The organism is Neobacillus nitrireducens, from assembly GCF_030915405.1.
In the GTDB taxonomy this organism is placed as follows: domain Bacteria; phylum Bacillota; class Bacilli; order Bacillales; family Cytobacillaceae; genus Neobacillus.
On sequence record NZ_CP133262.1, the window covers coordinates 3287267 to 3402609 of the forward strand.

The window sequence follows — 115343 nt, forward strand, 5'->3', positions numbered from 1 at the left end:
ATCCCTCCAATTTATGTATCTACCTTATTTTTGCACACGTGGTTAGAAATTAGCAATATTTGTCTACAAGATTGGATTAGGATAATCAATGATGATACCCGCAAAAAAGCCTGTAGACCAGGTCTACAAGCCTTTGGACTAGCGATTCAAAAGCTTTTGAATCACAAGATTTGTTAAGTTTGGGACCACTTCTAGTGAGTAAGTCATTTCCATTCGTTCAAGTTTTTTGTGAGCATCTAAACCATAAGGACCGATATTGATGACTGGTACATTTATATCACGAATGTCTTGATAGTCTACAAAAAGTTTAGTACCCCAGCTCGGGTTATTGTTGGTTTCGGCATTAATACCAGCTTCATCATCACTTAGAGCAACAAAACTCATATCAGAGATATAAGGGAAAAAGTTTCTTGTCACAATTGGATATTGATAATGTGGTTGGATTTCTACCACAGCTTCATCCAATGCCGTAATCAGAGCAAGCTCGTCTGTTGTTTTCCCTGTCAACTCAATTCGTGGTGAATATAGGGAGGAGTAAAACAGAATAATCGCTGGATTTTTATCCTTCATCCATTTCCAAGCTTCCTCTACGACTCTAGCTGCAAACATACGCGTATCTAAAGAGGTATTTGTTGAAAGCTTTTCTTTAAACTCATTCATATGAGTGGTGAAAACATCACCATTCTCCGCTCGCAATACTTGCTCCATCTCTTCAAACGTAAAGACGCGCGGTTTCCATGGATGCTGCATATAAGGCTCCCCGCTCATTGCACTATACTGCTTGTACCTATCTTCAAAAGATGTTAGGGCATTAGTAAAGGCAATATAGGCTTGCTCCTTTAACTTTTCAAGTACGTCCTTCGGTGACCAGGAATGAATAAAGAAATTGTAGTACACGTAGGCAGATAAGGCTGTCTGAACTGTGTAAGACGGTTTTAAATCGGTTTGCTTTAAAGAAACGGGTGGAACGGTTGTTTCACCAAAAGCTTCGTTACAAAGCTCTGGATTATAATTAATTTGCCTGGTCAGTTCTGCGGCGATGAAGTTAGGATCGAGACCCTCAAAGGCTGAGCCTACATGAGTTTCTGCTCCCGTAATAAAGAACGATGGCAGCAACTTTCCGACTGTCCCTTTGTAAATATAGCGATTTTCGTCGCCTTCATATCTGGGTGAAACGAAATCCGCATTAATCGCTGCTACATAGTCAAAACCATGTTCCTTTTTCCAGCGTTTTAATGTTTTCAAAGCTGAAAGAACACCATGTGAACTATCCTCCTCATCACATTCTGATAAGAGGACAATGTTTCCGTCTAATTCTTCAGGGTGCAGAGAATAATAGTTTAAGAGATATAAATTGCTGGCAACCCCGCTTTTCATATCAAGGACGCCGCGTCCAAATAACCAATCCCCTGAATTTAAATGTTCCATAGCAGAAGTGGGCAATTGTTCACCTTTGAGTGATTCCATTAGTTTCTCCGGGAAGCATGCCTGGTCTTTTAATTGATTAAAGTCATCAATCCCAACCGTGTCAATATGGCCCATCAAAATCAATGTGCGGTTGCTAATTCCCTTTGTTCCTTTAACAAAAGCAAGAACATTATATCGTTCTTGGTCATCGTTAAGCGTTTGTTCTAACACTAGTTGGCTAGGGTTTTGTGAAAAATAGGGCATAGAAGAGATCATAGAGTATAAAGACTGGGCAATGGCTTTTTCGCCATTGGAATTAACGACACTTTCAATGTTTACGAGCTGTTTCGTGAAAGTCAGCACATCCTCACGACATTGCAACATTAGCTTGACCCCTTTTTCTAGTAATTTTAAATTTTGGTATTTTAAAAAAATGTATCTCAAGAAAGAAAACCAGTCAAGGCTTTTCATTCTGGTTACAAATTCCAAAAAAAATATTATTGCATCTGTTAGAATATTCTTTTATACTGAAGAAAGCTTCGTTAAACTAAATATAAAATCCTCATCTTTTAGCATTAGATGAGGTAGAGGTCGCGATTTTTATTAGTATCCTATTTGAGATTTAGTGAAATCTATGAAAATAGGAAAAAGGATCAATCGCCGAAGCTTCTGAAATCACTTCTTTCAGAAAGCTGGGTCTGCACTCGAATAGGGGCAGAACTGTCACAGTTCCATTGGAATTGTGGAGAACTATCTTCATCAATGCTAATCGATGGGGGTGTCTAGAACACCGTCATACTAAAATCGACGGTGTTTTTTTATTACCAGGGAGGGAATATTTATGAAAAAGTTTGTATTTTTATTAGCTGCGATGATGTTGATTTTATCTGCTTGTGGAACTGCGAAGAGTGATGGGGCAGAAAAGACTACAAAAGCAAATGGTTCTAAACTTGAACTAGTAAAAGATGGTGCATTAACATTCTCAATGACAGGGCAGTATCCGCCGCTTAACTTTAAGAAGGACGGAAAATTGACTGGATTTGATGTTGAAATTGGAACAGAAATTGCCAAGCGAATCGGGCTTGAAGCAAACCCTGTTACAAACCCATGGGAAACGATTATCCAAGGGCTAAAGGCAAAAAAATATGATGCCATTATCGGCAGTATGACCGCTACACCTGAACGTGATAAGCAAGTTGATTTCACTAATCCGTACTATCTTTCTGGCGCACAAATTTTTGTAGCAGAAGGCAATTCCGATATTCAGTCGAAAGAGGATTTAAAGGGTAAAAAAGTTGGAGTCATTCAGGCTAGTACCTGGAAAGACATGGCCGAAGAATTATCTGATCAAGTGAAGGGCTATCCAACTGACGTAAATGCACTTCAAGATTTGGCACTTGGCCGTTTAGATGCCGTCATCACTGACAAAATTGTGGGTGTTAGTGCAAAAAATGAAAAAGGCTTAAAAATTAAGGAAATTGGCGATTTACTGAATGAAGATCGTGTAAGTGTTGCGATTGCTGAAGGAAACAAAGAGCTTGCTGATAAAATCAACAAGGCCATCCAATCAATGATTGATGATGGTACGTATGAAAAGATTAGTATGAAATGGTTTAATACAAACATCATGAAAAAGTAAGACTGGAAAAAAATATTTAGTGCAAGCACCTGATGAGGGTGCTTGCACTATTCAATGAAGGAGGTATAGATCGTGGTTTTTATTGAAAATATTATCAGTATTTTTAGTGAACATGGAATTGCCTTTTTGAAAGCTGCTTGGATGACGATTGCGATAACAGCCATCTCGCTATTGTTTGCAATGGTGATTGGCGTTATTTTTGCCAGCTTTAAGATATCCTCAAGTAAAATACTAAATCGTATCGCTGATATCTACATAGGTATTATTCGTGGAACGCCTCTCATTGTTCAGATCATGTTCTTATATTATGGACTTGCCAATATAGTGAACCTGGATAGTTTCACAGCGGGTGCCTTGGCATTAGGTGTTCATACGGGCGCCTATATTGCTGAAATTTTTAGAGGGGCCGTGCAATCCATTGATCGCGGACAAATGGAAGCAGCCAGGTCCCTCGGAATGCCCAATTCTCTTGCGATGAGGAGAATTATTTTCCCACAGGCTTTCAAAAGAGCAATTCCGTCTCTAGCCAATCAGTTTATTATTGGATTAAAGGATTCATCCCTTGTTGCCTATATTGCTGTGACTGATCTATATAACACGGCCCTAAGTGTCCAAGGTGAAAACTATATGCCTTTTGAAACCTATTTCGTGGTAGGAATCTATTATTTGATTATCGTCCTTATTTTCACTTGGTTTGCCAACCGGATTGAGAATAGGATGGATGTCAGCAAACCAAAGGAGGTCCGATTGGCATGATTGAAGTCCATCATCTATCAAAGTCCTTTGGTAAGCTCGAAGTATTAAAGAATATTGACATAAACGTCAGCGAGAAAGAAGTAGTGGTTCTTATCGGCGCCAGTGGCTCCGGGAAAAGCACACTGCTTCGCTGCTTAAACTTTTTAGAAGTGGCAGAGCGCGGGGAGATTATCATCGATTCAGAAAAGGTAGACCTCGTCAAAACGAACTTAAATAAAGTAAGAGAAAAGGTTGGAATGGTGTTTCAGCATTTTAATCTTTTCCCGCATAAAACCGTGCTCGAAAATATAACAGAAGCCCCGATTTTCGTCCGAAAGGAAACCAAGGAAGCAGCAAGTGCCAAAGCTATCGCTCTTTTAAAAAAGGTTGGTTTAGAGGATAAAGCTAACTATTATCCGGACCAGTTATCCGGGGGGCAAAAGCAGCGGGTGGCGATTGCAAGAGCGTTGGCAATGGAACCAAAAGTGATGCTCTTTGATGAGCCGACTTCCGCTTTGGATCCAGAGCTCGTGGGTGAAGTACTCCAGGTAATGAAAGATCTCGCACGTGAAGGAATGACAATGGTCATTGTGACTCATGAAATGGGCTTTGCGAAAGAAGTCGCGGACCGAGTCATTATGCTTGCAGACGGGAATATTATTGAAGAAGGGCATCCGAGTGAAATTTTTGTCTATCCAAAACACGAACGAACCCAACGGTTTTTGAACCAGGTATTATAAATTGTAGAAATAAGAAGTAATAAAGGAATTAATTAAAAAAGGCTGACTGAAATGGAACCTACAGTTCCACTTTAGTCAGCCTTTTTTGACACACAAGTCATCAGAGAGAAAGCTAAAGATTAAATAATATCATTCAGTTCGCTGTCGGAATAAATGGAAATTAACACCACCGCTTTTCCCTCACCAATATTTCTAACAAAATGCGGTACACTGGCATTCCAGCTGAAGGAGTCCCCTTCTTCAATAATCATCGAGTCTTCACCTTGTTCTGCTTGAACTCTTCCCTCCAACACTAAATGACATTCCTCGCCTTCATGGGCGTTTAATTCACCCATAGAAGCCCCTGGAGGAAATTCAACCTGCATCATTCGTAATCCGCCTTTAGAGGTTAAATGTTCTATTTTCAAGCTGTTGAATGTAGAATAAGTCCTCTCATCCTTTCGAACGACCCGCATGTGCTGCTTTTTTTCCAACAATAAATAAGGTAACGGCACCCCAAGGAAGGTTGAGATGGTTTGTAAAGTGCTAATCGATGGAGAGGTGTTATTGTTTTCAACATTGCTGATAAATCCCTTTGAAAGCCCTGTTCCTTCACACATTTGAGCAATCGTGATTTTTTTTCGATTGCGTATCGTACGAATTTTTGATCCGATATCCAAATTTTCCACCTCAAGAGTTTCCAAATAAAAAAACATAATTCTATTTTAGCAAAAGTAAAGTTGGCAATCTAGAATCACTTTTGTTTTATGGAAAAATAATATTCATATAAGAAAACAAGGTAAAGGCTGTCGATGGATTATTGTTCACCATTCCTTCGGCTGATAATTAAGATCTGCAAATAATTGATTCCGTTCTTTCTTTGACAAATCGCGCCACTGTCCAATTGGCAAATTGCCTAATTGAATATTCATGATTCGAGTCCGTTGCAGCCTAACAACTCCATAACCAAGAGCAGAACACATCCGGCGGATTTGCCGATTGAGACCTTGTGTTAGGATAATCTGAAATACATATTTAGAAAGTTGGGTAACTTTACACGGCAATGTCTTTGTATCCAAAATTTCGACACCTGCTGCCATTCTTTTTAAAAATTCAGGAGTGATCGGTTTGTCGACGGTTACGATATATTCTTTCTCATGCTTATTCTCAGCACGCAAAATTTCGTTAACAATATCTCCATCATTCGTCAGAAGGATTAAACCATCAGATTCCTTATCCAAACGGCCGATGTGGAATATTCGTAAGGGATGATTGACTAAGTCGATGATATTTCCCTTGATATGTCTTTCCGTTGTACTCGTTATCCCAACAGGTTTATTTAAGGCGATATAGACATAATTTGCAGTCACTTTAATCGGGGTTCCGCTAATGCGAACATCATCGCCAGGCTCAACCTGGCTCCCTATTTCCGCGACCTTCCCATTAATCGTAACTCTTCCTTCACTAATTAACTTATCTGCTCCTCTTCTAGATGCTTTGCCAGACTCGCTAATAAATTTATTAATACGCATGTTACACACCCTTAAGTGGAGAATTGTAAGTTTACCATACCCAAATGCTATCTTTTTTTCAAGTCTTACGGTGCCTTTTCGGATTGTGACAAGAATTGTAAATTAGCAGTAAAGAGACGGTAGTGACCGGCTGGTTGAATGATAATGAAAAATGGTATTATTTCTATGTTGGTAAAGAAGTGGTTGCTAGTTCAATGAGCGAACGGTAGATAGGGGGATATACATTTGTCAGTTATTAAAAAGCTTCAGTTTAAGGATCAAGGACAAGCTGTATTAATCATTAACGCACCAAAGGCCTATGAGGAAGTAATGGCATTCTTTGAGGGAAATGTCCATAAACAAGGTGGATTAGAAGAAGGCTATGATTTTGTCCAGGTATTTGGAACCAGTAATGGTGAGCTTCAAGCTTTTGCAAAGAGTGCGGAAAGTTTTGTGAAAGAGAATGGACTGTTCTGGCTTTGCTATCCTAAAAAATCATCAAAGACATATAAAGGTTCAGACTGCAGCCGTGACACGGTTATGTACCTACTTGCTGAAAAAGGATATGAACCGGTTCGGCAAATTGCTATTGATGAAGATTGGTCTGCATTAAGATTCCGGAAGCCAGAACAAATTAAGACAATGAAACGGAGTTTTGCTGTTACGGAAGTTGGGAAAAAACGGACCGAGCAGCAATGACTTCTATCAGCTAGCAGACCTAAGGGCTATGAGGGCCTTAGGTCTTTTTTATGCATTCATTTAAGAATGTAAACAAATATGTGTACAAGTTTACGGTAATACACTAGTTGTTTACGAAAATGTATACAAGTTTACTTTTTGTATACATGTTGTTTACAAATGCGTTTACATGTATACAAACCTGTACACATCTTGCGACGGTGCGATGTATACAGGTTTGTTATTGTTGTTTACAAAAATGTAAACAACGTGCGAAAGTTTACGCGTTGTTTACATTTTTACAGTTATATTATTTTTAAGCGGAAATTATTGAAGAATCTAGTATTCTTCTATACCCTTAAAGAGGTAAACTAGAACTACATAATTATTAAAAAATAAATCCATTAAATGAAAAGGAATGATATTTTATGAATAAATCCAGAGTTGCAGCAATTGACGTTGGTAATGACTCGATTAAGGCCATTTTTGGTGAATTAGAATATGAGTTGAATATTCCAAACATTATTGCTAGGGATACAGAAGATCGACCTGTTATTGGTATTGAAGAGCTTGATTCAAAAAATCCATTAGATGGAATTCATATCAAGGTCCACTCCCCTGCTTTAAAAGAGAACAACGGAATTTTCCGCATTGGTAATTTAGCGACGAAAAGTAATAATGCAATGGAATTAGATCCTGGCAGCAGCAAGTCTGAGGAAGACCAAACATTAATTATGCTTTTTGCTACCTTAGCTTTAGATGCAGTAAAGGAAAATAATTCACATGCTTTCCCACGCACAAAAAATGTGATTGATGCTAACTACACGTTGGGAACAGGTCTCCCCCTTCGCGAAGTAAAGGAAGGCAAGGATGCTGGCTATCGTTCTAAATTAGTTGGTTCCGTTCATCAAGTAGAATTCTTAGTTACACCAAAGTACCAAGGCTTGAAAGTAAATATTAAATTTGAAGAAGTAAAGGTATATCCAGAAGGATTTGCTGCATTTATTAATCTTGTTTTAGATAATAGCGGAAAAGTAATTAATAAAGATTTGATTGATAAACGCATATTAATTCAGGATATCGGCGGATTATCTACAGATATCGCTGTCATCAAAAATCGCAATGTCGATGATGATAAAGCACAAGGGTTTAATCTTGGGGTTTCAGAATCATTAGAAGCGATTCGTGAAGAGATTCGGTCCAAGCATGGTGTGGAATTAGACAGCCGCCGTGATGTGGTAGATATTATCACCAAGAAAAGTGATCGAAACCATATTATGGTTAAAGGAAGCCGGACAAGTGTGCATGATATAACGGACCGAATTCTGCTTGATTTAGCCAAGAAGCAATATCGTTTATTGCGTAATGTTTGGCAGAAGAACTCACAGACAGAAATTTGCTACTTTGTGGGCGGCGGTGCCAATGTCTTAAAAGAATACCTTAAAACACTAAATAACAATTTAGACGGATATAACATTGATTTCTTTGAAGATGAGAAAGAAAGTATTTGGATGATGGCGAATGCTTACTATAAACTAATTCAGGATTTTGTTCGTAAAGCGGAGAAACAAAAAGCGGTTAAAGTTGAACCTGTAAAAAGCTAAATAAGGTGATCATATGAAGAAATCAGCCTCTGAGGTTCAGAGGGGGCAAGCGATTTCCTTTCGCGTCCCCTCTGATACACCTGACCATATCTTAAAACATTTACAAAAGTTAAAAGAGACAGAGAGAAGAAATTTTTCAAGTAAAATTGCTGAGTTTGTGATGCAAGGAGTGAATAGTTCCCATTCGCGGGAAAAGGAAACGATCACGATCCCCCTCCCCCAGAAATTAACGAAGGCGCAACGAGATTGGTTAAAACACGAGCACTCTGAGGCATTACTAGGAAGTATTCTTTATCAGCTGATCTCTGATCCAGTACGCTCTACTGCTTTACTTGCCTCTTTAAACAGCCGCTCATTAGATATTGACGAGGCCTTGTACCTTCAAGAGGAAGTATTTCCTAAGGAACTGCCTGGGGATTCTATGAAGAATACAGGTTACCTAGAAAGTTCTGCGGCTAAAGAAGATGAACCGTCCCCCCCTATCGACTTGAGTGACATGGATGATGACCTTAGTGACTTTGATTGGGAAGGTGCTAAGGACAAGGAGCCAGTGGTTGAAGAAGCGGAAATGGAAGAAAATATCGACGACTTACTTGGCGGTTTTCTGGCAAATATGAATAAATAATAAATTAAAGGTCCAACCTCACGGGCTGCTTTATTGCGGCTGTGAGGCTGGACCCTTTTTGTGATTAATGCTGCTTATTAGGTAATCGTTGACTTTTTTGACTATTTGCTTGTCGTTGTTTATTTTTCTTGTCTTTTTCCTGTTTTTCATGCAGCTGTTCTACAAATTCATGTGTATTACTGTTATCCATTTATTAAACCTCCTTGAAAAATCGAAGCAAAGTTATTTTGACCATAGTGTGAGAAATTATTCTGTCATGCATTTCATATGTTGTGAATAAGAATATATCGTTAATTATTTCAAATCTATGAAACTATTAAATGATGCGGTGGTGGGTTAATGGAGCTGCCAAAGAACATAGTCTTAGCCAATGGTAAACTTAATGATGAATTAATCGTGAACAGGGAAATCCTCTATAAAGGTATGAATGGTAGATTTGTTGAAAGATTCTATCTGTCTCCATCACAAAGCTATGTTTTTAAACCACTAACAAATGATGGTCAATGGGGAAAAGAGGTTTGGGTCCATGAACATATTCTTCCCCAATTCCCGAAAATATATCCAAAAATTATTTCCTTTTCCATCAGTGAAAGGACCGAGCTTAATTGGATGATTCTTGAAGACCTTGGCCCACTTTCCCACGATTTTAATGAGGGTAGTGTAATGGCGGTGATTAAGTGGTTGGCTTGGTGGCATTCGCTTCCTGTGGGAAAATGGGGTGATATTCCTTTAAAGGGGCTAAAACCAAGAATAGAAGAAATGGTATCAGAAATTTGTCTGAAGAAGGACGAATTTTATCGTTTATTGCCTGCGTTAAAGGTGGAGGAAAGCCTTATTCATAGCCTTTTTTTAAAACTTAATCGATTTAGCTTTTCCGAGAAACAAGTGTTAACTCATGGCGATTTACACACAGGGAATTTCGCAATCGTCGATAATGAGTTGAAGATTTTGGACTGGGAGCACACCCATCTTAATTTGCCACACTGGGATTTGTTTCATCTGATGGATCTGTCCCATCCGCTTTTTCCTAAAAAGCTAACGAGTCCATTGCGGGAGAGAATTTTGGAGTCTTACCTTAGTCAGGTAGAGTATGAGGTTGACCGCGCGGCCTTTATCAGTGAGTATTATTTATTTGCATCTGTATTCTCGCTTTGGATGATTTTATTGATTCAAAAGGACTTAGTGAATAATGGCGGGAAATGGTCGGTCGAGCAGCTGCATATTCAACTTGAGGAAACGGTATCCAGTCTTAAACAGTGCGCTACAGCGCTAATTTTATGAAGTATTTAAAAGCTAACTGCAGGAATCGAGCGCAGTTAGCTTTTTTTGTTGTATATGGAATTATAAAATATTTAATTGTGGATAAATTGATTTAGTCTCTTTGAATCCAGCTCCAGCGCCCAACGGCTAGTGTCCTTCGCGCTCCGCCCTACGATAAGTCAAGCACGAATGCGCTAACGCTCTTCGTGTTTCCTTTATCTCAGTTGGAGCGCTCCAGGCCATACGCCGCTGAACGGGCGCTTGCGCCTTTTGTTCTGGAATTATTATGCCTTTTGTTCTGTCAATTTGATGATTTCAATGACCGTGTTGGTTGCTTTGATCATATTATCAACGGAAATAAATTCAAATTTACCGTGGAAATTCTCGCCGCCAGTAAAAATATTTGGTGTCGGCAGACCCATATATGAAAGCTGTGAGCCATCGGTGCCGCCGCGGATTGGTTTGACAATTGGCTGGATGCTGAGGTTCACCATCGCCTCATGGGCAATGTCGACGATTTCCATCACTGGTTTAATCTTTTCACCCATGTTGTAATATTGGTCGTTTAGTTCTAGTTGGATGTTATCGCTGCCGTATTTTGCTTTGAACTCATTGGCGATATTTTCGATGAGCGTTTTTCTAGCCTGGAATTTCTCCATGTCGTGATCTCTAATAATATAGTGGAGCTTTGTTCGTTCCACATCGCCGTTGAATGAGAGCAGATGAAAGAAGCCTTCGTACCCTTCGGTGTGTTCAGGTGCTTCCTGTGCGGGTAGCTTGCTATGTAAGTCCATCGCGATTTTCATTGAGTTAACCATTTTATCCTTTGCGGAACCTGGGTGAATGTTGTTTCCTTTAATCGTAATCTTAGCTGCAGCGGCGTTGAAGCTTTCGAACTCTAACTCGCCGAGCGGTCCGCCATCGACCGTATACGCATGCTTCGCCTGGAAGGCAGCAACATCAAACTTATGTGGACCTCTGCCGATTTCTTCATCCGGGGTGAACGCAACGCGGACCTTACCGTGTTTAATTTCGGGATGATTGATCAGGTAGGCCATTGCTGTCATGATCTCAGTGATGCCGGCTTTGTTGTCCGCACCAAGCAGCGTCGTACCGTCGGTCGTGATTAAGGTGTGGCCCTTGTAATCAGGAAGGCTTGGAAAATCCTTTGGAGACATCACTACTTTTAGCGCCTCGTTTAAGACGATTTCATTGCCATCATAATTTTCGACGATTTGCGGGTTCACATTTTTCCCGGTAAAATCTGTGGCGGTATCGACATGGGCGAGGAAGCCGATGGTAGACACTTCTTTGTTTGTATTCGACGGTAAGGTCGCCATCACATAGCCATTTTCATCGATGGTGACTTCTTTCATCCCAATCGATTTCAATTCATTGACCAGCATGTGGGCTAATGTCCACTGCCCCTCTGTGGATGGACAAGTTTCACTGTTTTCATTGGACTGGGTGTCGACTTTAACATAGGAAGTAAATCTTTCAATAAGCTCATTTTTCAATTGCACTACACTCCCCTTTTTGTGGTTGAATTCATGATTATCATATCATAAATATACCAGTAAACATGCATCCTAGAACACCCCGATATGCCATACTATACAACAAACAATCATTTTATAATTTTGTAAAAAATATAGCTTGACCGCTATTGACCGTAGGGGTCAACGGGAGTACACTATGGTTGACTGATGTGGTCAATAGGTAGAAAAGGAGGACCGCAACAATGTTTTCAAAATTCCTCAACTTAGATAAAGAAAAACAAGATCGAATGATAAATGCCGCCATAAAGGAATTTGCTGAGAAAGGATATGACCGTGCCTCAACCAATGAAATTGTCAAAGAGGCTGGAATCTCTAAGGGATTGTTGTTCCATTATTTTCAGAACAAAAAGCAGTTGTTCTTTTTTGTCTTTGATTACTGCTACGAAATCGTTATCGATGAATTTTACAAAAAAATTAACTTCCAAGAGACGGACTTTTTCATGCGAATGAGGCAGGCAGTCGGAATTAAAGTAGAAATGCTTGCTACCTATCCGGATATCTTTAAATTTATTCAAGAGGTATTTTTGGAGGAATCCGCGGAAATAAAGGTTGAGTTTGATAAAAAGAAAACGGAAATTACTCATATCAATATTGAAAAAGCGTATGAGGGCATTGATTATACAAAATTTAGGGATGATGTAGATCTCACCAAAATCTTAAAGATCATTAGCTGGACGTTTGAAAAAATAAGTGATGAGGCATTAGCGCAGGCAAAGTTGTCACCAACCCATGAGATTGATTATCTAACCATCCAGAGGGAAGCAGAGGAATACTTTCAAATCTTAACGAGAGTATTTTATAAATAAGGGGGTTCTTACGATGAATGTGATTGAAATTAACAACCTTACAAAAATGTATGGCAAATCAAGAGGAATCACGGACATAAGCTTTCATGTCGAGGAAGGCGAAATTTTTGGCTTCATTGGACCAAATGGCGCCGGTAAATCAACAACGATTCGAACACTTTTGTCGCTCATCTACCCTACCAGCGGCAGTGCGACCATCTTTGGGAAAGACTGTGTTCAATTTGCGCCTGAAATTAAAAAGGAGATTGGTTATTTGCCTTCAGAAGTTTTTTACTATGACAATATGAAGGTGAAGGACCTATTAAAATATTCTGCTAGTTTTTATAAAAAGGATTGCAGTAAACGAATCAAAGAATTGGCTGAAATTATGGACCTTGATCTGAATAAAAAAATCGATGACCTTTCCTTGGGAAATAAAAAGAAGGTTGGGATCGTTCAAGGACTGCTCCATCAACCCAAGCTGATTATTCTAGACGAACCAACCAGCGGCCTCGACCCGCTGATGCAGCAAAAGTTCTTTGAACTGTTAGAAGAAGAGAATAAAAAGGGGGCAACCATTCTCTTTTCGTCGCACATCCTTAGCGAGGTGCAACGCCTATGTAACAGGGTCGCCATCATTAAAGAAGGTAAGATTGTTACAGTGGAAAAGATTAGTACTTTAAAAGAAAGCAACTATAAGAAGTTTAAAGTGGAAACGAAAACACCGCTCGAATCGAATTACTTCAACATGAGCGGCGTCAATAACTTAGAAATCAAAGAAAACATCACGAGCTTTTTATTTAGAGGAAACATCAATACCATCATGAAAAAACTGGCAGACATTGAACTTGTGAATCTATGGATTGAAGAGCCAGACCTTGAGGAGATCTTTTTGCATTATTACGAAAAGGAGGCCTAGGAAGCTATGAATATCTTTTTTCATGAATGGAAGGCTTATCGGAAGTCGACGATTATTTGGTCTGTATCGTTAGTGTTAATAATTGCGCTATTCATGTCCTTTTATCCAGCCTTTGCGAAGGATGCGGAGAGTTTCCAAAAAATCATGGAGGGTTATCCAGAGGCCATCCGTAATGCCATCGGGTTTAATCTTGGATTCTTTACGATTCTCGGCTTCTATTGCTTCCCGTTATCCTTTATTACCTTGTGCGGTGCGATTCAGGGGATGAATCTAGGCACAAGCATTGTCAGTAAGGAAGTCCGTGAAAAAACAGCTGATTTTCTGTTAACCAAGCCTGTGACCAGATCATCAGTGTTAACATTCAAATTAATGGCGGCGTTTGCGTCGATTGTGGTGACAAATATCGTTTACCTGGCTGTAACAATTCTGATCACCTTTCAAGTGAAGACAGCTGATTTTAGCCTTAAAGTGCTAGTCATGCTTTCACTCACGATGTTTTTTATCCAGCTGATTTTCCTTGCTTTAGGGATTATGATTTCGGTGATTGTCCCGAAGATAAAATCGGTATTGACCGTCTCCCTGACTACTGTTTTTGCGTTCTATTTTTTGGGGATGTTTAGCAGCACAACGGGTGAGGAAGCAAAACGTTATATCTCGCCGTTTAAGTATTTCGACACCGCCTATATCATCAAACATGCCGGCTATGAAGCGTCCTTTTTAATTGTCGGGGCAGTCATTATTATTCTAGCCATCACAGCGAGTTATTTTGTTTATCTTAAAAAGGATATCCACGCTGTATAGCTGTGAAATGGAGGGGTTTGGTCATGAATGTATTTATAAGAGAATTAAGATCTTATCGAAAGTCGATCATATTTTGGAGCATTGGTGTTTTCTTAATGGTAGCATCGGGAATGGCTAAATTTGAGGCCTATTCCTCATCGGGCCAATCAATCAATGATTTGATTGGCGATCTGCCAAAGTCAATGAAGGCCATCATGGGTTTTGGGGTCGTCGATTTATCGAAGATTAGCGGTTATTATTCCATGCTGTATATCTATTTGTTGTTAATGGCGACAATCCATGCAGCCATGCTCGGGGCATCCATTATTGCTAAGGAAGAGCGAGACAAAACAGCGGAGTTTCTATTTGTCAAACCCATTTCCAGAAATACGATTATTAGTGCAAAATTACTGGCTGCTTTTACAAATATCATCATCTTCAATCTTGTCACCTGGGGGTCGTTGATTATTTTGGTTGGGAAATACAACAGCTCTGGTGAAGCCGTTAATGGTGATATTGCCCTTACCATGGCGGGCCTGTTTATATTACAAGTCTTGTTCCTGGTCATTGGCAGCGCCCTTGCGGCGGTAAAAAGGAAACCGAAAACAGCTCCGTCTCTAGCGACGGGTGTCCTTCTCCTTACGTATATGTTATCGATTGCCATCGATTTGAACGAGAAGATTGAAGGGATGAAATATTTCACCCCGTTCAAATATTTTGATGCAAAAAATGTAATGTTTGGCGGTGGGCTTGAAGGTATTTTTATCGTCCTATCCGTGATTTTAATTGCCGTTCTCCTGGTAGTAACCTTCCGTTTTTATAAAAGGAAGGATTTAAATGCATAAAAGGAGGCCTGACTTTTGTCAGGCCTTTTCATTTTGACTGTTATTTTTCGCGTGTCATTTTAATAAGGGTGTTGATATCATTTGAAAGCTTGCTATAGGTAGGAGTTTTCGATTTAATATTTGCCTTGATTCCATCAATGAGCGGTAATGCTTTTGGGTTTGTAACCGTTAAGATTTGTACATGTCCGTTAAAGGCTTTATCTATCAACTCTTTGGCTTGATCTAAATTATCATCATTACTCAGCTTCTCTGGATCAACTCCGTCAAGGTTTCCCTTTCCTGAGGAACCAGACGTGTTTTTTAACACCTTATTTTGAAGCTCATCGTAACGAGTCGAGGTCACTTCCGGTTTTGCACGGGCCAAAATAATCGTGTCATCTAGTACAAATACCTTGATACCTGGAATCCCCTCACCTGATAATCGTGATTCTAAATGAGAGGAAATCCCGCCATCATGAAGACCTGAACTGCCAATCAGGCTATAGACATCCGTTCCAACACCGCTGGTTGTTTGACCAGCCCGGTTCGTTGTTTTTTTCTTTGCCCTGTCAACACTCGGGATGACATTTACACTATTCTCATGTCCATGGACGTTTCCATTTCCCTTTTTATTAACCGAAGGATCATGATAGTCAACGTTTTCTGCTGCTCCGATCTCATTTCCTTTCATGTTTTGCTGGCCCGAACATGCTGACAGCACGAATAAAGCAGCGATCGGGAGTCCCCAGATTTTCCATTTTCGTTTAAACATAAAACATCCTCCTTTTTTAAAATGTATTTTTCCCAAATCTTTTCTAATTATGAATGGATGATTTCGGAATAAATGAGAAATATTAAAATTATGGGAAATAATGTCGAAAATTGGAGGTACAAGTATGGCTGAAGAAAATAAAGAAAATCCAGAATCATTATCGAGAAGGAAATTTATTCGTAATACGGGTTTCACTGTTGGCGGGCTGGCTGTTGGAGGGGTATTGGGCAGTCTCCTCCCACGTAAAAAAGAAGAAAAGGTAACACCAGCGACAAAGTCAGAAAACTTTAATCAGGCTTTGATGTATTTTACACCTGAACAGTTTCAGCTGACCGAAGCAGCAACCGAGCGAATTTTTCCAGAGGAAGAGTCTGGGCCAGGTGCAAAGGCTCTCGGGGTCGCTTTTTTTATTGACCATCAACTTGCTGGTGATTGGGGCTTTAATGCGAGGGAGTATATGCAGGCTCCATTTTTCAAAGGGGAAAAAGTTCAAGGCTACCAAGGCAGATTAAGGCGCCGCGATATCTTTGATATTGGCCTAAGGGAACTTCAAAATCACAGTATGACAGTCCATAAGAAAAAATTCACCGAGCTAAAAGAAGAAGAGCAGGATGCCATTCTTCGCGATTTTGAAGAAGATAAGGTGAACTTAACGACCATCTCTCCCAGTGGATTTTTTCAGATGCTAAGGAGTGCTACACTCGAAGGAGCCTACAGTGATCCATTATATGGAGGGAATAGAAATATGGACGGCTGGAAAATGCGAAACTATCCAGGTAGCCAAATGGCTTATACAGACATTATCGATAAAGATTTTAAGAAAATAAATCCACAAAGTTTAAAAAATCATCTAAATCACTAAAAAGGGCAGGTGGAAACGATGGCAAGGAAATTACCGAAAGTGGATGTAGTGATTATTGGAGTCGGCTGGGCAGGAGGAATTATTGCCTCTGAACTGACCAAAAAAGGACTGAAAGTAGTCGGTTTGGAACGAGGCAAGGAAAGAAAAACGGAAGATTACTTTATGGTTCATGATGAACTGCGGTATGCATTGCGCTATGGAATGATGCAAGATCTGTCAAAAGAAACGATTACTTTCCGTGGAAATGAGAGAATCCGTGCACTGCCGATGCGGCAATATGGCTCATTTCTGCTTGGAGATGGATTAGGGGGTTCCGGTGTCCATTGGAATGGTCAAACCTTTCGATTTCTACCATACGATTTTGAAATCTATAGTAAGACTGTGGAAAGGTATGGGAAAAATAAAATTCCTGCTGGGATGACGATTCAAGATTGGGGAATCACCTATGATCAAATCGAGCCCTATTATGATAAATTTGAAAAACTAACGGGGATTTCAGGAGAAAAAAACCCGCTTGCAGGGAAACGTTCAAGTGATTATCCAACGCCGCCGATGAAAAAGTCGCCTCCATTGCAAATGTTCGAGGAGGCCACAAAAAAATTGAAACTCCATCCCTATATGATGCCGTCTGCTAATCTTTCTGAATCCTATACAAATCCAGACGGAATCAAAAGAGCGGCCTGTCAATATTGTGGGTACTGCGAACGCTTTGGCTGTGAATATGGAGCAAAAGCAGATCCTGTGGTAACCGTGATTCCTGTTGCTAATAAAACGGGCAATTTTGAAATCAGAACCCATTCCAATGTGAGAAGAATCTTAAAGAACGGAAATATGGTTACAGGGGTTATGTACACGGATGTAACCACAGGTGAGGATATAGAACAGCCGGCGGATATTGTCGTTCTAACCAGTTATGTTTTCAATAATATTCGCCTCTTACTAATGTCAAATGTGGGCAAACCATATGATCCGCAATCGGGTAAAGGCGTCATTGGGAAAAATTATGCCTATCAAGTGATCAAGGGAAATGCTATCGGCTTTTTCGAGGATAAAGAGTTTAATACGTTTGCGGGTGCCGGTTCACTCGGCATGGTGTTGGATGACTATAATGGAGATAATTTTGACCACTCTCAAGTGGATTTTATCCATGGCGGTATGGTCTCGCTTAGTCAGACAGGCATGAGGCCGATTCAAAATAACCCTGTTCCCGGGGGCAAACCAACTTGGGGGAAGGAGTTCAAGGAAAAATCGGTTAAATATGCAAATCGCTTTCTATCAGTAGGTGCCCAAGGCTCCTCCATGCCTTTTAAACACCATTTTCTCGATCTAGATCCAAGCTATAAAGATGCGTACGGCGACCCATTAATCCGAATTACTTTTGATTTCGAAAAACAAGATCAGCAACTGGCAAAGTTCCTTGCCTCCAAATGTGAAGGCATCCTGAAAGAAATGGGAGCTGATCACATCGATGCGATGAAGGATTTAGGTCCATATGATATCACTACCTATCAATCTACCCACAATACCGGCGGTGTCATTATGGGGAATGATCCATCGACGTCGGCTGTAAATAATTATTTGCAAATGTGGGATGTAGATAATTTGTTCGTGGTGGGTGCATCTGCATTTCCGCATAATTCTGGCTATAATCCGACCGATACCGTGGGTGCCTTGGCTTTTCGCGCAGCGGAAGGAATCATTAAATATCATGATAAAGGCGGACAGGTAAGTTAAAATTGTTTATAAATGGAATAAACCATAGTGATAGTGTTAATATAGATAAATGAATTGTAAAAAGGAGGAGAAAATATGACTACAGGAAATGAAAACAATACCTTACCGGAAAAAACTAGTTCAATTGAACGTTTAGTAACTGTGGAAGAAGATGTAAAGAAGGTACTTGCGGGTGAAAAAACAGCGACACGCCGTAATGGCCGATATGCCGACCCAGGTGAAATCATGACACTAGAAGGCCGTGACTTCGTGGTCGATCGTGTCTATTCCCAGTCATTAGGTGAATTAACGGATGACGATGCACGCCGCGAGGGCTTCGAGTCAGTTGAAGAATACAAGCAATCCATTTTAAGTATTCATCCAGGTATGCCATGGCTGCCGCAAATGCGTGTGTGGGTTCATGAGTTCAGCCCAGTTCAAAAATAAGATAAAACTGTTGACGGTCCATTTTTCGAAATGGGCCATTTTTATGGACAATAATTCGTCTTCTCGAGAAAAAGGTCAATTATTTGTTTAATCCTCATCATAAAATTTATAATATGGCTAGTGAGGGATTTCCGATAAACCGGGGTGAGAAGATGACATTTTTATCAAAATACATAAAGAAATATTGGAAGTCTTTTTGCATTGCTGTTTTTTTTCTTACCATAGAGGCCGTTAGTGACCTGATGCAGCCAACGATTATGGCAAAAATTATCGATGAAGGGGTCGCAAACAAGGATATCCATTATGTTCTGAAAATGGGCGGCTTGATGCTGCTTATTACCGCATGCGGGGCGATAGCTGCTTCCACGAGAAGTGTGGTCGCCAGTATTGTTTCTCAAAGCTTTGGGACGGAGTTAAGGTCTGACTTATTTAAAAAGATCCAAACGCTCTCTTTTAAAAATATCGATAAATTTGACCGCGCCTCCCTTGTGACCAGGCTGACGAATGATGTCACCCAAGTGCAAGTGTTTGTGAATGGCTTAATGCGGATCTTCGTCAAAGCTCCGCTGTTGGCACTGGGCGGTTTAATTATGGCGATGCGCTTAAATTTACAGCTCTCGGTGGTTCTGGCGGTTGTGGTCCCGATTGTCGCCCTGTTAATTATCTTTAACTTGCGACTTGGCTTTCCCCGCTTTTCTCGTGTCCAAAAGGCATTGGACCGCGTGAACAGTGTGATGCGGGAGTATTTATCAGGTGTCCGGGTGGTTAAGGCGTTTAATCGCTTTGATGCCGAGATTGGCAAGTTTTCAATCGTGAATAATGATTATAAAAATCAATCCATTTCCGCCAATCGCTTAATGGCAACCTTTAGTCCTGTAATAATGCTGACCGTCAACCTTGGGATTGTGGTCGTTCTTTGGATTGGCGGCTATGGAGTGAATAGCGGTTCTATTCAGGTGGGGCATATCATTGCTTTTATCAACTATATGACACAAATTTTATTTTCACTGATGATGATCTCAATGGTCTTTAATATGTTTGTCAGGGCAAAGTCCTCGGCCGGAAGAATTGATGAAGTATTTTTACAAGAGGATTCCCTTTCTTCTGATGAGAATCAGAAAGTAAATTTCATTGAAGAAGGCAGAATCGACTTTGAAAACGTCTCGTTTACTTATGAACAAGCAACAGGTGAGCCCATCTTAAAAAATATTAATCTAACAATTCTGCCAGGTGAAACAGTTGGAATTATCGGTTCGACGGGGTCGGGAAAAAGCACGCTTGTCGGACTAATCCCCCGCTTCTATGAAACGGTGGGCGGTACGATTAAAGTAGATGGAATCGATAGTAAACAGGTTAGTCCGAAAAAATTACGAGAGAAAATTGCGATGGTACCGCAAAAGAATATTTTATTCACAGGAACGATCGAGGAAAATATCCGCTGGGGTATGGAAGATGCCTCGGATGCGGAAGTGATTTCTGCTGCAACGATTGCGGGGGCGCATGATTTTATCATGGCCTCACCAGAGGGCTATCAAACAAGAATTGGTCAGGGCGGCGTTAATTTTTCCGGCGGGCAAAAGCAGCGGATTTCGATTGCCAGGGCCTTGGTGAAAAAACCGGAAATATTAATTTTAGATGATAGTACAAGTGCCGTTGACGTTGCCACTGAGGCGAGAATCAAAGAAGGTTTGAAGACCTATGCCAAGGGGCTGACTTGTTTATTGATTGCACAGCGGATCACGTCAATCATCGATGCTGATAAAATCGTTGTCCTCGACCGCGGTGAGCTTGTTGGAGTGGGAACACATCAGAATTTGTTGAAGGAATGCCGTATTTATCAGGAAATCTACCAATCTCAGGTCGGCAAGGAGGTACAGGATTAATGTCAAAGGGAAATGTACAGACCCAAAGCACTCCTCCTACTCCGCCCCCCATGCGCCCAGGCGGCTTTGGCGGTGCGCACCGCCGCGGACCCGGGCCAGTGGTAAAGCCAAAGAATTTTAAAGGAACCCTTAAAAGGCTTTGGCAATACTTCGGTAAGGAACGAAAAATGCTCGCAATTATTTTTATCTTTATTGTGTTGGACTCAAGTCTGATGCTCCTTGCCCCCTTCCTGATTGGGAAAGCGATTGATGCGATGCGCGTGAATGGTGGAACGGTAGATTTTGGCTTTCTGGAGGTCATGATTGTCATTTTGGTGGCTGCCTATGTGATCGATAGTCTGCTTACTTTTTTACAAGGCTGGCTGATGGCGGGTGTATCCCAGCGAATCGTCAAAAGCTTACGAGATGCCCTTTTTAAAAAATTGCAAAAGCTGCCGGTCTCCTTTTTCGATTCACTGTCACACGGTGAATTAATGAGCCGGTTATCTAACGATGTTGATAACGTTAGTAATACCATCTCGCAGTCGACCACGCAATTAATGTCAGGGGTGGTCATCCTTTCCGGATCGTTAATTATGATGTTATGGTTAAGCCCTTTGTTGACACTTGCCAGCTTAATCACGGTACCGCTCGTCTTTATATTAACAAAGACCATCGCAAAGCAGACGAGTGTTCTATTTAAAAATCAGCAAGTAGAGCTTGGAAAATTAAATGGACATATTGAGGAAACCATTTCTGGAATTGAGATTGTTAAGGCCTTTAATCATGAGGAAAAGGTCATTGAAGAGTTTGATGTAGTCAATACGAGACTGCGTGAGGTCGGCCTTAAGGCGCAAATCTGGTCTGGCTTTTTGATGCCCATCATGAACGTAATCAATAACCTGGGCTTTGCGGTCGTCGCAGTTGTGGGCGGAATCCTTGCGGTGAAAAGCATCATCACCGTGGGGGCCATCGCCAGCTTCATTACCTACTCCAGGCAATTTGTTAGGCCGCTTAACGATTTGGCCAATATCTTCAACATTCTTCAATCCGGTGTTGCCGGGGCAGAGCGTGTCTTTGAAATCATCGATGAAGAAGAGGAACCACTTGACTCACCTCAAGCAATTTCCTTGGAAAAACCAAGAGGACATGTCGCTTTTGAAAATGTCAGTTTTGGTTATCGGCCCGATGTACCCATTCTAAAAAATGTCAGCTTTGAGGCAGATATCGGCAGCAGTACCGCCCTCGTTGGTCCCACCGGCGCGGGGAAAACAACGATTGTGAACCTATTGACAAGATTCTACGACGTGACAGGCGGAAGAATTCTCTTGGATGGTCATGATATTCGAGAATATACAAGAGACAGTTTGCGAAAATGTTTTGGATTTGTTCTCCAGGATACGTATTTATTCTCTGGGACGATTAAGGAGAATATCAAGTATGGAAATGCGGCGGCATCAGACGATGAGGTGGAACGTGCGGCGAGGATGGCCAATGCCGATACCTTTATCAAGCGGCTGCCAAACCAGTATGAGACGGTTCTATCTGAAAATGGCGGCAACCTAAGTCAAGGTCAGCGGCAGCTCCTGGCAATTGCGAGGGTAATCTTAGCTAAGCCCTCTCTCCTCATCTTGGATGAAGCGACAAGCAGCATTGACACGAGGACAGAGCTTCATATTCAAGCAGCCTTGCTCACGTTAATGGAGAATCGGACCAGCTTTATTATTGCCCACCGCCTCAATACCATCCGTGATGCGGACACTATCATGGTGATTGATCACGGGGAAATTATCGAAAGTAGCAGCCACGAGACATTAATGAGCCTGCAGGGCAAATATTATAGTATGTTTTTTAATCAGTTCAAAAACGTCGAAGCCAGTTTGGATTGAGGATAGGAAGAGAGACTGGGGATCCAGTCTCTCTTTTTATACTCCAGGTTAATGTGTTTTTTTTCATTTACCGAGGATGCCCAAATTTAACGGATGACGGTTAATGTAGATGCCTTTCATTAACCGCGAAGGCACAAATATATAGTTGACGGTAAATGCAACCCCCATCCATTTACCATCGAGGCTTGATTTTACAGTTAACGGGAAATGTAATTGAATAACCACTGCAAATGTCCGTGCGATCCGATTATTCCTATCAAATAACGCTACCATCTACCAGAATAAATTAAATTATTAATGACAACTGTAAAGACACTTGTTAGAATACTTATGGGATAATAGATTATTCTTGTACCTAAACGAAAGAAAATTAGGGAATAATGTATGAAAATAGTAACAACATAGGGGGATTTACATGAATAGCAAAAAGGAAATTTCAAGCCGGAAACTGCTTGGTATCGCCGGAATGGGCTGGATGTTTGATGCCTTGGATGTCGGCATGCTCTCCTTCATCATCGCCGCCTTAAAGGTAGAATGGGACCTGACTCCTGGACAGATGGGCTGGATTGGGAGTATCAATTCGATTGGGATGGCCGTCGGTGCACTTATCTTTGGCTTAATGGCAGATAAAATAGGCCGCAAACATGTATTTATCATCACATTACTCTTATTTTCGATTGGGAGCGGTCTTTCCGCGATGACAACCACATTAACCGCCTTTTTAGTGCTGCGATTCTTCATTGGGGCAGGCCTTGGAGGGGAACTGCCTGTTGCCTCAACGCTCGTATCAGAAAGTGTCCCTGCTGAAAAGCGCGGCAGGATCGTTGTTCTGCTGGAAAGCTTTTGGGCGGGCGGCTGGTTAGTGGCAGCTATTATATCGTATTTCATTATTCCAAAATTCGGATGGCAAATAGCATTAATTATCAGTGCGGTACCTGCTTTGTATGCCCTATACTTACGCATAGGGCTTCCGGATTCACCTCGTTTCACGGCAGTTAAGAAAAAGGAGAAGATTTCCGTCCTCCAAAGCATAAAGAATCTATTTGCTAAGAATTATCGGCGTCAAACGACAATGCTTTGGATTTTATGGTTTTGTGTTGTTTTCTCTTATTATGGAATGTTTCTATGGCTGCCAAGTGTGATGATTATGAAAGGGTTCAGCTTAATTAAAAGCTTTGAATATGTGCTCATCATGACGCTGGCACAGCTGCCAGGCTATTTTACAGCTGCCTGGTTTATTGAAAAATTCGGTCGTAAGTTCGTTTTAGTGGTCTATTTAACTGGTACGGCAATAAGTGCTTATTTCTTTGGTGCAGCAGAATCAACAGCTTTGTTGATGGTCTCAGGAATATTATTATCATTTTTTAACCTAGGTGCCTGGGGCGGCCTTTACGCTTATACCCCCGAACAATATCCAACGATTATCCGTGGGACAGGCTCTGGTATGGCAGCAGCGGTTGGAAGGGTTGGCGGCGTGTTAGGACCACTATTAGTTGGTAATCTAGTCGCCCGGCAAGTATCGATTTCAACCATCTTTATGATTTTCTGTATCGCCGTCTTAATTGGAGCATTGACCGTTTTTGTATTGGGAAAAGAAACGAAGAATACAGAATTAGTATAGTAATAACTCAAAGGAGATTCCTAATTTTGGAGTCTCCTTTTTTATATATTCAACATTGAATCATATTTAACCAAAATATTAGAAAAAGGGAATTTATTTTCCTAACGAAATTTAAATCCTTTTCAACTTTACTGGAATAAAGGCTTTTGGGGGATTAAAATTCGTATTTTTGCTATATTGCAAATTATCTTAAAATAATTTATAATATCACTAGACGAACCCCCAAATATTTTGTACAATGTTTTCAGAATATTATCTTTTTTTAAAACAGTTAGACAAAGGCGTTTGGGAAAATTTTTTTAAAAAACAGGGGGTAAATCATGAGGAAAAAGAAATTAGCTGGTATCTTTATGTCGTTTATGGTTGCAGCGGGGGTGTTGGCAGGATGTAATTCAAGTGCTAGTGGTGATGGGGAAAAAGGCGGCAAGATTAAAATTGGTGCGAACCTCGAACTATCTGGCGGAGTAGCCTCTTATGGTCAATCAGCAAAAGAGGGTATTGAATTAGCCATCGAAGAAATCAACAAAAAAGGGATTAATGGCAAAAAATTAGAATTAGTGACGGTTGATAATAAGTCTGATGCAGCAGAAGCTACAAGTGGTGCCCTTAAACTTGCTACACAAGATAAGGTAGTCGCAATGATTGGTGCTGCAACAAGTACAAACACCTTAGCACAAGTACAGATTGCCCAAGATAACAAAATTCCATTAATTACACCAACGGCAACAAACGCGACAATCACGAATAAAGATGGAAAGCTAAATGATTATGTTTTCCGTACCTGTTTTATTGACCCATTCCAAGGGACTGTTGCAGCAAACTTTGCAACCAATGATTTAAAGGTGAAGAGTGCAGCTGTTCTAATTGATAGCTCAAGCGACTACTCTAAAGGCCTTGCATCTTCGTTTAAAAAGAATTTTGAGGCCAATGGTGGAAAAATTGTTAAGGAAGAAGCATATGTGGCAAAAGATACAGATTTCCGTGCAACCTTAACAAATATAAAAGCAGCAAATCCGGAATATATATTCGTTCCCGGTTTCTATGAAGAGGTTGGTTTAATTGTTAAACAAGCTCGTGAACTTGGCTTAAATGTACCAATCATGGGTGGTGACGGTTGGGACTCTCCTAATCTAGTAAAAATTGCAGGTAAAGATACACTTAATAACACATTTATTACTAACCACTATTCATCTGGTGACAGTGATAAGAAGGTTCAAGACTTTGTTACAGCGTTCAAGGCAAAATACGATGGTAAATCTCCAGATGCCTTTACAGCTTTAGGTTATGACACAGTTTACTTCCTTGCCGATGCGATTAAACGTGCTGGAAGTGGCGATTCTGAAAAAATCCGCAAAGCGCTTGAAGAAACAGATGGATTACAGCTTGTTTCTGGAAATGTGAAGCTTGATAAAAACCATGATCCAATTAAAGCCGCTGTTATCCTTGAGTACAAAAATGGTGAACAACAATTTAAAACTAAGATCAATCCTTAATGAAAAGCAGAAGCGCCTAAGCGCGTAGCTTGACAAATTTTTATAGTTTGCCAGAGGGATAGGGAGCGAGACGTCTCCCTATTCTACTTTATTAAAGAAATGCAAGTTTCCCAACATGCAAAGATTGTTTAATTGTATTTAAAAAAAGATACGTGAAGTCGGTCCAAAGGAGTGTATAACAGATGGAAGTAATACAGCAGCTTGTCAACGGAATATCCTTGGGGAGTATTTATGCACTAATCGCCCTAGGGTACACAATGGTATACGGTATTGTAAAATTGATTAACTTTGCTCATGGAGATGTCTTCATGGTCGGTGCCTTTATAGGTTTTTATTCCATTACGATTCTTGATTTAGGGTTTTTCCCATCTTTACTTATTTCGATGGTTGCTTGCGCCATTTTTGGTGTATTAATCGAGAGGATTGCCTACAAACCGCTTAGAAATGCGACTAGAATTGCCGCTCTAATTACGGCAATCGGAGTTTCACTATTCATCGAATATGGAACCATTTATGCACGTGGTGCCCAACCGGAAGCTTATCCGGATGGAGTTGTTTCACTGAAGAGCTTAGAGATTTTTGGAGTGAAAATTAGCGGTCAGTCCATTCTTATTTTAGGAACATCTTTATTCTTAATGATCTTATTACAATTTATCGTTCATAAAACAAAAATTGGTAAAGCCATGCGGGCTGTATCACACGATATGGATGCTGCTAGATTAATGGGGATTAATGTGAATAACACGATCTCAGCAACCTTTGCCATTGGCTCTGCCCTTGCTGGAGCAGCTGGTGTGATCTTTGGTGTCTACTACACAAAAATTGAGCCATTAATGGGAATTATCCCAGGGCTTAAAGCGTTTGTTGCCGCTGTTTTAGGCGGTATCGGAATTATTCCTGGTGCGATGGCCGGCGGTTTAGTATTAGGCGTAATCGAGTCGCTTGTCAGTGCAGCAGGCTATTCTCTCTGGCGCGACGGTGTAGCATTTGTCGTCCTAATCTTAATCTTAATCTTCCGTCCAGCAGGATTATTTGGTAAAAATATCAGGGAAAAGGTTTAAGGGGGTCTTTTAGCGATGAATATATTTAAACAAGCAAAGTTTTTCTGGACCTCGATTGTTTCAGCCATTGTTTTTTCGGTTATTATGCAATTTTTAATCACTGGTGGCACATTGAACCAGTTTTATGTAAACACATTATTTTTTATCGGTATTAATATTATCTTAGCTACAAGTCTCCATTTGATTATCGGGATTACAGGACAATTTTCAATTGGACATGCAGGGTTCCTTGCAGTTGGCGCTTACGCCTCAGCGATTATGACCATGAAACTGGGCTTGCCATTTCCAGTTGCAATCCTTGTTGGCGGTTTGGCAGCAGCAGTGGCCGGGCTGATTATTGGGATTCCTACCCTAAGACTAAAAGGAGATTATCTTGCCATCGCGACACTTGGTTTTGGAGAGATTGTGAGAATCGTCTTTTTAAATATTGACTATGTCGGCGGTGCAAGCGGGATGACAGTCTCCCATTTAACAACATGGCCATGGCTGGTTGCTTGTGTAGTGCTAACGATCATTGTTATTGTGAACTTTACTAACTCAACACACGGACGAGCATGTATTTCAATCAGAGAAAATGAAATAGCTGCAGATGCGATGGGAATTAATACAACCTTTTATAAAGTTACAGCTTTCGCGATTGGTGCCTTTTTTGCGGGAATCGCCGGTGCCTTGTACGCGCATAACTTTTATATCATCCAACCTACAAACTTTGGCTTTTTAAAGTCATTTGATATTTTAATCTTTGTTGTACTAGGCGGGTTAGGAAGTATGTCAGGAGCAGTTATTGCGGCCATCCTGTTAACCATTATTTCAACTTACCTTTCCAGCTATCCAGAAGTACGAATGGTTATTTACAGCCTTGTCCTAATCGCGATGATGCTTTTCCGTCCGCAAGGGCTGCTCGGTACAAGAGAAATCACCTCATTCTTTAAAGCTGGTAAAACTGCTAAAGGAGGAGTACAGCATGACAACAAGAAAACAGTTGCTTAAAGTAGAAAATGCCGGAATTCGTTTTGGCGGATTAAAGGCTGTATCAGATGTAAACTTGGAATTAAAACAAGGTGAACTTGTCGGTTTAATAGGCCCGAATGGTGCAGGTAAAACGACATTCTTTAACTTGTTAACAGGTGTTTATGTTCCGACCGAAGGAAGTATTTCGTTAGATGGCGAAAGACTAAACGGACAAGCACCTTATAAAATCACAAAAAAAGGTATTAGCCGGACATTTCAAAATATTCGTTTGTTTAGTGAACTTTCTGTTCTCGATAATGTAAAGGTAGCCTACCATTCGCTAGCCAAGCATTCCATGTTGAGCTCCATTCTTCGCCTCCCCTCTCACTTTTCAGGTGAGAAAGAAATGGAGGAAAAGGCAATTGAATTCTTAAAAATCTTCAACCTGGAAAAGTTTATGCATGAAAAGGCGAAGAACTTACCATATGGTCAGCAGCGTCGTCTTGAAATTGCCAGGGCCTTGGCTGCAAATCCAAAATTATTGCTACTCGATGAACCGGCTGCTGGGATGAACCCACAGGAAACAGAAGAACTAATGAATTTAATTGCGTTAATCCGCGAGCGATTTTCATTAACGATCCTTTTAATTGAACATGACATGCTGCTGGTTATGGGTGTGTGTGAGCGAATCTATGTCCTTGACCATGGGCAATTAATTGCAGATGGCACTCCAGAAGAAATCAGAAATAATCCAAAAGTCATCGAAGCTTATCTTGGGGAGGAGGTCTCCTAATGCTAAAAGTTAATGATATAAATGTATATTACGGAAATATCCACGCACTAAAGGGCGTTTCCCTCGAGATCCATCAAGGGGAAATTGTCACACTGATTGGCGCCAATGGTGCGGGGAAAAGTACGCTCCTACAAACGATTTCTGGATTACTAAAGCCAAAAAATGGTGAAGTTGTCTTTGATAATGAACACGTGGCTGGCAAGGTTCCTCAATTAATTGTTAAAAGAGGTATTTCGCAAGTACCGGAAGGACGCCGTGTCTTTTCAAATATGTCCGTTGAGGAAAATCTTGAATTAGGTGCATACCTTCGTAAAGATAAAAAAGGCATTCAAGAAGATTTTGAAAAGGTCTTTCAGCTCTTCCCTCGCCTCTTGGAGCGCCGTAAGCAGCTATCTGGTACTCTTTCAGGTGGAGAGCAGCAAATGCTTGCCATGGGCCGGGCATTAATGGCTAGGCCGCGTCTATTACTTTTAGACGAACCGTCCATGGGTCTTGCTCCATTGTTAGTAAAAACAATCTTCAAGATTATTGAAGAAATCAATAAAACAGGCACAACGATTCTATTAGTTGAGCAAAATGCGAATATGGCGCTTTCGATTGCCGACCGTGCCTATGTTATTGAAACGGGTAAAATTGTTGCCTCAGGCACAGCTGAAGAACTAAATCAAAGCGACCAAATAAGAAATGCCTATCTTGGCGGGCACTAAACCGCCTGAAAAAGGAGATGAGGGGAATCCCTTCATCTCCTTTTATGATTAAATTTTCATTTTTCTCTGTTCAGGGTCAAGCTGGAATTGCTGGCGGCGCTTTGGTTGTAATAGATGTCTAATCTTGTTTTCATAATCCTCATAGAGCTGTTCGAGGCCGACTAATGTAAGTGAAAAGAAGTTCGCGTAATTTTTGGGTGCTTCCCACTTCAACTCGTTCTTTCCACAAATGCTATATTTATTTAACTCCTCAATCTCCTCACGAATTTTAGCTAATTCAATAGGCTGCTGCTCTTCAGACAGGGAGAGAACATAATCAATTTTTTCAATAAAATCAATTGATTTCTCGATTTTCCACTTAATTTCTAGATAGCCATCCTCATCAATCAGACCGTATTTTAATTTGAAATCATTTAGTAGTTGAGCTGATTCGTAGGTTGAGTTAACAATGTCATCACGTGTCATATCTTTTGTTTCATAGCTTAGCATATGCTTCCATGAAGGCTGGCAAATCGCCTTGCGATGATCTTCGAGTGTATGGCAGAACTTTTTATAGCCGTGCAGTTCGGGATTTTCAAACGCAGGGCTTGCAGGATCAAGGAATGGTGCAAGTGGTGCAACAAAGTAGAAGATTCGTTTATCTTGTTTGCAGGCAAGATGAATCTTTTCACAGAAATCGATGTTTTCTAAGGCACTGTTATAGGTCTGTCCGGGAATCCCAACCATGAAGAATAAATCAATTTTTTTACAGCCATGCTTTAGAGCAAAATTAAGTGTATCGATGACTTTTGGGTTGGTACAATTAAATTTCCCGTTATAGCGTCTGATTTTTTCATCATGTGTTTCAAGGGTGATTTCAATGCTGTAATTTGGGACACTATCATTCATTTGTTTAAAGAACTCTTCGTCTGCATACTGGAATAATTCAAAAACAATCTCATTTTTCAGATGAAGTTCCTTCAACCGGCTAAAAAATTCCTTCACGTATTCCCGTCCACCTTGGCGCAGGTCATGTAGAATAAAAATCGGTGCCCGGCTAAAGCGCGAAATGAATTTAATGTCCTCAATCAGTTTTTCGGGTGACCTTAAGGCAAGCGAGCTCCGGTTACAGTTTTGATCATATGCATCCTTGGAACCACCGCAGATGAGACAGTTTTGTGAGCAGCCTCGCGCTGTTAGTAAGGCTGTATTCGGATATTGAAGCCAGCCATTATACGGAAGCGGATCAAGGAAGTTCCGGTATTTAAAAACAGAGCGGATCGCATAGCGATAACCAGGTACATCAAGATCATCTAAATCCTTTGGAACGTAGGTAAGCGGATTATAGCCAATGTCGCTCCCCTTCTTCCAAGTTAAATTGGGAATGTCAGCATAGTGGGTATTCCCTTGTTCAATTTTATTCATTAAAAGAAGCATAAGCTTCTCGGTTGAATCGCCGCGCATAATAAAGTCAATGCATGGATATTCAATGAGCTCTTTATGATAATAGGTGGATGATAGTCCGCCGAAAATGACTGGTGTATCGGGATGTAGTTTTTTGACGATTTTTGCTAACTCAATACTGCCGTGTGCATGTGGCAGCCAATGAAGATCGATCCCGAACGCCTTGGTGTTAATTTTCCTTAACTTCGCTTCGACATCAAATTTGTCACTCATCAGCATCCGATTGGCGATATTAATAATTTTTACCCGAAGACCGTACCTTTCTAGATATTCTGCAATACTGGTGATTCCAATTGGGTACATTTCAAACACAGGTGATGAAGGAACTACATCACTAATGGGACCGGCAAGCAGGGAATTCTTTCTAAAGTCATAAACACTTGGTGCATGTAACAGAACTAAATCGTATTTCATAAATTCCACCTCAAGTAGATTAGTTAGGCCAACAACTTCTTTCTTTTGTATAGGTAAATATATTTTGTTTGTGAGGAATTTCACATAGATAATTTAATTATAGTGAAAATGTAAATAATATCTTTTCTGGGAATGAAAGTAAATTATTATTGTTAAGTTAAGTGTACTATAATAATGGTTTAATAGAGTGACAAACGGGTGACAGATTTTGGGTGATTTTGTGTAATTTCCGTTGATTTAGTATGCTGAATCTGGATCGTAATCTTCAAAGTCAGGGAGGGAATTTGTAAAGTGGCACAGGTTAAAACGAACGCTATGCGCATTTTGGATGCAAAAAAAGTTCACTATGAAATGCTTACTTACGAAAATAAAGATGGAAAAATCGATGGTGTTTCTGTTGCGGAGAAAATCGGCAGGAACCCAAAGGAAGTCTTTAAAACGCTGGTTGCACAAGGCTCAAGTAAGAATGTATTTGTCTTCGTAATTCCCGTTACCGAGGAATTGGATTTGAAAAAGGCAGCCAAAGCAGCCGGTGAAAAGAATATTGAAATGCTTCCGGTGAAGGATATTCAGAAATGGACCGGATATATCCGCGGCGGCTGTTCGCCAATTGGCATGAAAAAGGAATATAAGACGTTTATTGATGAAAGCAGTAAGTCACTCGAATCGATTATTGTAAGCGGCGGAAAAATTGGGGTGCAAATGGTTTTAGACCCAGTTCAATTAACGGATGTTACAAAAGCTGACATTGTCCCGATAATTAAGTAAGATTTTTTCCCTAGGCACTCACCTATGGGCGGCAATCGCATAAGATAGGGTGAAATTTAAAATTATCTTTCGAGTGTCACTATAAAAGGGAGTGTTGACAGTGGCAGGGAAAATTAAAAATTACTTTGCAGGCGGTAATACAGCGAGAGGCTTTCATAATTTATATGATACTAATCTGCAAGGACTTGACCGATTATTTATTTTAAAAGGCGGCCCGGGAACCGGGAAGTCCTCACTAATGAAAAAAGTTGGTAATGAGTGGCTGGAAAAGGGTTATGATATTGAATTTTTACATTGTTCTTCCGATAACAATTCTATTGATGGTGTGTTGATTCCAGCGTTAAGGGTGGGCATCGTTGATGGAACTGCTCCGCATGTGATTGAACCGATTGCACCCGGGGCAATCGATGAATATATCAACCTTGGGGAAGCCTGGGATGCCCGTGCACTAGCGATTCATAAAAACACGATCCTCAAGTTATCCAACCAAATTATTAAAGCCTTCCATAAAGCGTATGATACCTATAAAGAAGCGCTGGATATCCACGATGATTGGGAAAAGATTTATATTAACAGCATGGACTTTAAGAAAGCCGATCAATTGACTAATAAATTAATTGATAGCTTTTTTGGTAAAATGAAGCTCAGCAAAAATTCAGATATCCGCCACCGCTTTTTAGGGGCAGCCACACCAAAAGGAGCGGTCGATTTTGTCCCAAATCTAACGGAAGAGATTCCAAAACGCTACTTTATTAAAGGGCGCCCGGGGTCCGGAAAGTCCACGATGCTGAAGAAGCTTGCGGCAGCGGCCGAAGTAAGAGGGGTCGATGTCGAGGTGTATCACTGCGGATTTGACCCGAATAGTCTTGATATGGTTATTTTCAGGGAGCTGGGGATTGCTATCTTTGATAGTACCGCCCCGCACGAATATTTCCCGAGCAGAGATGGCGATGAAATCATTGATATGTATGAATTACTGATTGCTCCAGGAACTGATGAAATTTTTGAGGATATCATTAGTAAAATCTCAACGAATTATAAAAATAAAATGGTTGATGCTACGTCTTATTTGGCGAAGGCAAAGGAACTGCATGATGAATTAGAGGGAATTTATATCGCCGCCATGGATTTTTCAGTCGTTGAACGGATCCAAAGTAAGATTGCTGAGGAGATTAGGGAACTTGCAGCGAGTAAAGTAGAATAACTAAACTTCAGCCTATCATCAAATTTATTAATTAATACTTCACCAAATTAGGCGAAGCGCATACATTAGAGGGAAAATAAATAGAAGGGGACTAAATCCGTGGATAATTTAAATTACCCTCAGGGTCATGGTAGTATGCCTAATTTTTCTTTTGAAAACAATCTTCGGCAATCACCTTCGTATGAAGGGGGTCACCAACCGCCGTCACATGGAGGGGGTCACCAACCGCCGTCACATGGAGGGGGTCACCAACCGCCGTCACATGGAGGGGGTCACCAACCGCCGTCACATGGAGGGGGTCACCAACCGCCGTCACATGGAGGGGGTCACCAGCCACCGCCGCACGGAGGAGGTCACCAGCCGCCACCGTTTGGAGGAGGTCACCAGCCGCCGCCGTTCGGAGGAGGTCATCAGCCGCCGCCGCACGAAGGAGGATATCATCCACCATATGGAGGAGGCCCACATTATGGAGGTGCACCGACTGCACCGCCACCAACCTTCATCCCACATGAAACAGTTGGATTATATGCAGTAGACCCAGGCGGAATTAGACACTGTTTGTACCGCTATACCTATGTTTGGTTGAATAATGGAAGAAGCTTCTGGTATTACCCAACCTACGTTGGCAGAACATCTATCGCCGGGTATCGCTGGCGTGGATACTACTGGGATTATTACGGAATGGATTTAAACCGAATCCGTTCATTTAGCTGCCACTAATAAGAAAGGACTGTCCCTAAATGGGGCAGTTCTTTCATTTGAATGACACTTTAATAATGAAAAAAATAGCTTACAAAGAGGTCATTGGGGCAACATAAGATTAAACTTTTTAAAAAAAAGGAGCGCGAATAATGGCAAAAGATATGAACTTAGCCAATGAAACGGTTGAAGCAAACATTAAGATGAACACTCAGCTTGAAGATGGGAAGGTCCATGCATCTACAGAGAGAAGTTCTGAAGCAGAAAGCGCAAACCTCCAAATGCAGGATCAATTTAGAGGTGAGAATAAACAGCCTTCTGAAAATGTTTCGGGTGCATTTATTTATAACCCAGCAATAAAATTTAATCCTGAAAATAAAGACTAAAAAGTCGACTTTCAAATGAGAAAGTCGACTTTTTTATTATGAGTTTGGATTCGTTTTGCTACTCTGCCCCTTGTTGCGTTTATTGCCTTTACTGTTATCACCGCTGACAAACTCGGCGGCAAATTTAGCCTCGGCGTGCCCTGCCTCGGGAGAGTTTTGATTCTGGCTGCCTTTGTTGTATTTCTTCGTCAATTAAAAAACTCCTTTTCAATAAGCTAGAGTTAGTTTTGGCATCAGCGTTTTTCTTTATGTATGCAGAACATTTCCAACTTAAACCGCCTTTTTATCTTCTATTGGTTTTCCGCCCTTTACGCTCCCCTTAAGTCTAAATCCGATATAAAGGACCAAGAACCATACAGGTCCAACCACTAAAGCAACTCTCATTCCATCGATAAAGGCAATTAAGACAATGACCAATGCTAAAAAGGTAAGGGCAATATAGGAAGAGTAAGGAAAGAAGGGAAGCTTGAATTCAAGGTTTCTAATTTCCTCCTTAGATTTTGCCTTTCTAAACTTAATTTGGGTAACTAAGATAATTGTCCAGCTTGTAATAACAGCAACAGTGGCGACAGCAGAGATGTAAAGGAATACTTTTTCTGGAACAAAGTAATTTAAGATAACAGCAATTAATAGGAACGCAGATGAGAATAATATCCCCCTGCTTGGTGTACTCCATTTATTTAATTTTCCAAAGAACTTTGGTCCGTTATTTTGTAAGGATAAATTGTAAAGCATTCTTCCCGTGCTGAAGAGTCCGCTGTTAAAGGCAGATAGTGCTGCGGTTAAGACGACAAAGTTGATTAAATCAGCGGCCCCAGGAATGCCAATCTTATCGAATATCAAGACGAATGGACTTCCATTTGAGCCAATTTTATTCCATGGGTACAAAGTCATCATGATGCCAAGTGCACCAATATAAAAAATTAGTATTCGCCAAATGACACTATTAATGGCTGAAGGGATCGTCTTCTTAGGATTATGCGCTTCTCCTGCCGTAATACCAATTAATTCCACTCCTCCAAAAGAAAACATGACCATGACAAGTGAGAGGAGGAGACCCTTCATGCCATTAGGAAACATACCGCCGTGGGACCAAAGGTTGCTAAAGCCGAGAGAATCTCCGCCATTCCCAAAACCAAAAAGAATGATTCCAAGTCCAGCGATAATCATTCCAATAATGGCGATCACCTTAATCATTGCAAACCAAAATTCAAATTCACCATAAGCTCTAACATTGATGAGATTTACTCCTGTGATTACTACTAAGGCTGCAAAGGCTGAAGCCCATTGAGGAATATCAGGAAACCAGTAATTCACATAAACGCCGACAACCGTAATTTCTGCCATACCTACTATGACCCACATAAACCAGTAAGTCCAGCCTGTTAAATAGCCGGCAAAAGGGCCAAGATAACGGTTAGCATAGGAACTAAATGATCCTGAAACTGGCTCAGCAACGGCCATTTCACCAAGAGCCCTCATGATTGTAAAAATGATCAGTCCACCAAACATGTATGAAAAAATAACGGCAGGACCAGCCAATTGGATGGTTGAAGCGGAACCATAAAAAAGTCCGACACCAACCGCTCCTCCTAAAGCAATTAACTGAATGTGACGATTGCTTAAACCTCTTGATAATTCTTCCCTTTCTTGCTTCTTCCCCATTCATTACACTCCTTATTTCATTAAAAGTTCAATCTTACTATTCACTTATTATGACAGAAAAATGAGTTAATAATTTCTTAACTCAGTAATCAAACCATTAAAACCATTAATAGTCAATTCATATTTTTCTGATTACATTTACAGGAGGTAAAATGGAAAAATAGCGGAATAACTAACATTAGCCAAACTAATTGCAAGGAGTGATTCTAGTGCATTTAAAAGTAGACTTGCTGACTAAACTGTTTGAGGAACACCGCAATGAAGCAAATGCCGAATCGATGAAGAAATATATGAAAGACCATTTTCCTTTCCTGGGAATTAAGAAACCACAGCGAAGTGAGTTGGAAAAGAAATTTTTTCAAGAAACTGGGTTATTAAAAGATTCATTTAACCATGAATTCATCCAAGAACTTTGGGCAAAGGAAGAACGGGAATATCAATACACGGCCTTGGTTTATATGGAAAAATCACTGAAAAAGCTTGAGAAAGCAGATTTACCCTTTATGGAAGAGCTGATCAAAACGAAGTCATGGTGGGATACCGTCGATGCAATTGCCCCCAAGCCGGTTGGGACAATTGCTGAGAAGTTCCCCGAGGTGGTGTCAGGCACCATCGATGTCTGGGCCATCAGTGAGAATCTCTGGCTGCGCAGAGCGGCATTGCTTTTTCAATTAAAATATAAAGGGAAAACGAATGAAGAGGTGCTCTATCACTACATAAAACAAAATGCAGACAGCAAGGAATTTTTTATCCAAAAGGCGATTGGCTGGGCACTGCGGGAATTTTCAAAGACTAATCCTGCTTCTGTTAAGACGTTTATTGAGGGAACGCGGTTGGCATCATTAAGTGTTCGGGAAGGAAGTAAGTATTTAGCTTGAGCATCTGGAAGATAATGTTTTGGTAATCATGTTAAAATGGCAATAATGAAAATGGAATGAGGGTGGACAACATGATTAAATGTATCGCATCAGATATGGATGGAACATTATTGAATTCCAATCAATTAATCAGCGAGGAAAATAAGGAAGCAATCGTAAAAGCACAAGCGCAAGGAATTGAATTTGTAGTCGCAACTGGAAGGTCATATCAAGAGGCAACTTACGTCCTAGCTCAGGCTAGCTTAACCTGCCCGGTTATTTGTGCGAATGGCGCGGAGGTTCGCTCCAAGGAGGGAGAAATTCTTTCAGCAACACCCATAAGTAAACAAATGGCAAGAGAGGTAGCGGCGAGGCTGACGGAAAAGGATGTTTATTTCGAAGTTTACACCAATCAAGGGGCTTTCACGATCGATCCGGACAAGGCCGTGTCGATTCTTGTTGATATTGTTATGAGTGCTAACCCTGAAGTGGATCGTGAGGAGATTACGGAGACAGCAGGGGCAAGAATCCGTGAGGGGTTAATCCACTCTATTGAAGATTATGAACTACTTTTTGCCGATGAAGACTATCAAATATATAAATTACTGGCCTTCTCCTTTGATGCAGACAGGCTAGCTTCTGCAAACCGGTCTCTATCTGAACTAGAAGGACTTGCCGTATCAACGTCAGGCCATGATAATTTGGAAATTACTAATATACAGGCTCAAAAGGGGATTGCACTGGAGTCCTTTGTGATGTCGAGTGGGATTGATTTAGCGGAAACAATGGCAATTGGTGATAATTATAATGATGTTTCGATGCTTAAAAAGGCCGGAAGAGCGGTTGCCATGGGGAATGCTGATCATTATATTAAGTCTCTTTGCGATGTAATTACTGACACCAATGAGGAAAGCGGCGTAGCGAAGGCTATTCTTGAAGTTATTTAAGGAAAGGCAGGAAGTCCGATATTTGTGATTGAAAACTGGGATTCGCTCATTGAATGCGTGAATTCGCTCATTGGACCATGAAATTCGCTCATTAAAACCCAGAATCCGCTCATTGGACCAAAAAATCCGCTCATTGAAGGGAATACCAATAACAATTAGTAAAAAATTTAAAGAGATTGGGGCTTCCAATCTCTTTTTGTCATGCAAATGGTATTATTATTTTAATTTTCTCAGTTACTTTTTAAAAAATGCCAGTCTTTCTTACAAAATCTCAATCTTCAAGGAATTAACTTGGGAGACAAGGAGTTCTTCGTATTCTTTTTGAGCTTGGAAGTAGATTTCTTGTTCACCGGCTTTGGGGTTTTCCTTTTTAACTTTGTTGATTAAGTCCATTTGGACCTTCTGGGACATGACAATCATTTGATACTGCTGTTTTTCTGTAGCCCAGAACTTTTCTTCTCCGTATTCGTTAATCAGCTTTTTAGCGGGTTCATATTGGTTATATTGTTCACGTGCTTTGAGAAGAGCTGCATCGACCTCGGCATCCGTTGCTTTATGGCCTTTTTCACTCGCCAGTAATGCTATCGCACGGAGACGAATGATTTGCGTTAATAATTGATTTTTATCCTCGATGGTCTTTTCCTGTGACTCTAAATAGGCTAGTTCTTCCTCTAACTGTTTACCTTTGTATTTTTTCTTAGCGCCCTCACGGTTAATCTCAAGCTGTATCTTGTTAATCAGCTTATAGAAGCTGATATCCTCATCGGTAATCCATTCACCATTAATCTTGGCGACACCTTCTGGCTTGGTAACGTTCATCTCGATGACTTTCTCGGTCTTTTTCCCGTCTTTTTCTAACGTCAATGCTGCCTCATATTTGCCGCCCATCGGCAGATTTACTTTTCCAGAATAAGTGCCATTCTTTCCTTCCTCAAGCTTCACATCGTAGCTGCCATGATCCATTTTGGTCATCGACAATTCGGCCGACACATCGAGTCCTTTTACAGCCTTTTTATTTTCCGTTACTTTTATTTCAAAAGGCATGGCTGTATCCTTGACGAAATAAAGGTCTTTCGTCACCGTTACTTTATAATCAGGAGCGGAAGCGCACCCCGTAAGTAAAGCAATCAGCAAGAGTATGCCAAGTGTTAACCGTATCTTCATGAACTGATTCCTCCTAAATCATGAGTTAGTAAAAAGTCCTCTACAGTATACTTTTCCATTCTTCCATTGTCCAAATAAGCGACATGAGTACATATCTGTTTAATTTCATCGAGATGATGGGAGGACAGCAGAATGGTTTTATCATGCAGCGAACCAAGCACCTCCAAAATCTCTTTTCTGCCGAGCGGGTCGATGCCGCTCGTCGGTTCATCGAGGATGAGCAGGCTTGAATCTTGATAAAGGGTAATCGCTAAACCAAGGCGCTGCAGCATCCCTTTCGAATATTGCTTGACTTGAACGGCGCGGTCGTCCCACAAGCTAACTGAGCGAAGAACCTGCTCGATCCGTTCCAGATTAGCAGCCTTGGATACCGCTTCTGCAAAAAATGTCATATTTTCAAGTCCAGTCAGCATCGGATAAAGCATGAATTTCTCCGGCAGGTAAGCAATACTTCTTTTCCATTCCTCATTTTTCTTGTTTACAGCAATCCCGTTAATCAAAATTTCCCCTTGCTTTACAGGAAGTAATCCAAGTAAACTATTGATCAACGTTGATTTACCGGCCCCATTACGGCCGACAAGGGCACATATTTCATTTGAGTTAATGTCTAGATTGATTGAATCCAAGACGTTTTTTTTTCCAAACGACTGGTTTAAGTTTATCACTTTAATCATTCGTAGCCCTCCTTACGGTTGAAAACAATTGCTGTGAAAAATGAAACGACAAGCCAAAACAAGAGATTTCCAAGTAAAAAGAATACCGGTTTCGTCCACATAAATGCTTGTAAGAGTCTCGACATATGGCCGAAGGAATATACCCCTGTGCCCGTTTCCAGAAACATGCGAACCGCCTGAAGCGGATTTAAAAAGTAGACCGAAGAGAATAGTTTCACATTTTCATGTGTGACATCAGGCAAGAACGATAGCAAGATAAAATCATGTAAGAAGAAAAAGTAGAACCAGACAAAAATTGTGAACCCTAAAATTTGCATGCGCGAGCGGCTAAAACTGCCGATCGCCGCCCCCATTTGCAGAAAGACGAGACTCATGCAAACGATCGCTGCTATAAAGATGAAGTAACCTTTAATATCAAGTTGGAAATTAAATTTTAGTAGAAATAAATAGATGAAAAACCAAGTAATCAGCGGGACAAGGACGACGGCATAAAGCCCAAGGCTTTTTTTCATCAAAAAGCTGCCAAAATGGTCTGTCTTCGTCAGTAGCATGATCAAGGTCTTCTGTTCCTTTTCCTGAAAAATCGAGAAGGCCCCGATAAATAAACATAGAATCGGAATAAAATAGATAATCGTATCAAATAGATTGATTAAGAGCACATAAAAGCCTTTATCAAATGAAAGGACTGAGGAACGAAATAAAATCGCAATTGAAATCAGAACAATAATGCTTAAACTTAGCCAAAGTCCTTTTCCTCTTATATTTTCCTTCCATTCCTTCCAAATGTAATGCATAGTAGGTGTCTCCCTTTTATTAAAATACCCACAATTATTAAGCTGACAATAAGGAAAACTGCATTCGTATGCGTTCCTTTTGCTGTGGTTAGTGGGTGTGGGTCATGAAACATGACCGCTTCCTTTGTAAGTGCGGCGTTCATTTTTTCATAAATCTTCAGTGCTGGACTTTTTAAAAATAAATAGGATAATTCTTGATCCTCAATTAATTGATATAAAGATGAATGATAGGTTATCGGAAAATCCCCAATCTGGTCTTGGTCTAAATCGGTGATTGGGAACGCACTGCCCCAGTCATTCCCTTTGCCATTCTTGCTCCAGGAATTATTCTCATTATTGCCGCCAAGAGTTACAGCAGGAATCGTATTTTCAGAAATTTGGTTTAAGGTGAAAACTTGTTCATTGGAACTCGCCCACAGTTCGATCCCGATTTGGTTTTGAGCGATTAGGTTGTGGCAAAATTCGTTTCTTGTCGCTTGATCAATATACATCCCACGTTGGTTCATGTAAAAGGTATTATTGGCTATTAGATTGTCATTCGCTTGAAGCAGCAACAAGCCAAAGGATTGGTTGCCGTAGTTGACGATAAATTGATTATCCTCGAGCTTTAAATGGTTCGAGTTCATAATCGCGGCGCCGCCGGTGTTCATCGTAAAGGTATTTTTCTTAAAAATGTTTTCATCGGAATACATGTAATGCAGTCCATATCTTGTCTGGCTGATATTGTTTGCATAGCTGTGATTGTTGTTGGCATATTCGAAGAACATTCCGTCCCGGGTGCCTTCGATCGTGTTTTTTTCAAGCAGATTATCATTGGCATAATAAACGTGAATCCCATTTCCCTGCTCGGCAATTTTGCCTTTACCCATTCCCTTAATATTGTTAAAACGAATCTTATTTTTGTGAGCCTGGCTTAAATAAATGCCGTGAAAGGAATCGCGGATGTTAATATGTTCGACAATATTCTTGTTGGTATAAATCTTGATGGCCGCGTATTCCTCAGCAGAGTTCCGGTTCATACCACCATGTGTTACCGTTAGATGACTCAGCTTCACATGAGGGGCCTTGATAGAAATGACATTCCCGGTACCGTCCCCTTTGATCACGGTCTTTTTAGAGCCAATAATCGTCAGTGGTTTGTTGATGACAATATTGCCCTGATAGGTTTCATTTTCAAGTTGTAAGACCGCCCCCTCTTTCAGGCTGTCGATGGTTGTTTGTAAGTTTTCGGCTGCCAGCTTTTTCTCAGGACTCATCAATAGAAATAGAGAAAAAATGAAAGATAAGAGCGTAAGTTTTTTCATTTACTTTCGATCCTTCCATAAAGGAATTAAGAGCAGGATAAATGCTGCGATTACCAAATAGGTTCCCAAGCCAAGCAGGCTGTCAGTTTGAAAGTTTGCCACTGTATTATGCCCTAATATAGGCGGAACAAATGGATCCATTTTTATCGGTGCATGAGGATCTAAATTCGTGCCGAATTTTTTCAGTGCATGCATCAGGTCGAAGACACCAAGACCTCCGCCAATTACAAATAGACCGATTAAGCCGTATAAAACTGATTTTTTCCGTAAAAGAGCTGTTAATAGAGTTAATGCAGCTAAACCACCCACTAAATAGGGTAAATACGATAATTCAGGGAAGTTCTTTTCGCTGAAATTTGCCATACCGATATAGTGATTTAATCCATTAACAATATCAATTTCACCCGCAAGCTTGTTAGGATAAACAATGATATTTAAGCCTTCCGGATATTGCGGAGCCACAAAGACCATTTTCCACCACGGGAAAAAAAGTGAGATAACTATTAAAATACTTGAAGCAACTAGTATCAATGAAGAAACTACTGATAATTTTTTTGCTTGACCTTTCATGTTAAACATCGCCTTTTTTATGGGATCATCGATAAATAGAGAAGGGTATCAATCCTTAGAATTGATACCCATCGCCAACTTTTTACTGTCTAGCTTCAGCGCCTAGCGACTAGTGTACTTCGCCCTCCTCAATTCGATAAGTCAACATCGAATCGCTAACGCTCTTCGTGTTTCCTTTATCTTTTTCGAAGGGCTCCAGTCCATACGTCGCTGAACAGGCGCTTCCGCTTTTCCTATTTCTTTGGTTTTACAAGGAAGTAACCGTTCATTTCTTGGTGTAGCGCTGAACAGAAGTTTGTACAATAAAGTGGATAGGTTCCTGCTTTATTCGCAACAAATTCCATTGTGTTGGTTTGACCAGGCTGAACTTCCATGTTTAAGTTATAGCTGTTGATGGCAAATCCATGGGTAATATCTTCATCGAAATCAATATTCGTTAGATGAATGGAGACGTGATCCCCTTCATTAACTTCAATCACATCTGGACGTTTTGCTTTTGCATCAAAGATGAATTTCGAACGCATGGCAATTCCGTATACATCGACCTTGTTACCGTTGCGGACGATTTTCGTATCACTTTGCTTGTATACTGCATCCTTGTTCTTTGTATCCTTCGGATAGACATTAATAGTTTTGATCTTATCCGCTTTAATCATTTGTGCATAGTGCGGTTCAGGGTCTACTGGTGACGATTGAATGACTTTCATTTTCCCGCTGATATCAATTAATTGCATGGATTCAGGATGGGATGGTCCAACAGATAAGTAGCTGTCTTTAGCAATCTTGTTTAAAGCAATAAGCCATTTTCCATCTGGTGCAACGGTATCGCCTTCTGCGGCAACAGAGTGTCCAGGAGAATATTGAACAGGTACACGGTCTAGTGTTTCACCTGTTTTTGGATTCCATTTCACGATTTCAGAAGAAATGAACATCGTTGTATAGGCCATGCCTTTGTCATCAAATTGAGTGTGAAGCGGTCCTAAAGCATTTTCAGGGTTAACTTCTCTTTCCATGACTGATTTGTAATTAAGAATCGGAATCCCATTACGTTCTCCGGCAAAGTCTTTGTTTTTAACAGCTTCAAAGGCTTTTTCAAACGAGAAGACAGTCATTGTCGGTGCAAGTTTACCTGAAGCAATAAATTGCTTACCATCTGGTGTTACGTCAACACCATGTGGTGACTTAGCAACCGGAATTAAATAAATGCCACCCTTTTGTTTTTCAGGGTAAATCATTTTTTGACCGCCAACATTTTCGTACTTGCCTTCCTTAACCATCTTTGCAAGCTCTTTCCAGTTAAACAAAACGATGTAGTCACGGTCTGCTTGTGATGCATTGATTTCCAAGTTTGTTGTAGCTTCTTCAGTATTGTAGGTTGTCATAACAGCCCAATCAGCTGAACTCTTTTTACCAGCATCAGAAAGGTCATAGGACCATGGTGGAAGCGCCACTTGATAGGCAATACCTAGCTTTTGATTCTTTTCATTAAAGGTTACAGCCGACATAACGCCGCGGTACTGATCGCTAAAGTTGTCAAGTGATTCATATTTTTGGCCAACCGGTACAGCAAACCGAGTTGGTAAGAACATGTACTCTGTATTTTCTGTTACGAATGCTGCACAGTGCGGGCCGGCAGTGTTTGGAACTTGAATGATATCTTTTGTTGTAAATGTTTTAAGGTCGACAACAGCTGCACGGCTGTTCCCTACATCTGTAGCAAACATGTATTTACCGTCATAGTCACCCTTTGTTTCAGAGAAGGCCGGATGGTGAAGGTCTCCCCATGTATAGTCGCCCATCATTTTTTTCGAATGCTCATCGAAACCGTATCCTGTCGCAGAATCTTGAGAGAATACAGGAATCGTTCTAATTTTCCGCATCGACGGAACCCCGTAAATAAACATTTGACCAGAGTGACCGCCTGAGGCAAATAGGTAATAATCATCTTTTTGACCGAATGGAACATATACCTTTTCTGCATCACTCTTAGTGCTGGAGGCAGCTTCGGTATTCGTCTTTGCTGAGAAATCAGCAAAAGAGATGGTTGCTGCAACAAACCCTGCTAAGAGTCCCGATGCGATCGGAATCCATTTTTTCATCTAATTACACCACCTGTTTTATTTTTCAGAAGCTTGTTTAAGTAGGTCTAACACTTGTGTGCGTTCTTCATCAGTTAATGGGTTTTTGCCGATAACGCCTGACATCACGGCAGAAGTAGGCGCTTTCAGGAATTCCTCGATCGGCTTGCCATGCTTTCCTTCAACGTTAACAAACGCTTGTGAAAGATCTGGTCCTACGGCTCCACCCTTAATATTTAAGGCTTCAACACTGTGACAGCCAAGGCAGCCCTTCTTGTTTAGGATGTTGTCCTCACTAGCTGAAACGGTTGTAGCTTCCTTTGCATCCGTACCTTCTTCTTTGGCAGCAGCTGCTGTTTCTGTCTTTTCTGTTGTTGATGTTTGTGCTACTTGAGGCTGCTTACCAGAATCTCCCATGATTACATCAAATACTAAGTAGCCAAGTCCAAAGCCAAGTATTGCACAGACTACAAAACTAATAATGGCTTTATTCATCTTTTCCCCTCCTTTTTATATATAATGAACACCTTCATCCTAAACGCTGCAAAGGGGGAAAAATGTGATATACTTCACACCTTTTTGGGAGATTTTGAACGTTATGTGAAACTGATTGCGGCAATTGGCTTTATAATATTGAACATTTTGTGAATTACGTCACTACATCACTGGATTGATTACTTTACAATAGATGGTAAGTATTCAGCAAAAGGAAAATTCCAAATAGGGTGGTGAAAAGGTTGAATCAATTCGATTGTTTAAAAGAACCGAATCTAGAAGTCTATCATGGCGCAAACGCAGTCCAAACAGATTTACTGCGGAAAATTGTTATTTTTAAGGATTTATCATCCAAGTCGTTATCTATTATTGAAAAAAGGATTCAAACACTGGACCTGAAGAAGGGCGAACGGATTATTAACGAGGCAGAGGCGGCCAAAGGTGTTTATTTCATTTATTCAGGAGCGGTCAAGCTGACGAAGCAGGATGAAAATGGCAATGAAATCATCGTTTGTGTGAAGCAAAAAGGGGATGTGTTTGCAGAGGCCTGTTTGTTTACTAAGAGGACCGAATACTATCCAGCAACAGCGACGATGCTCCAGGACGGAAGGGTCCTTTTTTTAGATAAGTTGGAATTAGAGCGGGACTTATTCAACTACCCGGAGTTGTCGATGCAAATGATCAGTTATATGAGTGACACCTTACGGGAAATGACTTCACAATTACGAGACGTTGCCTTGCTTGATGTTTATGCGAAGACCGTGAAAACGTTAGAACGGCTCGGAAATAAATTTAATACGGGACTTAACCGATGGGATATTGAGATTCCTTTGACCATTCAAGAATTTGCAACCGTCGTCGGAACGACAAGAGAAAGCGTAAGCCGTGTCTTTTCTAAGTTAAAAAAGGATGGCATCATCGATATGAAATCGCGGAAGATCATCATTCGCGATTGGTGCACGCTTTGTACCTTGCTGCACAAGGAATATTAATATCATTGGAAAAAGCCCCTCGTAGCTTGTAAAGGGTTCCGTTTTGAAGTGCCTTTCTTAAAATACGTGCCGAAATGACCGTCGTATTGGCATCGTTATTGGTATATAAAAAAGTAAAATACTTCTTCTTTTATAAGATGAGTTATCCTTAATCGAGTAACCAGCAAAAGCAAAATAAGCGGAGAATTTCCGGCTAAATGCAAAATAGAGCTCATTTCGGGGAATATAAGCGGAGAATTTCCGGTTATGCAAAGTAATATCTCCCATTTTCAAATTTTTCGAGTCAATAGGCGGAATCTCTCCGCCTATTTAAGCTCTTTTTAATAATAATTTCCAATTAAGCGGACTTTTTCCGTCTATTTATCAGCTCGGGTGCTTAACCTGATCTCCAACCGATAAGTGCGGACCCTCTTGATCCTAGATGCGGGAATCAGCAGCTTTTTATCGACCAGCTTATAAAGTTCAATAAAATAGTTAAATGAAACCTTAATAAATAGAGAAAAGGACGTATGCCAATTCATACGTCAATTTTTTTGTTTATTAATAAGTAGGCACCTATCATGAAATCAAGACTAAAATAATTAAAATGTAAGGAAATAAAAGGCTCTCACGTTGTGTATATGTACACAACGTGAGAGCCTTTCTTCAAATTTTCGTAATAAAGTTGTCTCCTAAAAGTTTTCATATAGCTTACCGTTAACTCTTTTAATTTCCTCTTTTAATTGCTTGTTTTCCTTTTCTAATTCTCGAATGCGTTCGCGAAAGACTTGAATTAAGCTATCTTTATTCTCAACATTCATATTCTTCTTTATATTCTTTGGAGATGCCACTTCTCGTTGTTGCTGACGAAGGGTTTCAATCCTTTCCCTTAGTTCAGTTTGGTTGTATAAATAAGACTTAGAAACTCCTGCTGCGATTGTAACAGTATTGAAATTTATTTTTTCATTCTGCTGGATCAATTGTTTAATCGTTTGTTCAACCTTATCAACTGTTTCTTCTTTTTTCTTTTTTGCATATGCAACGACTGCCTCAGTATTTCTTTTGTGTTTCATTATTTCACCACACTATCTTTTCTTTCCTGAGCTTGTAGTAATATTCTTTTGGCACTAGAACCACGGTGAGCTTTACCCTCGGTAAGTTGATCCCTAACTCTTGTTAGATTGTTCAATTGTTCTAGCGTTTTTTCGTTGTATATTGGGTAATGCCTCGTCATTTCTATATGTTCTTCAACCTTTTTGATTTCTCTGTTAAAATCGGGAAGATTTTCGGGGGTTCTACAAAAATTAGGACATGTTAAACAAGGTGTAATTACATATGGACAACCCTCTTTTTTAGAAGCCAAACAATAGCCTAAAGGAACACGTACTGCCTCAATATTACTTTGAATATATTCCCAATGGATAAGGTCCTCATCCAAATTCATTTCTGATACTCTCGCCATACCAAGGTCAACTCGTAAGAGTGGACCCTTTTTTTCTTGTGCCTTTAACCATTCTTTTCTAAGGGTATCATCGGCAATTTTGGCATACCTCATTGTCATTTCAGGTGAAGAATGGGCAAACCATTTCATAATGTGAGTTAAATTCATTCCAAGGTTGATTAATTCTACACCTTTTGTATGCCGGAATGCATGGTTTCCAAAGTGATAGACAGTTCCGTTTTGATCTACAATGGAATATCTTTCAGCCCAACGATTTAATGCATCGCGAATACTTTGGTCAGTGAAAGGTTTTCCCTTCCGTTTTCCTTTTGTTCGAACAAATAAATACCCTTCGGGATTGTTCTTATGTGTTGTTTTGTCTTTTGTTTGCTCTATAATGACTTGTAAAACTTTAGCTAGTTCCTTATCAATAGGCACTCGGTGTTGTTTCACATCTGTTTTTGGAATATCTCCTTGTAAATAATAACCATTGTTTGTGGGTATCAAACAATTTTGGAACCGGAGGTTCAAAATATCACTTATTCTCCATCCGGTAGCTATAAGTAATATCACAATTGGTACATATTCTTTTTCATTATCCTTCATAGGTGGATTAACGTCTTCTGGATTCAGGTTTATAAGAAGCTCCAACTGATTCATGACGGTTTCAGGAATATATTTAATTTGATTTTCATTTTGCTTCGGTTGCTTCAAAAAATCCTCCCTAAAAAATAATGTGCCGATATGCTTTAACGGAGCTTCAGATCGTTCAGAACGTTGAAGATACTCTAAAAAGTATTTAACAGATGAAATCAAAAAATTCCTATAATATGGGCTATAAGAGGAGTTACTCTGATTAAAATAAATTAAATACTTTTCAATGTCTTCTCTTTTTAATTGGCTAAAATCTTTCCAATCTGGATGTTGTCCCTTAACGTAGTTTAAATAACTACTGATCCCTATAATATGACCAGCTAATTTACCCTGACTTAAATAGGTTAATGCATAAGCACAATATTCCTTTACTATTTTTCGAAATGGTGTAGGGATTTTCTCAAAAGAAAGGAGATAATGGGTTCCGTTTATTGTATACCTTGCATTCGGTATCTTTCTCAAATCCCATACATCCTTCTCAAGCTCTTCCCGTGTATCATAGAAGTGAGATAAATATTTAATAATTGAATTAAAAACTGTAATATGTGAGGAGTTATTGCCACTCTTTGTTATTATTCTGATACCTGTATTGGTCAAAAAAGTTTTGTATTTCATTAAGCCCTGATTAAAAGGTATATCTACCAAACTCTCAATCTTAGAATAATATTTCTCCAAGAAATGACTTAAGTGTACAAGTGAAAATGAATACAACACTAATGTACTAAGGGATAAACTCTCATTCACCAATTTATTAGCGAAGAAAAATTTAATTTCATGTCTAATTGAATTAGATAAGAATGTAAAATCTATTTTTGTTTTCGAGGCGGACCAAGAACTACCACCACCGTATACCTTAAAAAAGGAGTTTGTTAAATCCCATACATCATTTTCAAAATACCCACACAATTGCTCTTGAATCACTGCCGTTTTCTCGGATGTTACGCAGGGTTGATAAGCAACAGTGTTACTCTTCATTTTTCTCCTCCCTTAATTGTTTTTGCATCATAGCTTTCTCCCAATCATTCCGTATATCATCTTCAGAAGGGTGAATATACATTTGAATTGTTGTTTGCACATGGGCATGTCCTGCTCGCTTTTGAAGAGTTTCAGGACGCATTTCACCTGTTTTCCATAACTCCGTTATATTTGTATGACGTAACATATGGGGTGTCGCATCTATTCCAGTTTTTGCTTTAAGACGATTAAAAAGTGCTTGAATGCAATGATAATCGAGGGGGCTCCCTTTTTGTTCCCCGCGAAGTTTTATAAAAACAAAATTTGTATCAATCTCGTCTGTATGAATATCTATGATATAAGCCCGGTAAAGGTTAGCTAATTCATTTGATATATCAAGCGTGCGGGGGCTACATATTGTCTTAATCTCTGCACCATTAATAAGTTCTCCACGATCTCGTATTGTGATCTTTTTTGCTGCTGGAACAATATCAGAAAGGTGAAGTGATAGGGCTTCACCAATCCTAATGCCTGTCTCATAAAGAAGTGCCAATAAAAATTTATCCCTGACGTTCCGACATGCATCAACTAATTTTTGTACCTGTTCTGATGTCAAAACTTTTAACTTTTCCCTTGGTTCCTTAAGTTTCAAAATCATAATATTTTTTGATTTATTTTTAAGTGTGTGGTGGAGAAAGCCCTTGAAACTACCCCTAGAGGCGAGTATCTGACTTTTCAGACGCTCAGATAAATCCAAAGCGTAGTCTTCATGCCTCATCAAATAATCATAAAATGAGTAGACCTTGTCAAGATAGATATTAATTGTACAAGCCTTTCTCGTTTTAACATCTGTTTGTTTTATATTAATTACCTTTAAATCCCGATAGGGATTCTGAAGCCACCTAACAAACTCCGCCATATTGTCAATTCCGATATCCCTGTAATCTACCTGCTTTTGCTCCAGAAACTCAAAAAATAATTTCAATGCAAAGCAATAAGAACGGAGTGTATTTCTGGAAGATCCAGTGTTGTCCATATACTTGAGGAATTTTACTACTGGTTTTACAAATTCCCCATGGTTATCTTGAAGTAAATATCTCTTTCTATTACCTGAGACAATGATCTCTTGGACTTTCATAACCAACCATCCTCTTTTACTTATTTAATGGGGAATTTACTCCATTAGTAAATTTCAATCATATTGGACTTATCCTAATTTCAACAAAACAGAATGTACCTTCGTAGTATACTTTGACTACTATAATTATGAAATAGGGTTTTACTGTCAATAAAGTACAATAAAAAGGGATAAACCCCACGTAGAATACGTTAAGGTCTATCCCTAATTATAGTTGTGTTTTGTAAATGGAACCCTTTCCGTAACTTGAAGGGCTTTCTGAGTTTACTTATCAAATGTATACGTCCAAAACCGTTCGTTGTTGATCCACTTCATCACTTGCGGATCTTGTTCTTTCAACTTCTCCTCCATGCCAATAAACATTTGCTCTGTTTGCGACCTGTGAGCTTGGATGGCAGCAAGCTTTATTTCTGTAACGGGGCTAATATCATTGAGGATATCCGGTTCCCCAATCTCATCTACACAATTATTTGAGAAGGCGACACAGTGTAAGGTTGGCCGCACGTCCGCAGGCATTTTCTCAACCGCCCGCACGACCGCCGCACCGGTGGCGTCATGGTCAGGGTGGACGGAATACCCGGGATAAAACGTGATAATAAGTGAAGGGTTAACTTCCTTAATCACTTCTAACATCTTGTTGGCGAGCTTCTCTTCATCTTCAAATTCGATTGTTTTATCACGGTATCCCAGCATGCGCAGATCTTGAATGCCCAACACCCGTGCTGCTTCCTTCAATTCTTCTTTCCTGATTTTCGGCAGGTTCTCGCGATTGGTAAACGGGGGATTCCCCATGTTGCGTCCCATTTCACCTAGAGTTAAACAGGCATAGGTGACAGGGGTGCCGTTCTTAACATGGGTTGCAATCGTCCCGGACACACCAAATGCCTCATCATCTGGGTGAGGAAAAACGACCAAAACGCTTTGTTCTTTTTCCATAAATCATTCTCCTTCCGGCCTTGCCGTATTATTCAAAAGGGGTGCTGGAAATTTCCAAGGCAACCGCTAGTTTTCCGGCATTATCGTGACCGGCTAAGAGCAGGTGATTGTCTTCATCTATTTCGTAATGGGTAATTCCTTCTGCATAAATCCAGCCAAGGTTGATCTTCAAACCAACCCTAAACGGGCCATTCCCGGTTATTTTGCCTAATTCATAACGAACAAGCGCATTGCGGATGAATGCTCCGGCTGAAAAAAATGATTGATCATTATGTGATGCATAGGCACCGTTTGTTGTTTCAAGGTGGATGTAAACATCCTTATTGGCAAAGCTGTTAATCGCAGCCTGTGCGCCTTTCACATCAATAGGTTCCAAAGTGCAACCTCCTTTCCCTCCATAATTAGAATGATTAGGTCTAATGTCTATTTTAATTAATAATGTAACTATCATACTAAAATTAGGTAAAAAATGCGAAATGAATGCTCGCTGGTGCCTGACACCATGAAAATGACAATATGAAAAGGACAGCATGAAGAAAGAGCCGATCCAGGGACCGGCTCTTTCTTCTATAGTTTATTCCACACAATCCTCGCAGTACTCAGTTTTAGATAGGCCGCTGCGGTAAGCACCATGCCAGGTTGGACCGACATATTCGTTTAGGCGGAAGCCTTGCCTGATGGCCGCTGTAATAAACTCTTTGGCAACATCAACCGCATCATAAACGGATTTTCCTTTTGCTAATTCAGCGGTTATCGCTGAAGAGTAGGTACAGCCTGCACCGTGCGTGTAGGTGGTTTCAAATTTTTCTGACTCGTACAGCATAAAGTCCTTTCCATCATAAAGAAGGTCGACTGCTTTTTCTTCGGATTGAAGCTTGCCGCCGCCTTTAATCAACACAAATTTTGCTCCCTGCGCATGGATTTTCTCCGCGGCTTCCTTCATTTCCGCAACCGTACGTGGCGTCTTCATGCCTGCCAGCTGTCCTGCTTCAAACAGATTAGGTGTAACCACTAAAGCACGCGGCAACAGAAACTCACGCATGGCATCGGTTGTTTCCGGATTTAGGACCTCATCTTCCCCTTTACAAACCATAACCGGGTCAATGACGACACGCTCGAGTTTATTTTCATCGATTTTCCGTGCGGCTAATTCAATGATTTCAACCGTACCAAGCATGCCTGTTTTCATTGCATCAATACCAACCGAAAGAACGGTTTCAAGTTGTGTTTCAAGGGTATCCACTGCGATTGGAAAAACGCTATGGTGCCAACCGTTTTTCGGGTCCATCGTAACGATGGATGTTAATGCTGTCATTCCGTAGACACCAAGCTCCTGAAATGTTTTTAAATCTGCTTGAATTCCAGCCCCGCCGCTTGTATCAGAGCCGGCAATCGTCATTACTTTTTTAATCGACATATGTCTTCCTCCTTAGTAACTAAAACCTCTTACTTATTATAGAACATTTTTATAAAATTAGCAGAAATCTAGGAGGACATGACCCTGAAAATTGAATTTTTGAAGCAATAGTTGACAGGAAAATGACAAATACCTTTTTTGTACTATTAACAAGCCTTTATAGTGATAAATATTACTTTCGAAAAAAATAACCGGCAGTAAGATATTTACAATAGGAAGTGCATTTAATCGACTTTGGCGATGGAAACGCTTTCAAACAGAAGGTAAATCACATAGCGAACGTGACTAAATAACCAGTTCATAAAATTGTCGAAAGAATGACACAAACATGAAATAGAATGGACAAAGTCCTGACATCTATGTGCAGAGAATTGTAATAGATGTAAAAAGAAACAGTCATTCCTTTTTATAAGGATAATCGCTAATTTCGCAAGTGACAAATGTCGCTGAGTTTACTAGGTAAAAATTCTTACAATGATTAAATGTTGAAGTTTCCTAAAGAGGAGGGAAAACAATGCACAGTAAAGGTTGTCCCGATGAATATCCTATTTCCTTACTTATTAACGGCTATGAAATTGCCGTTTTTCAACTGACAAAGCACAACTTAGACGATTGGACCTATGGATATTTGTTTTCTGAAGGATTTATTCAATCCTCAAATGATATTGAGTCAATTGTGATCAATGAAGAACTAAGTACAATCAACGTTTCGCTCCGCTCTGAATTTGACGAGGAGCAATTCTTTTCGAAAAAGAAGCATTACACCGCAGGCTGTGGCCGTGGCGTAACTTTCTTTTCGATGACAGATGTGAAGGCGTTTGAAAGAGTAACATCTGAAAAAAACTATCAATTGAGTTATCTATTAAAAAAGAGAAGTGAATTCGCCCAGAATTCAGAACTTTATCTTGAAACCGGTGGTATGCATGGTGCCTGTATTGTTGATGAGGATGGCAATATTACCATCCGTGAAGATATTGGCAGACATAATGCCGTAGATAAAATAATTGGTTACGCTATCAAAAATCACCTGCAGCCCGATCGGTTAATTTTACTAACAACTGGCAGGGTTTCATATGAAATGCTCTCTAAAGCAGCAAAATTTGGCTTTCCTGTGATAGGTTCACGTACGGCGGCTACTAAGCAGGCAGTACAGCTGGCGAAATATTTAAACATTGAAGTAATAGGCTATTTAAGAGGGAAAATGGCAACGATTTATACTTCAGCTGGCAGAGTCGAAAACGATGTAACCGGGGAGTCCAGTTTCCAGAGAATCATTGAAGGGGGGAATTAGCAACACCATTCAATGGCCAGTAAGAAAGATGCAATAGAGAGAAATATAGGGATATTCTAAATTAGTTTATGGGAAGGAGAATGAGATGATGGTTGAATTGAACCTGAATCGTCGGCAATTTTTAAAGCTGTCAGGTGCTACCGCTGCTACCTTGGCCGTTGTTGAGCTCGGCTTTAATGAGAAAAAGGCCTATGCGAACGCAAAGAATTTTAAAATTGCCAAAGCTACTGTAACACCAACTGTTTGCTGCTTTTGCGGTGTAGGATGTGGGATCCTTGTGCACACCAAAAACAACACTGTGGTTTATACGGAAGGGGATCCGGATAATCCGATTAACGAGGGTAAGCTATGCAGTAAAGGTACAACATTAAGACAGCTTTACACATCTGAAAAACGTATGACCAAACCGCTTTACCGTGCTCCTGGCAGCACGAAGTGGGAGGAAAAAGAGTGGGAATGGATGCTTGACACGATTGCCAAGCGGACAAAAGATACAAGAGATGCTTCATTTGTTGTAAAAGAAAACGGACTGACCGTAAACAAGACTGAAAAAATTGCCAGCCTTGGCGGCGCGGCACTTGATAATGAAGAAACCTATTTAGTGTCAAAATTAATGAGAGGGCTTGGTGTCACCTACTTAGAGCACCAGGCACGAATATGACATAGTTCGACGGTTGCCGGTCTGGCACCTTCATTTGGTCGTGGCGCAATGACAAACCATTGGAACGACTTACAACATACGGATTGTGCACTTATTATGGGCGCGAATCCTGCGGAAAATCATCCAATCAGCTTTAGATGGTTGACAAAAGCGAAAGAAAACGGCGGGAAAATCATCAGTGTTGACCCAAGGTATACACGTACCTCTGCGGTATCTGATATTTATGCACCGCTGCGTTCTGGAACAGATATTGCCTTCATGGGCGGTATGATTAAATATGCAATCGATAACAATCTTTTACACAAAGATTATGTTATTAACTATACAAATGCCTCCTTTATTGTGGCAGACGGATTTGATTTTAATGATGGCCTTTTCTCAGGCTATGACGAAGCAACGCGTACCTATGACAATACCAAATGGACAATTGCAGTAAATGAAGATGGAACTCCGAAAAAAGATCCAACCTTACAGAATCCGCGGAGTGTCTTCCAATTAATGAAGAAGCACTATTCTCGTTATGATGTGGATACAGTATCGGGAGTGACTGGTACACCTAAAAAGGATTTATTAAAGGTGTATGAGGCTTTCTGTGTAACAAGTAAAGTGGGCAAAGCAGGAACGATTCTTTACGCAATGGGTACAACCCAGCATACAGTTGGTTCACAAAACGTTCGTGCTTTCGCAATCATTCAGATGCTTTTAGGAAACATTGGCTTACCAGGCGGTGGAATCAACGCGATGCGCGGTGAATCAAACGTTCAAGGTTCGACAGACTTCGGCTTATTATGGGATAACCTCACAGGATACCTTGGGGCTCCTAAAGCAACCGTCCCTGAGCATGCGACACTAGCAACCTATTTGGCAAAAGAAACACCTCCAACCGGTTTCTGGAGTAACAAACCAAAATTCGTGGTCAGCTTATTAAAAGCTTGGTACGGCGATAATGCTACCAAGAATAACGAGTTCGGTTATCACTACTTACCAAAGGGCAACAAAAACTACTCACATATTAACTTATTTAAAGCAATGTATAACAATGAATTAGATGGTGCTTTCCTTTGGGGAACAAACCCGGTAGTTGGCGGACCTAATGCTGGTAAGGAGAAAGATGCACTTGGCAATCTAAAATGGCTCGTTGCTGTTGACCTTTGGGAAACAGAAACAGCAGCCTTCTGGAAAAAAGAAGCAGGCAGTGACCCATCAAAGATTAATACAGAGGTATTCCTGCTACCGGCATCGGCTTCTTTTGAAAAAGAAGGAAGTATTTCCAACAGCTCGCGTTGGATGCAATATCGTTGGAAAGCCATTGACTCACGGGGAGAAGCACGACCAGACCTTGATATTATCCATGAACTGGCACTAAAACTGAAAAAGCTATATGCTAACAGTCCCAAACCTGCGGATCAACCTTTCTTAGCACTTGATTGGAACTATGGTAATGGCGAAGCACCAGATCTTGATGCAATTGCAAAAGAAATCAACGGATATGACTTAAAAACTGGGAAACTCTTACCAGGCATCGCTGCCCTATTAGATGATGGAACCACTTCAAGCGGAAACTGGATTTATTCCGGCTTCTATCCTGAAGAAGGAAAAAATCTATCGAAGCGCCGTGATAACAAAGATACAGGTAATGCCAACTTCCTTAACTGGTCATTTGCTTGGCCGGCAAACCGTCGTATTCTTTACAACCGCGCTTCTGCTGATCCAAGCGGTAAGCCATGGAGCAAGGAAAAGGCTGTTATTTGGTGGGATGCTGCGGCGAAGTCATGGGTAGGTAACGATGTTCCAGACTTTAAAGCGATTCTTTCACCAAGTGAACCAGGCGGTACGGGTGCCTTCATGATGAATAAAGATGGCGTAGGATTATTGTTTGCCCCTACGATGAAGGATGGTCCATTCCCTGAACACTATGAACCATTTGAAAGTCCAGCTAAAAATGCGTTCTCATCGGTCGAATTGAATCCTGCAGTTGTCATTAATGATGGTGACTTTAATAAAAAAGGCTACAAGGTCGATTATCCAATTGTCGCAACTACTTACCGTGTAGAAGCACATTGGCAATCAGGTTCAATGACTCGTAACCAAGAGTGGCTTTCTGAGATTGCTAGATATATGTTTGTAGAAATAAGTGAAGAACTGGCAAAAGAAAAAGGAATTAATAATAAAGATAAAATCATTGTTGAATCGGCACGCGGCAAAATCACAGCCTATGCGATGGTAACAAAACGCTATAAACCATTTAATGTTAATGGCAAAAAGGTGCATCAAGTAGGGATGCCTTGGAATTTTGGATTTAAAGGATATGCAACAGGAGATTCTGCTAACCGCCTGACTCCACATATTGGGGATGCCAACACAATGATTCCGGAATATAAAGCATTCCTTTGCGACATAAGGAGGGCTGACTAATGGCTGAATTTGTAAAATATGTTGACGTGACCAAATGTGATGGCTGTAAGGCTTGTATGGTTGCTTGTAAAAACTGGAATGACCTTCCTGCCGAAGTAACCGAATTCCAAGGAAGTGTTCAGTCACATCCTAAAACAAGCGCAGATACATGGAATGTGCTTCAGTATATTGAACACGAAAATGGCAAAGGTGATTTAGAATATCTTTTCCGCCACACTTCTTGTATGCATTGTAAGGAAGCGGCATGTGAAAAGGTTTGCCCGGAAAATGCAATCAGTTATTCTAAATTTGGCTCGGTTGTCATTGATCATGATAAGTGCGTAGGCTGCGGCTATTGCGTGGAAAACTGTCCATTCGAAGTCATTTCCTTAAAGACGTACAAAGATAAAAATGGCAAGGAATATAAAAAGTCACAAAAGTGCACGATGTGTACAGACCGTCTCGAAGAGGGCTTACAGCCTGCCTGCGTGACTACTTGTCACACGGATGCGATGCAGTTTGGTAAAAAAGATGAAATGCTGGCAAAGGCGCATAAACGTTTAGCTCAAATTAAAGACCGTTTCCCGAATGCCAATATTTATAATCCGCAAGGGGTTGGCGGTACGCACACAATTTATGTGTTAGCTGAAAAACCAAGTGTATATGGCCTTCCTGAAAGCCCTAAGATTCCAACCTCTGCAGTTGTGTGGAAAGACTATGCACAGCCAATCGGTAAAGCCATGATCGGGGCAACCACGATGGCGGTTGTCGGTGCCTTTATCACCAACAGTATTATGAGTAAGAGAAGTAAAGAAGATAATCATGACGAAGATGGAGGTGGCAGCCATGAGTAATTACCAGAAGCATCCGAAAGCAAATGAGCAAATTAGACGTTTTCCGAAGGCTTTTGTTTGGGCACATGCAATCAATGGCTTGGCATTCTTTGCCCTCTATATCACGGCTCTGCCAATGTATACCGAATTCTTTGACTGGCTTTATCCCGTTTTGGGCGGACCGGCAAATGCAAGGCTTTTACACAGAATTTTTGCGGTAGTGTTTATAGCACCTACCTTCATCTTACTGATTTTTAGCCCGAAGTTTTTTATGCATTGGATGAAAGAGTTAATCACATGGAAAAAGCGTGATCTTCAATTTTTCACTGAATTTGTTAAAGAATTATTTGGCTTTAACTTCAAGCATATTCGCCAAAGTTTCTTTAACGCAGGGGAAAAAATCAACTCAGTAATCCAGATTTTATGTGCGATTCTGATTATTGCATCAGGATTCACGATGTGGTTTCCTGACTTCTTTCCAAGAGCACTTGTCCAATGGGGATACGTTCTTCATAACATCGGTTTCGGACTAGGAATTGCGGTTATCGTTGGTCACGTCTATCTATCTGTTGTTCATAGGCATTCCAGACCAGGATATTCTGGTGTTGTTACCGGAAAAGTACCTGCCTGGTGGGCAAAAGGCCACTATCCGGACTGGTATGATGAAGAAGCCAAAAAGGGCAACTTCCCTAACTTGGATGATCCAAAGCATAAGAAGAACAAAGGCGCGTAGAAAGAAATGCGGAAGCGCCCGTTTAGCGAAGTATACTAGGCGTTGGGCGCCGGAGCTTGACACAAGGAAAATGATAAAAAAGGGATGGCTGTCACTCTAAAGGCAGCCATTTCTTTACTACATGAAAGAGGTGCAGAACATATGATAAAGTCGGTGGTTTCAAAAGAATATCAGGAACTTCAAAAAGAAATAGTTTTACTTCAAGATAAATGGAAGCAACAGATCAATCCCGAAACGATTAGGCCAAACCTTGACAAAGCTGCGATGGAAGCTGGTGTGCCTGCTGCTGCATTATCGGCTATTGACTTTGAAATTCCCCTATATTTACAGTGGATAGAGGAAATAATTACCTTATTAGTCATGAAAAATCCTGAGCTTGAATCAAAGCTTACAGGCATTAACAGTCTGCTAACGGAAGAAACGGCTATCCGATGGATCGAAGAGGCTTTTTCATCCAACCATGTTTACTTTGTTAAGTTTGCAGAAGAAAACGGACTTGAAGAATGGATTCCGCAATTCTTGGCTGAAACCGTTCTCCGTCCTTATTTACAATTAACTGCAGAAAAGGTCCAAGACGAGATCACTCACGCCATCCCGGGCGCAGGCTGCCCCGTTTGTGGTGAACCAGTCCGCTTAGCTTCATTGAATGATGATGGAAAGAAGGTAATCCATTGCCCGCGCTGCCTTGCACACTGGAATGCTAAACGCCTAGAATGCGCACACTGTGGCAATGAGGACCATAAAACCACCGAGTTTATTACCATTGAAGGGGATGCTGTTTCTCAAATTCAAGTTTGCGAAGAGTGTAACGGCTATATTAAAATTATTGATACTAGACAATATATTGAAAAACCGTCTGCAGCCTTACTGGATTTAAACTCGATTCATTTGGATTTTGTTGCTCAGGAAAATGGCTATAACGCGGTAGGTATGAAAAAAGAAACACATTAAGAAGGTGCTGAAAACATGAAGGCTGCGGCTATTATTTTATCAGGCGGGAAATCAAGCAGGATGGGCACCAATAAAGCCCTTCTAAAAATAAATGAGAAAACCAACATCGAGAGAATTGTAGATACGCTAAAGTTGTCCTTTAATGATATAATTCTTGTAACCAATCATCCTGAACAGTATCCATTTTTAGGAGTGAAGATGGTCCCGGATCTTTATCCCGGTCAAGGACCGCTTGCAGGGGTTCATGCCGGCTTGCTGTCATCCAAGTATGATAAAAATTTTATTGTCGCTTGTGATATGCCGTTTGTTTCAGTCGAACTAGCCGAGGTGCTTGTCCAAAAATGCGGCGACTGTGATGCAGTCATCCCTGTCATTCATGGAGTTCAGCACCCTTTATTTGCTGTCTTTGATAAGAGAGTGACGGATGAGGTCGCAAATAGTATTAAAGCGGGACGACTTCGTATGAAACATCTGCTCGATCATATAAACGTCCGTTATATAACGGAAAAGGACCTGCAGGAATACAGCAGTTTGGACTTAGAACGTGTCTTTTTTAATATGAATCGCCCAAACGAGTATGAAGACGCCAAAAGGTGGGCTGAAGCAGACGATTTTTCCAGCATTAACGGGCAGTAACAAGGAAGTACAGGCAAGGGGATAACTGCCCATAAAAGCTCGATTTGTTCAACTAACAATAAGTGGAAAATCACCACTTATTGAAGTTTCACTATCAAAAGGGGGAAGTAGGGAACCATGCAATTTTTCAAAGTGAAAACAGTTGAAGAAACATTTGCCTTAATTGAGGAAAATATTCCAGCCATCAAGCAAACCGAAGTGCGCGTGCTCGAAGAAGCGCTTCATTATATCTTAGCTGAACCAGTGATTGCAAAGGAAAATGTGCCGAGTTTTGATCGTTCAACTGTCGATGGTTATGCTGTTCGTGCCAAGGATACGTATGGTTCTTCTGAATCGATGCCTGGCTTCCTGACGGTAACGGGGGAAGTGAAAATGGGGGAAGTTCCCACGGCAAAAGCAGGCCCAGGTCATGCGGTCTATGTGCCAACTGGCGGGATGCTTCCATTTGGTAGTGACAGCGTTATCATGATTGAACATTGTGAAGAAGTCGATACGCTATTAAATACGTACAAGCAGATTGCTCCAGGAGAAAACGTCATCCGTGCTGGGGAAGATATTAAAGAAGGCGAAACGCTGCTTACTGCTGGCACAAAACTTCGACCACAGGAGTTAGGGGCACTCGCTTCTTTAGGAGTGGCAACTGTAACGGTATTCCGTAAATTAAAAGTCGGTTATCTTTCATCCGGTGATGAAATCGTCCCATATCAAACGGAAACCTTAGCAGAAGGGCAAATTCGTGACATCAACTTTTTAACCATTTCAGGATTAGCGAGCGAATGGAATGTGGATGTACTCTATGGCGGAATTGTCCGTGATGATTTTGAAGAGTTTAAACAAAAGGCCCGTGAACTCTATCAACAGGTAGATTGTTTAATCCTTTCCGGCGGAAGCTCGGTCGGCGCAAAGGATTATACCACGGATGTCATCCAGTCGTTAGGTGACCCTGGCGTTTTTGTCCATGGTATTTCGATTAAGCCCGGAAAACCTACGATTCTAGCAATGGCGGATGGGAAACCAGTGATTGGACTGCCAGGTCATCCAGCCAGTGCAATGATTATCTTTAAGCTGTTTGGCGAGCAAATTTTACGCAAGCTAAAAGGCGAGCGGATCGAACGGAAACTGGAGCGGGTGTTTGCAAGAATTACGAAAAATATTCCTTCCTCACCCGGACGTTCTGATTATATCCGTGTCCGCTTGTTCGAAAAGGCGGGAGAATGGTGGGCGGAACCGATTATTGGCAAATCCGGCTTGATCACAACCTTAGTCAAGAGCGATGGAATTGTCGAAATTAGTTCAGAAAAAGAGGGAATTGCACAGGGAGATTACGTACCTGTGATTTCATCACGATAAAGGGGACCTAGCAATGGATTATAAAAACTTTAAGCGAAAAATTTATTTAGAAGATAAACCCCGAGCGCAAGCTAGAGAAGAAATTCTCGCGGCTCATTCGCTGACCCCTGAAAAGGAAGAAATCGCAACAAGTACCTCCTTGGGCCGTGTGACAGCCGAACCTATCTTTGCACGGGTGTCAATGCCGCATTACCACGCAAGCGCGATGGATGGAATTGCCGTCGTTGCTGAAAGCACCTATCAAGCCCATGAGCAAAATCCACTTCGTTTGAAAAGAGGCGAAGAATTTAGTTATGTCGATACGGGGAATGCAATTCCTTCTCCATTTAACGCCGTCATTATGATTGAGCATGTCGATGTTATGGATGAGGAAACGATTGAAATTATCGAACCCGCAACCCCTTGGCAGCATATTCGTCCCATCGGCGAAGACGTTGTTCAAGAGGAAATGCTGTTTCCGCAAGGACATATCTTACGGCCGGCTGATCTCGGTGTACTTTTAGCCGGGCAGCAAACGGTCATTCCTGTTGCCAAAAAGCCCGTAGTGACGATTATTCCAACCGGCAACGAGCTTGTGGATGCAGATGCGGCTGAACTTGCACCAGGAAAAATTATTGAATTTAATGGTTCCGTCTTTGCAGGCTTTATTCAGGATTGGGGCGGCGAACCAGTGCTTCATCCAATCGTAAAGGACGATCCTGAAAAAATTAAAGAAGTCCTTTTAGAAGCAGCTGAGACGTCCGATATCATTGTAATTAATGCAGGATCATCTGCAGGGTCGAAAGACTACACGGTCCACATTATCGGTGAAATCGGCGAGGTCTTTACCCATGGGGTCGCCGCACGGCCTGGAAAACCAGTTATTTTAGGAAAAATAAATGGGAAAATTGTGGTCGGAGTTCCAGGTTATCCGGTCTCGGCTTATTTGGCACTCGAATGGTTTGTCAGACCGCTAATTTGCAAGTACCTGCAAATCCCCGAACCCAAAAGGCAGACGGTAACTGTTAAGCTCGGGCGCCGGATTGTCTCGTCCATGGGAGCTGAGGACTTTGTGCGGATGAACATCGGCTATGTGAATGGACAGTTCGTCGCGAACCCGCTGACAAGAGCGGCAGGCGTGACGATGTCGTATGTCAGGGCAGACGGGATGCTAATCGTACCAACCAACATTATTGGCTATGAACAAGGCGATCTCGCCGAGGTTGAATTGCTGCGCCCGCTTGAAGAAATTAAAAACGCGATTGTGTTTTGCGGGAGCCACGATTTGACGATTGACCTGTTGTCGTCCCGATTAAAGCGGGTGCGGACAGATATGAAAATTGTTTCTTCCCATGTCGGCAGTATGGCCGGTATCATGGCGATTCGCAAAGGAGAGGCCCATGTAGCCGGGATTCATTTGCTTGACCCAGGTACAAAGGAATACAATCTTTCTTATGTAAGTAAATTTTTAGCCGGCCAAGACGTCGTTCTTTATCCATTTTTAAAAAGAAAGCAAGGCTGGATTCTGCCAAACGGCAATCCGCTTGGCATTGAAACAGCAGCTGATTTAGCACGAGTCCACGCCAATTACGTCAACCGTCAAAAAGGAGCAGGAACCCGAATCCTGTTTGATCTTTTATTGGAAGAAGGGTGCCTGACACCAGACGATATTACCGGTTATGACCGGGAAATGTTTTCGCATTTAGCGGTAGCTGCGGAAGTGAACGGGGATGCGCGTGGTGCAGGACTGGGGATTTATCCTGCTGCGAAAGCGATGGATTTAGACTTTGTCCCTGTGGCGGATGAGGAATATGATTTGCTAATGACAAGAAGCTTTTATGAAAGTGAAAGCGGCAGAATGCTGATTGCCATGATCCAATCGGCTGATTTCATCGCACAGGTTGAAAAGATTGGCGGTTATCAAGTGATCGAAAATGCAGAGCCAAAGTGCTTGCTTAAAGAGGTGTAGTCAAAATGATGTATCAGATCTCAAAGGAACCTATCGATATTCAAGCAGTCATTGATAAGGTCGTCCAGCGTGAAGCGGGTGCAATTACAACATTTATTGGAACCGTCCGTGAATTAACGAAGGGAAAGAAAACATTATTCTTAATCTATGAGGCATATGAAGCAATGGCTGTGAAAAAGCTAGAGCAGATTGGCCGGGAAATTGAGCAGCGCTGGGAAGGCGCTTGCGTCGCTATCACCCACCGGGTTGGCCGCTTAGACATTACCGATGTAGCGGTTGTTATTGCCGTTTCAACGCCGCATCGTGCCGATGCCTATGATGCCAACCGCTATGCGATTGAACGGATTAAGGAAATCGTTCCCATCTGGAAGAAAGAACATTGGGAAGAGGGCGAAGCGTGGATGGGTAATCAGCTTGAAACGGTCGCCTATCCGAGCGGAAAGCCTGAGGAGAGTGACTTAAATGAATAAGATCCTATTTTTTGCTCATTTACGTGATGCAGTTGGAGCAGAGTTTCTTTCCGTCGAGGCCGGGGGAAAACAGTGGCTGAGTTAAAGGCAGAGTTATCTGCTAAATATAACCTGCCGAAAATGGACACGGTGATGACGGCGGTTAATGAAGAGTTTGCTGCGAACGATGAAGTCATTCGTGATGGGGATGAAATTGCTTTTATTCCGCCGGTAAGCGGAGGATGATCGCATGAACGAAAGGTATTCACGGCAGGTCCTTTTCCCGGGGATTGGCAAAGAGGGACAAGTGAAAATCAGCAGCAAGCATGTGCTGATTATCGGTGCGGGAGCCTTAGGGTCAGGAAGTGCTGAGGTATTGACCCGGGCCGGCGTTGGCAAGCTTACGATCATTGACCGCGATTATGTCGAGGCCAGCAACCTGCAGCGCCAGCAGCTCTACACCGAAGAAGATGTAGCCGAGAAGCTTCCAAAGGCTGCCGCGGCGGAAAAACGTTTGCTCGCCATCAATTCCGATGTTGAAGTGGTTTCGATCATCGGTGATGCTACACCTCAGTTATTGGAAGAGCTGGTAGTGGGCGTTGATGTGATGATCGATGCAACCGATAATTTTGAAACGCGGATGGCGATGAATGATGTCTCACAAAAATACAATGTTCCATGGATCTATGGGGCCTGTGTTGGCAGCTTTGGGATGACGTTTTCGATGATTCCGGGGAAGACTCCTTGTTTAAATTGTCTACTGCGTTCCATTCCGCTTCAGGGGATGACCTGTGATACGGGTGGAATTATTTCCCCGGCAGTACAGATGGTCATTGCCCATCAGACGGCGGAAGCATTGAAGATGTTAGTCGAGGATTGGGACTCAGTGCGGACCTCCTTTGTCAGCTTTGATTTATGGAGAAATCAGTACACAAGCTTGAAGATGTCGAAGGCCAAGTTTGCCGGCTGTTTGTCATGCGGTGAGGATCGGACCTATCCCTACCTTGATCATGAAAATATGACAAAGACGACAGTGCTGTGCGGCCGTGATACGGTCCAAATCCGCCCTTCGTCTGTTGGTGAGATTTCATTGGAACGCCTCGCCGGTCAGCTTAGTTCGCTTGGTTATGTGGTCAAGGGCAATCCCTATTTGGTGTCGGTCGAGATGGGTGAGGAACGGATGGTTATCTTTCAAGATGGACGCGCCCTTATTCACGGGACCAAGGATTTAACCCATGCAAAGTCCATTTATCAGCGGATCTTAGGATGAGTACCATGCGCTAGACGCTGTATTTGGAAAAAAAGAAGTAACCCGTACCTATTTTGGGGTACGGGTTTATTTGTGAGTAATGATTAGCTATTAGATTTTGAGAGATGTACGCAGACTAACATAATAAATGAAATGCCAATTATAGTCAGTACCCATAACCAAGCCAAATGCATATTACCAGAGTCAATGGCAATATAGATAGCTGTGGGGATGGTTTGTGTTTTCCCAGGGATGTTTCCCGCAAACATAAGCGTGGCCCCAAATTCACCTAACGCTCGTGCAAAACTTAAAATTCCACCAGAAATAATTGATTTTAGTGAAAGTGGAATGGTCACAAAAAGAAATAGCTTGAATTCATTCGCCCCATCTACACGGGCTGCCCCCTCAATATCTTCAGGAATCGCCTCAAACCCGGTCTTGGCGGATTGATACATAAGCGGGAACGCCACAATCGTGGATGCAATGACGGCAGCCCACCAGGTAAACATAACGGGCTGTTCAAACAGCCATTCTATCAATTGTCCGATTGGGCTTTGCCTGCCAAATAGAACGATTAACAAAAAACCCACAACAGTAGGGGGTAATACTAATGGCAAAAGGAATAGGGTTTCAATGAAAACTTTCCCTGTGAATTTCGCATTCGCCATAACCTTTCCTAAAATTAACCCCAAAATCAATACAATGATACCTGAAGTGAAAGCAATCTCTATCGATAGTTTGACTGGAGCCCAAAAGTTGTCTGCCATTGTACTATATTACAGTCCTTTAAATCCATATTTTTTGAAAACTTCCATCGCTTCATTACTGTTTAGATATTCATAGAATAACATGGCTTCATTTGGATGGCTACTAGCCTTGATGATTCCAACAGGATACACGATGGGAGTATGAGTTTTTTTATCAGCCGTTGCCGCGATTTCTACTTTCGTTGAGGTTAATGCATCTGTTTTATAAACTATTCCCGCATCAACATTTCCTGTTTCCACATAGGTAAGCACTTGGCGTACATCCTTGGCATAGACGATTTTCCCTTTAACTGAGTTCCAAATCGTTAAGTTTCCTAGTACCTCTTTCGCATATTCACCTGCTGGGACAGATTCAGGAGTCCCAATCGAAATCTTATCGGCTTTCGTAAGATCTTCAAACGTTTTAATTCCTTTTGTGGAGTCCTTTGGAACGACAAGGACAAGCTCATTACCAACCAAATCGACCCCATTTTTCTTTTCAATAAGACCATCTGTCACTAATTGATCGAATTTATCCTCTGCTGCAGAGAAGAAAAGGTCGACAGGTGCTCCTTGTGAAATTTGCTGTTGCAACGCTCCAGAAGCGCCAAAGTTATAGTTAATTTTCAGATGACCATGTTCTTTATTAAAATTTGATGTAATTTCAGTCAAGGCGTCTTGCAAACTTGCTGCCGCTGAAATCGTCAATTCGACATTCTTTTCAGGGACCGCTTGTTTTTCCACTGAGTGCTTTTTACTTTGTTCATTAGCTGAACACCCTGTAAAGACAAGTAAAAACAATAACATTGATAAAAATAATCGATAATCTTTTTTCAAGCTTTATCTCACCTCTTATAACTAGTTATAATTAATTATAACTAATTATGATATGAAAAAAATCACAGAATACAATTTTATCAGGAAAATGCTTATTAAAAAATAATAAGATACAATAGAAGGAGGAGGGATGGACATGTCTAAGGAGATTTCCTATACAATTGAAGAAGTATCGCAGCTTTTAAAGGTTTCGAAACTAACCATATATGATTTGATAAAAAAAGGGGAAATTCCTGTATTCCGTGTGGGAAGACAGATGCGAATGGATGCAAAGGATTTGGATCATTACATATCGAATAATAAGTCAAGTCAGAGCACGACTCCTCCTGCCCAAGAATGGCATCAACAAAGAATGGAACCAAGGGCATCCAAAAATATTGTCATTAGTGGACAAGACATTATTCTAGATATCCTAGGTAAACACATTGAGAAATCTTCCACCTATAAAGCCTTACGTTCCTATTCAGGAAGTTTAAACAGCCTCATTTCTTTATACAATGGTGAATGTGAAATAGTTAGCTTACATATGTTTGATGGAGATACAGAAGAATACAATCTACCTTATGTAAAAAAGATTTTGGTCAGCTATCCTTATATTTTAATCAATCTTGTATCAAGAAAAGCCGGTTTTTATGTTCAAAAGGGAAACCCGCTCCACATCACGTCGTGGGCTGATATAAATCAAGAGGATGTAAAAATTATCAATCGAGAGAAAGGGTCGGGTGCAAGGATCCTTCTCGATGAACAGCTCAGAATACACAATATTTCTTCTAAGAATATAAATGGGTATGAGCACGAAGAGACGAATCACTTAAGTGTTGCTTCAGCCGTCTCTACTGGGATCGCAGATGTAGGAGTGGGGATTGAAAAGGCTGCTAAGATCGTTGGAATAGACTTTGTACCGTTAATATCGGAACGTTACGATCTGGTTATTTTAAAAACACCTGAAAATGAAAAGCTGATCCAAATTGTAAAGGAAACTTTATCTTCTCAGCTGTTTCAATCAGAAATAAACTCACTGGGTGATTATGAAATTTCTCAAACAGGATCCATTATTTATGAGACTTTTTAAAAAGGAAATTCGCCGGTTATAGATAGGACAAAATCTGACTTGTTTCACGTGGAACAAGGCAGATTTTGTCGAGAGTCCTAACGAATGGTTTGATTTTTCGTAAAAAGAGTTGTACTCGTGTATGATGAGATAATAGTCGAAAATAGAGAGGTAATTTCAAAATGAATATATCCGTCCAAAAACTATTAACGAAAATAGAGGCAGAATTGATGCTGGCGAAAAGCAGCACCAAGGAAGAAAGCTTGCGAGAAAAAGTCTATTCTATTAAAATATTATGCGAGTTGCTGCTAGACGAAAAACCATCACCGGCAAGCGAGGTGACACCTTCCGTTCAACCAGCCATCTCCTTTCAGGCGTACCAACAGCCTGTGATGAGCCAGCCAATCATTCAACAAACACCAACATTACAACAGCCGAAAAAACTAGACATGGAAAACGAAGCCAACGGGGATTCATTGTTTGATTTTTAACAAAAGGCTAAAATAAGGCACTTTGCCGATTCACCAATCTCTTGATTGGAGTCGAAAACGAAGCGCCTGGGGTGGAAATCAACAGACTAGTTAAACAGAGCTAAAAAATAGGGGGGATTTTTAGATGAAAGCTTTTATCATAATCGGCGCGATCAACGCCTTCATAGCGGTTGCTCTTGGGGCCTTTGGTGCCCATGGATTAAAGGATAAATTGGATGCCTATTATTTGGATATTTGGAAAACGGGTGTCACCTATCAAATGTTCCACGCAATCGGTATCATGATTATAGGTCTCCTTATCGAGAAAGTAGCAGCTGCCAGCCCGCAATTTACCTGGGCAGGATGGCTGATGCTAGCCGGTATCATCTTCTTTAGCGGCAGTTTATATGTATTAAGCTTAACAAAGATTGGGATCTTAGGGGCGATCACACCAATTGGCGGTGTCTGCTTCTTAGCAGCCTGGATCCTAATTGTTGTTGGCGCAGTTAAACATTTGTAATTACTTTATGGCATTGGGAACGGTTCCCGGTGTCTTTTTTTATCAAAAAACAAAAACACCAATTGGCGCACAATTGGTGTTTGCTTGATATGATTTATCTTGGCGGGTAAGTAGATAACGGTGGAGCACTGCCATATGGATATTCATACTCAATTTCTTCCGAAAATTGGACGTAATCGACCGCGACCATTGGAATCAGGTACCTTGCCCCGGATTGTGGATCGCTCAAGATCACATGATCTCTTCCTGCCGCTTCAATAATCCCTTTAAATTCCTTCGCATTCCATTGATTGTTTCCTTCAAAAGTGGCAAAGACAGTTACCAATTTCCCCTTATTTAACCGTAAGATATTTTCGATGTACGATTGCTCAATTGGCAGCATGCCAGGTGCTTGCGCTGCTGGTGCTGAAGGCGATCCTGATCCTGCCCCGGCCGGTGGGAATTGCGGAAATCCTTGTGCACCAGGTGCCGGATAAAAACTTTGCCCGCCCCCCTGCACCCTTGGATCTCCTTGCTGTTGCCCAGATGCTCCCGGATAAGGCTGAAATCCCTGTGGATTGTAATATTGATTCATCTTTTTCCCTCCTAAAAAATGAATAAAACGAGTGGCCCAACAACCTATTAATACTCCCTGCAACCCAAATATGTTCCAACGGGGAAATATAAACTTTTCTGTATTTGAGAGTTGTGGAGTTCTTTCTTAGACTCGCTGTTTAAATAGTATGAGCACAAGGGACGGAATATGACTAGCTAACCGGGAAGAACAGAAAAAAGTCCCCAGCTGAAAACTGAGAACTTTTTTAAAAAAATTATACATGAAGGAAACTAGCGATCCGTTCTTCCTCTAAGATGTTGCCGACAAAGAAGGAGCCGAATTCTCCGTATCTAGCACTTACCTCATCAAAACGCATTTCATAGACAAGCTTTTTAAACTGAAGGACATCCTCCGCAAACAAGGTGACGCCCCATTCATAATCATCAAAACCAACCGAACCAGTGATGATTTGCTTTACCTTACCAGCATATGTACGGCCAATCATTCCGTGGCTGCGCATCAAACTTTTACGCTCTGCCATCGGTAGCATGTACCAATTATCGTTGCCTTCGCGTTTCTTATCCATTGGATAGAAGCAGACATATTTCGTTTTAGGCAGCGTCGGGTACAGACGGGCTAAAATTTGCGGATTTTGGTAAGGGTCCTCACCTTCAGGCAAGTAGTTACTTAGTTCAACAACCGAAACATAAGAATGGGCAGGCACGGTGAATTCGGCCAATCTTGTTTTATTGAATTCGGTTTCAATTTGGTTCAGTTCATCCATCGTCGGACGAAGAATCATCATCATAAAATCGGCTTTTTGCCCAACAATGGTATATAAAGCATGGCTGCCTTCTTTACGTTCCTGCGTCGCATTCCACTTCTCAACTAGACTTAAAAACTCGTGGATAGCTTCCTCTCGCTCATCACTAGGGAGCATTTTCCAAGTTGTCCAATCAACGGTACGGAAATCATGGAGGCAATACCAGCCATCAAGCGTTACTGCTGCTTCACTCATTATAATCACTCCTAAATAATCATTCTTCCTATTTACATTCATACTATATCATAGTTTGACCCAGTGGCGCGCGAATAAACCTTTCGAAACCCTTTTATGGATATTTTTATTATGAAAAGTAAATCATAAACCTTAGCGTGTAATTTTTTGAAAAAATAAACTTTTAGCCGCAGTGAGTGATATCCTTGAAATTTAAAAACGGTAAAGTATGCTAATAAAGTAGGTTTATTAAGGGAGGATTATTGTCGTGAGTGATTTATTTGAAGGATTGAAGAAAAAAGTTTCTGGACGTGATTTGAAGATTGTTTTTCCAGAAGGATTAGACGAACGGATTGTCAGAGCGGCAGGTCGTTTAGCTACAGAGAAATTAATGACACCGATCTTGATTGGCAACATCGAACAGGTTCAGGCCAAAGCAGCTGAGGTTGGTGTATCGCTCGATGATGCAGAAATTTATGACCCTGCAAGCTATGCAGGCATGGACGAACTTGTAGCAGCGTTTGCTGGACCGCCGCAAGGGGAAAGCAACCGAAGAGGATGCCCGCAAAATCTTGCTTGATGAAAACTATTTCGGCACGATGTTGGTGTATTTAAATAAAGCACACGGCCTTGTCAGCGGTGCGGCCCACTCGACTGCAGATACGGTACGCCCTGCCTTGCAAATCATCAAAACAAAAGAAGGCGTTAAGAAAACGTCTGGTGTGTTCATCATGGTTCGTGAGGATGAAAAGTATGTGTTCGCTGATTGTGCAATTAATATTGCACCAGACAGTAATGATTTAGCCGAAATTGCGATTGAAAGTGCGAAGACAGCTAACATGTTTGATATCGAGCCGCGTATTGCGATGCTTAGTTTTTCAACAAAGGGTTCCGCTAAATCGCCGGAAACAGAACGGGTGGCCGCGGCAGTGGAAGAAGCGAAGCGCCGTGACTCATCGCTTGTATTGGACGGAGAGTTTCAGTTTGATGCGGCATTTGTTCCTTCTGTTGCGAAAAGTAAGGCACCAGATTCACCGCTCCAAGGCGATGCGAATGTGTTCATTTTCCCTAGTCTTGAAGCAGGAAATATCGGTTATAAAATTGCGCAGCGCTTAGGCGGCTTTGAGGCGGTTGGACCGATCCTACAAGGCTTAAACGCACCGGTAAATGATTTATCACGCGGTTGTAACGAAGAAGACGTCTACAAACTGGCTTTAATTACAGCAGCACAGGGGTTATAAGAGTTTGATTTGGGAGGGGCTGGTCCACGGGGGTGGGCTGGCCTTTTTTTGTGAAAGAAGGCTGCATTTACCGGTGAGGGGGAAAAAGAGTATGGACGGTAAATGAGAGAAGGCTGCATTTACCGGTAAGAGGGAAAAAGGAGTATCAGCGGTAAATGAAAGGCGGCTGCACTTACCGAAACCAGGAAAAAGCGGGGCTAACGGTAAATGAATAGCACATTCTATGGCACAAAAAGGTTCACCCTGTTTAATTTCACGCGATTTTGATAAAATAAGTCTATCAATTTAGTTAGGAGCCACCCAAATGGAAGGTTTACTACGCCAGCCGCAGTGGCGAATCATCGATCAATCCGCTGTCGGCATTCATTTTCAAGCATTACAATCGTTTGGAACCGATGATACCCTCTGTGCCTCGGTCGGAACGGGAGAGGCACCAGCCACAGCCAGGACCTGGGTACACCACAAAACATGCGTCCTCGGTATTCAGGATACCAAACTGCCATTTTTACAAGAAGGAATCGAATTCCTGCACGAGCAAGGCTATCAGGCGATTGTCAGAAACTCGGGCGGCCTCGCTGTCATTCTCGATGAAGGGGTCCTCAATATTTCGTTAATTCTTCCCGAGGCGGAAAAAGGGATTGATATTAACCGCGGCTATGATGCCATGTGGCAGCTGATTCAGAATATGTTTGCCGACTTTCCGCATCAGATGGAGGCAAGGGAAATTGTCGGTTCTTATTGCCCGGGAAGCTATGACCTGAGTATTGGCGGGAAAAAATTTGCGGGCATCTCCCAGCGCCGCCTTAAAAAAGGGGTGGCTGTCCAGATTTATCTTTGTGTAAATGGAAGCGGTCGGGAACGGGCTGAACTGGTCAGGCAATTTTATAAACTAGCAAAACAAGAAGCAGAAACAAAATTTGCCTATCCGCAGATTGTCCCGGAAGTCATGGCTTCGCTCGCAGAATTGCTTGGCACGGATTTCACCATCGCCGATGTGATGCTCCGTCTATTAAACCAGTTAAAGGAAAATAGTGAACTTTTATATGCAGGGCCATTGAATGAGTTTGAACTGTCATTATTTCCCGGTTATTATCAACGGGTCATTGATCGTAATGAAAAAATTACCGCCATGTAAAAAAGCCGCAAATCCCACTCGAGTGGATTTACGGCTTTTTTTTCAAAGAGATGTTGCGCTTTTGCTCTTCTCCCAGTATTTTTATTCCGCGACTTTCTCTAAGTTCCCGTTACGGTCCATTTTGAATTTAGTCGCTGGTCTTTCTTCTTCTTCAAATAACACAAGCTTGCGGGCCCGGTTCATGATCTTCATTAAGGTCTCGTAATCTTCTTGAATCGTTTCGGTATTCTGCTCGAGGCCTTCAATTTTAGCGGACATTTCTTCATTTTGACGCCTAACCTCAGCCAATTCCCTTTTTAATCTTTCATTCTCACTTTTTAATGCTTCATTTTGCAGATTGGCATGATGGAAGTTTTGCAAGTAAGTAATGACGGAATCAAGCGAAAGTCCAGTTGGATTGGCCTGTCGGTACGTTTGGACGGGTGCTTGAACAGGTGCCTGTGCTTGAAGTGGTGCCTGTGCTTGAAGTGGTGCCTGAGTTTGCATAGCAGCTGGTGTTACATAGCTTTCCTCGGCCATCTCTGCTGTCATATCCGGCAGATCAAACGTAGCTTCGAGCGGCATTTCAACTTGGACCGGCATCGTATCAAAATCAGGTGCTCCAGTGAGCGGCGGGCTATATAATAGCTTTTTCTTGCCGCCTTGATCTTTTCCTAACACTCTTTGTCTTTGTTTTCGTTGCTTTTTGGCCAATTGTAATGCTTTTTCATAGCGGTGGCGAACGACGGCATTCCATCTGAACCCACAAGCGGCAGAAGTACGATTCAGCTTATCGCCCACTTCTTCAAAAGCATTCAGCTGGGTACTGCCTTCTCTTACGTGCCTTAGGACAGTCTCAGCTAAAAGCAAATCATTCTCATCTGTCCATGCATCTTGACGAACTTTCATATGTTCAACTCCCTTTTATAGTTTTTTTGATGAACCCGCCAATAAATCTTGACGAGTTTTTAAAAGTTCTAGTCTTAGGATGGACAAGTTTTTAAGCCTTTATACCAAAATGGTTGCAAGGATAGTAGATTTTTTTCACGAGTTTAGTAAAGATTGCAACTTGCATTCGAAAACAAGAAATTGTAAAATACCATAGGAGTTAATCGAATGTTTTAAGAAATCCAAGCTGGATAAAATATAGATAGAGAGTGACCAAAGAAAGGGTTGTAACAAATGTCTAATGAATTTCGCGTTTGTGATGATTGTCAGGCCGTGAATCTAAAGACGTTAATCCCTCGGTTGAAAGAACTGGATCCGGATGCTGAAGTGAAAATTGGCTGCCAATCCTATTGCGGGCCTGGCCGGAAAAAGACCTTTGCCTTCGTCAATAACCGCCCCGTTGCGGCACTAACCGAAGAGGAATTAATGGAGAAAGTAAATAAAAAGATAAAATAATCACCTTTGTTGAAGAACACAGGTGATTTTTTTTCCAAACAATGTCGAAAAATCCTGTAGAATATTGCTGAAAAATGGGTGGTTTTTGGGATATAATAGGAAATATATTAGCAAAGGGCATTGGAAGCCAGAAGCAAGTTTACGAGGAAGAGGGAAGTCTATGGCCTATTCGGAGGAAAAACTGAGTGAAGAAAAAGTATTTAAAGACCCTGTCCACCGCTACGTCCACGTCCGTGACCTGGCCATTTGGGATTTAATTGGGACGAAAGAGTTTCAGCGCTTACGGCGCATCAAACAGCTCGGAACGACGTTTTTAACCTTCCACGGCGCAGAGCACAGCCGCTTCAACCATTCACTAGGTGTCTATGAAATTGTCCGCCGCATCATTGATGACGTGTTTGCAGGAAGGCCGGAGTGGAATAATAATGAGCGCCTGCTAACCCTGTGTGCGGCCCTGCTTCACGACCTCGGTCACGGCCCGTTTTCCCATTCCTTTGAAAATGTGTTTGATTTTGATCATGAGGATTTTACCAGGAAGATTATTTTAGGCGATACCGAAGTGAATCAGGTGCTCTTGAAGGTTGGCAAGGATTTCCCTGAAAAGGTTGCCGAAGTAATTGCAAAGACTTCAGAGAAAAAGTTAGTAGTCAGCCTGATTTCCAGTCAAATTGATGCCGACCGGATGGATTACTTGCAGCGGGACGCCTATTTTACGGGCGTCAGCTACGGTCAATTTGATATGGAACGCATCCTCCGGGTGATGCGGCCGCGCGAAGACCAGGTGGTTATTAAAAAGAGCGGGATGCATGCGGTCGAAGATTATATTATGAGCCGCTACCAGATGTATTGGCAGGTCTATTTTCATCCCGTTTCGCGCAGTGCAGAGGTCATTTTGACAAAAATTCTCCACCGCGCCAAGCAGTTGTTTGAAGAAAACTATTCGTTTAAATATGAACCGATCCACTTTACATCGATTTTCAATGAAAAAGTAACTTTAGAAGACTATTTAAAATTAGATGAATCGGTGATTTTATATTATTTTCAAATTTGGCAGGAGGAAGCCGATCCTATTTTAAGGGATCTCTGCCGTCGATTTGTCAATCGCAATCTATTTAAGTTTGCCGAATTTGATCCTGCGAAAGAATACAAAAAACTCGCCGAATTAGGTTCCTTATTCAAAAAGGCAGGAATGGATCCGGAATACTATTTAGTGGTCGATTCCTCATCGGATTTACCGTATGATTTCTATCGTCCCGGGGAGGAAGAGGAACGGCTGCCGATTCATTTGTTGATGCATAATGGGGAACTCCGGGAGCTCTCGAGAGAGTCCGAGATCGTCGATGCGATTTCAGGGAAAAGAAGAACGGACCACAAGCTCTATTACCCGGCCGATTTCCTTCTCGACGACACTGGGGAAAAAGAAGTTAAAAGGCAAATCCGTGCCCTTTTAGAGTTATAGAACGATTAACTAGTGGTGCCTGACACCGAATCATGATCTGTTGAAATGGAGTAGGAGATGACGAACGTTGTTAAATGATCACGCGAAGCTGATGCAGGCGGTTATGGTTTCCGGTGAGATTATCGGACGAAAGAAGCTGCAAAAGATGATATATATTGCAAAAAAGGTGGCCTTCCCTTTTCATGAGCGGTTCCAGTTTCATTTTTACGGCCCCTACTCAGAGGAATTGACGTTACGGGTCGAAGAGCTTTGTAACATGGGCTTTCTCAATGAGGTGAAGGAGAAAAAGGGCGGCTATTTCCAATACCGCTACTCGCTGACAGAGCCTGGGAAAGAGTTTTTAAGTTTGAATGAGATCGAGATGCCGTTTTTGCAGGATTGTCTGGTGGATATGAATGACCAGAATGCTAGATTCTTGGAGTTAGTTTCAACGGTTTTATATTTTGATAATCTTCCAAAAGATGAAGTCATGAACAAGGTGTTTACCTTAAAAGCAAGTCAGCGCTATACCGAAGCGGAAATCGATGAGGCCTATCAATATATCGAAGCGTTAAAAGGGAAAATTCAATAAGATAATTTTAAACACCACCCAGACTACGGTGCAGTAGTCTGGGTGGTGTTTTTTGATAAAAAAGGTGTCAGGCACCTTTGTGAAAATTTCACATGGTGCCTGACACCGGTCGCTTCAGCTTTTCTAATTATTGGTCGCTTTTTCTCACGCCAGCAATTCCAAGGTTGTTTTTGCTCATTTCTTCAATCATTACGTGGATGGCTTCTTTTGGAGCACCTGTTGTTTCGCTGACGGCTTCAGTTACTTTTGTAACTAATGCGCGCTTCTGATCATCAGTACGTCCCTCAAGCATTTTTACGGTAACATATGGCATGTTTTTTTCCTCCTTAATAATACTTCCGCTTTAAATTTAGTTTTCCACAATTCGACGAAAAGTGCAATAACTGATGACACTTTTGATTTTCTTTTTTGAAACCGTTTCATGTATACTAAAAGGAATAAATATAGAAAAAATGGAGTCACGGCTAATCCGAAGCGTGCCATCCGTAGTGCTGGAAGGAGATACGTGTTGGAGAATTTTGCTTTTCTTGCCTATCCGTTAAGTATGATTCCTTATTTGGCGATTACGCTGATGATTGCCTTTACGTTTCACGAATTTGCTCATGCGTTTGTTGCCTATAAATTCGGCGACATGACGGCGAAGAATCAAGGACGCTTGACGCTGAATCCACTCAAGCACCTTGATCCGATTGGAACGATTTTAATTTTTATCGCTGGCTTTGGCTGGGCCCGTCCCGTTCCTGTGAATCGCTTTTTCTTTAAAAAGCCCCGCTTGGCAGGAATTCTTGTTTCCGTTGCAGGTCCGCTCAGCAATCTCATTTTAGCTTGTATTGGTTTTGTTGTCGCGTTCGGATTAAATCGGTTTGGCGCAACCGCACCGGATAGTTTCTATGATTTTCTCGAAATATTTATCCGGCTCAACATTGTTCTGTTTATTTTTAACTTGTTACCTTTTCCACCGCTCGATGGCTACCGGATTATTGAGGATTTAGCTCCGACCCATGTGCGGGCAAAAATGACCCAATATGAACAATACGGGGCATTGATTTTTTTAATATTGGTTTTTACACCGCTTGATAGATTTACCATTACACCAATTTTCGGGGTGGTAATTCCGTGGGTGTGGGATGGGTTAAGTAATTTTTTTCGAATGTTGTTCTTTTAGGGGGTATAAGTTTTAATGGAAGAAAATAAGAAGAAACTTGGTTTTAATATTATAAAAAGTGACCCAACCGATGGTCACAAGGGCTACGGCAAAGGGGCGCTCAGCCTTGATAATGTTTCACCGGTCATCCTTGATGTCAATGCGGGTGAAGCTGAGATTGATGTTGGCGCGATGCATGCCCGCAGCGTCGTCGAAAAAGGGATTAAATTTTTAAAGACGCAAGCTGAGGTTCCTAATGGGAAACCGTATTGGCTCGTTTGGGTAACGATTGACCGCAACGAAGAAGGTCCTTATTACGCTGGGGTTACCGCCTGTTTCATGACGGTTGACCGTGAGATTCGACGCGGCTACAAATCCTTGCCGGAACACGTGAACCGCATGGATAAGTCGCTGAAGCGTCATATTATTGTCGACGAAATGGATGACAATTCGAAAAAGGTGTTAGCCGATTTCCTGCGTAATCATAATGAGGTTTTATGGAACAACTCTACTGATGAGCTAAAAAAGGGTTTATTGTCAAAATAAAAGCTTGTAGTTTTTTTGAAAAATATAGTATCATTAGCAATGTAAAAACGCTATAAAACCAGGACAAGAAGAGCTCCGGAAAATTTTCCGGAGCTCTTCTATTTGGTTAACTCCACGGCATAATCTTCTTATACCACGGTACTTTTTTGTTCGTACCCCTGTGGTCCCCTGGTGCGGATTCATGATTTTTGAGATGCTCCGTGCAATATTCAGTTGGTTCCGTGCCAGCGACGAAATAAGTGAACCGGCGCACCGGGCAATCCTTTGTAGCAAGCTTGCCATTCTCCGGATTGACATAAACCCCTTTGACACCTTCTTTAGGCACTTTAAACGTCTTTACAGGCTTACCTTTTAAGGCTTCTTCCATAAAATTTGCCCAAATATTCTTGGCATACGTTTTTTCAGCAACCAACTCAATAGGTTTTCCCATATCATAGCCGGCCCAAACGGCAGTAACCAGCTGCGGTGAGTACCCAACCATCCAGCTATCCGTCTCCGTGGAGCCCGATTTACCGGCATAAGGCCTTGAAATATCCTTTATTACTGTGCTCCCTGTTACCTTAGCATATCCGTTTAACTTCGGATCAAAAATTCCTGTCAACATTTGCGTCATGACAAAGGCCTTAGCTGGGTCGAGGATCTTTTGCGTTTCATTTTCTTTTTCAAAAATAACGTTGCCATTATAGTCTTCCACTCTCGTAATTAAGGTTGGATTCACCTTTTTTCCACCGTTAGCAAATAGACTATAGGCATTGGCCATTTCAATAACCCGTACACCTGAAGTCCCCAATGCTAGTGACGGAACACGAGCCATTTTTGAAGAGAGGCCGAATTTCTTTGCTGTCTCGATTAGCGTCTCTTCTCCTAAAAATAAATGCGTTTTGACAGCAAAAATATTATCGGAGACAGCGAGCGCCTGGGCAAGGGTGATTTCGCCGTCAGCATACTTATTGTTAAAGTTATGCGGCGTATAATCAGGCTGGCCATCATCAAAATGGAAGGTCGTAAACTCACTGCGCATCGTCGAGGATGGCGTAAATCCCTGCTCAAGGGCCGCATAATAAAGAAGCGGCTTGATGGTGGAGCCTGGCTGCCTTATCGCCTGAACAGCGCGATTAAACGGGCTTTTTTCATAATCCCTGCCACCGACCATGGCTTTGACATACCCGTTTTTAGGATCCATTGCCACGAGTCCGACTTGAATCTCTGATAGATTCGCGACATATTTATGAACTTGACTTTCCGCTGCTTCCTGCTGTTTGCGGTTAAGTGTGGTATAGACCTTCAAACCGCCGAGGGCAATCGTACGGTCATCTAAATGTAATTGATTTTTTAACGCATTTCTGACAGCATCCTGAAAATAAGGGGCGACCTTCACTTTTTGAGTGTTGTGAGCACCGACGATGGTCAGCGGCTTCATCGATGCATCGATGGCTTCTTTTTTCTTAATATAATGATTCGTTACCATGCTTTTCAAAATAATCGTCTGACGCTGCTTTGCATTTTCCATTGAGGCAAGCGGTGAGTAAATCCCCGGCCCCTTTGGAATTCCTGCGAGCATGCTCGCTTCTGCGAGGTTTAAGTCCTTAGCATCTTTCCCAAAATAATATTGGCTCGCCGCCTGTACCCCATAGGCCCCGTTGCCATAATAAATCGTATTTAAATAGCCTTCAAGAATTTCCTTTTTAGAATAATTCATCTCAATGCGGATTGTATAAAAAGCCTCATGGAGCTTCCGTGTCCACGTTTTATCGTGTTCAAGAAATAGATTTCGGGCATATTGCTGGGTGATCGTGCTGGCACCTTGTACTTTTGAAAAGGCTTGAATATCGGCTAAGACCGCGCCAGCAATCCGCTTATAATCAAAGCCATGATGCTCGTAAAAATTTCTATCCTCAATGGAAATGGTAGCCGCAACCACATCCGGAGAAATATCCTTCAACCGGACCCAATACCGTTTTTGTCCGCTATTGCTTTCGCCAATCAACGCCCCATCATCGGCGAAGAATAGGGTCGATTGCGGTACGGCGAGCGGAGGTGCACCGAGAATTTTTGCATAGGCAAGAATACCCAGGAAGAGGATGAGTATGCAAATCATGCCTATCAAACTGAGGATAATTACTGCTCGTAAATATTTAATCGTCTTCCGAAACCCTTGATCCGTCATGATTTCCACTACTATCACCTCACTAGAAAAGCGGAAGCGCCTTGGTCAGCCCCGACAAGCGCTGGAGGTCCTGACGGTGAAGTCGTTCTTTGACTTCATCGACAGGACCGAAGCGACCTCGAGGGGCTAGGCGCTGCAGCTAGACCTCACATTTCCAATTTTTGAAAAAATAGATAGTAATAGTATTGAAAAAATAGAGCCTTTTTAAACATTTAATGTATGATTTATTTAAATTTTGCTAGACTTTTTGGTGTGTTTGTAATTCAATAGTTTGGGTACTATAAAAAGAAAAGCGGAAGCGACCGTTTAGCGAAGTACACTAGTCGCTGGGAGCTGGACAATTCTCTATGTTGAAAATAGGATGAAGTGAAAGGAAGATGTACATGTCCATTTGGTTTACAGAAAAGCAAACGGAAAATTTCGGCATTACTATGAAAGTAAATAAAACCTTACATACAGAACAAACTGAGTTTCAAAAGCTGGATATGATTGAAACCGAAGAGTGGGGCAACATGCTTTTATTGGACGACATGGTCATGACGTCTGTCCGCGATGAGTTTGTTTACCATGAAATGGTCGCACATGTTCCTTTATTTACACACCCAAATCCTGAAAATGTGCTAGTTGTCGGCGGCGGCGATGGCGGTGTGATTCGTGAAGTGCTGAAGCATCCAAGTGTGAAAAAGGCGACGCTTGTTGATATTGATGGTAAGGTCATTGAGTACTCAAAGAAATTCCTTCCGGAGATCGCCGGTATGCTAGATGACCCGCGCGTCGATGTTCAGGTCGATGACGGATTCATGCATATTGCAAACAGCGAAAATGAGTATGATGTGATCATGGTTGACTCGACTGAGCCTGTCGGACCAGCTGTTAACCTTTTTACCAAGGGATTCTATGCGGGAATTTCGAAGGCATTGAAAGAAGACGGCATCTTTGTGGCACAATCGGATAATCCATGGTTCAAAGCGGATTTAATTCGTAACGTTCAACGGGATGTGCGCGAAATCTTCCCGATTACTCGTTTGTATGTAGCGAATATTCCTACGTATCCAAGCGGATTATGGGCATTCACGATCGGTTCTAAGAAATATGATCCATTAGAAGTAAGCAAAGACCGCTTCCACGAAGTTGAAACCAAATACTACACAAAAGAACTGCACAAAGCGGCATTCGTATTGCCGAAATTTGTAGGGGATTTGTTGAAGTAACCAGTCTTAATGACTGAACTAGGGAAAAAAGTACCCGATCGGTCACATAGAAGATAGATTTTTAAATACTCAAAGAGTCAATAAATAGAAAGTGGGGATATATAGATGCGTTTTGATGAGGCGTATGCAGGGAATGTGTTTATTAAGAGTCATTCGAATTTTGAGGAGAGTCAGGTTGTCCTGTACGGGATGCCGATGGATTGGACGGTTAGTTTTCGTCCGGGGTCACGGTTTGGTCCGGCCCGTATCCGCGAGGTATCGGTTGGTTTAGAAGAGTACAGTGCCTATCTTGACCGTGAGCTTGAGGATATTAAGTATTATGATGCCGGCGATATTCCGCTTCCGTTCGGTAATCCGCAGAAGAGCATCGACATCATTGAAGACTTTGTCGATCAAGTCCTTGCTGCTGGCAAGTTCCCGCTTGGTATGGGTGGCGAGCATCTTGTCTCGTGGCCAGTGATGAAGGCTATGTATAAAAAGTATCCGGATTTAGCGATTATTCATTTTGACGCCCATACGGATTTGCGTGAGGAATATGAAGGCGAGCCGCTATCGCACTCGACTCCAATCCGCAAAATTGCGGAACATATTGGGCCGAGCAATGTCTATTCGTTTGGAATCCGTTCGGGAATGAAGGAAGAATTTGAGTGGGCGAAGCAAAATGGGATGCATATCTCGAAGTTTGAGGTGCTTGAGCCGTTAAAGGAAATCCTCCCGACGCTTGCTGGACGTCCGGTCTATGTGACGATTGATATCGATGTCCTCGACCCAGCGCACGCTCCTGGCACAGGAACGGTAGATTGCGGCGGTATCACCTCGAAAGAGCTGCTTGCATCCATCCATGCGATTGCTCGTTCTGAAGTAAACGTGGTCGGCGGCGACCTGGTTGAGGTTGCGCCAATTTATGATCCTTCCGAGCAAACCGCTAACACCGCTAGCAAGCTAATCCGTGAAATGCTGCTTGGCTGGGTGAAATAAATTCGGTGCCTGACACCATCGATGTGGCTGGGTGAAATAAATTTCGGTGCCTGACACTTTTGTCGTCAGGCATTTTTTGATTTGTGCCCCGGCAATGTTTATAATAGAAAAAGTATGCATTAGCGCAGTTACGTCAATGATTAGGACTAGAACAATTCCGAAGAATTATACTGAGTTCCTTTTTAAAAAGGGTTCTTTTCGTAAACTTTGTTGCTTTTGGAGTATTATAAGCGTCCTATACTAGTTTCAGGGCAATTTTCGCAATTGTTTTTACGAAAAGATGCCACGATACATTAAGTAATACGGGTTGATGAACGTTTACGAAAAACAACAATCTATGCGAAAATAGCCTTAAAAAAGAAAATAGGGAAGTGCCATTAGGTTTGTCTATGACTGAAATTCCGATGAAAATTAATGTGAAGACGACGATTCATCAGCAGGGTGGCAAGGAAGTCTATGAGCTGGCAGTGTTTGGCCGCTTTCTTGAAAAGGATGGGGCTTCGTTTCTTAAGTATGAAGAGGTACAAGATGAGGGCAATATACGGACAATTGTGAAGGTGTCAGGCGATGAGGCGTTGATCTTGCGTGGTGGTGCAGTTAAGATGCGCTTGCCATTTCGGTTGCATAAGAAGCTTCGCGGCAGCTATGAGATGCCATTTGGAACCTTTGAAATCATCACGCTGGCCAAACGGATTGATCATTCTGATGGCCTGATTGACATCCTTTACGATTTTACGATGCAGGGCAAGCCTGCCGGTACATACCATTTGGAAATTACCTTTCAGGAGGATAAAAATGAACATAGTTGAACAAGTACAAAGTAAGTTAAAAGAAGAGATCCATGCGGCGGTGCTGAAGGCGGGGCTGGCCTCGGAGGAGCAGATTCCCGTTGTGATTCTTGAGACGCCGAAGGAGAAGGCGTTTGGTGATTACTCGACGAATATGGCGATGCAGCTGGCTCGTGTTGCGAAGAAGGCGCCAAAGGTAATTGCGGAGGCGTTGATTGCAAATATCGACCGGACGAAGGCTTCAATTGAAAAGATTGAGCTTGCAGGGCCGGGATTTATCAATTTTTATATGAATAATAGTTATTTAACCGAGCTGATTCCGACTGTTCTTACAGCGGGCGATCGGTACGGCGAGACGCAAGTAGGCGGCGGCCAAAAGGTTCAGGTCGAGTTTGTATCGGCCAATCCAACAGGGGACTTGCACCTTGGACATGCCCGCGGTGCGGCGGTCGGTGATTCACTTTGCAATATCTTGGCAAAAGCAGGCTACGATGTATCAAGAGAATACTATATTAATGACGCGGGTAATCAGATTAATAATCTCGCCTTGTCAGTCGAGGCACGCTATTTCCAGGCACTTGGTTTGGAAAAAGACATGCCGGAGGGCGGTTACCATGGGACGGATATTATCGGGATCGGTAAGACGCTAGCGGAGGAATATGGCGACAAGTATGTACATGTAACTGAAGACGAACGCCAAGAATTTTTCCGTGAATACGGTTTGAAATATGAAATGGCGAAGTTGAAGCAGGACCTGGAGGATTTCAGGGTTGGCTTTGATGTCTGGTACTCGGAGACCTCACTTTATAAAAATGGAAAAATTGATGAGGCACTTGAGGCGCTGCGTGCCAGCGGTTATGTATATGAGGAAGACGGCGCGACGTGGCTCCGTTCGACCGATTTTGGCGATGACAAGGACCGGGTGCTAATTAAGCAGGACGGTTCGTATACGTATTTGACGCCGGATATTGCTTACCATAAAGACAAGCTCGCCCGCGGCTTTGAGAAGCTGATCAATATTTGGGGAGCGGATCATCATGGCTATATCCCGCGGATGAAGGCGGCAATTCAGGCGCTCGGGTATGACCGCGAGGCGCTTGAGGTCGAGATTATTCAGCTTGTGCATCTGTATAAAAATGGCGAGAAGATGAAGATGAGTAAGCGGACTGGAAAGGCCGTGACGATGCGTGATTTGGTTGATGAGGTCGGCCTCGATGCGACGCGTTACTTCTTTGCGATGCGCAGCTCAGATACGCATATGGATTTTGATTTGGACTTAGCGGTATCGGAGTCGAACGAAAATCCGGTTTATTATGCTCATTATGCCCATGCGCGGATTTCCAGTATCCTGCGTTCGGGTGAGGAGCAGGGTGTTCGTGTCGATGCAGATGCGGATTATTCCTTGGTGTCGTCAGAAAAGGATATGGATTTATTGAAGAAGATTGGCGAGTTCCCGGCAGCCGTAGGGGAGGCCGCACTGAAGCGCGTCCCGCACCGGATTACGAACTATATCGTAGAATTGGCGTCGACGTTCCATAGTTTCTATAATGCCGAAAAGGTGCTCGACCTTGCTAATGTCGAGCGCACGAAGGCCCGCCTTGGGTTGGTGCGGTCAGTGCAGATTACACTTCGTAATGCGCTTGCGTTGATTGGGGTTTCGGCTCCTGAAAAAATGTAAATAATGATATGAGCGGCTCCCTTACTTGGTTAAGGGGGCTTTTTCATATGGATAAATTCCTATGCTTTTCCATATATATGAATAGTACTGAATAAAAGGCAAATACTAGTAGGGAACTTTGACTGAGGAGTGGATGAAACAAATGAATGTGGGAAGAGCGAAGGAAATCGTAGACTCTGCTGAAATGTTTTATGTGACCTATGAGGGAACGCCGGTAATTATTCAACATGTTGATGAATCGGCACAAATGGCGCGAATATACTCAAGAACAGAACCTGACAATGAGCGTGAGGTTCCAGTGCTAAATTTAATTGAAGAATAGAAAAGAGTCTTCGAGGTGATTCGAAGACTCTTTTCTATATCGTCAGGCGATACGCCAGTTATTTAACATCAACTGCACCGCCGCTCATGCGCTTAAATCCACGAATTCGGCTTAAATCTTCGATTAATTTTAATGCAGCTTGGTCCTTTGCTTTAGCCTCAATCATGAAATCAATATCGGCCCCGATTTCGCGGAGCATCTTCAAAAACGGCAGGATAAACTCCGGGTCGACAAAATCCGCGTGCGAGCGAAATTCCTTCTCATTTTTGGGGGAGGAAATATGAACCTTTGGGATGTGGCGGGCATGGTTCCATGTCTGAAAAATCCGCGGCAGCAATTCCTCCAGCCTCGTTTCGCACAGATTAGCCATATGGTGATGATAGTCGAAAACAAACGGAATCGATTCCTTTTCACAGGCCGCTAAGGTTTCTTCTGCATTGTAGGTTTTATCATCATTTTCCAGCGTCATCACGTGTTTAATCTCAGCGGGCAGCTTGGTCAAGTTTTGATGGAACCGGGGTAAGGTTTGCTGTTTATCACCGTAGGCACCGCCGATATGGATATTAATCAGACCCTCCCCCTCGAGCCCCATCGCTTCAAACATTCGATAATGGTAGCTCATGTCGATGACGGCATTATCCGTAATTTTCGTTTGCGGTGAGGTAAACAAAGTAAATTGATTCGGATGAAAGCTGACCCGCAAATTTTTCCGTTTCACCAGTTCACCAAGTTCTTGCCATTCAGTGCGAAACGGAGTAACAAAGTCCCAATTCACTTCCGGATGGGTCGCGAGCGGGACAATCGAACTGGACATCCGGTACAATTCAAGTTGATGAGCAATATTGTAGTACAGCATCCGGAGCGTGTGATCCAGATTTTGCTTCGTCACCTGAAGCAGTTTTTCCGCCCGTTCCTCGGGGCTTAACTGTTGATATCGGGTAAACGTCAACGACTTAGCGGGAGAAGCATCCCATAAACTAATCGCATGCGACACATAACCAAACCGAATCTTCATAAACAAACTCCTTACTTATAAAAAATAAGAAACAATAGCAGCGATGAATTCTTTGATGGAGCGGACTGGGTTCAGTTTGTTCAGTTCAGCTAAGGTTAGGCGTTCGGAGTCATTAATGTCCTTTTTTAGAACATCGACCAAGCGCTGAATAAAGGCTGGGTCATAAATATAGCAATTGATTTCCTTGTTTAAAAACATACTTCGTTTATCAAAATTGGCGGTGCCGATGTCACAGATTTTGTCATCAATGACGAGCGTTTTTGCATGATAAAAGCCCTTTTTATATTGATAAACCGTTGCCCCGGCTCGAAGTAGTTTCCGTAAATAACGGAACGAAGCCTCTTGGACCAGCATATGGTCAGCAGTAAACGGGACAATGATGGAAAGCTGCACCCCGCGCTTTAGGGCCGCAAGTAACTCCGCTAGAATTTGATTACTTGGAATAAAGTATGGAGACCCGATGATCATTGAGTGGTTCGCTTGCCCGATCAGGCTCAGATAGTTTTGCTCCAGATGGTGGGCTTCCGTTGGCATAAATTGATGGCGGACCGCTCCACCTTCTAGGGCCGGAAAATAGGTCGAATCCGATTGAAGATTCCCCCCTGCATACTCAGACCAATCGATCAGAAACTCACTTTGCAAAAAATTGACGCTCGGGCCGGTGATTTTTAAATGGTAATCCCGCCAGATCCCCAAGGAAGGTTCCTCATCAATATATTCCTTACCGACGTTGAAGCCGCCAAGATAGCCAATTTCACCGTCGATAATCGAGATCTTCCTATGATTTCGAACCTGTGAAGAATAAAAAAGGTAGGGGAGTTTAATGGTATTGCTGAAAGCAAAATGAACGCCCGCCGCCCGCAAGTCCTTAACGGCTGCCTTCTTCACTTTCCAGCTGCCAAGGCGGTCAATAAGAAGTCGAACTTCCACACCGTTCCGGGCCTTTTCTTTTAAAATAGAGAGAAACTCCTGACTTACGCAATCGTCTTTGACAATATAAAAGAGGACATGAATATGCTTTTCGGCGTTCCTTAGTTCATGGAAGTAGTCGGCGAATAACTTTTTTCCGTGCGTGAAAATATCAAAGTTACCATGAATGATGGCTGTTTCATTTCTACTGACAATGGAAAGATGCTTCTTTTTACCTAATTGAAAATCTAAGACTAGCCATAAAAGGATGAGAATTAAAAGTACACTCGAAACGAATGCAAAAGTCATCAGAAATCTTTCCTCCATTCAGTTTTTTTAGTTTTTCCGAAAGGGGTCATTTCTATAAGTTGGACAAACTTTTAAAAAATCATTTGACTGAATGCTCATTCATCATATAATAGAGTTAAGTGTAGATTCTGAAAATTAATTATTTTCTAGAAGTTAATAGAAAGGAGCATTTGTATGAATGGGTTATTATGGGTCAACTTAATTGCGTTTCTTGTTGTAACCGCTTACGCAATTAGTTTGTTTGTCTATGTAGTGAAAACGCGGATTGAATTTATTAAACTCGGGAAAAAGGTCGAGTTTGATAACAATGTCAAAGAGCGCCTCCAAAAAATTTGGGTCAATGTGTTTGGCCAAAAGAAACTGCTCAAGGATAAAAAAAGCGGGGCCATGCATGTCATGTTCTTCTACGGCTTTATCCTCGTCCAATTTGGCGCGATTGATTTTATTATCAAAGGGATTAAACCGGGGGCACACTTGCCACTTGGACTACTGTATGCAGGGTTCACGTTTTTCCAAGAGCTTGTCACACTGATGATCTTAGTGGCGGTTATTTGGGCTTTTTATCGCCGCTATGTGGAAAAATTAGTCCGTCTGAAGCGGAATTTTAAATCTGGTCTTGTCCTAATCTTTATCGGCGGTTTAATGCTTTCTGTGTTACTTGGCAACGGTATGTCGCTGATCTGGCACGGGGAAGAAACTGCCTGGACTGAACCGATTGCATCAGTCATTTCGCTGATTTTTTCAGGAATTGGTGAAACGGCCTCGATAGTAATTTTCTACATCGCTTGGTGGGCGCACCTTTTATTCCTGTTAACGTTCTTAGTGTATGTACCGCAGTCCAAGCATGCTCACTTGATTGCCGGACCGGCGAATGTTTATTTTAACCGGTTAGAAAAAGCAGGGAAATTGACAAAGGTTGATTTTGAGGATGAATCCCAAGAAACGTTTGGGGTTGGGAAAATAGAAGACTTCACGCAGCACCAAATGATTGATTTTTATGCCTGCGTGGAATGCGGCCGCTGTACCAATATGTGTCCGGCAACGGGAACAGGTAAAATGCTGTCACCCATGGACTTAATCGTGAAACTTCGTGACCACTTAACAAATCATGGCGCTGTGGTTACTTCGAAACAGCCGTGGGTGCCAACGCTTGCGTTTGCGAATACGAAGGGAAATCAACTGGCGCTTGCATCTGCAGGTCAAGGTGCACAGGAATCCGCTGCTGCTCTTGTCTACAGCCCAAGCTTGATTGGCGACGTCATTACCGAAGAAGAAATTTGGGCCTGTACGACGTGCCGAAATTGCGAAGATCAATGCCCGGTTATGAATGAACATGTGGATAAAATTATCGACCTGCGTCGTTATTTAGTGTTAACCGAAGGAAAATTGGACGCCGATGCGCAGCGGGCGATGACGAATATCGAACGCCAAGGCAATCCTTGGGGCTTGAACCGGAAAGAACGTGAAACTTGGCGCGAGGCCCGCGAGGATGTTCATGTTCCAACTGTAAAGGAAATGAACAAGGCGGGAGAAGAATTCGAATACCTCTTCTGGGTGGGCGCAATGGGCTCCTACGATAACCGCAGCCAAAAGATTGCTTTATCGTTTGCGAAGCTGCTGAACGAAGCAGGCGTGAAGTTTGCGATTCTTGGCAACAAAGAGAAAAACTCTGGCGATACACCAAGACGTCTCGGCAACGAATTCTTGTTCCAAGACTTGGCAACGAAAAATATTGAGGAATTTGAAAAGGCGGAGGTCAAGAAAATCGTCACGATTGACCCGCATGCCTATAATATTTTCAAAAATGAATACCCTGATTTCGGCTTAACTGATGTCGAAGTATTCCATCATACCGAGGTTCTTTTTGAACTGGTTCGTGATGGCAGGCTTGTACCAAAACACGCAGTCAATGAAACGATCACTTTCCACGATTCCTGTTACTTAGGCCGTTACAATGATGTTTATGATGCCCCGCGCGAGATTCTTAAGTCGATTCCAGGCGTGAAGCTGATTGAAATGGAGCGAAACAGGGAGAAAGCAATGTGCTGTGGCGCAGGCGGCGGCTTGATGTGGATGGAGGAAGAAACCGGCCACCGCATTAACGTAGCAAGAACGGAGCAGGCCCTTGCTGTCAATCCATCGGTGATCAGTTCCGGCTGTCCGTATTGCTTAACGATGCTCTCAGATGGCACGAAGGCAAAAGAGGTCGAAGAGAAGGTTTCCACCTACGATGTGGCGGAATTACTTGAGAAAGCAGTTTGTGGTGAAGTGGCTTAGTTTTTGATATGAAGCAGAGGTTGATTTGTCTACGTATTCATAAAATTTTAAAATTTCGTGTAAATCATTTCAACTTCTGCTCATTTTTATGTAGAATAGAATATATAGAGTAAAACGCTTACATTTATATTTATTAAAAAAAGCAGGTGCCTGCGTTTCTTTTTTGGTTTCTGCCCGAGCGAGCGTTCAGTCGTGGCTATTTTTTTACCATAGTTTGCCTGGAAATTATGAAAAAGGAGAGTGTCTTGAATGGGGAGAACAGTTATTTTAAGTGGAGTTAGAACGCCATTTGGAAAATTAGGAGGAGCATTAAGCAGCCTTACCGCTTCACAGCTAGGAGGAATTGCTGTCAAAGAAGCATTGGTCCGTGCAGAAGTGAAGCCTGGAGATGTTCAGGAAGTCATCCTAGGAACGGTTTTGCAAGGGGGACAGGGACAAATCCCCTCACGCCAAGCTTCCCAACATGCTGGACTGCCATGGGAAGTGAAAACGGAAACGATTAATAAGGTTTGTGCGTCTGGAATGCGCAGTGTCACCTTGGCCGACCAAATCATCCGCGCCGGCGATGAGGAAGTGATTGTCGCAGGCGGAATGGAATCGATGAGCAATGCCCCCTATATTCTCCCTAAAGCACGCTGGGGTTTCCGGATGGGCGATGCGCAGGTCAAAGATTTAATGATTCATGACGGTTTAACTTGCAGCTTTACTGGCGCTCACATGGGCACTTACGGCAATGTATCGGCTGCCAATATGGAAATTAGCCGCGGGGCACAGGACGAGTGGGCATTGCGAAGCCACAAGCTTGCTGTTGCGGCAATCGAGAGCGGGAAATTTGCTGAAGAAATCGTGGCTGTTGAGGTGCCGCAGCTAAGAGGAGCTGCCGTTGTTGTCGAGCATGATGAATCACCGCGGAAGGATACTTCTCTTGAACGGCTATCTAAATTAGCCCCAGTATTTAATTCAACAGGTACAATTACTGCCGGGAATGCCCCTGGGGTCAATGACGGTGCGGCCGCCCTCGTGTTAATGAGTGAGGAGCGCGCCCTTCGCGAAGGTCGTGTCGCTGAAGCGGTGATTGTTGGCCATGCGGCACTCGCTGTGGAAGCGAAGGATTTCCCAAAAACACCTGGACTTGTTATTAATGAGCTGTTAAGAAAAACAGGAAAAAGCTTGGCGGAAGTGGACTTATTTGAAATCAATGAAGCTTTTGCTACAGTGGCACTAGTGAGTGGGAAAATTGCCGGACTGGACCCAGAAAAGATCAATGTTAATGGCGGTGCTGTTGCCTTAGGTCATCCGATAGGTGCCAGCGGGGCACGGATTATCCTTACGTTAATGCACGAGTTAAAGCGTCGCGGCGGCGGAATTGGGATTGCAGCGATTTGTAGCGGTGGCGGGCAAGGGGATGCCGTGATGATTGAGGTTCCACGTCGATAATTAATAGTTTTCAAGTTTAAAAGACCACGAGGATTATCCATATATTGGCTAATTGTACAAAACACGTTGATTTTTGTACAAAACAATTAAAAAAATACACAAAACCTATTAAGAATTGAACAAAACTTGGTGAAATTTGCATAAAACATCTTTGAAATTCAACAAAAGTCATTTTTGAAAAATCGCCAAAGTAAAAAAATATAAAAAGGTCTAGGTCGGACTCGTTCCGACCTTGCTACGGAGGGGAAAAAATGAAGATTTCAAAGCTTATGGTCATCGGTGCCGGACAAATGGGCTCCGGGATAGCTCAAGTATGTGCCCAGGCCGGTTACAAGGTCATCTTAAATGATTTAAAGCCCGAATTTGTGGAACGCGGCTTTGCCGGAATCAATAAACTACTAACACGGAACGTTGACAAAGGACGCCTCACGGAAGTGCAAAAACAGGACATTCTCGGTAATATCACTACTTCCACCAACCTAAAGGATGCTAGTGATGTCGACCTCGTCATCGAAGCAGCCGTTGAAAATATGGAAATTAAAACAAACATCTTTGCCCAACTCGATGAAATTACCCCAGCTCATACAATTCTAGCAAGCAATACCTCATCACTGCCTATCACCGAAATTGCGGCGGCAACTAAGCGTCCGGAAAAAGTCATCGGTATGCATTTCATGAATCCCGTCCCAGTCATGAAGCTCGTCGAAATTATCCGCGGGCTTGCGACGGCTGACGAAGTGTACCAAGTCATTGAAGATATGACAAAAACCTTAAGCAAGGTACCCGTTGAAGTTAACGACTTCCCCGGTTTTGTTTCAAACCGGATTCTCATGCCAATGATCAACGAAGCGATTTATACGGTTTATGAGGGTGTAGCCACGAAGGAAGCAATCGACGAAGTGATGAAGCTCGGCATGAACCACCCAATGGGGCCGTTAACCTTGGCAGATTTTATCGGCTTAGATACTTGTCTTTATATTATGGAAACGCTTCACCAGGGCTTTGGCGACGATAAATACCGTCCGTGCCCGCTTCTTCGCAAATATGTAAAAGCAGGCTGGCTCGGTAAGAAAACAGGACGCGGCTTTTATACATACCAATAAACCTAGTTTCTTCGAAAAAGGGGTCGTGATGATGATGAGTACCACGATATTACATTCCTCCAAAGGGGAGACCACCATGAATCTGACATTCACCGAAGAGCAAGAAATGATGCGAAAAATGGTCCGCGATTTTGCCAACAACGAAATTGCGCCATTTATTGAAAACATGGAAAGAGGGGAATTCCCGCGGGAAATCCTCCGTAAAATGGGCGAACTTGGCCTGATGGGGATTCCCGTACCGGAAAAATACGGCGGGGCTGAAATGGACTTCACTTCTTATATTATTGCCATTAATGAGCTATCCAAGGTCAGTGCGACGGTTGGAGTGATTTTGTCTGTCCATACCTCGGTCTGCACGAATCCGATTGTCTATTTTGGCAACGAAGAACAGAAGAACAAGTATGTACCGAAGCTTGCGTCAGGGGAGTACCTCGGGGCGTTTTGCTTAACCGAGCCGAGCTCTGGTTCGGATGCGGCCAGTTTAAAGTCGCGCGCGGTTAAGAAAGGCGATCATTATGTCATCAACGGCTCGAAGGTGTTCATCACGAACGGCGGTGAGGCCGATGTTTATATTGTTTTTGCAAAAACGAATCCAGAACTGGGCAGCAAGGGGATTTCCGCGTTTATTGTTGAAAAAAATACCCCTGGTTTTATCGTGGGTAAGGATGAGAAGAAAATGGGCCTGCATGGATCGAGAACGGTTCAGCTCACCTTCGAAGATATGCATGTCCCAATAGAGAACCTGCTCGGTGGGGAAGGCGAAGGTTTTAAAATCGCGATGGCCAACCTTGATGTCGGCCGCATCGGGATCGCGACCCAAGCACTCGGGATCGCCGAGGCTGCGCTGTCCGCCGCAACCACGTATGCAATGGACCGTCAGCAATTTGGCAAACCTATCGCCCGCCAACAAGGAATTGGTTTTAAGCTTGCGGACATGGCGACCAGTGTAGAAGCTGCGAAACTGTTAGTCTATCGTGCTGCCTACCTTCGAACCCATGGTCTGAAATGTACGCTGGAGGCATCAATGGCGAAATTATTCGCGACCAAAACAGCAGTCGAGGTCACAACCGAAGCGATTCAAGTCTTCGGCGGCTACGGATACACGGAGGATTATCCAGTCGAGCGCTATTTCCGCGACGCCAAAATTACCGAAATTTATGAAGGTACCAGTGAAATTCAACGGATTGTGATCAGTAAGCATTTATAAAGAGGATTCTTTATCCGAAAACAGCCTTAAATATATCCACTAGGGGGACTTGAAATGAACTTTAAATTATCTGAAGAACATGAAATGATTCGGAAAATGGTTCGTGATTTTGCACGCAATGAGGTCGCACCGACCGCAGCCGAGCGGGATGAGGAAGAGCGCTTTGACCGCGAGATTTTTGACAAAATGGCGGAGCTTGGCTTAACTGGAATTCCGTGGCCGGAAGAATACGGCGGGATTGGCAGCGATTTTCTTGCTTACTGTATTGCCGTCGAGGAATTGTCCCGTGTGGACGCATCGACAGGTGTAATGCTGTCAGCCCACACTTCCTTAGCCGGCTGGCCGATTTACAAATTCGGAAATGAAGAACAAAAGCAAACCTATTTGCGCCCATTAGCAGAAGGAACGAAAATTGGTGCCTACGGCTTAACAGAGCCCGGCAGCGGTTCTGATGCCGGCGGGATGAGAACGACCGCTCGCTTAGAGGGTGATCACTACGTCCTGAACGGTTCGAAAATATTTATTACAAATGGCGGTGTGGCTGACATTTATGTCGTGTTTGCGCTAACCGATCCAACAAGTAAACAAAAGGGCACGACTGCTTTTATCGTCGAAAGCGACTTCCCAGGCTTCTCGGTTGGAAAAAAGGAAAAGAAACTCGGCATTCGTTCCTCGCCAACCACGGAAATTATTTTTGAAGATTGCAGGGTTCCTGTTGCAAACAGACTCGGCGCAGAAGGCGAAGGCTTTAAGGTGGCGATGATGACCCTTGACGGCGGCCGCAACGGCATCGCAGCCCAAGCGGTTGGAATTGCACAAGGTGCGCTTGACGCGGCGGCAGATTATGCGAAGGAACGCCACCAATTTGGCAAACCAATCCTAGCCAATCAAGGCATCGGCTTTAAGCTTGCCGATATGGCAACAGGGATTGAGGCGGCCAGATTATTAACCTATCAAGCGGCGTGGCTGGAGTCACAAGGTCTGCCGTACGGCAAAGAATCAGCAATGTCGAAGTTGTTTGCTGGCGATACAGCGATGAAGGTGACAACCGAAGCGGTTCAAGTCTTTGGCGGTTACGGCTATACGAAGGATTATCCAGTCGAGCGCTTTATGCGCGATGCAAAAATCACGCAAATCTACGAGGGCACGCAAGAAATTCAACGTCTTGTTATCTCACGGATGATCACGAAATAAGGCGGTTAGAGAATGATGAAAAGACGGGAAGTACTGGCTTCTGTAAAGGATGAACGCTTGATCCAGAAAAGGCGTGATCAAATGATCAAAGGGGCCGTCACCCTTTTTAAGGAAAAGGGATTCCACCGGACAACGACAAGGGAAATCGCTAAAGCGGCCGGTTTTAGCATCGGGACACTTTACGAATACATCCGCTCCAAGGAAGACGTCCTTTATCTCGTCTGTGACAGTATCTACGATCATGTTCGCGAACGCCTCGAGGAGGACCTTCAGCAGAACATCGGCACCCTTTCTAGTCTGAAGCTAGGGGTGGGACATTATTTCCGTGTCGTGGATGAGATGCAGGATGAAGTGCTTGTCATGTATCAGGAAGCTAAATCACTGACAAAGGACGCTCTTCCCTATGTTTTAAAAAAGGAATTTGAAATGGCGGCGATGTTTGAGAGTTTGATCGCCCGCTGTGTGGAAAATGGCGAGCTGCAGCTATCTGAAAAACAGATCGAATTGATTTCCCATAACATTATTGTTAAGGGACAAATGTGGGCCTTTCGGCGCTGGGCACTGCAAAAGTTATATACACTGGATGAATATATTGAACTGCAAACCGAGCAATTATTTCACGGCATTCAATCGACCAGCCAAGCAAGGTCGTAATGCTGGCTACCGTGAATGGAGTTCATTTTTATAAAAAGGGGGATAAGGATGGGGAATTATCAGCCGAAACATCATATTCGCTTTGTCACAGCTTCAAGTTTGTTTGACGGGCACGATGCTTCGATCAATATTATGAGACGGATTCTGCAGGCGAGCGGGGCGGAGGTCATTCACCTTGGTCATAATCGTTCGGTCGAGGAAGTTGTGAACGCGGCGATTCAGGAGGACGTCCAAGGGATTGCGATCTCTTCTTATCAAGGCGGTCATGTCGAGTACTTTAAATATATGTATGATTTGCTAAAAGAAAAGGGTGCACCAAACATCCGTATTTTTGGCGGCGGTGGCGGGGTCATTATCCCGCGCGAAATTGATGAGCTCCATGAGTACGGGATTTCGTGGATTTTCTCACCTGAGGATGGCCGCAGGATGGGACTGCAGGGGATGATTAACCGGATGCTGGAGGAGTGCGATTTTGCGACGGTGCCGCTTGATGTGGCGGAACAAATGGAGAAGCTGCCGACGGGTGATGTCAATGCGGTCGCGAAGTTGATTACTTTGGCCGAGCTTCATGTGGATAAACGGAACGAGGCGGCGGCCACGGTTGAGCAGGTACTCGATCAAGTGAAGTCACTGGAGAAGAGGATTCCGGTCGTTGGAATCACGGGAACAGGCGGGGCCGGAAAAAGTTCATTAACGGATGAATTGATCCGCCGTTTTATCAACGAATTGCCTGATAAAAAAGTGGCGATTCTGTCGGTCGACCCGACGAAGCAAAAGACAGGCGGTGCTTTGCTCGGGGACCGGATTCGCATGAATGCAATTTTCTCGCCAAATGTGTATATGCGTTCTCTGGCGACTCGGCATTCGAAAAGTGAATTATCGCTGGCAATCAACGATGCAGTCGCTGTTACGAAAGCAGCCGGTTTTGACCTCGTGATTGTCGAGACAAGCGGGATTGGCCAGGGCGATGCGGAAATCACTGAGATTTGTGATGTGTCCTTGTATGTGATGACGAGTGAATTTGGGGCGCCATCACAGCTTGAAAAGATTGATATGATTGATTTTGCTGACTTGATTGTCATCAATAAGTTTGAGCGTAAGGGCTCAGAGGATGCGAAGCGTCAGGTGCAAAAGCAGTACCAGCGTAGCCATATGCTGTTTGAAAAAGAAATTGATGAGATGCCGGTCTATGGGACGATTGCGAGCCAGTTTAATGACCCGGGCACGAATGCGTTGTTCGCGGCACTTGTTGAAAAAGTGAATGACAAAATGGGCACGGGCTGGTTGACTTCTTTTAGTAAAAATGCGCTGGTTGAAAAGCAGAACGTGATTATCCCGACGGACCGACGTTATTATTTACGGGAAATATCGGAAACGGTGCGCGGTTATCATAAGAAGGCGGAGGAACAAGCGAATATTGCTCGGAGGTTATTCCAGTTAGAAGGAGCAATCGAAGCGGTTAAGGAGCAGTCGGAAGTGATTGCGGCGTTAGAATCGGTCAAGCAAGAAACTGAAGCGCGACTGACACCTGAATCACGAAAGATTCTTGATGGATGGTCTAAAACAAGGGAAGCGTATTCGGGTGATAAGTTTGTGACGAGAATCCGTGATAAAGAAATTATTACGGTGTTACGATCAAAAAGTTTATCAGGCCTCGATATTCCAAAAGTGGTACTGCCTAAGTATAAGGATTATGGTGAAATTCTGCGTTGGGTGTACGAGGAAAATGTCCCGGGTGCGTTCCCATATACGGCTGGGGTATTCCCATTCAAACGGGAAGGTGAAGATCCGAAACGGCAGTTTGCTGGAGAAGGGCCACCGGAGCGGACGAACCGCCGCTTCCATTACTTATCGAAGGATGATTCGGCGAAACGGTTAAGTACCGCATTTGACTCGGTGACATTGTACGGGTCAGACCCTGATTATCGCCCGGATATTTTTGGGAAAATTGGCGAAAGCGGTGTTAACGTTTGTACATTGGATGATATGAAAAAGCTATATGACGGCTTTGACCTCTGCCATCCTTCCACATCAGTGTCGATGACGATTAATGGGCCGGCACCGATTATTTTAGCGATGTTTATGAATACGGCGATTGATCAACAGGTACAGCGGAAAGAAGCAGAGCTTGGCCGCGTGTTAACAGTTGAGGAGTTTGCTGAAGTTCGTGCTTATACGCTGCGGACGGTGCGCGGTACGGTCCAAGCTGATATTTTAAAAGAAGATCAAGGCCAAAATACATGTATTTTTTCGACGGAATTTGCACTGCGGATGATGGGCGACATTCAGCAATATTTCATTGACCATCAAGTCCGCAATTACTATTCCGTTTCGATCAGCGGTTATCATATTGCCGAAGCCGGAGCGAATCCGATTTCGCAGCTGGCATTTACGTTGTCGAATGGCTTTACGTATGTGGAGTATTATTTAAGCCGCGGCATGAAGATTGATGATTTTGCGCCGAACCTGTCGTTCTTCTTCTCGAATGGTTTGGATCCGGAGTATACGGTCATCGGCCGTGTGGCACGGAGGATTTGGGCAACGGTGATGCGCAATAAATACGGTGCCAATGAGCGCAGCCAAAAATTGAAGTATCATGTTCAGACGTCTGGCCGTTCGCTCCATGCCCAGGAAATAGACTTTAATGATATCCGGACGACACTGCAGGCGTTAATGGCCCTGCAAGATAACTGTAATTCACTCCATACAAATGCCTATGATGAAGCCATTACGACGCCAACCGAAGAATCGGTCCGTCGGGCGATGGCGATTCAGATGATTATTACCAAAGAGCATGGCTTATCGAAAAATGAAAATCCACTCCAAGGTTCGTTTATTGTCGAGGAGTTAACGGACTTGGTTGAGGAAGCGGTTTTACAAGAGTTTGAGCGCTTGAATGATCGCGGCGGTGTGCTCGGTTCGATGGAAACGCAGTACCAGCGCGGTAAAATTCAAGATGAATCGATGTATTATGAAATGAAAAAGCATACCGGTGAATTACCGATTATTGGCGTGAATACGTATTTGAACCCGAATCCTCCGTCTGCGGAAGATGTCAATAATATGGAAATCGCCCGTGCATCTTATGAAGAGAAGGAATTGCAGATTCATAATTTACAGTCCTTCCAAGAAAGTCATGCAGCAGTTTCCGGGGAAGCGTTGAAGCGCTTGAAAGCAGCAGCTGTCAACAATGGCAATATTTTTGGAGAATTAATGGAAACCGTAAAGGTCGCCAGCCTCGGGCAAATAACAAGAGCCCTCTATGAAGTGGGCGGACAATATAGACGGAATATGTAAAATAGGGTGTCAGGCACCATGTGAATATTTCACATGGTGCCTGACACCAATTTTTGTAATAAATCTTTTTTTATGAGATATTAAATTTTGCGTGAATCTTATATAATGATTTAGCGTACATATTCCGAGAGATTTGGGCAGGTGAGCAAATGAAGTTAACTCATATTTTGTTGGTTTTAATTGTTTGTGCCTGGCCATTAAATTATCTCTATCAACGTCAGTTAGGTGCAATCTCGTTTCTGCTGCTAGCAATCTTTTTTCTAATGATATCTATGAAAGAGATGAAAAAGCTGAAGCATGCCGAGAAAAATGATAGTGAAAAGGCTCATCCGCAAAAATTCAAGTGAAACAACGGATAGCACTAGCATAAACCGGAAGAATTTGTTTATAATGAAGAATATGTATTTTTTAAAGGAAAAGCGGAAGCGCCCGTTTGGCGCTGGAGCTGGACAATTCTCAAGTTTATATGAATTCAACGGTCTTGATAGGTCCGTTAATCACTCATTTAAGAGTGTTAAATAGAGAAAGGAAGTGCCCAAATTGAGTTTAGCACAATACTCAAAAGAGGAATTACAAGAGTTTTCCCTTATGGAAATGGCTTTTGAATTTTTGAAAAATAGTAAACAACCGATCGCCTTTGGTGATTTAGTAAAGGAAATTAAGAAGGCGGCAGGGATTTCTGAGCAAGAGATTCAATCAAGACTCGCACAGTTTTATACCGACATCAATGTAGATGGCCGTTTCCTTTCATTAGGAAGCAATCGCTGGGGACTTCGTGTTTGGTATCCAGTCGATACAGCTGAGGAGGAAGTTGTCACAGTTGTGAAACCTAAGAAGAAAAAGGCGAAGAAGGTTGTCGATGAAGAAGAACTCGAAGACTTCGATGACGTGGATGAGATTGAGGATGACTTTGATGACTTTGACGATGAAGATGATCTGCTTGATGATGAAGAGGATCTGGATATCGACGAAGTGGATGAGTTTGATGATGACGATGATGATGACGTCATTGAGGATGAGCTTGAAATTGACTTAGATGAAGAAGATGATGACCTCGATGATGATCTTGAGGAAGAAGAAGTATTTGATGAAGAGGAAGATGTCGAAAAAGATTAATCGACTTGACTTTTTTGTCGTGCCCTTGTAGAATCTTTTTTGGGCTCCTTAAAAAGGACGATACGTTATTTACTTACAATTACGCTCCCTACCAAAAGTAGGCGGGCGTTTTTTATTGTTCAAAATTTTATTCGAGCGTAAGGAAAATATTTTTTTACAAAAACCCTTAAACCAACTGAATAATGTACAAACTGTATAAGAGGGGGAAATATTTATGACAAAATATATTTTTGTAACTGGTGGTGTCGTTTCATCACTGGGAAAAGGAATTACCGCAGCATCATTAGGGCGCTTATTGAAAAATCGGGGCGTGAGTGTGACCATTCAAAAATTCGATCCATACATTAACGTCGACCCGGGAACCATGAGTCCTTACCAGCATGGTGAAGTATTCGTTACAGGTGATGGCGCTGAAACAGATTTGGACTTAGGCCACTATGAGCGTTTCATCGACATCAACTTAAACAAGTACTCCAACGTAACCACTGGAAAAATTTATTCAACGGTGTTACGTAAAGAACGTCGCGGCGATTATTTAGGCGCAACGGTACAGGTTATTCCGCATATTACCAATGAAATTAAAGAGCGCTGCTTCCGCGCCGGGAAAGAAACGAATGCCGATGTCGTGATTACAGAAATCGGCGGAACGGTAGGCGATATTGAATCCCTGCCATTCCTTGAAGCGATTCGCCAAATCAAGAGTGATATCGGTTCTGAAAATGTGATGTACATTCACTGTACGCTGATTCCTTATATTAAAGCAGCGGGTGAAATGAAGACCAAGCCGACACAGCACAGTGTAAAAGAGCTGCGCAGCCTTGGGATTCAGCCAAATATTATTGTAGTCCGTACCGAAATGCCAGTATCCCAGGACATGAAGGATAAAATTGCCTTGTTCTGTGACATTGATGCGAAAGCGGTTATTGAATGTATGGATGCGGATACGCTTTATTCGATTCCACTTGCTCTTCAAGAGCAAAATATGGATCAAATTGTCTGTGATCATTTGAAATTAGTGACGCAGGAAGCGGAGATGACCGAGTGGAAAGCACTGGTTGACCGCGTGATTAACCTTTCTAGCAAGACACGCATTGGTCTTGTCGGAAAATACGTAGAACTTCAAGATGCCTATATTTCTGTGGTTGAGGCGATGAAGCATGCCGGCTATGCGTTTGATGCAGATGTTGAAATCAAATGGATCAATTCTGAAGAGGTTACCCGTGAAAATGTAGCGGAGCTTCTGAATGATGTTGACGGAGTCCTTGTCCCAGGCGGTTTCGGTGACCGTGGAATTGAAGGGAAAATTGAAGCAACCCGCTATGCCCGTGAGCAGAAGAAGCCGTTCCTTGGCATTTGTTTAGGAATGCAACTGGCAACGATTGAATTTGCCCGCAATGTGCTTGGCTTAAAAGGGGCGCATTCCTCTGAGTTTGATGCGGATACCACTTATCCAATTATTGATTTGCTCCCTGAGCAGAAGGATGTGGAGGATTTAGGCGGAACATTGCGTCTAGGCCTATATCCAGCTCGTATTGTTGAGGGTACGAAGGCGTTTGAAGCGTATCAGGATGAGGTGGTTTATGAGCGTCACCGTCATCGCTATGAATTTAACAATCATTTCCGTCAAGACATGGAAGCAGCAGGCTTTGTTTTCTCAGGGACTAGCCCAGACGGCCGCTTAGTGGAAATTGTTGAGCTTGCGGACCATCCTTGGTTCGTCGCATCACAGTTCCATCCGGAGTTTGTCTCAAGACCAAATCGTCCGCAGCCGTTGTTCCGTGACTTTATTAAAGCATCTTTGCAAAAATAAGATAGTTGGGCAGGACCAGTCTAGTTGGCTGGTCCTGTTTTTTTATTTTTTGATGTAAAATCAACAAGCCAGTTTCACATAATTACCGGTATGGTTTTCCAGATATTGTCTAATTGTACAAAACCCCTCAAAAAATGAACAAAAGTATATAAAAATGGTACAAAACGATTCGAAAAATGAACAAAAGGACCCCGAAATTGTACAAAACCCTCCCAAAGTCGTACCTTCCAAAGAATACCCCCCGGGAAATAATCCAGGGCAATAAAAAAACAGGGCTCAGCACCCTGTTTACTCTTCATATTCAGCTAAAATCTCCTCAATAGTAAATTTCAAGCCGTAATAAACAAATAACGCCGCCATCGACGACGGATATCCATAGCGATTTCCTTCATCATCCGGAAGCAAGCCTTTCGTCAATCGCATATCTATCACAACATCCGCTAATTCAAGCAATTCCTCACCCTCAGGAACCGAGGTAGTCACCGCCACAAACGGAATCGCCTTTTCCCGAAGCTGCCTCGCCACCTCAAGCGCAGTTTCATCCGTGGAATAACGGGTGAATATCAACACGCGGTCAGCATCCGTCAATTCCTTAGTCCCGTTGAGAATCTTCACATTTTTAAAAGGCTCCGCACCTTCCATGGCTTCATACTCTACCGCCTTCATTTCCTTTGTGGCAAAAATATATATTGAGCCTTGGGCAAGCAAGCGAGCCCCGTCCTCAAAGGCATAATCTTCTTTTTCCTCAATCCGCTTCAACAGGCCGGTTACCTGAGTCGTAAACATTTTTAACATAAAAACCCTCCTTTTCACCCTCTTATTATATGTGATTTTTCGATATTGCAAAAATAAAAGAAAAATATCAAAATATCTGCAGGAGAATATCGCTTCAATCAAGAAATATAACAAGTGATAGATAGTTGGATAAAATAAAGCAATAATAAACAAGGAAGAGGTGGAGTTATGAAAGAAAAAATTTTAATCGTTGATGATCAGTTTGGCATTCGGATTTTATTAAATGAGGTATTTCAAAAAGAGGGGTATCAGACCTTCCAGGCGGCCAATGGCATTCAGGCACTTGAAATTGTTACCAAACATGACCCTGACCTAGTCCTATTGGATATGCAAATACCTGGAATGGACGGAATTGAAATTTTAAAACGAATGAAAGTAATTGATCCGAACATCCGTGTGATTATTATGACAGCCTACGGCGAGTTAGATATGATCCAAGAAGCAAAAGACCTTGGCGCGATTACTCATTTTGCCAAGCCGTTTGACATTGATGATATTCGGGCAGCCGTTCGAAAACACATCCCTCAAAAGATGAATTAACGTTATTTTTTTATAAAAAACATAAGAACTGTGAAAATAGGTAATTGGGCACGCTTTCATTATGACAGTTTATAAAACTGCGGTTTTTTAATGGCATTTCGAACCTTGGTTTGATATGATACATATGAACTTTTTACTGGCGACTTATCTTTTTCAAGTGATACATAATCCGTAAAATTGAGGGAAAACCTTAATATGGAAGGCCTTTTTGAAAAGATAGCGACCTAAACTAAGGAGGAAGAGAAATGCCATTAGTTTCAATGAAAGAGATGCTCATCAAAGCAAAAGCAGAGGGCTATGCGGTTGGGCAATTCAACTTAAATAACCTGGAGTTTACACAAGCAATTCTTCAAGCTGCCCAAGCTGAAAACTCACCAGTGATCCTTGGAGTATCTGAAGGTGCTGCTCGTTATATGTCTGGCTTCAAAACAGTTGTAAAAATGGTTGAAGGCTTAATGGAAGATTTGAAAGTGACTGTTCCAGTAGCAATTCACCTTGACCATGGTTCAAGCTTTGAAAAGTGTAAAGAAGCGATTGATGCAGGCTTCACATCTGTTATGATCGATGCTTCGCACCACTCATTTGAGGAAAATATTGAAATTACTTCTAAAGTTGTCGACTACGCACATTCAAAAGGTGTCTCTGTAGAAGCGGAATTAGGAACTGTTGGCGGCCAAGAAGACGATGTTATCGCTGAAGGCGTCATTTACGCAGATCCAAAAGAATGTGAAGAACTTGTAAAACGCACAGGTATTGACTGCCTTGCACCTGCATTAGGTTCTGTTCACGGTCCTTACAAAGGCGAACCAAACCTTGGTTTCAAGGAAATGGAAGAAATCGGCAACATTACTGGTCTTCCATTAGTCCTTCACGGTGGAACTGGAATCCCAACAAAGGATATCCAACAATCGGTTTCACTTGGAACAGCGAAAATCAATGTTAACACAGAAAACCAAATCACATCTGCCAAAGCTGTTCGTGAAGCTTTAGCTGCAAAGCCAGAAGAATATGATCCACGTAAATATTTAGGACCTGCTCGCGAAGCAATCAAAGAGACTGTTATTGGTAAAATCCGCGAATTTGGTTCTGCAGGCAAAGCCTAAGACTTAAGATACGGGAAAGATGTCGAATGTCTAATCGCATTTCATCTTTGTCCCAGTTATGATAAAATGAAACCGTCCTTACGTAAAAGGGCGGTTTCCGTCTGTTAAGAGAAAATTGAAAATTTAGTCGAAAATACGGGAGATAAACAAATTTCAAAAAGGGATTGAAGGCTCCTTGAAAGATTGGAATTCCTGTAAATAAGCATAATTTTCCAGTTTTGTGTAAAAAAATTTCAATTGCCATACTTGAAAATAGAATTTTGGTGTAAACTAAAGGATAGACAAGCTGTCGGATTTTGACTATTCATGTTGGAAAAATATACCTAGAGCCTCATTTAGTAATAAGGAAGGGCTTAGAAGGGAGTCGGAAATGGAAAAACTTAAAATTGCGGGTGGCTATCCGTTAAAGGGAACCGTTCGGATAAGCGGTGCGAAGAATAGTGCAGTCGCGTTAATTCCAGCAACAATTTTAGCGGAATCACCAGTGACAATTGAGGGATTGCCGGACATTTCAGACGTTGCGATTTTGAAGGATCTCCTTGAAGAAATCGGCGGAAAAGTCCAGCTCTCGGAAAATGATATGACGGTCGACCCATCAACGATGATTTCCATGCCTCTGCCAAACGGGAAAGTAAAAAAGCTCCGTGCTTCTTATTACTTAATGGGTGCGATGCTCGGCCGGTTTAAAAAGGCAGTTATTGGCTTACCTGGCGGCTGTCATTTAGGTCCAAGACCGATTGATCAACATATCAAAGGCTTCGAAGCACTTGGGGCCCAAATCACCAATGAACAAGGTGCGATTTATCTGCGGGCGGATGAGCTTCGCGGTGCACGTATTTATCTCGATGTCGTCAGCGTAGGAGCAACGATTAATATTATGTTGGCAGCGGTTCGGGCTAAAGGCCGGACGGTGATTGAAAATGCGGCGAAGGAACCTGAAATCATTGACGTCGCAACGCTGTTAACGAGTATGGGTGCAAAAATTAAAGGGGCAGGGACGGACGTCATCCGTATTGATGGGGTCGATTCACTCCATGGCTGCCGCCATACGATTATTCCAGACCGAATCGAAGCTGGTACCTATATGATTTTAGGAGCTGCCGTTGGTGAAGGCGTGTTAATCGACAACGTCATCCCGCAGCATTTAGAATCATTAATTGCCAAGCTACGTGAAATGGGTGTCCGCGTCGAGTCGGGCGATGATCAAGTGTTTGTCGATGGGTCAACCAAACTAAAGGCTGTCGACATCAAAACGCTCGTTTATCCGGGTTTTCCAACCGACCTTCAGCAACCGTTTACATCCCTTTTAACAAAGGCATCGGGCTCAAGTGTCGTGACCGATACCATTTATGGTGCCCGTTTTAAACATATCGATGAACTAAGAAGAATGAATGCCAATATTAAAGTGGAAGGGCGCTCAGCAATTATTAACGGCCCGATTCAGCTTCAAGGTGCCAAAGTAAAAGCAAGCGACCTCCGGGCTGGCGCAGCGCTGGTGATTGCTGGTTTAATTGCCGAAGGAATTACCGAAGTAACTGGCCTCGAGCACATTGACCGCGGCTACAGTGACCTCGTCGGGAAATTAAACGGACTCGGCGCGACAATTTGGCGCGAAGCGTTAACAAAAGAAGAAGTCGAACAAATGAAGAATACGTAGACAGAGAAGTTCGGGAGATAAACAATCGACATAGGGGAGAGGGAGACCGATGGAAAGAAGTTTAACGATGGAACTAGTCCGTGTCACCGAAGCTGCAGCACTAGCTTCAGCCCGTTGGATGGGACGCGGGAAAAAGGATGAAGCCGATGGTGCAGCTACTTCGGCCATGCGCGATGTGTTTGACACCGTGCCAATGAAGGGAACCGTTGTCATTGGTGAAGGGGAAATGGATGAAGCGCCGATGCTTTATATTGGTGAAAAATTGGGGACAGGTTATGGTCCGCGTGTAGACGTGGCCGTTGACCCGCTCGAAGGCACCAATATTTTAGCATCAGGCGGCTGGAACGCTTTGGCAGTGCTTGCGATTGCCGATCATGGCAACCTTCTTCATGCTCCTGATATGTACATGGAAAAAATTGCGGTGGGTCCAGAAGCTGTCGGACATATTGATATCAATGCTTCTGTTTTGGACAACCTAAAGGCTGTGGCTAAAGCGAAGAATAAGGATATTGAGGATGTCGTGGCGACTGTCTTAAATCGTGAGCGCCATGCGCATATCATTGCTCAGCTTCGTGAAGCCGGAGCGAGAATCAAGTTAATTAATGACGGGGACGTGGCAGGTGCGATTAATACCGCCTTTGACAACACCGGCGTTGATATTCTCTTTGGTTCCGGTGGTGCCCCTGAAGGCGTTCTGTCTGCCGTGGCCTTGAAATGTCTTGGCGGTGAGATCATCGGTAAACTATTGCCGCAAAATGATGCAGAACTTGAGCGCTGCATCAAAATGGGACTCGATGTCAATCGTGTCCTAAGGATGGAGGACCTTGTCAAAGGGGATGACGCCATTTTTGCTGCAACTGGGATTACCGACGGAGAATTGCTGCGCGGTGTCCAATTTAAAGGATCCTACGGTTCGACCCACTCAATCGTTATGCGTGCCAAATCAGGCACCGTTCGCTTTGTCGAAGGTCGTCACAGCTTAAAGAAAAAACCTCATTTAGTGATTAAATAGATACAGCCAAAAACGGATGCCGGTGTCAGGCACCGATAGTAGACTAGGGTGTGCAGATTTGCACAGTCTAGTCTCTTAAATTAAAAAACTCCTATAACTCAGGTTAGGAATTTTGAACGAACTCCTTCTCAGAAAAAATTCCCAATGAATGAAAATAGAAAAATAAGTTGATTAATTTTTTGCATAGAGGGTAAAATAGTAATTGTTTTATGCATTATTTCTGCAATTCTATTCATTTCTTGTCTACTTCTATCAAAATCCTCAGGCTCTCTTAATTAATATCAGATTGAAAAAAATAAAAGTGTGGTGCACAAATGGACTTAACAATTTCAAGTTTAGAAGGTATGAAGCTGAAGGAACTTTATGAGCTTGCTCGTGAATATAAAGTGACCTATTACAGCAAATTAACAAAAAAAGAATTAATTTTTGCCATCCTGAAATCCCGTGCGGAACAGCAGGGCTATTTTTTCATGGAAGGCGTCCTAGAAATCATCCAATCAGAAGGATTTGGATTCTTACGGCCAATTAATTACTCACCAAGCTCAGAGGATATTTACATTTCTGCTTCGCAAATCCGCCGCTTCGACCTCCGTAATGGAGATAAAGTTTCCGGTAAAGTACGACCACCAAAAGAGAATGAGCGCTATTATGGACTTTTGCATGTAGAGGCTGTTAACGGTGAAGATCCAGAATCCGCGAAAGAACGGGTTTATTTCCCTGGCCTCACACCCCTATATCCAAACAGAATGATGAATCTCGAAACCACGCAAAAACATCTTTCTACGAGGATTATGGATGTGATCGCACCGGTTGGTTTTGGACAGCGTGGCTTAATCGTCGCACCGCCAAAGGCTGGTAAAACGATGCTGTTAAAAGAAATTGCGAACAGCATTACCACCAATCATCCGGAAGTAGAATTAATCATGCTGTTAATCGACGAACGTCCAGAAGAAGTGACCGACATCGAGCGTTCAGTTGCCGGTGACGTCGTTAGTTCGACATTTGATGAAGTACCGGAAAACCATATTAAAGTGGCTGAATTGGTCCTTGACCGTGCGATGCGTTTGGTCGAGCACAAACGTGATGTGGTTATCCTGATGGATAGTATCACCCGTCTGGCTCGTGCCTATAACCTCGTGATTCCTCCAAGCGGCCGGACTCTTTCTGGTGGTATTGACCCAGCAGCCTTCCACCGTCCGAAGCGTTTCTTCGGGGCTGCTCGTAATATCGAAGAGGGCGGAAGCTTGACGATTCTTGCCACTGCGCTCGTCGATACCGGCTCGCGGATGGATGACGTCATTTATGAAGAATTCAAAGGGACAGGTAATATGGAACTGCACCTTGACCGTCAGCTCGCTGAGCGTCGTATTTTCCCTGCGCTTGATATCCGTCGTTCGGGAACACGGAAGGAAGAATTGCTCATTCCAAAGGACCATTTGGATAAATTATGGGCAATCAGAAAATCAATGTCAGATTCACCAGATTTTGCTGAGCGCTTCTTGAAAAAATTAAGACAAACAAAGTCTAATGAAGAATTCTTTGCTCAATTGGGAGAAGAGTTGAAATCAAGACGTTCGTAGCTACTTGGGTAAGCTGTGAAAACAAGTCCGTTCCTAGTAAGATAACTTTGGGACAACCCTGGTAAAGGGGAGGATTATAGGTTCCATTTTAAAAAAGAAACCAACAAATCCCAACTTGCCAAAAAGAGCTTTGCTTGTTATAATGGGTGCAGTGTGTTTTTAGTATTTCAGTACTTGTTTTTGATAGGTGCTTTATATAACTCTGTTTCGAATGATTCAGGGCGGAAGGAGATGAAAAGAATGAAAGCAGGAATTCATCCAAATTATAAAATGGTACAGGTGACTTGTGCATGCGGAAACACTTTTGAAACTGGTTCAGTGAAGAAAGAAATTCGCGTTGAAACTTGTTCAGAATGTCATCCATTCTATACTGGTCGTCAAAAATTCGCTGAAGCTGGCGGACGTGTTGACCGTTTCAACAAAAAATACGGCATCAAATCTGATATACCACAACAATAATTGTAAAAAGTACAGGCAAGAAGCAATATACTTGCCTGTTTTTTATTTAAATAAATTCAATTTTCAGGATAGATTATATACGGATTTGCTAGGAAGGAGACGCCGTCTTTATGTATTTAATGAAGCAAAGCGGATGGGTTGAGGTTATCTGTGGCAGTATGTTTTCTGGAAAATCGGAGGAATTGATTCGCCGCGTGAGACGTGCTCAATTCGCCAAACAAAAGATAGCTGTATTTAAGCCCAAAATTGATAATCGCTATCACGATCAATCGGTTGTTTCCCATAATGGATCTTCATTTCATGCGAAGCCAATTGTTCATTCGATTGAGATTCTTCATCACGTGGAAGCAGATATCGATATTATTGCGATTGATGAGGTTCAGTTTTTTGATGAGGGGATTCTCCGAGTGGTTCAGCAACTGGCTGACAGCGGCCATCGCGTCGTTTGTGCGGGTCTGGATATGGATTTCCGCGGAGAGCCGTTTGGGCAGATGCCGGCATTGATGGCGATTGCTGAATCAGTGACAAAGCTGCAAGCGGTTTGTTCAGTGTGCGGTTCGCCTTCGAGCCGGACGCAGCGTCTGATTGATGGACATCCAGCATCCTACCATGATCCAGTTATCTTAGTTGGTGCCTCAGAAGCGTACGAGCCTCGCTGCCGTCACCACCATGAAGTACCAAAAACGGCCGTCTACCGCTCCAAAATCGAACAAGAAGCAACGAACTAACGTCAGGGTAGGTTTAGTTTACATAACTAGTGCCTGACACCAATATGAAAACTGTCTGAGAAGGAGATTCTCGGGCAGTTTTTTTGTTTGTTTAGGGTAGGATTTGGGGTTTGGCGGAATAAACATGGCATTTGGCGGAATTCCAGTGAGGTTTGGCGGAATAAACATGGCATTCGGCGGAATAAATAACGAAGTTGGCGGAATTCCTTTCAGATCCGGCAGAATCATGTCTAGGAAATAGGAACTTGGAAAGATTTCACTCGTTCTGTTGCGAGGAGTCCGGGCATGATAGTAATGGGAGGTGTAAGATGCAAAAATTTGTGCTGTTTCTCTCATTAACGATGTTAGTTTTAGTCGGCGGTTGTGCGGGGAATCGAAATGAAGAGGCGTATGACCTTCGAAAAGATAAAACTGCGCCTAATTATATGTCTATCCAGGACAATGACCGCAACACGTCAACGAATAGGTCCAACCAAAACACCCCTGCAGATAGTAACAAACGGGGCAATAACAAGCAGCATATGGTTGAAGATGATATCACTAATCAAAATCCGAATTTTCTTGACCTAAAGCGGACAGGCAGCGGGTCAGAGGCTGGCGCGAACAATCATGGCAATGATATTCAACAGGCTAAACAAGTCATCGCAGATTCGGATGAGTTTACGGCAGATTCCATTTGGATTAATGGCGACCGGATGTGGGTCTCTGTTTATAAAAAGGGAATGCAATCTGAGCAGGGGAAAATTAATGCGGAAGCTAGGCTTCATCGCAAGTTGATTCAGGCCTTGCCACGCTATGAAATTGAAGTGCGCGTCAAAGAGGATCGAAGGTAGCATGCTCTGATTATCAGGGCATGTTTTTTCTAGAGTTTCTTTTAAAAAGGGATTTCCACTTGAAAAATGACCCGCGAAAAAATTTTCCCCAGGAATTTGGTTTTGACGGTTGTTTTCACCTATACTATAATTAGAATGTTATGGACAAAAAATTGAGGTGAATAGACCGTGTTTGATCGTCTTCAATCGGTGGAAGATCGTTATGATAAGTTGAATGAACTTTTAAGCGACCCACAAATTATTAATGATTCAAAAAAACTTCGTGAATATTCAAAAGAACAATCTGATATACAGGAAACTGTGCAAACTTATCGTGAATATAAAGAGGTACGCGCCCAGCTTCAGGATGCTAAGGCGATGCTTGATGAGAAGTTGGATTCGGATATGCGTGAAATGGTGAAGGAAGAAGTTAACGAGCTGGAAGCGCAAATCGTAGAGTTGGAAGCGAAGATGAAGCTTCTCTTGATTCCGAAGGATCCAAATGATGACAAGAACGTTATCTTTGAAATCCGCGGGGCAGCAGGCGGGGATGAAGCAGCCCTGTTTGCTGGGAATTTGTATCGCATGTACAGCCGTTATGCGGAGGCTCAGGGCTGGAAGACGGACCTTATTGATGCGAATCCAACAGGTCTTGGCGGTTACAAGGAAATTAGCTTTATGATCAACGGTCAGGGTGCTTATTCGAAATTGAAGTATGAGAACGGGGCACACCGTGTGCAACGTGTTCCGGAAACGGAATCAAGCGGTCGGATTCATACATCGACAGCGACGGTTGTTTGTTTGCCAGAAGCGGAAGAATTAGAAGTGGAAATCAACGATAAAGATATCCGGTTTGATGCGTTTGCATCCAGTGGCGCCGGCGGACAGTCCGTTAATACGACGATGTCTGCAGTTCGGTTAACACATATTCCAACCGGGATTGTGGTTTCGATTCAGGACGAGAAATCACAGCATAAGAATAAAGATAAAGCGATGAAGGTATTACGAGCACGGATTTATGATAAGTATCAGCAGGAAGCACAGGCGGAGTATGATTCGGTCCGTAAATCAGCGGTTGGTACGGGTGACCGTTCGGAGCGGATTCGGACCTATAACTTCCCGCAAAACCGGGTGACAGACCACCGCATCGGTTTGACAATTCAAAAGCTCGATCAAATTTTAGAAGGCAAGCTCGATGATGTCATCGATGCGCTGATTATGGATGACCAAGCGCGCAGGCTGGAAAGTGCCTCTAATGAGTAAAAAAGTCTATGAAGCTCTTCAATGGGCTTCTTCTTTTTTAGTTTCTGCGAGTCGTGATGAGAATGCGGGTGAGTTGTTACTTCGCCATTTGACAGGGATGTCACGGTCGCAGTTATTTGCGAATGTGCGCGATGAGCTGGCGCCGGGTGTGTGGGCTGAGTTTGAAAAAGCGGTTGAAGAACATGCGAAGGGTACACCGGTGCAGTATATTATCGGATCCGAGGAGTTTTATGGGCGCCCGTTTATCGTCAATGAAGAGGTGCTGATTCCGAGGCCGGAAACCGAAGAACTCGTCTACGGCGCACTCCAACGGATCAAGCGGCTTTTTGGCGGCAAGCAGGTTATCCGGTTAGCAGATATCGGCACAGGAAGCGGTGCCATCGCGATTACCATGAAGCTTGAAGAAGCCGAACTGCGGGTGGTGTCAGGCACCAATAGTAATGAGGGGCCAGTGTTAATGGTGTTAGGCACTGATATTGCGGAGACGTCACTCTCTGTGGCGCGCGAGAATGCGGCACGGCTTGGGGCGGAGGTTGAGTTTGTTCAGGGTGATTTACTTGTTCCGTTTATTGAGGGCGGGGCCAGGTTTGATGTGATCCTCTCAAATCCGCCGTATATTCCGCTTGGTGATATGACAACGATGTCGGAGGTTGTGACGGAGCATGAGCCGCACCGGGCCTTGTTTGCAGGGACGGATGGCTTGGATTTTTACTGCCGCTTTATGATTGAGCTGCCGCAGGTGCTGGAACAGCGAGCGTTGGTTGGTTTCGAAATTGGGGCGGGCCAAGGCGAAGCGGTAGCGGAGCTTATACAAAAGGCTTTTGAGGATGCAAAGGTAGAGATAGTGAATGATTTGTTTGGCAAGGATCGCATGGTATTTGCGGAAATCGGCTTCGGGGCTTAAGTCCCGAGGCTTTTTTTAGAAGGAAATCTTCTAGAGGTTTGCCCTTGGCTTTATGGAAAATATCAAAATTTAATAGTTTAAGATTCTGGCATTTTGTCCAAAATGAAGATATCGAAGGGACGGTGTCAGAATGAGAAGTAAATTAGTGGTTTGGAGTTATCTAATCGTGTTGTCTTTAGGGACAATGTTGAGTTTATATATGCCGAAGACGGAAGCAGCTGCGAAGGAATCGATTGTGATTCCGGGTGAAGCGATTCGGCTCAGGATTCTTGCAAACAGTGATTTTGAAGAAGACCAGGCCATTAAGCGGAAGGTTCGCGATGCGGTGAACGCGCAGATTACACTGTGGGTGCGGGATTTAACGTCGATGGAAAAAGCAAGAACGGTCATCAAGGCGAAGCTTCCTGAGATTCAAGCGATTTCGGAACAGGTAGTCCGAGAGCAAGGGTCCAATCAATCGGTGAACGTTGAGTTCGGCAAGGTTCAGTTTCCGACGAAATTATATGGTCAATTTTTATATCCAGCTGGTGAGTATCAAGCGATATTGATTACGCTCGGGAGCGGTGAAGGCGCGAACTGGTGGTGTGTGCTTTATCCGCCATTATGCTTCCTTGATTTTTCAAATGGTGTCGCGGTGAGTGATGGCTTTGAGGAGGAGAAAAAAGCTCATGCAAAAACTGTGAATCCTGACAAGCCAGTTGAAAAAGTAAAAAGGGAAGCAAACTCTAGTGAGAAACCGAAAAAGTTTAAGAATGAAGAAGTGGTAGCAAGTTCAAGCGGATTGAAAGAGGAAACAAGTTCTGTTGGACCGAAAGAAGCTAAGGTGGTAAAGGAAGATCCGAAGACAGTGGTGGTAAAGGCTGAAAAAATGGAAAAAGCGGCAACTGATGATGAAGTAGAAATGAAGAAACCTGAGCGGTTGATTGAAAAAAATGTGCCCGTGTTCAATGAAATTGTGATTGAAGATGCAGAAGAGACGGTGAAGGTAGCTGAAAAGGCGGCGCCTGTGTATACCTCGGAAGATGAGAAGCCGGTGGAAGTGAAGTTTTTCGTGGTAGAGATGTGGGAAAAGATATTTAATTAAGCCAGTTCCAATTAAGGGGCTGGTTTTTTCGCGTGGCGTGAAAAAACAGCGGTCCTATGCCTTATTAATTTTTACTAGATTTCGGGAATCTAGCGGTTCTATTTTTTCTATCTCATCAATATTCATAGAGTAGAATCTTAAAAAAGAGGTGGATAGGATGCGGGCACTAATTCGTAGAGCAAATAAACAAGATTTGGACGGTTTACGAGAGTTTTTATCTAGAGCCAAACTTGGAACGGATGGACTGACAGAAGAAACGGTTGATTATTTTTTGTTGCTAGAGAATGAGTATGGCACAATAATGGGTTCGCTTGGGATGGAAGCCTTCACAGAGTTTGGGCTCTTGCGTTCACTTGTAGTTTCCCCTGGACAAGCGGAAAAGGAAATCTTTATTCTTTTTGATCAAATGATGCAATTAGCAAAAGAAAAAGGGATAAAAGGTTTGTTTTTGGCAACAAATAAGAGCGTAGCCTTGCCGTTTTTTGAAATAATGGGCTTCCAGAGAATTGATCGGGCAGAAATACCCAGCGAATTTTATCAATCTAAACATATTCGACACGTTTTAAATGTGGATAACTCATTATTTTTAAAATTTTCACTATAATTGTGGGTATATCCACAAAGTTATCCACTTTTTCAAGGAAGTTGTGCACAATTTGTGGATAACACTTGTTTTTATGCCCACCTTCTTTTATACTTTCAAACGTATTGAGTGAAAAATATGAGTCTAGGTGACTAAATTCGCCAAATTTCGCTAATAGACTCATTTGTGATAAAGGTGGATAACTATGAACACAAAAGTTTGGAAAGTGGATAAGTCTGTGGATAATCTTGAAAGTAATCCACAAGTTGTGGATGCAGCAAATTTTTTACGGGATAATGAAGTAGTTGCCCTCCCTACAGAGACGGTTTATGGTCTTGGAGGTAACGCTGAAAGTGATGTGGCGGTAGCGAAGATTTTTGCAGCCAAGGGCAGGCCAAGTGATAATCCACTAATTATCCACATTGCGGATAAAAAGCAGCTGAGCACGTTTGTGGCTGAGGTCCCCGACAAGGCTGAAGTTTTAATGGAGGCGTTTTGGCCGGGTCCGTTGACAATTATCTTTAAAAAGAAAGAAGGCGTGCTAGCAAAATCGGCCACAGCCGGGTTGGCAACGGTCGCGGTGAGAATGCCGGACCATCCGGTCGCACTGGCATTGTTGAAAAGCTGTGGACTGCCGATTGCTGCTCCGAGTGCCAATAGCTCAGGCAAACCGAGTCCAACGAATGCCCAGCATGTCTTGGACGATTTAAATGGAAAAATTGCCGGCGTGATTGACGGGGGTGCAACAGGGATTGGCGTTGAATCAACAGTCATCGATTGCACGGAGGCCATTCCAGTTATCCTACGACCAGGTGGGGTAACAAAAGAGCAGCTCAAGGCCGTAATCGGTGAAGTTCGTGTCGATGCCGCATTAACCGATGAGGCGGCCCGGCCAAAAGCTCCGGGTATGAAATACCAACACTATGCCCCGAATGCACCGTTATTTATGGTGTCAGGCACCACGCAATTTCTCCAAAGTTTAGTAGAAGAAAAGCAAACGGCGGGTTTGCGGGTCGGGGTGCTTACAACGGAAGAGCAGGTGGATGTGTTGGAAGCGGATGTTGTGCTGTCCTGCGGGAAGCGGGAGGAGCTGGAAACTGTCGCCACGGCGCTATATGATACGCTGCGAAAATTTAATTTGGAACAGGTTGATATCATTTTCAGCGAAGTATTTCCAAACGAAGGTGTCGGAAATGCAATTATGAACCGCCTACAAAAAGCGGCTGGAAATAAGTTGATTGCTGAATAACACCAGGTTCCCCGACGAGGGGACCGGGTGTTTTTTAGTGTCAGGCACCAACGAGGCGGTAGCGAATTTTTTCGGTGTCAGACACCAACTTTGGCGTGAGTGAATTAATCGGTGTCAGGCACTATTATGTAACAAATTTTGGAAATGACCGGGCGGCTTGTACGCTATAGTAGATGTAGGTAATCAAATGTTCAGTTCCCCAACCAGACTTCTAAATTTATTAGGACTTGCATATGCTAGGGTAGTTAGTCCAAGGAGGCGGGGGCCGCATGTCTGAAATGATTGGCGAAATAGTTACTCTTCTATTAATGGCGTTTGCACTAGGGATGGATGCATTTTCAGTCGGACTTGGCATGGGAATGTACAAACTTCGGCTTCGAAAAATTTTTAATATTGGCATCACGATTGGCTTATTCCACGTATGGATGCCACTGCTTGGCTTAGTTGCGGGAAAATTTTTATCTGAGAAGTTTGGTACCTTTGCGACCTTTATCGGTGGTTTTCTACTGATTCTGCTGGGGGTGCAAATGGTGTGGTCGACCCTTAAAAAGGGTGAGGAGAAAGTCATCTCTCCGATTGGTTTCGGCTTGCTGCTGTTTGCCTTGAGCGTAAGTCTTGATAGTTTTTCTGTGGGGCTTACCTTAGGGATATACGGGGCCAAGACAATTATGGTAATTTTGTGCTTTGGAATCATGGCAACCGTGCAAACCTGGGCTGGACTGCTGCTTGGCCGCAAGATGCAGGGCTGGGTCGGGTCATACAGCGAGGCTCTTGGCGGTGCAA

At 42.5% G+C, this 115343-nt stretch carries 111 protein-coding genes, 3 pseudogenes and 1 riboswitch (1 of these 115 cut by a window edge); of the genes and pseudogenes, 81 read left to right on the forward strand and 33 right to left on the reverse strand.

The features are described from left to right. Positions 1-138 precede the first annotated feature (138 nt). Positions 139-1791, reverse strand: coding sequence for a M20/M25/M40 family metallo-hydrolase (locus tag RCG22_RS15920; protein ID WP_308103721.1), 1653 nt, complete (start codon positions 1789-1791; stop codon positions 139-141). Between the two features lie 193 nt (positions 1792-1984). Then, positions 1985-2168: riboswitch (Lysine riboswitch) on the forward strand. A gap of 80 nt (positions 2169-2248) precedes the next feature. Between RCG22_RS15920 and RCG22_RS15925 the strand changes: the two genes are divergently transcribed. The 3 genes from RCG22_RS15925 (at position 2249) to RCG22_RS15935 (ending at position 4521) form a co-directional block, all read left to right on the forward strand. Beyond that, complete coding sequence (locus RCG22_RS15925) at positions 2249-3046, forward strand: ABC transporter substrate-binding protein (protein ID WP_308103722.1); 798 nt, start codon at positions 2249-2251, stop codon at positions 3044-3046. Between the two features lie 81 nt (positions 3047-3127). Then, positions 3128-3802 carry an amino acid ABC transporter permease gene (locus RCG22_RS15930; RefSeq protein WP_374049476.1) on the forward strand — a complete coding sequence of 225 codons (675 nt, stop codon included), beginning with the start codon at positions 3128-3130 and terminating at the stop codon, positions 3800-3802. Further along, positions 3799-4521 carry an amino acid ABC transporter ATP-binding protein gene (locus RCG22_RS15935; protein ID WP_308103724.1) on the forward strand — a complete coding sequence of 241 codons (723 nt, stop codon included), beginning with the start codon at positions 3799-3801 and terminating at the stop codon, positions 4519-4521. Before RCG22_RS15930 ends, RCG22_RS15935 begins: the two co-directional genes overlap by 4 nt. 119 nt (positions 4522-4640) lie before the next feature. Here RCG22_RS15935 and RCG22_RS15940 read toward each other — a convergent pair whose 3' ends face one another. After that, positions 4641-5180 carry a helix-turn-helix domain-containing protein gene (locus RCG22_RS15940; protein ID WP_308103725.1) on the reverse strand — a complete coding sequence of 180 codons (540 nt, stop codon included), beginning with the start codon at positions 5178-5180 and terminating at the stop codon, positions 4641-4643. A 144-nt stretch (positions 5181-5324) separates the two neighbouring features. Further along, complete coding sequence (gene rluF, locus RCG22_RS15945) at positions 5325-6041, reverse strand: 23S rRNA pseudouridine(2604) synthase RluF (protein ID WP_308103726.1); 717 nt, start codon at positions 6039-6041, stop codon at positions 5325-5327. A 216-nt stretch (positions 6042-6257) separates the two neighbouring features. Here rluF and RCG22_RS15950 point away from each other — a divergent pair, with 216 nt between their 5' ends. From RCG22_RS15950 to RCG22_RS15960, 3 genes are all read left to right on the forward strand, one after another. Then, positions 6258-6710 (forward strand): DUF3052 domain-containing protein, encoded by a 453-nt coding sequence (locus RCG22_RS15950; protein ID WP_374049368.1) that lies wholly within the window; start codon positions 6258-6260, stop codon positions 6708-6710. A gap of 407 nt (positions 6711-7117) precedes the next feature. Then, on the forward strand, positions 7118-8293 hold the full coding sequence (locus RCG22_RS15955; protein ID WP_098260269.1) for a ParM/StbA family protein: 1176 nt from the start codon (positions 7118-7120) through the stop codon (positions 8291-8293). Positions 8294-8306: 13 nt separating this feature from the next. Continuing rightward, entirely contained in the window at positions 8307-8918 is a 612-nt protein-coding gene (locus RCG22_RS15960) for a hypothetical protein (protein ID WP_308103727.1), read from the forward strand. Positions 8919-8982: 64 nt separating this feature from the next. Here the strand turns inward: RCG22_RS15960 and RCG22_RS15965 are convergent, their stop codons facing one another. Next, the gene (locus RCG22_RS15965) at positions 8983-9108 is read right to left on the reverse strand and encodes a DUF4023 domain-containing protein (RefSeq protein ID WP_098260266.1); all 126 of its coding nucleotides are present in this window, start codon (positions 9106-9108) and stop codon (positions 8983-8985) included. A gap of 149 nt (positions 9109-9257) precedes the next feature. On the opposite strand from RCG22_RS15965, the gene RCG22_RS15970 reads away from it, so the two are divergent. Next, the gene (locus RCG22_RS15970) at positions 9258-10199 is read left to right on the forward strand and encodes a phosphotransferase (protein ID WP_308103728.1); all 942 of its coding nucleotides are present in this window, start codon (positions 9258-9260) and stop codon (positions 10197-10199) included. A 263-nt stretch (positions 10200-10462) separates the two neighbouring features. Here the strand turns inward: RCG22_RS15970 and pepT are convergent, their stop codons facing one another. After that, a complete protein-coding gene (gene pepT / locus RCG22_RS15975) occupies positions 10463-11695 on the reverse strand; it encodes a peptidase T (protein ID WP_308103729.1) in 1233 nt (410 codons plus the stop codon). Positions 11696-11919: 224 nt separating this feature from the next. Between pepT and RCG22_RS15980 the strand changes: the two genes are divergently transcribed. The 4 genes from RCG22_RS15980 to RCG22_RS15995 are packed head-to-tail and all read left to right on the forward strand — an operon-like array spanning position 11920 to position 15066. Continuing rightward, positions 11920-12543, forward strand: coding sequence for a TetR/AcrR family transcriptional regulator (locus tag RCG22_RS15980; RefSeq protein ID WP_308103730.1), 624 nt, complete (start codon positions 11920-11922; stop codon positions 12541-12543). A gap of 13 nt (positions 12544-12556) precedes the next feature. Next, on the forward strand, positions 12557-13441 hold the full coding sequence (locus RCG22_RS15985) for an ABC transporter ATP-binding protein (RefSeq protein WP_308103731.1): 885 nt from the start codon (positions 12557-12559) through the stop codon (positions 13439-13441). 6 nt (positions 13442-13447) lie between these two features. Continuing rightward, positions 13448-14242, forward strand: coding sequence for an ABC transporter permease subunit (locus RCG22_RS15990; RefSeq protein WP_308103732.1), 795 nt, complete (start codon positions 13448-13450; stop codon positions 14240-14242). A 23-nt stretch (positions 14243-14265) separates the two neighbouring features. Further along, positions 14266-15066 carry an ABC transporter permease subunit gene (locus RCG22_RS15995; RefSeq protein ID WP_308103733.1) on the forward strand — a complete coding sequence of 267 codons (801 nt, stop codon included), beginning with the start codon at positions 14266-14268 and terminating at the stop codon, positions 15064-15066. A 40-nt stretch (positions 15067-15106) separates the two neighbouring features. On the opposite strand, the gene RCG22_RS16000 is transcribed toward RCG22_RS15995, so the two are convergent. Beyond that, a complete protein-coding gene (locus RCG22_RS16000) occupies positions 15107-15817 on the reverse strand; it encodes a hypothetical protein (protein ID WP_308103734.1) in 711 nt (236 codons plus the stop codon). 124 nt (positions 15818-15941) lie between these two features. Here RCG22_RS16000 and RCG22_RS16005 point away from each other — a divergent pair, with 124 nt between their 5' ends. The 5 genes from RCG22_RS16005 to RCG22_RS16025 all read left to right on the forward strand — a co-directional run bounded on the left by RCG22_RS16005 (position 15942) and on the right by RCG22_RS16025 (position 22590). After that, a complete protein-coding gene (locus tag RCG22_RS16005; protein ID WP_308103735.1) occupies positions 15942-16679 on the forward strand; it encodes a gluconate 2-dehydrogenase subunit 3 family protein in 738 nt (245 codons plus the stop codon). An 18-nt stretch (positions 16680-16697) separates the two neighbouring features. Continuing rightward, on the forward strand, positions 16698-18413 hold the full coding sequence (locus tag RCG22_RS16010) for a GMC family oxidoreductase (protein ID WP_308103736.1): 1716 nt from the start codon (positions 16698-16700) through the stop codon (positions 18411-18413). A 75-nt stretch (positions 18414-18488) separates the two neighbouring features. Next, entirely contained in the window at positions 18489-18839 is a 351-nt protein-coding gene (locus RCG22_RS16015; protein ID WP_308103737.1) for an ASCH domain-containing protein, read from the forward strand. 152 nt (positions 18840-18991) lie between these two features. Further along, positions 18992-20722: an ABC transporter ATP-binding protein gene (locus RCG22_RS16020; RefSeq protein ID WP_308103738.1), complete on the forward strand. Its 1731-nt coding sequence runs from the start codon at positions 18992-18994 to the stop codon at positions 20720-20722. Next, positions 20722-22590, forward strand: coding sequence for an ABC transporter ATP-binding protein (locus RCG22_RS16025; RefSeq protein ID WP_308103739.1), 1869 nt, complete (start codon positions 20722-20724; stop codon positions 22588-22590). The genes RCG22_RS16020 and RCG22_RS16025 overlap by 1 nt, the downstream gene beginning before the upstream one ends. A 63-nt stretch (positions 22591-22653) precedes the next feature. On the opposite strand, the gene RCG22_RS16030 is transcribed toward RCG22_RS16025, so the two are convergent. Beyond that, positions 22654-22863 carry a hypothetical protein gene (locus tag RCG22_RS16030; protein WP_308103740.1) on the reverse strand — a complete coding sequence of 70 codons (210 nt, stop codon included), beginning with the start codon at positions 22861-22863 and terminating at the stop codon, positions 22654-22656. A 142-nt stretch (positions 22864-23005) separates the two neighbouring features. Between RCG22_RS16030 and RCG22_RS16035 the strand changes: the two genes are divergently transcribed. The 6 genes from RCG22_RS16035 (at position 23006) to RCG22_RS16060 (ending at position 29216) form a co-directional block, all read left to right on the forward strand. After that, complete coding sequence (locus tag RCG22_RS16035) at positions 23006-24211, forward strand: MFS transporter (protein ID WP_098260255.1); 1206 nt, start codon at positions 23006-23008, stop codon at positions 24209-24211. Between the two features lie 320 nt (positions 24212-24531). Further along, positions 24532-25704 carry an ABC transporter substrate-binding protein gene (locus RCG22_RS16040; protein ID WP_308103741.1) on the forward strand — a complete coding sequence of 391 codons (1173 nt, stop codon included), beginning with the start codon at positions 24532-24534 and terminating at the stop codon, positions 25702-25704. Positions 25705-25886: 182 nt separating this feature from the next. Further along, complete coding sequence (locus tag RCG22_RS16045; protein ID WP_098260253.1) at positions 25887-26765, forward strand: branched-chain amino acid ABC transporter permease; 879 nt, start codon at positions 25887-25889, stop codon at positions 26763-26765. Positions 26766-26780: 15 nt separating this feature from the next. Next, positions 26781-27755, forward strand: coding sequence for a branched-chain amino acid ABC transporter permease (locus RCG22_RS16050; RefSeq protein ID WP_098260252.1), 975 nt, complete (start codon positions 26781-26783; stop codon positions 27753-27755). Next, the gene (locus RCG22_RS16055) at positions 27730-28509 is read left to right on the forward strand and encodes an ABC transporter ATP-binding protein (RefSeq protein ID WP_098260251.1); all 780 of its coding nucleotides are present in this window, start codon (positions 27730-27732) and stop codon (positions 28507-28509) included. The genes RCG22_RS16050 and RCG22_RS16055 overlap by 26 nt, the downstream gene beginning before the upstream one ends. After that, a complete protein-coding gene (locus tag RCG22_RS16060) occupies positions 28509-29216 on the forward strand; it encodes an ABC transporter ATP-binding protein (RefSeq protein WP_308103743.1) in 708 nt (235 codons plus the stop codon). The genes RCG22_RS16055 and RCG22_RS16060 overlap by 1 nt, the downstream gene beginning before the upstream one ends. A gap of 48 nt (positions 29217-29264) precedes the next feature. On the opposite strand, the gene RCG22_RS16065 is transcribed toward RCG22_RS16060, so the two are convergent. Next, positions 29265-31073, reverse strand: coding sequence for a TIGR04190 family B12-binding domain/radical SAM domain protein (locus RCG22_RS16065; protein ID WP_308103744.1), 1809 nt, complete (start codon positions 31071-31073; stop codon positions 29265-29267). Between the two features lie 291 nt (positions 31074-31364). Here RCG22_RS16065 and ybaK point away from each other — a divergent pair, with 291 nt between their 5' ends. The 4 genes from ybaK (at position 31365) to RCG22_RS16085 (ending at position 34130) form a co-directional block, all read left to right on the forward strand. Then, positions 31365-31841 (forward strand): Cys-tRNA(Pro) deacylase, encoded by a 477-nt coding sequence (gene ybaK, locus RCG22_RS16070; protein WP_098260248.1) that lies wholly within the window; start codon positions 31365-31367, stop codon positions 31839-31841. Positions 31842-31941: 100 nt separating this feature from the next. Then, the gene (locus tag RCG22_RS16075) at positions 31942-33045 is read left to right on the forward strand and encodes a PRK06851 family protein (protein ID WP_308103745.1); all 1104 of its coding nucleotides are present in this window, start codon (positions 31942-31944) and stop codon (positions 33043-33045) included. Positions 33046-33144: 99 nt separating this feature from the next. Then, positions 33145-33765, forward strand: a complete 621-nt coding sequence (locus RCG22_RS16080) for a proline-rich domain-containing protein (RefSeq protein WP_308103746.1) — start codon at positions 33145-33147, stop codon at positions 33763-33765. Between the two features lie 131 nt (positions 33766-33896). Continuing rightward, positions 33897-34130 carry a hypothetical protein gene (locus tag RCG22_RS16085; RefSeq protein WP_308103747.1) on the forward strand — a complete coding sequence of 78 codons (234 nt, stop codon included), beginning with the start codon at positions 33897-33899 and terminating at the stop codon, positions 34128-34130. Between the two features lie 36 nt (positions 34131-34166). Here RCG22_RS16085 and RCG22_RS16090 read toward each other — a convergent pair whose 3' ends face one another. Both RCG22_RS16090 and RCG22_RS16095 read right to left on the reverse strand, forming a co-directional pair. After that, positions 34167-34322 (reverse strand): hypothetical protein, encoded by a 156-nt coding sequence (locus RCG22_RS16090; RefSeq protein ID WP_308103748.1) that lies wholly within the window; start codon positions 34320-34322, stop codon positions 34167-34169. 78 nt (positions 34323-34400) lie between these two features. Then, entirely contained in the window at positions 34401-35795 is a 1395-nt protein-coding gene (locus RCG22_RS16095; RefSeq protein ID WP_308103749.1) for an amino acid permease, read from the reverse strand. 209 nt (positions 35796-36004) lie between these two features. Here RCG22_RS16095 and RCG22_RS16100 point away from each other — a divergent pair, with 209 nt between their 5' ends. Both RCG22_RS16100 and RCG22_RS16105 read left to right on the forward strand, forming a co-directional pair. After that, the gene (locus RCG22_RS16100; protein ID WP_308103750.1) at positions 36005-36673 is read left to right on the forward strand and encodes a DNA alkylation repair protein; all 669 of its coding nucleotides are present in this window, start codon (positions 36005-36007) and stop codon (positions 36671-36673) included. 71 nt (positions 36674-36744) lie between these two features. Then, a complete protein-coding gene (locus RCG22_RS16105; RefSeq protein ID WP_308103751.1) occupies positions 36745-37599 on the forward strand; it encodes a Cof-type HAD-IIB family hydrolase in 855 nt (284 codons plus the stop codon). A gap of 261 nt (positions 37600-37860) precedes the next feature. On the opposite strand, the gene RCG22_RS16110 is transcribed toward RCG22_RS16105, so the two are convergent. From RCG22_RS16110 to RCG22_RS16140, 7 genes are all read right to left on the reverse strand, one after another. Continuing rightward, positions 37861-38763 carry a FixH family protein gene (locus RCG22_RS16110; protein ID WP_308103752.1) on the reverse strand — a complete coding sequence of 301 codons (903 nt, stop codon included), beginning with the start codon at positions 38761-38763 and terminating at the stop codon, positions 37861-37863. Beyond that, on the reverse strand, positions 38760-39437 hold the full coding sequence (locus tag RCG22_RS16115) for an ABC transporter ATP-binding protein (protein ID WP_308103753.1): 678 nt from the start codon (positions 39435-39437) through the stop codon (positions 38760-38762). Before RCG22_RS16115 ends, RCG22_RS16110 begins: the two co-directional genes overlap by 4 nt. Continuing rightward, positions 39434-40231: an ABC transporter permease gene (locus tag RCG22_RS16120; RefSeq protein WP_098260240.1), complete on the reverse strand. Its 798-nt coding sequence runs from the start codon at positions 40229-40231 to the stop codon at positions 39434-39436. Before RCG22_RS16120 ends, RCG22_RS16115 begins: the two co-directional genes overlap by 4 nt. After that, the gene (gene nosD / locus RCG22_RS16125; protein ID WP_308103754.1) at positions 40195-41535 is read right to left on the reverse strand and encodes a nitrous oxide reductase family maturation protein NosD; all 1341 of its coding nucleotides are present in this window, start codon (positions 41533-41535) and stop codon (positions 40195-40197) included. Before nosD ends, RCG22_RS16120 begins: the two co-directional genes overlap by 37 nt. Next, positions 41536-42105 (reverse strand): hypothetical protein, encoded by a 570-nt coding sequence (locus RCG22_RS16130; protein ID WP_308103755.1) that lies wholly within the window; start codon positions 42103-42105, stop codon positions 41536-41538. Between the two features lie 233 nt (positions 42106-42338). Next, positions 42339-44204: a Sec-dependent nitrous-oxide reductase gene (nosZ, locus tag RCG22_RS16135; RefSeq protein ID WP_098260237.1), complete on the reverse strand. Its 1866-nt coding sequence runs from the start codon at positions 44202-44204 to the stop codon at positions 42339-42341. An 18-nt stretch (positions 44205-44222) separates the two neighbouring features. Continuing rightward, positions 44223-44678, reverse strand: coding sequence for a cytochrome C (locus RCG22_RS16140; protein ID WP_308103756.1), 456 nt, complete (start codon positions 44676-44678; stop codon positions 44223-44225). Positions 44679-44920: 242 nt separating this feature from the next. Between RCG22_RS16140 and RCG22_RS16145 the strand changes: the two genes are divergently transcribed. Then, complete coding sequence (locus RCG22_RS16145) at positions 44921-45670, forward strand: Crp/Fnr family transcriptional regulator (protein WP_308103757.1); 750 nt, start codon at positions 44921-44923, stop codon at positions 45668-45670. A 671-nt stretch (positions 45671-46341) separates the two neighbouring features. Here the strand turns inward: RCG22_RS16145 and RCG22_RS16150 are convergent. The 6 genes from RCG22_RS16150 to pdxK all read right to left on the reverse strand — a co-directional run bounded on the left by RCG22_RS16150 (position 46342) and on the right by pdxK (position 52189). Next, positions 46342-46722: a DUF6262 family protein gene (locus RCG22_RS16150; protein ID WP_308103758.1), complete on the reverse strand. Its 381-nt coding sequence runs from the start codon at positions 46720-46722 to the stop codon at positions 46342-46344. Next, on the reverse strand, positions 46722-48719 hold the full coding sequence (locus RCG22_RS16155) for a tyrosine-type recombinase/integrase (protein WP_308103759.1): 1998 nt from the start codon (positions 48717-48719) through the stop codon (positions 46722-46724). The genes RCG22_RS16150 and RCG22_RS16155 overlap by 1 nt, the downstream gene beginning before the upstream one ends. Then, positions 48709-49836: a tyrosine-type recombinase/integrase gene (locus RCG22_RS16160; RefSeq protein ID WP_308103760.1), complete on the reverse strand. Its 1128-nt coding sequence runs from the start codon at positions 49834-49836 to the stop codon at positions 48709-48711. Before RCG22_RS16160 ends, RCG22_RS16155 begins: the two co-directional genes overlap by 11 nt. Before the next feature lie 264 nt (positions 49837-50100). Continuing rightward, positions 50101-50772: a bacillithiol biosynthesis deacetylase BshB2 gene (gene bshB2, locus RCG22_RS16165; protein WP_308103761.1), complete on the reverse strand. Its 672-nt coding sequence runs from the start codon at positions 50770-50772 to the stop codon at positions 50101-50103. Between the two features lie 28 nt (positions 50773-50800). After that, complete coding sequence (locus RCG22_RS16170) at positions 50801-51148, reverse strand: YojF family protein (RefSeq protein WP_098260234.1); 348 nt, start codon at positions 51146-51148, stop codon at positions 50801-50803. A 198-nt stretch (positions 51149-51346) separates the two neighbouring features. Next, positions 51347-52189, reverse strand: coding sequence for a pyridoxine/pyridoxal/pyridoxamine kinase (gene pdxK, locus RCG22_RS16175; RefSeq protein ID WP_308103762.1), 843 nt, complete (start codon positions 52187-52189; stop codon positions 51347-51349). 514 nt (positions 52190-52703) lie between these two features. On the opposite strand from pdxK, the gene fdhD reads away from it, so the two are divergent. From fdhD to RCG22_RS16230, 12 genes and pseudogenes are all read left to right on the forward strand, one after another. Then, positions 52704-53480, forward strand: coding sequence for a formate dehydrogenase accessory sulfurtransferase FdhD (gene fdhD, locus RCG22_RS16180; RefSeq protein WP_308103763.1), 777 nt, complete (start codon positions 52704-52706; stop codon positions 53478-53480). An 85-nt stretch (positions 53481-53565) separates the two neighbouring features. Next, entirely contained in the window at positions 53566-54141 is a 576-nt protein-coding gene (locus tag RCG22_RS25515) for a twin-arginine translocation signal domain-containing protein (RefSeq protein ID WP_489685529.1), read from the forward strand. A 12-nt stretch (positions 54142-54153) separates the two neighbouring features. After that, positions 54154-56556: pseudogene (gene fdnG, locus RCG22_RS16185) on the forward strand (formate dehydrogenase-N subunit alpha); the annotation flags it as partial. Continuing rightward, the gene (locus tag RCG22_RS16190; RefSeq protein WP_308103764.1) at positions 56556-57389 is read left to right on the forward strand and encodes a 4Fe-4S dicluster domain-containing protein; all 834 of its coding nucleotides are present in this window, start codon (positions 56556-56558) and stop codon (positions 57387-57389) included. The pseudogene fdnG and the gene RCG22_RS16190, both read left to right, overlap by 1 nt. Further along, positions 57382-58101, forward strand: a complete 720-nt coding sequence (locus tag RCG22_RS16195) for a formate dehydrogenase subunit gamma (RefSeq protein ID WP_308103765.1) — start codon at positions 57382-57384, stop codon at positions 58099-58101. The genes RCG22_RS16190 and RCG22_RS16195 overlap by 8 nt, the downstream gene beginning before the upstream one ends. Positions 58102-58242: 141 nt before the next feature. Then, positions 58243-59052, forward strand: coding sequence for a formate dehydrogenase accessory protein FdhE (locus RCG22_RS16200; RefSeq protein ID WP_308103766.1), 810 nt, complete (start codon positions 58243-58245; stop codon positions 59050-59052). Positions 59053-59067: 15 nt separating this feature from the next. Further along, on the forward strand, positions 59068-59688 hold the full coding sequence (gene mobA, locus RCG22_RS16205; protein WP_308103767.1) for a molybdenum cofactor guanylyltransferase: 621 nt from the start codon (positions 59068-59070) through the stop codon (positions 59686-59688). A gap of 117 nt (positions 59689-59805) precedes the next feature. Then, on the forward strand, positions 59806-61038 hold the full coding sequence (locus RCG22_RS16210; RefSeq protein WP_308103768.1) for a molybdopterin molybdotransferase MoeA: 1233 nt from the start codon (positions 59806-59808) through the stop codon (positions 61036-61038). 13 nt (positions 61039-61051) lie between these two features. After that, positions 61052-62986, forward strand: coding sequence for a molybdopterin biosynthesis protein (locus tag RCG22_RS16215; protein ID WP_308103769.1), 1935 nt, complete (start codon positions 61052-61054; stop codon positions 62984-62986). 5 nt (positions 62987-62991) lie between these two features. Further along, the gene (locus RCG22_RS16220) at positions 62992-63456 is read left to right on the forward strand and encodes a molybdenum cofactor biosynthesis protein MoaE (protein ID WP_308103771.1); all 465 of its coding nucleotides are present in this window, start codon (positions 62992-62994) and stop codon (positions 63454-63456) included. After that, positions 63449-63681, forward strand: a pseudogene (gene moaD / locus RCG22_RS16225) (molybdopterin converting factor subunit 1). Before RCG22_RS16220 ends, moaD begins: the two are co-directional and overlap by 8 nt. A 4-nt stretch (positions 63682-63685) precedes the next feature. After that, on the forward strand, positions 63686-64705 hold the full coding sequence (locus RCG22_RS16230) for a thiazole biosynthesis adenylyltransferase ThiF (RefSeq protein ID WP_308103773.1): 1020 nt from the start codon (positions 63686-63688) through the stop codon (positions 64703-64705). A gap of 83 nt (positions 64706-64788) precedes the next feature. Here the strand turns inward: RCG22_RS16230 and modB are convergent, their stop codons facing one another. After that, positions 64789-65451: a molybdate ABC transporter permease subunit gene (modB, locus tag RCG22_RS16235; RefSeq protein ID WP_308103774.1), complete on the reverse strand. Its 663-nt coding sequence runs from the start codon at positions 65449-65451 to the stop codon at positions 64789-64791. Positions 65452-65460: 9 nt separating this feature from the next. Further along, positions 65461-66267: a molybdate ABC transporter substrate-binding protein gene (gene modA / locus RCG22_RS16240; RefSeq protein ID WP_308103775.1), complete on the reverse strand. Its 807-nt coding sequence runs from the start codon at positions 66265-66267 to the stop codon at positions 65461-65463. A 136-nt stretch (positions 66268-66403) separates the two neighbouring features. Between modA and RCG22_RS16245 the strand changes: the two genes are divergently transcribed. The 3 genes from RCG22_RS16245 to RCG22_RS16255 all read left to right on the forward strand — a co-directional run bounded on the left by RCG22_RS16245 (position 66404) and on the right by RCG22_RS16255 (position 68308). Continuing rightward, positions 66404-67339, forward strand: a complete 936-nt coding sequence (locus RCG22_RS16245; RefSeq protein ID WP_308103776.1) for a helix-turn-helix transcriptional regulator — start codon at positions 66404-66406, stop codon at positions 67337-67339. 161 nt (positions 67340-67500) lie between these two features. Next, positions 67501-67809, forward strand: a complete 309-nt coding sequence (locus RCG22_RS16250; protein ID WP_308103777.1) for a YwdI family protein — start codon at positions 67501-67503, stop codon at positions 67807-67809. 124 nt (positions 67810-67933) lie between these two features. Continuing rightward, positions 67934-68308 carry a DUF423 domain-containing protein gene (locus RCG22_RS16255; RefSeq protein ID WP_308103778.1) on the forward strand — a complete coding sequence of 125 codons (375 nt, stop codon included), beginning with the start codon at positions 67934-67936 and terminating at the stop codon, positions 68306-68308. Between the two features lie 94 nt (positions 68309-68402). Here the strand turns inward: RCG22_RS16255 and gerQ are convergent, their stop codons facing one another. Together gerQ and hemQ are read right to left on the reverse strand one after the other, a co-directional pair. Then, complete coding sequence (gene gerQ / locus RCG22_RS16260) at positions 68403-68882, reverse strand: spore coat protein GerQ (protein WP_308103779.1); 480 nt, start codon at positions 68880-68882, stop codon at positions 68403-68405. 235 nt (positions 68883-69117) lie between these two features. Next, positions 69118-69861, reverse strand: a complete 744-nt coding sequence (hemQ, locus tag RCG22_RS16265) for a hydrogen peroxide-dependent heme synthase (RefSeq protein ID WP_308103780.1) — start codon at positions 69859-69861, stop codon at positions 69118-69120. A gap of 247 nt (positions 69862-70108) precedes the next feature. On the opposite strand from hemQ, the pseudogene pta reads away from it, so the two are divergent. Both pta and lipL read left to right on the forward strand, forming a co-directional pair. After that, positions 70109-71081, forward strand: a pseudogene (pta, locus tag RCG22_RS16270) (phosphate acetyltransferase). 304 nt (positions 71082-71385) lie between these two features. Next, positions 71386-72216 carry an octanoyl-[GcvH]:protein N-octanoyltransferase gene (lipL, locus tag RCG22_RS16275; RefSeq protein ID WP_308103782.1) on the forward strand — a complete coding sequence of 277 codons (831 nt, stop codon included), beginning with the start codon at positions 71386-71388 and terminating at the stop codon, positions 72214-72216. Between the two features lie 81 nt (positions 72217-72297). On the opposite strand, the gene RCG22_RS16280 is transcribed toward lipL, so the two are convergent. Beyond that, positions 72298-73104 (reverse strand): RsfA family transcriptional regulator, encoded by an 807-nt coding sequence (locus tag RCG22_RS16280; RefSeq protein WP_308103783.1) that lies wholly within the window; start codon positions 73102-73104, stop codon positions 72298-72300. A 273-nt stretch (positions 73105-73377) separates the two neighbouring features. Here RCG22_RS16280 and RCG22_RS16285 point away from each other — a divergent pair, with 273 nt between their 5' ends. The 3 genes from RCG22_RS16285 (at position 73378) to RCG22_RS16295 (ending at position 75629) form a co-directional block, all read left to right on the forward strand. Further along, positions 73378-73599 carry a YuzB family protein gene (locus tag RCG22_RS16285; protein ID WP_066248771.1) on the forward strand — a complete coding sequence of 74 codons (222 nt, stop codon included), beginning with the start codon at positions 73378-73380 and terminating at the stop codon, positions 73597-73599. A 160-nt stretch (positions 73600-73759) separates the two neighbouring features. Next, positions 73760-75058, forward strand: a complete 1299-nt coding sequence (locus RCG22_RS16290; protein WP_308103784.1) for an HD domain-containing protein — start codon at positions 73760-73762, stop codon at positions 75056-75058. Between the two features lie 67 nt (positions 75059-75125). Then, the gene (locus RCG22_RS16295; RefSeq protein WP_308103785.1) at positions 75126-75629 is read left to right on the forward strand and encodes a YwgA family protein; all 504 of its coding nucleotides are present in this window, start codon (positions 75126-75128) and stop codon (positions 75627-75629) included. Between the two features lie 127 nt (positions 75630-75756). Here RCG22_RS16295 and thmT read toward each other — a convergent pair whose 3' ends face one another. Continuing rightward, a complete protein-coding gene (thmT, locus tag RCG22_RS16300) occupies positions 75757-75942 on the reverse strand; it encodes a 2-hydroxymuconate tautomerase (protein ID WP_098260211.1) in 186 nt (61 codons plus the stop codon). A gap of 231 nt (positions 75943-76173) precedes the next feature. Here thmT and RCG22_RS16305 point away from each other — a divergent pair, with 231 nt between their 5' ends. Together RCG22_RS16305 and RCG22_RS16310 are read left to right on the forward strand one after the other, a co-directional pair. Next, positions 76174-76794, forward strand: coding sequence for a site-2 protease family protein (locus tag RCG22_RS16305; RefSeq protein ID WP_308107182.1), 621 nt, complete (start codon positions 76174-76176; stop codon positions 76792-76794). 15 nt (positions 76795-76809) lie between these two features. After that, positions 76810-77319: a YwhD family protein gene (locus RCG22_RS16310; protein WP_308103786.1), complete on the forward strand. Its 510-nt coding sequence runs from the start codon at positions 76810-76812 to the stop codon at positions 77317-77319. 106 nt (positions 77320-77425) lie between these two features. Here the strand turns inward: RCG22_RS16310 and RCG22_RS16315 are convergent, their stop codons facing one another. Continuing rightward, positions 77426-79495, reverse strand: a complete 2070-nt coding sequence (locus RCG22_RS16315) for a transglycosylase domain-containing protein (protein ID WP_308103787.1) — start codon at positions 79493-79495, stop codon at positions 77426-77428. Between the two features lie 374 nt (positions 79496-79869). Between RCG22_RS16315 and speE the strand changes: the two genes are divergently transcribed. The 5 genes from speE (at position 79870) to RCG22_RS16340 (ending at position 84463) form a co-directional block, all read left to right on the forward strand. Next, entirely contained in the window at positions 79870-80697 is an 828-nt protein-coding gene (gene speE / locus RCG22_RS16320; RefSeq protein WP_308103788.1) for a spermidine synthase, read from the forward strand. A 105-nt stretch (positions 80698-80802) separates the two neighbouring features. Further along, on the forward strand, positions 80803-81675 hold the full coding sequence (gene speB / locus RCG22_RS16325; RefSeq protein ID WP_098260206.1) for an agmatinase: 873 nt from the start codon (positions 80803-80805) through the stop codon (positions 81673-81675). 404 nt (positions 81676-82079) lie between these two features. After that, positions 82080-82484 (forward strand): YwiB family protein, encoded by a 405-nt coding sequence (locus RCG22_RS16330; RefSeq protein ID WP_308103789.1) that lies wholly within the window; start codon positions 82080-82082, stop codon positions 82482-82484. Beyond that, positions 82471-84141, forward strand: a complete 1671-nt coding sequence (gene argS, locus RCG22_RS16335; protein ID WP_308103790.1) for an arginine--tRNA ligase — start codon at positions 82471-82473, stop codon at positions 84139-84141. Before RCG22_RS16330 ends, argS begins: the two co-directional genes overlap by 14 nt. Positions 84142-84274: 133 nt before the next feature. Then, complete coding sequence (locus tag RCG22_RS16340) at positions 84275-84463, forward strand: H-type small acid-soluble spore protein (RefSeq protein WP_374049370.1); 189 nt, start codon at positions 84275-84277, stop codon at positions 84461-84463. Between the two features lie 58 nt (positions 84464-84521). Here RCG22_RS16340 and uvsE read toward each other — a convergent pair whose 3' ends face one another. Further along, entirely contained in the window at positions 84522-85478 is a 957-nt protein-coding gene (gene uvsE, locus RCG22_RS16345) for a UV DNA damage repair endonuclease UvsE (protein WP_308103791.1), read from the reverse strand. A gap of 15 nt (positions 85479-85493) precedes the next feature. Next, complete coding sequence (cls, locus tag RCG22_RS16350) at positions 85494-86696, reverse strand: cardiolipin synthase (RefSeq protein WP_308103792.1); 1203 nt, start codon at positions 86694-86696, stop codon at positions 85494-85496. 174 nt (positions 86697-86870) lie between these two features. Between cls and RCG22_RS16355 the strand changes: the two genes are divergently transcribed. From RCG22_RS16355 to pyrG, 11 genes are all read left to right on the forward strand, one after another. After that, positions 86871-88973 carry a heterodisulfide reductase-related iron-sulfur binding cluster gene (locus tag RCG22_RS16355; RefSeq protein WP_308103793.1) on the forward strand — a complete coding sequence of 701 codons (2103 nt, stop codon included), beginning with the start codon at positions 86871-86873 and terminating at the stop codon, positions 88971-88973. Between the two features lie 249 nt (positions 88974-89222). Then, on the forward strand, positions 89223-90410 hold the full coding sequence (locus RCG22_RS16360; RefSeq protein WP_308103794.1) for an acetyl-CoA C-acetyltransferase: 1188 nt from the start codon (positions 89223-89225) through the stop codon (positions 90408-90410). Between the two features lie 251 nt (positions 90411-90661). Then, a complete protein-coding gene (locus RCG22_RS16365) occupies positions 90662-91513 on the forward strand; it encodes a 3-hydroxybutyryl-CoA dehydrogenase (protein ID WP_308103795.1) in 852 nt (283 codons plus the stop codon). 76 nt (positions 91514-91589) lie between these two features. Continuing rightward, entirely contained in the window at positions 91590-92720 is a 1131-nt protein-coding gene (locus tag RCG22_RS16370) for an acyl-CoA dehydrogenase (RefSeq protein WP_308103796.1), read from the forward strand. Between the two features lie 54 nt (positions 92721-92774). Continuing rightward, the gene (locus RCG22_RS16375) at positions 92775-93914 is read left to right on the forward strand and encodes an acyl-CoA dehydrogenase (protein WP_098260199.1); all 1140 of its coding nucleotides are present in this window, start codon (positions 92775-92777) and stop codon (positions 93912-93914) included. Between the two features lie 15 nt (positions 93915-93929). Next, a complete protein-coding gene (locus tag RCG22_RS16380) occupies positions 93930-94568 on the forward strand; it encodes a TetR/AcrR family transcriptional regulator (RefSeq protein ID WP_308107184.1) in 639 nt (212 codons plus the stop codon). 48 nt (positions 94569-94616) lie between these two features. Next, on the forward strand, positions 94617-97865 hold the full coding sequence (icmF, locus tag RCG22_RS16385) for a fused isobutyryl-CoA mutase/GTPase IcmF (RefSeq protein WP_308103797.1): 3249 nt from the start codon (positions 94617-94619) through the stop codon (positions 97863-97865). Positions 97866-98014: 149 nt separating this feature from the next. Continuing rightward, positions 98015-98212 carry a hypothetical protein gene (locus RCG22_RS16390; RefSeq protein ID WP_308103798.1) on the forward strand — a complete coding sequence of 66 codons (198 nt, stop codon included), beginning with the start codon at positions 98015-98017 and terminating at the stop codon, positions 98210-98212. A 43-nt stretch (positions 98213-98255) separates the two neighbouring features. Then, on the forward strand, positions 98256-98387 hold the full coding sequence (locus tag RCG22_RS16395) for a hypothetical protein (protein ID WP_308103799.1): 132 nt from the start codon (positions 98256-98258) through the stop codon (positions 98385-98387). An 18-nt stretch (positions 98388-98405) separates the two neighbouring features. Beyond that, positions 98406-98981, forward strand: a complete 576-nt coding sequence (rpoE, locus tag RCG22_RS16400; RefSeq protein WP_308103800.1) for a DNA-directed RNA polymerase subunit delta — start codon at positions 98406-98408, stop codon at positions 98979-98981. Between the two features lie 214 nt (positions 98982-99195). After that, positions 99196-100791: a CTP synthase gene (gene pyrG, locus RCG22_RS16405; protein ID WP_308103801.1), complete on the forward strand. Its 1596-nt coding sequence runs from the start codon at positions 99196-99198 to the stop codon at positions 100789-100791. A 288-nt stretch (positions 100792-101079) separates the two neighbouring features. On the opposite strand, the gene RCG22_RS16410 is transcribed toward pyrG, so the two are convergent. Next, entirely contained in the window at positions 101080-101586 is a 507-nt protein-coding gene (locus RCG22_RS16410; RefSeq protein WP_308103802.1) for a DUF2529 domain-containing protein, read from the reverse strand. Between the two features lie 168 nt (positions 101587-101754). Between RCG22_RS16410 and RCG22_RS16415 the strand changes: the two genes are divergently transcribed. The 14 genes from RCG22_RS16415 to RCG22_RS16480 all read left to right on the forward strand — a co-directional run. Further along, positions 101755-102126, forward strand: coding sequence for a response regulator (locus RCG22_RS16415; protein ID WP_308103804.1), 372 nt, complete (start codon positions 101755-101757; stop codon positions 102124-102126). Between the two features lie 245 nt (positions 102127-102371). Further along, positions 102372-103229: a class II fructose-bisphosphate aldolase gene (locus RCG22_RS16420; protein WP_098260191.1), complete on the forward strand. Its 858-nt coding sequence runs from the start codon at positions 102372-102374 to the stop codon at positions 103227-103229. Positions 103230-103599: 370 nt separating this feature from the next. Then, positions 103600-104886 carry a UDP-N-acetylglucosamine 1-carboxyvinyltransferase gene (gene murA, locus RCG22_RS16425; protein WP_098260190.1) on the forward strand — a complete coding sequence of 429 codons (1287 nt, stop codon included), beginning with the start codon at positions 103600-103602 and terminating at the stop codon, positions 104884-104886. A gap of 49 nt (positions 104887-104935) precedes the next feature. Next, positions 104936-105898 (forward strand): class II fructose-bisphosphatase, encoded by a 963-nt coding sequence (gene glpX / locus RCG22_RS16430; protein WP_066248699.1) that lies wholly within the window; start codon positions 104936-104938, stop codon positions 105896-105898. Between the two features lie 314 nt (positions 105899-106212). Beyond that, positions 106213-107478 (forward strand): transcription termination factor Rho, encoded by a 1266-nt coding sequence (gene rho / locus RCG22_RS16435; RefSeq protein ID WP_098260189.1) that lies wholly within the window; start codon positions 106213-106215, stop codon positions 107476-107478. A 240-nt stretch (positions 107479-107718) separates the two neighbouring features. Beyond that, a complete protein-coding gene (gene rpmE, locus RCG22_RS16440; protein WP_098260188.1) occupies positions 107719-107937 on the forward strand; it encodes a 50S ribosomal protein L31 in 219 nt (72 codons plus the stop codon). A 110-nt stretch (positions 107938-108047) separates the two neighbouring features. Beyond that, positions 108048-108665 carry a thymidine kinase gene (locus RCG22_RS16445; RefSeq protein ID WP_308103805.1) on the forward strand — a complete coding sequence of 206 codons (618 nt, stop codon included), beginning with the start codon at positions 108048-108050 and terminating at the stop codon, positions 108663-108665. A 308-nt stretch (positions 108666-108973) separates the two neighbouring features. Then, the gene (locus RCG22_RS16450) at positions 108974-109498 is read left to right on the forward strand and encodes a hypothetical protein (RefSeq protein WP_308103806.1); all 525 of its coding nucleotides are present in this window, start codon (positions 108974-108976) and stop codon (positions 109496-109498) included. A gap of 168 nt (positions 109499-109666) precedes the next feature. Then, positions 109667-110740 carry a peptide chain release factor 1 gene (gene prfA / locus RCG22_RS16455; RefSeq protein WP_098260185.1) on the forward strand — a complete coding sequence of 358 codons (1074 nt, stop codon included), beginning with the start codon at positions 109667-109669 and terminating at the stop codon, positions 110738-110740. Next, positions 110733-111644, forward strand: a complete 912-nt coding sequence (gene prmC / locus RCG22_RS16460; RefSeq protein WP_308103807.1) for a peptide chain release factor N(5)-glutamine methyltransferase — start codon at positions 110733-110735, stop codon at positions 111642-111644. Before prfA ends, prmC begins: the two co-directional genes overlap by 8 nt. 130 nt (positions 111645-111774) lie before the next feature. Continuing rightward, a complete protein-coding gene (spoIIR, locus tag RCG22_RS16465; protein ID WP_308103808.1) occupies positions 111775-112728 on the forward strand; it encodes a stage II sporulation protein R in 954 nt (317 codons plus the stop codon). A gap of 157 nt (positions 112729-112885) precedes the next feature. Then, positions 112886-113332, forward strand: a complete 447-nt coding sequence (locus RCG22_RS16470; RefSeq protein ID WP_308103809.1) for a GNAT family N-acetyltransferase — start codon at positions 112886-112888, stop codon at positions 113330-113332. A 184-nt stretch (positions 113333-113516) separates the two neighbouring features. Further along, positions 113517-114560, forward strand: a complete 1044-nt coding sequence (locus RCG22_RS16475; RefSeq protein ID WP_308103811.1) for an L-threonylcarbamoyladenylate synthase — start codon at positions 113517-113519, stop codon at positions 114558-114560. A 269-nt stretch (positions 114561-114829) separates the two neighbouring features. Next, positions 114830-115343: the 5' portion of a manganese efflux pump MntP gene (locus RCG22_RS16480; protein ID WP_098260180.1), read on the forward strand. Its footprint extends 44 nt past the window's final position; the window shows 514 of its 558 coding nt (coding positions 1-514); its start codon is at positions 114830-114832; its stop codon lies off the right edge, out of view.

What these genes read in the sequence shown, in the direction of transcription:
- RCG22_RS15920 (WP_308103721.1), bottom strand. Translation starts at nt 1,791, where the DNA reads ATGTTGCAATGTCGTGAGGATGTGCTGACTTTCACGAAACAGCTCGTA.
- RCG22_RS15925 (WP_308103722.1), top strand. Translation starts at nt 2,249, where the DNA reads ATGAAAAAGTTTGTATTTTTATTAGCTGCGATGATGTTGATTTTATCT.
- RCG22_RS15935 (WP_308103724.1), top strand. Translation starts at nt 3,799, where the DNA reads ATGATTGAAGTCCATCATCTATCAAAGTCCTTTGGTAAGCTCGAAGTA.
- RCG22_RS15955 (WP_098260269.1), top strand. Translation starts at nt 7,118, where the DNA reads ATGAATAAATCCAGAGTTGCAGCAATTGACGTTGGTAATGACTCGATT.
- RCG22_RS15960 (WP_308103727.1), top strand. Translation starts at nt 8,307, where the DNA reads ATGAAGAAATCAGCCTCTGAGGTTCAGAGGGGGCAAGCGATTTCCTTT.
- RCG22_RS15965 (WP_098260266.1), bottom strand. Translation starts at nt 9,108, where the DNA reads ATGGATAACAGTAATACACATGAATTTGTAGAACAGCTGCATGAAAAA.
- RCG22_RS15970 (WP_308103728.1), top strand. Translation starts at nt 9,258, where the DNA reads ATGGAGCTGCCAAAGAACATAGTCTTAGCCAATGGTAAACTTAATGAT.
- RCG22_RS15980 (WP_308103730.1), top strand. Translation starts at nt 11,920, where the DNA reads ATGTTTTCAAAATTCCTCAACTTAGATAAAGAAAAACAAGATCGAATG.
- RCG22_RS15985 (WP_308103731.1), top strand. Translation starts at nt 12,557, where the DNA reads ATGAATGTGATTGAAATTAACAACCTTACAAAAATGTATGGCAAATCA.
- RCG22_RS15990 (WP_308103732.1), top strand. Translation starts at nt 13,448, where the DNA reads ATGAATATCTTTTTTCATGAATGGAAGGCTTATCGGAAGTCGACGATT.
- RCG22_RS15995 (WP_308103733.1), top strand. Translation starts at nt 14,266, where the DNA reads ATGAATGTATTTATAAGAGAATTAAGATCTTATCGAAAGTCGATCATA.
- RCG22_RS16000 (WP_308103734.1), bottom strand. Translation starts at nt 15,817, where the DNA reads ATGTTTAAACGAAAATGGAAAATCTGGGGACTCCCGATCGCTGCTTTA.
- RCG22_RS16005 (WP_308103735.1), top strand. Translation starts at nt 15,942, where the DNA reads ATGGCTGAAGAAAATAAAGAAAATCCAGAATCATTATCGAGAAGGAAA.
- RCG22_RS16010 (WP_308103736.1), top strand. Translation starts at nt 16,698, where the DNA reads ATGGCAAGGAAATTACCGAAAGTGGATGTAGTGATTATTGGAGTCGGC.
- RCG22_RS16015 (WP_308103737.1), top strand. Translation starts at nt 18,489, where the DNA reads ATGACTACAGGAAATGAAAACAATACCTTACCGGAAAAAACTAGTTCA.
- RCG22_RS16020 (WP_308103738.1), top strand. Translation starts at nt 18,992, where the DNA reads ATGACATTTTTATCAAAATACATAAAGAAATATTGGAAGTCTTTTTGC.
- RCG22_RS16025 (WP_308103739.1), top strand. Translation starts at nt 20,722, where the DNA reads ATGTCAAAGGGAAATGTACAGACCCAAAGCACTCCTCCTACTCCGCCC.
- RCG22_RS16030 (WP_308103740.1), bottom strand. Translation starts at nt 22,863, where the DNA reads ATGGTAGCGTTATTTGATAGGAATAATCGGATCGCACGGACATTTGCA.
- RCG22_RS16035 (WP_098260255.1), top strand. Translation starts at nt 23,006, where the DNA reads ATGAATAGCAAAAAGGAAATTTCAAGCCGGAAACTGCTTGGTATCGCC.
- RCG22_RS16040 (WP_308103741.1), top strand. Translation starts at nt 24,532, where the DNA reads ATGAGGAAAAAGAAATTAGCTGGTATCTTTATGTCGTTTATGGTTGCA.
- RCG22_RS16045 (WP_098260253.1), top strand. Translation starts at nt 25,887, where the DNA reads ATGGAAGTAATACAGCAGCTTGTCAACGGAATATCCTTGGGGAGTATT.
- RCG22_RS16050 (WP_098260252.1), top strand. Translation starts at nt 26,781, where the DNA reads ATGAATATATTTAAACAAGCAAAGTTTTTCTGGACCTCGATTGTTTCA.
- RCG22_RS16055 (WP_098260251.1), top strand. Translation starts at nt 27,730, where the DNA reads ATGACAACAAGAAAACAGTTGCTTAAAGTAGAAAATGCCGGAATTCGT.
- RCG22_RS16060 (WP_308103743.1), top strand. Translation starts at nt 28,509, where the DNA reads ATGCTAAAAGTTAATGATATAAATGTATATTACGGAAATATCCACGCA.
- RCG22_RS16065 (WP_308103744.1), bottom strand. Translation starts at nt 31,073, where the DNA reads ATGAAATACGATTTAGTTCTGTTACATGCACCAAGTGTTTATGACTTT.
- RCG22_RS16085 (WP_308103747.1), top strand. Translation starts at nt 33,897, where the DNA reads ATGGCAAAAGATATGAACTTAGCCAATGAAACGGTTGAAGCAAACATT.
- RCG22_RS16095 (WP_308103749.1), bottom strand. Translation starts at nt 35,795, where the DNA reads ATGGGGAAGAAGCAAGAAAGGGAAGAATTATCAAGAGGTTTAAGCAAT.
- RCG22_RS16105 (WP_308103751.1), top strand. Translation starts at nt 36,745, where the DNA reads ATGATTAAATGTATCGCATCAGATATGGATGGAACATTATTGAATTCC.
- RCG22_RS16110 (WP_308103752.1), bottom strand. Translation starts at nt 38,763, where the DNA reads ATGAAGATACGGTTAACACTTGGCATACTCTTGCTGATTGCTTTACTT.
- RCG22_RS16115 (WP_308103753.1), bottom strand. Translation starts at nt 39,437, where the DNA reads ATGATTAAAGTGATAAACTTAAACCAGTCGTTTGGAAAAAAAAACGTC.
- RCG22_RS16120 (WP_098260240.1), bottom strand. Translation starts at nt 40,231, where the DNA reads ATGCATTACATTTGGAAGGAATGGAAGGAAAATATAAGAGGAAAAGGA.
- nosD (WP_308103754.1), bottom strand. Translation starts at nt 41,535, where the DNA reads ATGAAAAAACTTACGCTCTTATCTTTCATTTTTTCTCTATTTCTATTG.
- RCG22_RS16130 (WP_308103755.1), bottom strand. Translation starts at nt 42,105, where the DNA reads ATGAAAGGTCAAGCAAAAAAATTATCAGTAGTTTCTTCATTGATACTA.
- nosZ (WP_098260237.1), bottom strand. Translation starts at nt 44,204, where the DNA reads ATGAAAAAATGGATTCCGATCGCATCGGGACTCTTAGCAGGGTTTGTT.
- RCG22_RS16140 (WP_308103756.1), bottom strand. Translation starts at nt 44,678, where the DNA reads ATGAATAAAGCCATTATTAGTTTTGTAGTCTGTGCAATACTTGGCTTT.
- RCG22_RS16150 (WP_308103758.1), bottom strand. Translation starts at nt 46,722, where the DNA reads ATGAAACACAAAAGAAATACTGAGGCAGTCGTTGCATATGCAAAAAAG.
- RCG22_RS16155 (WP_308103759.1), bottom strand. Translation starts at nt 48,719, where the DNA reads ATGAAGAGTAACACTGTTGCTTATCAACCCTGCGTAACATCCGAGAAA.
- RCG22_RS16160 (WP_308103760.1), bottom strand. Translation starts at nt 49,836, where the DNA reads ATGAAAGTCCAAGAGATCATTGTCTCAGGTAATAGAAAGAGATATTTA.
- bshB2 (WP_308103761.1), bottom strand. Translation starts at nt 50,772, where the DNA reads ATGGAAAAAGAACAAAGCGTTTTGGTCGTTTTTCCTCACCCAGATGAT.
- pdxK (WP_308103762.1), bottom strand. Translation starts at nt 52,189, where the DNA reads ATGTCGATTAAAAAAGTAATGACGATTGCCGGCTCTGATACAAGCGGC.
- fdhD (WP_308103763.1), top strand. Translation starts at nt 52,704, where the DNA reads ATGCACAGTAAAGGTTGTCCCGATGAATATCCTATTTCCTTACTTATT.
- RCG22_RS25515 (WP_489685529.1), top strand. Translation starts at nt 53,566, where the DNA reads ATGATGGTTGAATTGAACCTGAATCGTCGGCAATTTTTAAAGCTGTCA.
- RCG22_RS16190 (WP_308103764.1), top strand. Translation starts at nt 56,556, where the DNA reads ATGGCTGAATTTGTAAAATATGTTGACGTGACCAAATGTGATGGCTGT.
- RCG22_RS16195 (WP_308103765.1), top strand. Translation starts at nt 57,382, where the DNA reads ATGAGTAATTACCAGAAGCATCCGAAAGCAAATGAGCAAATTAGACGT.
- RCG22_RS16200 (WP_308103766.1), top strand. Translation starts at nt 58,243, where the DNA reads ATGATAAAGTCGGTGGTTTCAAAAGAATATCAGGAACTTCAAAAAGAA.
- mobA (WP_308103767.1), top strand. Translation starts at nt 59,068, where the DNA reads ATGAAGGCTGCGGCTATTATTTTATCAGGCGGGAAATCAAGCAGGATG.
- RCG22_RS16210 (WP_308103768.1), top strand. Translation starts at nt 59,806, where the DNA reads ATGCAATTTTTCAAAGTGAAAACAGTTGAAGAAACATTTGCCTTAATT.
- RCG22_RS16215 (WP_308103769.1), top strand. Translation starts at nt 61,052, where the DNA reads ATGGATTATAAAAACTTTAAGCGAAAAATTTATTTAGAAGATAAACCC.
- RCG22_RS16220 (WP_308103771.1), top strand. Translation starts at nt 62,992, where the DNA reads ATGATGTATCAGATCTCAAAGGAACCTATCGATATTCAAGCAGTCATT.
- RCG22_RS16230 (WP_308103773.1), top strand. Translation starts at nt 63,686, where the DNA reads ATGAACGAAAGGTATTCACGGCAGGTCCTTTTCCCGGGGATTGGCAAA.
- modB (WP_308103774.1), bottom strand. Translation starts at nt 65,451, where the DNA reads ATGGCAGACAACTTTTGGGCTCCAGTCAAACTATCGATAGAGATTGCT.
- RCG22_RS16245 (WP_308103776.1), top strand. Translation starts at nt 66,404, where the DNA reads ATGTCTAAGGAGATTTCCTATACAATTGAAGAAGTATCGCAGCTTTTA.
- RCG22_RS16250 (WP_308103777.1), top strand. Translation starts at nt 67,501, where the DNA reads ATGAATATATCCGTCCAAAAACTATTAACGAAAATAGAGGCAGAATTG.
- RCG22_RS16255 (WP_308103778.1), top strand. Translation starts at nt 67,934, where the DNA reads ATGAAAGCTTTTATCATAATCGGCGCGATCAACGCCTTCATAGCGGTT.
- gerQ (WP_308103779.1), bottom strand. Translation starts at nt 68,882, where the DNA reads ATGAATCAATATTACAATCCACAGGGATTTCAGCCTTATCCGGGAGCA.
- hemQ (WP_308103780.1), bottom strand. Translation starts at nt 69,861, where the DNA reads ATGAGTGAAGCAGCAGTAACGCTTGATGGCTGGTATTGCCTCCATGAT.
- lipL (WP_308103782.1), top strand. Translation starts at nt 71,386, where the DNA reads ATGGAAGGTTTACTACGCCAGCCGCAGTGGCGAATCATCGATCAATCC.
- RCG22_RS16280 (WP_308103783.1), bottom strand. Translation starts at nt 73,104, where the DNA reads ATGAAAGTTCGTCAAGATGCATGGACAGATGAGAATGATTTGCTTTTA.
- RCG22_RS16285 (WP_066248771.1), top strand. Translation starts at nt 73,378, where the DNA reads ATGTCTAATGAATTTCGCGTTTGTGATGATTGTCAGGCCGTGAATCTA.
- RCG22_RS16290 (WP_308103784.1), top strand. Translation starts at nt 73,760, where the DNA reads ATGGCCTATTCGGAGGAAAAACTGAGTGAAGAAAAAGTATTTAAAGAC.
- thmT (WP_098260211.1), bottom strand. Translation starts at nt 75,942, where the DNA reads ATGCCATATGTTACCGTAAAAATGCTTGAGGGACGTACTGATGATCAG.
- RCG22_RS16305 (WP_308107182.1), top strand. Translation starts at nt 76,174, where the DNA reads ATGATTCCTTATTTGGCGATTACGCTGATGATTGCCTTTACGTTTCAC.
- RCG22_RS16310 (WP_308103786.1), top strand. Translation starts at nt 76,810, where the DNA reads ATGGAAGAAAATAAGAAGAAACTTGGTTTTAATATTATAAAAAGTGAC.
- speE (WP_308103788.1), top strand. Translation starts at nt 79,870, where the DNA reads ATGTCCATTTGGTTTACAGAAAAGCAAACGGAAAATTTCGGCATTACT.
- speB (WP_098260206.1), top strand. Translation starts at nt 80,803, where the DNA reads ATGCGTTTTGATGAGGCGTATGCAGGGAATGTGTTTATTAAGAGTCAT.
- RCG22_RS16330 (WP_308103789.1), top strand. Translation starts at nt 82,080, where the DNA reads ATGAAAATTAATGTGAAGACGACGATTCATCAGCAGGGTGGCAAGGAA.
- argS (WP_308103790.1), top strand. Translation starts at nt 82,471, where the DNA reads ATGAACATAGTTGAACAAGTACAAAGTAAGTTAAAAGAAGAGATCCAT.
- RCG22_RS16340 (WP_374049370.1), top strand. Translation starts at nt 84,275, where the DNA reads ATGAAACAAATGAATGTGGGAAGAGCGAAGGAAATCGTAGACTCTGCT.
- uvsE (WP_308103791.1), bottom strand. Translation starts at nt 85,478, where the DNA reads ATGAAGATTCGGTTTGGTTATGTGTCGCATGCGATTAGTTTATGGGAT.
- cls (WP_308103792.1), bottom strand. Translation starts at nt 86,696, where the DNA reads ATGACTTTTGCATTCGTTTCGAGTGTACTTTTAATTCTCATCCTTTTA.
- RCG22_RS16355 (WP_308103793.1), top strand. Translation starts at nt 86,871, where the DNA reads ATGAATGGGTTATTATGGGTCAACTTAATTGCGTTTCTTGTTGTAACC.
- RCG22_RS16360 (WP_308103794.1), top strand. Translation starts at nt 89,223, where the DNA reads ATGGGGAGAACAGTTATTTTAAGTGGAGTTAGAACGCCATTTGGAAAA.
- RCG22_RS16365 (WP_308103795.1), top strand. Translation starts at nt 90,662, where the DNA reads ATGAAGATTTCAAAGCTTATGGTCATCGGTGCCGGACAAATGGGCTCC.
- RCG22_RS16370 (WP_308103796.1), top strand. Translation starts at nt 91,590, where the DNA reads ATGAATCTGACATTCACCGAAGAGCAAGAAATGATGCGAAAAATGGTC.
- RCG22_RS16375 (WP_098260199.1), top strand. Translation starts at nt 92,775, where the DNA reads ATGAACTTTAAATTATCTGAAGAACATGAAATGATTCGGAAAATGGTT.
- RCG22_RS16380 (WP_308107184.1), top strand. Translation starts at nt 93,930, where the DNA reads ATGAAAAGACGGGAAGTACTGGCTTCTGTAAAGGATGAACGCTTGATC.
- icmF (WP_308103797.1), top strand. Translation starts at nt 94,617, where the DNA reads ATGGGGAATTATCAGCCGAAACATCATATTCGCTTTGTCACAGCTTCA.
- RCG22_RS16390 (WP_308103798.1), top strand. Translation starts at nt 98,015, where the DNA reads ATGAAGTTAACTCATATTTTGTTGGTTTTAATTGTTTGTGCCTGGCCA.
- RCG22_RS16395 (WP_308103799.1), top strand. Translation starts at nt 98,256, where the DNA reads ATGAAGAATATGTATTTTTTAAAGGAAAAGCGGAAGCGCCCGTTTGGC.
- pyrG (WP_308103801.1), top strand. Translation starts at nt 99,196, where the DNA reads ATGACAAAATATATTTTTGTAACTGGTGGTGTCGTTTCATCACTGGGA.
- RCG22_RS16410 (WP_308103802.1), bottom strand. Translation starts at nt 101,586, where the DNA reads ATGTTAAAAATGTTTACGACTCAGGTAACCGGCCTGTTGAAGCGGATT.
- RCG22_RS16415 (WP_308103804.1), top strand. Translation starts at nt 101,755, where the DNA reads ATGAAAGAAAAAATTTTAATCGTTGATGATCAGTTTGGCATTCGGATT.
- RCG22_RS16420 (WP_098260191.1), top strand. Translation starts at nt 102,372, where the DNA reads ATGCCATTAGTTTCAATGAAAGAGATGCTCATCAAAGCAAAAGCAGAG.
- murA (WP_098260190.1), top strand. Translation starts at nt 103,600, where the DNA reads ATGGAAAAACTTAAAATTGCGGGTGGCTATCCGTTAAAGGGAACCGTT.
- glpX (WP_066248699.1), top strand. Translation starts at nt 104,936, where the DNA reads ATGGAAAGAAGTTTAACGATGGAACTAGTCCGTGTCACCGAAGCTGCA.
- rho (WP_098260189.1), top strand. Translation starts at nt 106,213, where the DNA reads ATGGACTTAACAATTTCAAGTTTAGAAGGTATGAAGCTGAAGGAACTT.
- rpmE (WP_098260188.1), top strand. Translation starts at nt 107,719, where the DNA reads ATGAAAGCAGGAATTCATCCAAATTATAAAATGGTACAGGTGACTTGT.
- RCG22_RS16445 (WP_308103805.1), top strand. Translation starts at nt 108,048, where the DNA reads ATGTATTTAATGAAGCAAAGCGGATGGGTTGAGGTTATCTGTGGCAGT.
- RCG22_RS16450 (WP_308103806.1), top strand. Translation starts at nt 108,974, where the DNA reads ATGCAAAAATTTGTGCTGTTTCTCTCATTAACGATGTTAGTTTTAGTC.
- prmC (WP_308103807.1), top strand. Translation starts at nt 110,733, where the DNA reads ATGAGTAAAAAAGTCTATGAAGCTCTTCAATGGGCTTCTTCTTTTTTA.
- spoIIR (WP_308103808.1), top strand. Translation starts at nt 111,775, where the DNA reads ATGAGAAGTAAATTAGTGGTTTGGAGTTATCTAATCGTGTTGTCTTTA.
- RCG22_RS16470 (WP_308103809.1), top strand. Translation starts at nt 112,886, where the DNA reads ATGCGGGCACTAATTCGTAGAGCAAATAAACAAGATTTGGACGGTTTA.
- RCG22_RS16475 (WP_308103811.1), top strand. Translation starts at nt 113,517, where the DNA reads ATGAACACAAAAGTTTGGAAAGTGGATAAGTCTGTGGATAATCTTGAA.